General features: G+C 70.1%; 103 protein-coding genes and 5 pseudogenes (2 of these 108 only partly in view). 49 read left to right on the top strand and 59 right to left on the bottom strand.

Going from position 1 to position 113,745, the window contains the following annotated elements:
• Both AB0C46_RS06200 and AB0C46_RS06205 read right to left on the bottom strand, forming a co-directional pair.
• Positions 1 to 613 carry the start of a hypothetical protein gene (locus AB0C46_RS06200; protein WP_362826087.1) on the bottom strand. It extends 1,163 nt beyond the left edge of the window, so only the first 613 of its 1,776 coding nucleotides appear in the window; its start codon is at positions 611 to 613; its stop codon lies off the left edge, out of view.
• A gap of 153 nt (positions 614 to 766) precedes the next feature.
• Positions 767 to 961, bottom strand: coding sequence for a hypothetical protein (locus AB0C46_RS06205; RefSeq protein ID WP_018092434.1), 195 nt, complete (start codon positions 959 to 961; stop codon positions 767 to 769).
• Positions 962 to 1,156: 195 nt separating this feature from the next.
• Between AB0C46_RS06205 and AB0C46_RS06210 the strand changes: the two genes are divergently transcribed.
• Positions 1,157 to 1,582, top strand: a complete 426-nt coding sequence (locus AB0C46_RS06210; RefSeq protein ID WP_362826089.1) for a YchJ family metal-binding protein — start codon at positions 1,157 to 1,159, stop codon at positions 1,580 to 1,582.
• Positions 1,583 to 1,646: 64 nt separating this feature from the next.
• Here the strand turns inward: AB0C46_RS06210 and AB0C46_RS06215 are convergent, their stop codons facing one another.
• Together AB0C46_RS06215 and AB0C46_RS06220 are read right to left on the bottom strand one after the other, a co-directional pair.
• Entirely contained in the window at positions 1,647 to 2,021 is a 375-nt protein-coding gene (locus AB0C46_RS06215; RefSeq protein WP_362826090.1) for an RNA-binding S4 domain-containing protein, read from the bottom strand.
• 47 nt (positions 2,022 to 2,068) lie between these two features.
• Positions 2,069 to 3,175, bottom strand: a complete 1,107-nt coding sequence (locus AB0C46_RS06220; protein ID WP_362826092.1) for a Ku protein — start codon at positions 3,173 to 3,175, stop codon at positions 2,069 to 2,071.
• Positions 3,176 to 3,205: 30 nt separating this feature from the next.
• On the opposite strand from AB0C46_RS06220, the gene ligD reads away from it, so the two are divergent.
• Positions 3,206 to 4,153, top strand: coding sequence for a non-homologous end-joining DNA ligase (ligD, locus tag AB0C46_RS06225; protein WP_362826094.1), 948 nt, complete (start codon positions 3,206 to 3,208; stop codon positions 4,151 to 4,153).
• A gap of 31 nt (positions 4,154 to 4,184) precedes the next feature.
• Here the strand turns inward: ligD and AB0C46_RS06230 are convergent, their stop codons facing one another.
• On the bottom strand, positions 4,185 to 4,652 hold the full coding sequence (locus AB0C46_RS06230) for a hypothetical protein (protein ID WP_362826095.1): 468 nt from the start codon (positions 4,650 to 4,652) through the stop codon (positions 4,185 to 4,187).
• 436 nt (positions 4,653 to 5,088) lie between these two features.
• Here AB0C46_RS06230 and AB0C46_RS06235 point away from each other — a divergent pair, with 436 nt between their 5' ends.
• From AB0C46_RS06235 to AB0C46_RS06250, 4 genes are all read left to right on the top strand, one after another.
• Positions 5,089 to 6,321: an MFS transporter gene (locus tag AB0C46_RS06235; protein ID WP_362826433.1), complete on the top strand. Its 1,233-nt coding sequence runs from the start codon at positions 5,089 to 5,091 to the stop codon at positions 6,319 to 6,321.
• A 198-nt stretch (positions 6,322 to 6,519) separates the two neighbouring features.
• Positions 6,520 to 7,401 (top strand): endonuclease, encoded by an 882-nt coding sequence (locus tag AB0C46_RS06240; protein WP_362826097.1) that lies wholly within the window; start codon positions 6,520 to 6,522, stop codon positions 7,399 to 7,401.
• A 200-nt stretch (positions 7,402 to 7,601) separates the two neighbouring features.
• Positions 7,602 to 8,780 carry a serine hydrolase gene (locus AB0C46_RS06245; RefSeq protein WP_362826099.1) on the top strand — a complete coding sequence of 393 codons (1,179 nt, stop codon included), beginning with the start codon at positions 7,602 to 7,604 and terminating at the stop codon, positions 8,778 to 8,780.
• 292 nt (positions 8,781 to 9,072) lie between these two features.
• Positions 9,073 to 9,276, top strand: a complete 204-nt coding sequence (locus AB0C46_RS06250) for a cold-shock protein (RefSeq protein ID WP_006601696.1) — start codon at positions 9,073 to 9,075, stop codon at positions 9,274 to 9,276.
• Between the two features lie 245 nt (positions 9,277 to 9,521).
• Here AB0C46_RS06250 and AB0C46_RS06255 read toward each other — a convergent pair whose 3' ends face one another.
• Positions 9,522 to 9,716, bottom strand: a complete 195-nt coding sequence (locus AB0C46_RS06255; protein WP_362826100.1) for an antitoxin — start codon at positions 9,714 to 9,716, stop codon at positions 9,522 to 9,524.
• A gap of 113 nt (positions 9,717 to 9,829) precedes the next feature.
• The gene (locus AB0C46_RS06260; RefSeq protein ID WP_362826102.1) at positions 9,830 to 10,855 is read right to left on the bottom strand and encodes an alpha/beta hydrolase-fold protein; all 1,026 of its coding nucleotides are present in this window, start codon (positions 10,853 to 10,855) and stop codon (positions 9,830 to 9,832) included.
• A gap of 195 nt (positions 10,856 to 11,050) precedes the next feature.
• Between AB0C46_RS06260 and AB0C46_RS06265 the strand changes: the two genes are divergently transcribed.
• Positions 11,051 to 11,356, top strand: coding sequence for a hypothetical protein (locus AB0C46_RS06265; RefSeq protein ID WP_362826103.1), 306 nt, complete (start codon positions 11,051 to 11,053; stop codon positions 11,354 to 11,356).
• A gap of 25 nt (positions 11,357 to 11,381) precedes the next feature.
• Here AB0C46_RS06265 and AB0C46_RS06270 read toward each other — a convergent pair whose 3' ends face one another.
• The 6 genes from AB0C46_RS06270 to AB0C46_RS06295 form a co-directional block, all read right to left on the bottom strand.
• Complete coding sequence (locus tag AB0C46_RS06270; protein WP_362826105.1) at positions 11,382 to 14,462, bottom strand: glycoside hydrolase family 38 C-terminal domain-containing protein; 3,081 nt, start codon at positions 14,460 to 14,462, stop codon at positions 11,382 to 11,384.
• 63 nt (positions 14,463 to 14,525) lie between these two features.
• A complete protein-coding gene (locus tag AB0C46_RS06275; RefSeq protein WP_362826106.1) occupies positions 14,526 to 16,619 on the bottom strand; it encodes an endo-beta-N-acetylglucosaminidase in 2,094 nt (697 codons plus the stop codon).
• A complete protein-coding gene (locus AB0C46_RS06280) occupies positions 16,616 to 17,902 on the bottom strand; it encodes a glycosyl hydrolase (RefSeq protein WP_362826107.1) in 1,287 nt (428 codons plus the stop codon). Before AB0C46_RS06280 ends, AB0C46_RS06275 begins: the two co-directional genes overlap by 4 nt.
• 47 nt (positions 17,903 to 17,949) lie before the next feature.
• The gene (locus AB0C46_RS06285; protein WP_362826434.1) at positions 17,950 to 18,771 is read right to left on the bottom strand and encodes a carbohydrate ABC transporter permease; all 822 of its coding nucleotides are present in this window, start codon (positions 18,769 to 18,771) and stop codon (positions 17,950 to 17,952) included.
• An 86-nt stretch (positions 18,772 to 18,857) separates the two neighbouring features.
• Positions 18,858 to 19,811, bottom strand: coding sequence for a sugar ABC transporter permease (locus AB0C46_RS06290; RefSeq protein ID WP_362826435.1), 954 nt, complete (start codon positions 19,809 to 19,811; stop codon positions 18,858 to 18,860).
• A 26-nt stretch (positions 19,812 to 19,837) separates the two neighbouring features.
• Positions 19,838 to 21,130: a sugar ABC transporter substrate-binding protein gene (locus tag AB0C46_RS06295; RefSeq protein ID WP_362826108.1), complete on the bottom strand. Its 1,293-nt coding sequence runs from the start codon at positions 21,128 to 21,130 to the stop codon at positions 19,838 to 19,840.
• Between the two features lie 315 nt (positions 21,131 to 21,445).
• Here AB0C46_RS06295 and AB0C46_RS06300 point away from each other — a divergent pair, with 315 nt between their 5' ends.
• The 3 genes from AB0C46_RS06300 to AB0C46_RS06310 all read left to right on the top strand — a co-directional run bounded on the left by AB0C46_RS06300 (position 21,446) and on the right by AB0C46_RS06310 (position 24,972).
• Complete coding sequence (locus tag AB0C46_RS06300) at positions 21,446 to 22,666, top strand: LacI family DNA-binding transcriptional regulator (RefSeq protein ID WP_362826110.1); 1,221 nt, start codon at positions 21,446 to 21,448, stop codon at positions 22,664 to 22,666.
• A gap of 205 nt (positions 22,667 to 22,871) precedes the next feature.
• The gene (locus AB0C46_RS06305; protein ID WP_362826111.1) at positions 22,872 to 23,354 is read left to right on the top strand and encodes a hypothetical protein; all 483 of its coding nucleotides are present in this window, start codon (positions 22,872 to 22,874) and stop codon (positions 23,352 to 23,354) included.
• Between the two features lie 88 nt (positions 23,355 to 23,442).
• Entirely contained in the window at positions 23,443 to 24,972 is a 1,530-nt protein-coding gene (locus AB0C46_RS06310) for an SDR family oxidoreductase (RefSeq protein ID WP_362826113.1), read from the top strand.
• Between the two features lie 139 nt (positions 24,973 to 25,111).
• Here the strand turns inward: AB0C46_RS06310 and AB0C46_RS06315 are convergent, their stop codons facing one another.
• The 3 genes from AB0C46_RS06315 to AB0C46_RS06325 all read right to left on the bottom strand — a co-directional run bounded on the left by AB0C46_RS06315 (position 25,112) and on the right by AB0C46_RS06325 (position 27,680).
• Complete coding sequence (locus tag AB0C46_RS06315) at positions 25,112 to 25,564, bottom strand: spore-associated protein A (RefSeq protein WP_362826114.1); 453 nt, start codon at positions 25,562 to 25,564, stop codon at positions 25,112 to 25,114.
• Between the two features lie 215 nt (positions 25,565 to 25,779).
• Positions 25,780 to 26,640 carry a lysozyme gene (locus AB0C46_RS06320; protein ID WP_362826115.1) on the bottom strand — a complete coding sequence of 287 codons (861 nt, stop codon included), beginning with the start codon at positions 26,638 to 26,640 and terminating at the stop codon, positions 25,780 to 25,782.
• A 386-nt stretch (positions 26,641 to 27,026) separates the two neighbouring features.
• Positions 27,027 to 27,680: a transglycosylase SLT domain-containing protein gene (locus AB0C46_RS06325; protein ID WP_362826117.1), complete on the bottom strand. Its 654-nt coding sequence runs from the start codon at positions 27,678 to 27,680 to the stop codon at positions 27,027 to 27,029.
• 711 nt (positions 27,681 to 28,391) lie between these two features.
• On the opposite strand from AB0C46_RS06325, the gene AB0C46_RS06330 reads away from it, so the two are divergent.
• A complete protein-coding gene (locus AB0C46_RS06330) occupies positions 28,392 to 28,595 on the top strand; it encodes a hypothetical protein (RefSeq protein ID WP_362826119.1) in 204 nt (67 codons plus the stop codon).
• A gap of 165 nt (positions 28,596 to 28,760) precedes the next feature.
• Here the strand turns inward: AB0C46_RS06330 and AB0C46_RS06335 are convergent, their stop codons facing one another.
• From AB0C46_RS06335 to AB0C46_RS06365, 7 genes are all read right to left on the bottom strand, one after another.
• Complete coding sequence (locus AB0C46_RS06335) at positions 28,761 to 29,471, bottom strand: transglycosylase SLT domain-containing protein (protein WP_362826120.1); 711 nt, start codon at positions 29,469 to 29,471, stop codon at positions 28,761 to 28,763.
• A 478-nt stretch (positions 29,472 to 29,949) separates the two neighbouring features.
• Entirely contained in the window at positions 29,950 to 30,798 is an 849-nt protein-coding gene (locus AB0C46_RS06340; protein ID WP_362826122.1) for an SRPBCC family protein, read from the bottom strand.
• A complete protein-coding gene (locus AB0C46_RS06345) occupies positions 30,795 to 31,139 on the bottom strand; it encodes a metalloregulator ArsR/SmtB family transcription factor (protein WP_362826124.1) in 345 nt (114 codons plus the stop codon). Before AB0C46_RS06345 ends, AB0C46_RS06340 begins: the two co-directional genes overlap by 4 nt.
• 59 nt (positions 31,140 to 31,198) lie before the next feature.
• Positions 31,199 to 32,098, bottom strand: coding sequence for an alpha/beta hydrolase (locus AB0C46_RS06350; RefSeq protein ID WP_362826126.1), 900 nt, complete (start codon positions 32,096 to 32,098; stop codon positions 31,199 to 31,201).
• Positions 32,099 to 32,160: 62 nt separating this feature from the next.
• Positions 32,161 to 33,399: a beta-ketoacyl-[acyl-carrier-protein] synthase family protein gene (locus AB0C46_RS06355; protein WP_362826128.1), complete on the bottom strand. Its 1,239-nt coding sequence runs from the start codon at positions 33,397 to 33,399 to the stop codon at positions 32,161 to 32,163.
• Positions 33,396 to 33,629 (bottom strand): acyl carrier protein, encoded by a 234-nt coding sequence (locus AB0C46_RS06360; RefSeq protein ID WP_362826129.1) that lies wholly within the window; start codon positions 33,627 to 33,629, stop codon positions 33,396 to 33,398. Before AB0C46_RS06360 ends, AB0C46_RS06355 begins: the two co-directional genes overlap by 4 nt.
• Positions 33,630 to 33,899: 270 nt before the next feature.
• Positions 33,900 to 34,361, bottom strand: coding sequence for a MarR family transcriptional regulator (locus AB0C46_RS06365; protein WP_362826130.1), 462 nt, complete (start codon positions 34,359 to 34,361; stop codon positions 33,900 to 33,902).
• A 130-nt stretch (positions 34,362 to 34,491) separates the two neighbouring features.
• Between AB0C46_RS06365 and AB0C46_RS06370 the strand changes: the two genes are divergently transcribed.
• Positions 34,492 to 34,902, top strand: a complete 411-nt coding sequence (locus tag AB0C46_RS06370) for an organic hydroperoxide resistance protein (RefSeq protein WP_362826131.1) — start codon at positions 34,492 to 34,494, stop codon at positions 34,900 to 34,902.
• Between the two features lie 65 nt (positions 34,903 to 34,967).
• Here AB0C46_RS06370 and AB0C46_RS06375 read toward each other — a convergent pair whose 3' ends face one another.
• The 4 genes from AB0C46_RS06375 to AB0C46_RS06390 are packed head-to-tail and all read right to left on the bottom strand — an operon-like array spanning position 34,968 to position 39,463.
• Entirely contained in the window at positions 34,968 to 36,344 is a 1,377-nt protein-coding gene (locus AB0C46_RS06375; protein ID WP_362826133.1) for a GH1 family beta-glucosidase, read from the bottom strand.
• Positions 36,341 to 37,234, bottom strand: a complete 894-nt coding sequence (locus tag AB0C46_RS06380; RefSeq protein WP_362826135.1) for a carbohydrate ABC transporter permease — start codon at positions 37,232 to 37,234, stop codon at positions 36,341 to 36,343. Before AB0C46_RS06380 ends, AB0C46_RS06375 begins: the two co-directional genes overlap by 4 nt.
• Positions 37,227 to 38,150 carry a sugar ABC transporter permease gene (locus tag AB0C46_RS06385; RefSeq protein WP_362826136.1) on the bottom strand — a complete coding sequence of 308 codons (924 nt, stop codon included), beginning with the start codon at positions 38,148 to 38,150 and terminating at the stop codon, positions 37,227 to 37,229. The genes AB0C46_RS06380 and AB0C46_RS06385 overlap by 8 nt, the downstream gene beginning before the upstream one ends.
• Entirely contained in the window at positions 38,147 to 39,463 is a 1,317-nt protein-coding gene (locus AB0C46_RS06390; protein ID WP_362826137.1) for a sugar ABC transporter substrate-binding protein, read from the bottom strand. Before AB0C46_RS06390 ends, AB0C46_RS06385 begins: the two co-directional genes overlap by 4 nt.
• Before the next feature lie 152 nt (positions 39,464 to 39,615).
• Here AB0C46_RS06390 and AB0C46_RS06395 point away from each other — a divergent pair, with 152 nt between their 5' ends.
• On the top strand, positions 39,616 to 40,944 hold the full coding sequence (locus AB0C46_RS06395) for an ROK family transcriptional regulator (RefSeq protein WP_362826139.1): 1,329 nt from the start codon (positions 39,616 to 39,618) through the stop codon (positions 40,942 to 40,944).
• 117 nt (positions 40,945 to 41,061) lie between these two features.
• On the opposite strand, the gene AB0C46_RS06400 is transcribed toward AB0C46_RS06395, so the two are convergent.
• A complete protein-coding gene (locus AB0C46_RS06400) occupies positions 41,062 to 42,759 on the bottom strand; it encodes an amidohydrolase (RefSeq protein WP_362826140.1) in 1,698 nt (565 codons plus the stop codon).
• Between the two features lie 90 nt (positions 42,760 to 42,849).
• Complete coding sequence (locus tag AB0C46_RS06405) at positions 42,850 to 44,376, bottom strand: APC family permease (RefSeq protein ID WP_362826141.1); 1,527 nt, start codon at positions 44,374 to 44,376, stop codon at positions 42,850 to 42,852.
• 292 nt (positions 44,377 to 44,668) lie between these two features.
• Here AB0C46_RS06405 and AB0C46_RS06410 point away from each other — a divergent pair, with 292 nt between their 5' ends.
• The 5 genes from AB0C46_RS06410 to AB0C46_RS06430 all read left to right on the top strand — a co-directional run bounded on the left by AB0C46_RS06410 (position 44,669) and on the right by AB0C46_RS06430 (position 48,555).
• Positions 44,669 to 45,373, top strand: coding sequence for a helix-turn-helix domain-containing protein (locus tag AB0C46_RS06410; protein ID WP_362826142.1), 705 nt, complete (start codon positions 44,669 to 44,671; stop codon positions 45,371 to 45,373).
• A 102-nt stretch (positions 45,374 to 45,475) separates the two neighbouring features.
• On the top strand, positions 45,476 to 46,780 hold the full coding sequence (locus AB0C46_RS06415; protein WP_362826144.1) for a PP2C family protein-serine/threonine phosphatase: 1,305 nt from the start codon (positions 45,476 to 45,478) through the stop codon (positions 46,778 to 46,780).
• 342 nt (positions 46,781 to 47,122) lie between these two features.
• Complete coding sequence (locus AB0C46_RS06420; RefSeq protein ID WP_362826146.1) at positions 47,123 to 47,374, top strand: DUF6400 family protein; 252 nt, start codon at positions 47,123 to 47,125, stop codon at positions 47,372 to 47,374.
• 2 nt (positions 47,375 to 47,376) lie between these two features.
• Positions 47,377 to 47,607 (top strand): hypothetical protein, encoded by a 231-nt coding sequence (locus tag AB0C46_RS06425; protein WP_362826148.1) that lies wholly within the window; start codon positions 47,377 to 47,379, stop codon positions 47,605 to 47,607.
• A 69-nt stretch (positions 47,608 to 47,676) separates the two neighbouring features.
• Positions 47,677 to 48,555 carry a hypothetical protein gene (locus tag AB0C46_RS06430; protein ID WP_362826149.1) on the top strand — a complete coding sequence of 293 codons (879 nt, stop codon included), beginning with the start codon at positions 47,677 to 47,679 and terminating at the stop codon, positions 48,553 to 48,555.
• Here the strand turns inward: AB0C46_RS06430 and AB0C46_RS06435 are convergent.
• Entirely contained in the window at positions 48,552 to 49,424 is an 873-nt protein-coding gene (locus AB0C46_RS06435; RefSeq protein WP_362826151.1) for a hypothetical protein, read from the bottom strand. The two genes, AB0C46_RS06430 and AB0C46_RS06435, sit on opposite strands and share 4 nt — an antisense overlap.
• 237 nt (positions 49,425 to 49,661) lie before the next feature.
• Here AB0C46_RS06435 and AB0C46_RS06440 point away from each other — a divergent pair, with 237 nt between their 5' ends.
• Entirely contained in the window at positions 49,662 to 50,522 is an 861-nt protein-coding gene (locus tag AB0C46_RS06440) for a hypothetical protein (protein WP_362826152.1), read from the top strand.
• 255 nt (positions 50,523 to 50,777) lie between these two features.
• On the opposite strand, the gene AB0C46_RS06445 is transcribed toward AB0C46_RS06440, so the two are convergent.
• Together AB0C46_RS06445 and AB0C46_RS06450 are read right to left on the bottom strand one after the other, a co-directional pair.
• Positions 50,778 to 51,650 carry an undecaprenyl-diphosphate phosphatase gene (locus tag AB0C46_RS06445; RefSeq protein WP_362826154.1) on the bottom strand — a complete coding sequence of 291 codons (873 nt, stop codon included), beginning with the start codon at positions 51,648 to 51,650 and terminating at the stop codon, positions 50,778 to 50,780.
• A gap of 196 nt (positions 51,651 to 51,846) precedes the next feature.
• Positions 51,847 to 52,548: a VTT domain-containing protein gene (locus tag AB0C46_RS06450; protein ID WP_362826155.1), complete on the bottom strand. Its 702-nt coding sequence runs from the start codon at positions 52,546 to 52,548 to the stop codon at positions 51,847 to 51,849.
• Between the two features lie 237 nt (positions 52,549 to 52,785).
• Between AB0C46_RS06450 and AB0C46_RS06455 the strand changes: the two genes are divergently transcribed.
• The 4 genes from AB0C46_RS06455 to AB0C46_RS06470 all read left to right on the top strand — a co-directional run bounded on the left by AB0C46_RS06455 (position 52,786) and on the right by AB0C46_RS06470 (position 56,184).
• Positions 52,786 to 52,974 (top strand): hypothetical protein, encoded by a 189-nt coding sequence (locus AB0C46_RS06455; protein ID WP_362826156.1) that lies wholly within the window; start codon positions 52,786 to 52,788, stop codon positions 52,972 to 52,974.
• Positions 52,975 to 53,083: 109 nt separating this feature from the next.
• Positions 53,084 to 54,256, top strand: a complete 1,173-nt coding sequence (tuf, locus tag AB0C46_RS06460) for an elongation factor Tu (protein ID WP_362826157.1) — start codon at positions 53,084 to 53,086, stop codon at positions 54,254 to 54,256.
• A 167-nt stretch (positions 54,257 to 54,423) separates the two neighbouring features.
• A complete protein-coding gene (locus AB0C46_RS06465) occupies positions 54,424 to 55,266 on the top strand; it encodes a patatin-like phospholipase family protein (RefSeq protein WP_362826158.1) in 843 nt (280 codons plus the stop codon).
• A 63-nt stretch (positions 55,267 to 55,329) separates the two neighbouring features.
• Entirely contained in the window at positions 55,330 to 56,184 is an 855-nt protein-coding gene (locus tag AB0C46_RS06470) for a fused MFS/spermidine synthase (protein WP_362826160.1), read from the top strand.
• Positions 56,185 to 56,244: 60 nt separating this feature from the next.
• On the opposite strand, the gene AB0C46_RS06475 is transcribed toward AB0C46_RS06470, so the two are convergent.
• Positions 56,245 to 57,531, bottom strand: a complete 1,287-nt coding sequence (locus AB0C46_RS06475) for an MFS transporter (RefSeq protein WP_362826436.1) — start codon at positions 57,529 to 57,531, stop codon at positions 56,245 to 56,247.
• A gap of 247 nt (positions 57,532 to 57,778) precedes the next feature.
• Between AB0C46_RS06475 and AB0C46_RS06480 the strand changes: the two genes are divergently transcribed.
• Both AB0C46_RS06480 and AB0C46_RS06485 read left to right on the top strand, forming a co-directional pair.
• Entirely contained in the window at positions 57,779 to 58,234 is a 456-nt protein-coding gene (locus AB0C46_RS06480; RefSeq protein WP_362826162.1) for a DUF4442 domain-containing protein, read from the top strand.
• Between the two features lie 226 nt (positions 58,235 to 58,460).
• Entirely contained in the window at positions 58,461 to 59,111 is a 651-nt protein-coding gene (locus AB0C46_RS06485) for a DedA family protein (protein WP_362826164.1), read from the top strand.
• Between the two features lie 140 nt (positions 59,112 to 59,251).
• On the opposite strand, the gene AB0C46_RS06490 is transcribed toward AB0C46_RS06485, so the two are convergent.
• Together AB0C46_RS06490 and AB0C46_RS06495 are read right to left on the bottom strand one after the other, a co-directional pair.
• A complete protein-coding gene (locus tag AB0C46_RS06490; protein WP_362826165.1) occupies positions 59,252 to 59,461 on the bottom strand; it encodes a hypothetical protein in 210 nt (69 codons plus the stop codon).
• 103 nt (positions 59,462 to 59,564) lie between these two features.
• Entirely contained in the window at positions 59,565 to 61,619 is a 2,055-nt protein-coding gene (locus tag AB0C46_RS06495; RefSeq protein WP_362826167.1) for an AAA family ATPase, read from the bottom strand.
• A gap of 296 nt (positions 61,620 to 61,915) precedes the next feature.
• Here AB0C46_RS06495 and AB0C46_RS06500 point away from each other — a divergent pair, with 296 nt between their 5' ends.
• The 9 genes from AB0C46_RS06500 to AB0C46_RS06540 all read left to right on the top strand — a co-directional run bounded on the left by AB0C46_RS06500 (position 61,916) and on the right by AB0C46_RS06540 (position 69,960).
• Positions 61,916 to 62,911 carry an alpha/beta hydrolase-fold protein gene (locus tag AB0C46_RS06500; RefSeq protein WP_362826169.1) on the top strand — a complete coding sequence of 332 codons (996 nt, stop codon included), beginning with the start codon at positions 61,916 to 61,918 and terminating at the stop codon, positions 62,909 to 62,911.
• Between the two features lie 132 nt (positions 62,912 to 63,043).
• Positions 63,044 to 63,400, top strand: a complete 357-nt coding sequence (locus tag AB0C46_RS06505) for a DUF4333 domain-containing protein (protein ID WP_362826171.1) — start codon at positions 63,044 to 63,046, stop codon at positions 63,398 to 63,400.
• 428 nt (positions 63,401 to 63,828) lie between these two features.
• Positions 63,829 to 65,076 carry an ATP-binding protein gene (locus AB0C46_RS06510; protein WP_362826173.1) on the top strand — a complete coding sequence of 416 codons (1,248 nt, stop codon included), beginning with the start codon at positions 63,829 to 63,831 and terminating at the stop codon, positions 65,074 to 65,076.
• Positions 65,073 to 65,486, top strand: a complete 414-nt coding sequence (locus AB0C46_RS06515; RefSeq protein WP_362826174.1) for a roadblock/LC7 domain-containing protein — start codon at positions 65,073 to 65,075, stop codon at positions 65,484 to 65,486. Before AB0C46_RS06510 ends, AB0C46_RS06515 begins: the two co-directional genes overlap by 4 nt.
• Complete coding sequence (locus AB0C46_RS06520; protein WP_362826176.1) at positions 65,483 to 65,863, top strand: DUF742 domain-containing protein; 381 nt, start codon at positions 65,483 to 65,485, stop codon at positions 65,861 to 65,863. Before AB0C46_RS06515 ends, AB0C46_RS06520 begins: the two co-directional genes overlap by 4 nt.
• Positions 65,838 to 66,428, top strand: coding sequence for an ATP/GTP-binding protein (locus AB0C46_RS06525; protein ID WP_362826177.1), 591 nt, complete (start codon positions 65,838 to 65,840; stop codon positions 66,426 to 66,428). The genes AB0C46_RS06520 and AB0C46_RS06525 overlap by 26 nt, the downstream gene beginning before the upstream one ends.
• Positions 66,429 to 66,438: 10 nt before the next feature.
• Positions 66,439 to 67,803: a cytochrome P450 gene (locus AB0C46_RS06530; RefSeq protein ID WP_362826179.1), complete on the top strand. Its 1,365-nt coding sequence runs from the start codon at positions 66,439 to 66,441 to the stop codon at positions 67,801 to 67,803.
• Between the two features lie 129 nt (positions 67,804 to 67,932).
• Entirely contained in the window at positions 67,933 to 69,171 is a 1,239-nt protein-coding gene (locus tag AB0C46_RS06535) for a cytochrome P450 (protein WP_362826437.1), read from the top strand.
• A 24-nt stretch (positions 69,172 to 69,195) separates the two neighbouring features.
• Entirely contained in the window at positions 69,196 to 69,960 is a 765-nt protein-coding gene (locus tag AB0C46_RS06540) for an enoyl-CoA hydratase/isomerase family protein (RefSeq protein ID WP_362826180.1), read from the top strand.
• A 108-nt stretch (positions 69,961 to 70,068) separates the two neighbouring features.
• Here the strand turns inward: AB0C46_RS06540 and AB0C46_RS06545 are convergent, their stop codons facing one another.
• A complete protein-coding gene (locus AB0C46_RS06545) occupies positions 70,069 to 70,611 on the bottom strand; it encodes a gamma carbonic anhydrase family protein (protein ID WP_362826181.1) in 543 nt (180 codons plus the stop codon).
• Between the two features lie 143 nt (positions 70,612 to 70,754).
• Between AB0C46_RS06545 and AB0C46_RS06550 the strand changes: the two genes are divergently transcribed.
• Positions 70,755 to 71,519: an acyltransferase gene (locus AB0C46_RS06550; RefSeq protein WP_362826182.1), complete on the top strand. Its 765-nt coding sequence runs from the start codon at positions 70,755 to 70,757 to the stop codon at positions 71,517 to 71,519.
• A 41-nt stretch (positions 71,520 to 71,560) separates the two neighbouring features.
• Here AB0C46_RS06550 and AB0C46_RS06555 read toward each other — a convergent pair whose 3' ends face one another.
• Entirely contained in the window at positions 71,561 to 72,430 is an 870-nt protein-coding gene (locus AB0C46_RS06555) for a DMT family transporter (protein WP_362826183.1), read from the bottom strand.
• A 105-nt stretch (positions 72,431 to 72,535) separates the two neighbouring features.
• Between AB0C46_RS06555 and AB0C46_RS06560 the strand changes: the two genes are divergently transcribed.
• Both AB0C46_RS06560 and AB0C46_RS06565 read left to right on the top strand, forming a co-directional pair.
• Positions 72,536 to 73,108: an XRE family transcriptional regulator gene (locus tag AB0C46_RS06560; protein ID WP_362826184.1), complete on the top strand. Its 573-nt coding sequence runs from the start codon at positions 72,536 to 72,538 to the stop codon at positions 73,106 to 73,108.
• 43 nt (positions 73,109 to 73,151) lie between these two features.
• A complete protein-coding gene (locus AB0C46_RS06565) occupies positions 73,152 to 73,709 on the top strand; it encodes a YbaK/EbsC family protein (RefSeq protein WP_362826185.1) in 558 nt (185 codons plus the stop codon).
• A gap of 309 nt (positions 73,710 to 74,018) precedes the next feature.
• Here AB0C46_RS06565 and AB0C46_RS06570 read toward each other — a convergent pair whose 3' ends face one another.
• Positions 74,019 to 74,426, bottom strand: coding sequence for a CoA-binding protein (locus tag AB0C46_RS06570; RefSeq protein ID WP_362826186.1), 408 nt, complete (start codon positions 74,424 to 74,426; stop codon positions 74,019 to 74,021).
• A gap of 191 nt (positions 74,427 to 74,617) precedes the next feature.
• On the bottom strand, positions 74,618 to 75,400 hold the full coding sequence (locus AB0C46_RS06575) for a type VII secretion system-associated protein (RefSeq protein ID WP_362826187.1): 783 nt from the start codon (positions 75,398 to 75,400) through the stop codon (positions 74,618 to 74,620).
• Positions 75,401 to 75,663: 263 nt separating this feature from the next.
• Between AB0C46_RS06575 and AB0C46_RS06580 the strand changes: the two genes are divergently transcribed.
• Entirely contained in the window at positions 75,664 to 76,290 is a 627-nt protein-coding gene (locus tag AB0C46_RS06580) for a YigZ family protein (protein WP_362826188.1), read from the top strand.
• 210 nt (positions 76,291 to 76,500) lie between these two features.
• A complete protein-coding gene (locus tag AB0C46_RS06585; protein WP_362826190.1) occupies positions 76,501 to 78,009 on the top strand; it encodes an APC family permease in 1,509 nt (502 codons plus the stop codon).
• Between the two features lie 160 nt (positions 78,010 to 78,169).
• On the opposite strand, the gene AB0C46_RS06590 is transcribed toward AB0C46_RS06585, so the two are convergent.
• Together AB0C46_RS06590 and AB0C46_RS06595 are read right to left on the bottom strand one after the other, a co-directional pair.
• Positions 78,170 to 80,683: an ABC transporter permease gene (locus AB0C46_RS06590; protein ID WP_362826191.1), complete on the bottom strand. Its 2,514-nt coding sequence runs from the start codon at positions 80,681 to 80,683 to the stop codon at positions 78,170 to 78,172.
• Positions 80,683 to 81,426 (bottom strand): ABC transporter ATP-binding protein, encoded by a 744-nt coding sequence (locus AB0C46_RS06595; protein ID WP_362826193.1) that lies wholly within the window; start codon positions 81,424 to 81,426, stop codon positions 80,683 to 80,685. The genes AB0C46_RS06590 and AB0C46_RS06595 overlap by 1 nt, the downstream gene beginning before the upstream one ends.
• Positions 81,427 to 81,648: 222 nt before the next feature.
• On the opposite strand from AB0C46_RS06595, the gene AB0C46_RS06600 reads away from it, so the two are divergent.
• Positions 81,649 to 82,803 carry a histidine kinase gene (locus tag AB0C46_RS06600; RefSeq protein WP_362826194.1) on the top strand — a complete coding sequence of 385 codons (1,155 nt, stop codon included), beginning with the start codon at positions 81,649 to 81,651 and terminating at the stop codon, positions 82,801 to 82,803.
• The gene (locus tag AB0C46_RS06605; protein WP_362826195.1) at positions 82,800 to 83,447 is read left to right on the top strand and encodes a response regulator transcription factor; all 648 of its coding nucleotides are present in this window, start codon (positions 82,800 to 82,802) and stop codon (positions 83,445 to 83,447) included. Before AB0C46_RS06600 ends, AB0C46_RS06605 begins: the two co-directional genes overlap by 4 nt.
• Positions 83,448 to 83,720: 273 nt before the next feature.
• Here AB0C46_RS06605 and AB0C46_RS06610 read toward each other — a convergent pair whose 3' ends face one another.
• The 7 genes and pseudogenes from AB0C46_RS06610 to AB0C46_RS06640 all read right to left on the bottom strand — a co-directional run.
• Positions 83,721 to 84,692, bottom strand: coding sequence for a substrate-binding domain-containing protein (locus AB0C46_RS06610; RefSeq protein ID WP_362826197.1), 972 nt, complete (start codon positions 84,690 to 84,692; stop codon positions 83,721 to 83,723).
• Complete coding sequence (locus AB0C46_RS06615; protein ID WP_362826198.1) at positions 84,689 to 87,139, bottom strand: SpoIIE family protein phosphatase; 2,451 nt, start codon at positions 87,137 to 87,139, stop codon at positions 84,689 to 84,691. Before AB0C46_RS06615 ends, AB0C46_RS06610 begins: the two co-directional genes overlap by 4 nt.
• Positions 87,140 to 87,479: 340 nt before the next feature.
• Positions 87,480 to 89,546, bottom strand: a complete 2,067-nt coding sequence (locus AB0C46_RS06620) for a TIM-barrel domain-containing protein (protein WP_362826199.1) — start codon at positions 89,544 to 89,546, stop codon at positions 87,480 to 87,482.
• Positions 89,547 to 89,618: 72 nt separating this feature from the next.
• The gene (locus tag AB0C46_RS06625; RefSeq protein WP_362826438.1) at positions 89,619 to 90,389 is read right to left on the bottom strand and encodes a carbohydrate ABC transporter permease; all 771 of its coding nucleotides are present in this window, start codon (positions 90,387 to 90,389) and stop codon (positions 89,619 to 89,621) included.
• A gap of 110 nt (positions 90,390 to 90,499) precedes the next feature.
• Entirely contained in the window at positions 90,500 to 91,507 is a 1,008-nt protein-coding gene (locus AB0C46_RS06630; protein ID WP_362826200.1) for a sugar ABC transporter permease, read from the bottom strand.
• A 22-nt stretch (positions 91,508 to 91,529) separates the two neighbouring features.
• Positions 91,530 to 92,774 (bottom strand): extracellular solute-binding protein, encoded by a 1,245-nt coding sequence (locus AB0C46_RS06635; RefSeq protein ID WP_362826201.1) that lies wholly within the window; start codon positions 92,772 to 92,774, stop codon positions 91,530 to 91,532.
• A 240-nt stretch (positions 92,775 to 93,014) separates the two neighbouring features.
• A pseudogene (locus AB0C46_RS06640) lies at positions 93,015 to 93,113 on the bottom strand (LacI family DNA-binding transcriptional regulator); the annotation flags it as partial.
• Positions 93,114 to 93,588: 475 nt separating this feature from the next.
• On the opposite strand from AB0C46_RS06640, the pseudogene AB0C46_RS06645 reads away from it, so the two are divergent.
• The 4 genes and pseudogenes from AB0C46_RS06645 to AB0C46_RS06660 all read left to right on the top strand — a co-directional run.
• Positions 93,589 to 93,918: pseudogene (locus AB0C46_RS06645) on the top strand (TerD family protein); the annotation flags it as partial.
• Between the two features lie 48 nt (positions 93,919 to 93,966).
• Positions 93,967 to 95,115 carry a DUF475 domain-containing protein gene (locus tag AB0C46_RS06650; protein WP_362826202.1) on the top strand — a complete coding sequence of 383 codons (1,149 nt, stop codon included), beginning with the start codon at positions 93,967 to 93,969 and terminating at the stop codon, positions 95,113 to 95,115.
• 320 nt (positions 95,116 to 95,435) lie between these two features.
• Complete coding sequence (locus AB0C46_RS06655; RefSeq protein ID WP_362826203.1) at positions 95,436 to 96,317, top strand: LLM class F420-dependent oxidoreductase; 882 nt, start codon at positions 95,436 to 95,438, stop codon at positions 96,315 to 96,317.
• A 126-nt stretch (positions 96,318 to 96,443) separates the two neighbouring features.
• Positions 96,444 to 97,073, top strand: a pseudogene (locus AB0C46_RS06660) (histidine phosphatase family protein); the annotation flags it as partial.
• A gap of 51 nt (positions 97,074 to 97,124) precedes the next feature.
• Here the strand turns inward: AB0C46_RS06660 and AB0C46_RS06665 are convergent.
• The 7 genes from AB0C46_RS06665 to AB0C46_RS06695 form a co-directional block, all read right to left on the bottom strand.
• A complete protein-coding gene (locus tag AB0C46_RS06665; RefSeq protein ID WP_362826204.1) occupies positions 97,125 to 98,486 on the bottom strand; it encodes an aldehyde dehydrogenase family protein in 1,362 nt (453 codons plus the stop codon).
• The gene (locus AB0C46_RS06670) at positions 98,486 to 99,544 is read right to left on the bottom strand and encodes an AMP-binding protein (protein ID WP_362826205.1); all 1,059 of its coding nucleotides are present in this window, start codon (positions 99,542 to 99,544) and stop codon (positions 98,486 to 98,488) included. Before AB0C46_RS06670 ends, AB0C46_RS06665 begins: the two co-directional genes overlap by 1 nt.
• A gap of 97 nt (positions 99,545 to 99,641) precedes the next feature.
• Positions 99,642 to 100,754, bottom strand: a complete 1,113-nt coding sequence (locus tag AB0C46_RS06675; protein WP_362826206.1) for an FAD-dependent oxidoreductase — start codon at positions 100,752 to 100,754, stop codon at positions 99,642 to 99,644.
• Entirely contained in the window at positions 100,751 to 101,719 is a 969-nt protein-coding gene (locus AB0C46_RS06680) for a hypothetical protein (RefSeq protein ID WP_362826207.1), read from the bottom strand. The genes AB0C46_RS06675 and AB0C46_RS06680 overlap by 4 nt, the downstream gene beginning before the upstream one ends.
• 89 nt (positions 101,720 to 101,808) lie before the next feature.
• A complete protein-coding gene (locus AB0C46_RS06685) occupies positions 101,809 to 101,961 on the bottom strand; it encodes a hypothetical protein (protein WP_362826208.1) in 153 nt (50 codons plus the stop codon).
• Between the two features lie 46 nt (positions 101,962 to 102,007).
• Positions 102,008 to 102,358 (bottom strand): hypothetical protein, encoded by a 351-nt coding sequence (locus tag AB0C46_RS06690; protein ID WP_362826209.1) that lies wholly within the window; start codon positions 102,356 to 102,358, stop codon positions 102,008 to 102,010.
• A gap of 966 nt (positions 102,359 to 103,324) precedes the next feature.
• Positions 103,325 to 103,600, bottom strand: a complete 276-nt coding sequence (locus tag AB0C46_RS06695) for a hypothetical protein (RefSeq protein WP_362826211.1) — start codon at positions 103,598 to 103,600, stop codon at positions 103,325 to 103,327.
• Positions 103,601 to 104,144: 544 nt separating this feature from the next.
• On the opposite strand from AB0C46_RS06695, the gene AB0C46_RS06700 reads away from it, so the two are divergent.
• Positions 104,145 to 105,311 carry an exonuclease SbcCD subunit D gene (locus tag AB0C46_RS06700; protein WP_362826212.1) on the top strand — a complete coding sequence of 389 codons (1,167 nt, stop codon included), beginning with the start codon at positions 104,145 to 104,147 and terminating at the stop codon, positions 105,309 to 105,311.
• Positions 105,308 to 108,574, top strand: a complete 3,267-nt coding sequence (locus tag AB0C46_RS06705; protein ID WP_362826214.1) for an SMC family ATPase — start codon at positions 105,308 to 105,310, stop codon at positions 108,572 to 108,574. Before AB0C46_RS06700 ends, AB0C46_RS06705 begins: the two co-directional genes overlap by 4 nt.
• A 32-nt stretch (positions 108,575 to 108,606) precedes the next feature.
• On the opposite strand, the gene AB0C46_RS06710 is transcribed toward AB0C46_RS06705, so the two are convergent.
• A complete protein-coding gene (locus AB0C46_RS06710; protein WP_362826215.1) occupies positions 108,607 to 109,053 on the bottom strand; it encodes an Lrp/AsnC family transcriptional regulator in 447 nt (148 codons plus the stop codon).
• 211 nt (positions 109,054 to 109,264) lie between these two features.
• A pseudogene (locus AB0C46_RS06715) lies at positions 109,265 to 109,759 on the bottom strand (WYL domain-containing protein); the annotation flags it as partial.
• A gap of 86 nt (positions 109,760 to 109,845) precedes the next feature.
• Between AB0C46_RS06715 and AB0C46_RS06720 the strand changes: the two are divergent.
• Together AB0C46_RS06720 and AB0C46_RS06725 are read left to right on the top strand one after the other, a co-directional pair.
• Complete coding sequence (locus AB0C46_RS06720; protein ID WP_362826216.1) at positions 109,846 to 110,727, top strand: NAD(P)H-binding protein; 882 nt, start codon at positions 109,846 to 109,848, stop codon at positions 110,725 to 110,727.
• Between the two features lie 335 nt (positions 110,728 to 111,062).
• Positions 111,063 to 111,215, top strand: a pseudogene (locus AB0C46_RS06725) (3-ketoacyl-ACP reductase); the annotation flags it as partial.
• A gap of 182 nt (positions 111,216 to 111,397) precedes the next feature.
• Here the strand turns inward: AB0C46_RS06725 and AB0C46_RS06730 are convergent.
• Both AB0C46_RS06730 and AB0C46_RS06735 read right to left on the bottom strand, forming a co-directional pair.
• Positions 111,398 to 113,092, bottom strand: a complete 1,695-nt coding sequence (locus tag AB0C46_RS06730) for a DUF885 domain-containing protein (protein ID WP_362826217.1) — start codon at positions 113,090 to 113,092, stop codon at positions 111,398 to 111,400.
• 156 nt (positions 113,093 to 113,248) lie between these two features.
• Positions 113,249 to 113,745, bottom strand: the final stretch of a protein-coding gene (locus AB0C46_RS06735) for a GNAT family N-acetyltransferase (RefSeq protein WP_362826219.1). Its footprint extends 901 nt past the window's final position; only the last 497 of its 1,398 coding nucleotides appear in the window; its start codon lies off the right edge, out of view — the gene reads right to left on this strand; the stop codon is at positions 113,249 to 113,251.

Raw genomic sequence — 113,745 nt, forward strand, 5'->3', positions numbered from 1 at the left:
GGTACTCCCGGCCGCGGCCGGCCTTGGCGTACAGCACCTGCTCGATGCGGACCCGGGACCGGTCCTCACCATCGGTGAAGTACGCCGGGTACTTCAGCTGCAGTCGTTCCAGCCGTCCGCTGTCGTCGAAGGCGTACTCGGCGAAGGCCCGCTCCCAGTCACCACCGTGCGCATACAGCGGGCTGGGGTCGCCCTCGGCCGAGAGGTAGGGGACCAGCGCCTCGTAGAGCGCCCGCAGCCGCTCGGTCTCGGCCTCACTGGGCCCGGCCGCCACGGGCGTACGCTCCCGCCCCGCCCAGGCCCCCGCGCCCATCACCGCGATCAGGGCGAGCAGCGGCCCGTACGGCACCAGCCACACCACCAGCACACACGCGCCCACGAAGAAGGCCAGCGGGCCGCGCTGCTCCTTGGGCGTCTCGGCCCAGCGTCCCCGGCCGGCCGCGCCCAGCCGGCGCAGCCCCCGGCCGATGGTGATCAGCGGATGGAACACATCGGAGGCGCTGTCGGCGGCGCTGCGCGCGAATTCGCGGCTACGGGCGAGCGGGGCGCTGTGTGCCATACGGGCGAGCGGTGCGCTGTTGGTCAGGATGCGGGGCAGGGGGCGCCGGGCCACGTCTTCTCCTGTTGCTCGTGCGGTGGTCGTGCGGGATCGGCGTGGGCTGCCGGCCGGGGAGCGTGCCCCGCACGGAGCCGCCCGGACGGGAGCCGGTGCGGCCCGTTCGGGCGGGGCCCGTGGTGGTGTGCCGGAAGCGGACTGCGGCCACCCCTAGATCTTGATCCCCCCGAGGAGGCTCGCCAGGCTCGCCCCGCCGGCCTTGATGCTGGGCGCGATGGCGGAGCTGGCGAGGTAGAACCCGAAGAGCGCGGAGACCAGAGCGTGGGACAACTTCAGGCCGTCTTTCCGGAAGAAGAGGAAGACGATGACACCGAGCAGGACGACGCCGGAAATGGACAGAATCATGGGGGTTCTCTCCTGGGTGGTGGGGACGGTCACCATGAGTTCTTCCAGCCTCACAGTACGTACCAAGCCACCAAAAGCTGCAAATGGGTGATTTGTCAGTGAAATTCCCTAAATGGGCGCAGCTCCAGGGCGTGCCGGGTCCGGGTGTGCTCGGCGTGTCGCGTCCCGCTCCCGCCGACCCTGCACAATCGTGGGGTGTCGAAGCAGAAGAACAAGCCCCGCCCCGCCGCCGTTACCCCCGCCGCGCCGTGCCCCTGCGGACGCGCCGAGGCCTACCGCGACTGCTGTGCCGCCTTCCACCAGGGACGCGCCACGGCCCCGACCGCGGAGCGCCTGATGCGCTCGCGCTACAGCGCCTTCGCCGTCGGTGACACCGGATATCTGCTGCGCACCTGGCACCCCACGACCCGCCCGGCCGGCCTCGACCTCGAACCGGCGCAGCGGTGGACCGGCCTGGACATCCTCGGCACGACCGGCGGCAGCACCTTTCACACCGAAGGCACCGTGGAATTCCGCGCCCACTACAGCCTGCACGGCCAGACCGACAGCCAGTACGAGCACAGCCGCTTCGTCCGCGAGGGCGGCCAGTGGGTCTATCTCGACGCGCTGCCGTCGGCATAGGACTCCCTCGTCGGGGCGGCCCCGCCCCGGGACCGGCCCCTGCGGTGCGCCGGGCCGGGCCGGTTCACAGTCCGCGCAGCTGGTCGATCTCGCGGCGGTCGCGTTTGGTGGGGCGTCCGGTGCCGCGGTCGCGATGCCCGATCACCGGGACCTCCGCACGCGGCGGGGCCGGCGGGCTGTTGTCGATGAAGCACTCCGCGGCGACCGCCGCGCCCACCCGCTTGCGCACCAGCCGTGTGACGACCACGATCCGCTCCCGGCCGGCGTGCCGCAGCCGCACCTCGTCGCCGTTGCGCACGCCATGGGCCGGCTTCACCCGCTCACCGTTGACCCGTACGTGCCCCGCGCGGCAGGCCGCCGCGGCCAGCGAGCGCGTCTTGGTGAGCCGTACCGACCAGATCCAGCTGTCGATGCGGGTGGTCCCCTCGTCTGAAGCCATACCAAGACTCTAGAACGGACGCCCGCCGGCGAGGTGGCCCGACGGCCCTACGCGGACGACCTCTTGCTCGTTTTTCTGGCCGCGGTCTTCTTGGCGGTGCTCTTCGACGCGGTCTTCCGGGAAGTGCCGGCGGCTGCCGTCTTCTTGGCCGTCGACGTGTCCTTCGCCTGCCCGCCGGCGGCCTTCGGGGCGGCGGCCGTCTTCTTCGCGGGAGCCTTCTTCGCGGTGGCCGCGGCGGTCTTCTTCCCCGTTGTCTTCTTCGCCGCCGCACCGCTCTTCTTGGCGGCGCCCTGCTCCGCCTCGCCCTTCTTCGCCGCCTTCCGCCCCCGTATGGGCGTCACGGACGCCGACTCCGACTCCGAGTCCGCGCCGGCGTCCCGGCCGTCCCGTGCCGCGCGCACACTCTTCTCCAGCGCCGCCGTGAGATCGATGACCTGGGCGCCGGACGGGCCCGACGCGGCGGGGGCGACCGGCTCGCCCTCCAGCTTGGCGGCGACCAGCGCCTCGACGGCCTCGCGGTAGTCGTCGTGAAGTTCCGCGGGGTCCAGCTCGCCCAGGGAGTCCATCAGGGTCTCGGCCAGCTTCAGCTCGTTCTCGCGGAGCTCGACCTCGTCGGGCGCCACACCGGTGACGGGCCGGAGCTGATCGGGCCACAGCAGCGTATGCATCACGATCGCCCCGGCGTGCGCCCGCAGCATCGCCAGTGACTCCCGCCCCCGCATCGCCACCTTGCCGACCGCGACCTTCCGGTGGTCCTCCAGCGCCTCCCGCAGCAGGGTGTACGGCTTGGTGGCGGCCGCCCCGTTGGGCCCCAGGTAGTAGGCCTTGTCCATCTGGAGCGGGTCGATCTCGTCGGGGTCGACGAACGACAGGATCGACAGCGTTTTGGCGGTCGGCATCGGCAGCCGGGACAGATCCTCGTCGGTGACCGGCACGATGGTGTCGTCGCCCGGCGCCTGATAGCCCTTGCCGACTTCCTCGTTCGGGACTTCCTCGCCGTCCAGCTCACAGATCTTCCGGTACTGGACCTGCGCGCCGTCCTCCTCGTGGATGCGCACGAAAGACACCGACGAGGTGCGGTCGGTGGCGCTGTAGGTCTTCACGGGGATGGTGACCAGACCGAACGATATGGACCCATTCCAAATAGAACGCATATTTCATCCCTTGTGTGGGATTCTCATCGTATGTCGCCGATCACCGTCGTGGAGGGGCGGCGCCTCTCGCTGACCAACCTGGACAAGGTCCTCTATCCCGAGACCGGCACCACCAAAGGTGAGGTGCTGCACTACTGCACCACCGCCGCAGGCCCGCTGCTCGCCCACCTCCACGACCGGCCGCTCTCCTTTCTGCGCTACCCCGACGGGCCGGACGGCCAGCGCTTCTTCACCAAGAACGTGCCGCCCGGCACGCCCTCCTGGGTGAAGACCTGCGAGGTCCCCCATTCGACGTCGGGGCCCACCCGGCAGGTCCTGCTGCAGGACCTCCCCTCGCTCGTCTGGGCCGCGAACCTGGTCGTCGAGCTGCACACCCCGCAGTGGACACGGCAGGCGCCGGGCCTCGCCGACCGCCTCGTCTTCGACCTCGACCCCGGCGCCCCGGCCACCATCGTGGAGTGCTGCACCGCGGCGCAGTGGCTGCACGACCGGCTGGCGGCCGACGGCCTCGCTGTCTGCGCCAAGACCAGCGGCGCCAAGGGCCTGCACCTCATCGTGCCCGTCGAGCCCACCCCGTCCGAGCGGACCACCGCCTACGCCAGGTCCCTCGCCGTCGAGGCCGCGGCGGCCCTGCCGGACCTGGTCGTGCACAAGATGACCAAGTCGCTGCGCCCCGGCAAGGTCTTCATCGACTTCTCCCAGAACGCCGCCGCCAAGACCACCGCGGTCGCCTACACCCTGCGGGCCCGTGCCACCCCCACCGTCTCGGCCCCGGTCACCTGGGACGAGATCGCCGACTGCACCGACCCGCAGCAACTCACCTTTCTCTTCAGCGAGATCGCACCGCGCTGCGAACGCCACGGCGATCTGCTCGCCCCGCTCCTCGATCCGGACCGTGCCCGTCCGCTGCCCGCCGCGGCACCCTCCCGCGCGCCCGCGGCACCCCCTCGGCCGGGGCCCGCCCGGGGTTCGTCCTAGGCACTGTCCGGCGGCGGGCCGGCGGGGCCGCTCACACCGCGTGCGGCCGCGGCCATGACGCGCGTGCGGCGGTTCCGAGCCAGGTGATGACGGCACCGACCGTGGTGTCGCCCAGGGCCGCGATCTCCGCCAGGGCGGCCAGGTCCCCGTCCGTCGGAGCGACCCCGGCCGCGGTCAGCGCGGCCTGGAGATCGAGCCGCCGGCGATCGGGCATGGCCACCGGCCCTTGCCGCTGCTCCTCGGGGTGCGAGGGCATGAGCGGCCGGTCCTGCGGGTGTGGTGGGCCGAAGCGCGGCCGGTCCTGCGGGTGCGGCGGGCCGAAGTGCAGCCGGTCCTCCGGGCGCGGCGGCGGCAGCATGTGGTCCGTGCGGTACGCGGGCGGGGGCGGCGGGCCCTGCGGTACCGCGGGTGCGCCGAGGCGTTCCTCGGGGCGCGGGGGAGCGAGCACATAATCCGGCGTCACGCCGTAGGGCGGGGGAGTGGGGCGGTAGTGCGACATGGGGGCCTCCACAACTCACGGTCCGAAGGGTCCAGGGGATTCGGTGATTGAGGCTGTCAACTCTTCGGAAGCCGGGCGGTGCCTGTTCGGTTGCGCAGGGAGCGTGGGTTCACCCGATGGGCCCAAAGTGCGCCGTTGAACGCCGCGCACGGGCCCGCCACTTCGGCCTCGGGGCCGGCGCCGTGAGTTTTGGGGCGATCAGTCCAATAGTTTTGGAACGATCGGTCCAATGTGGGTAGAGTCCTCGGCGCAGGCGGGGGCAGGTCCGGCCCGGTGGGGCATTCCCGGAGGTTGCGGGCTTTCGCCTGCCTGCGTACTGGAACGATCGGTTGTGAAAGAGGGGGATCGACATGGAGTGTCACGGCATGACGCGCCGGACGGGTGGGCCGGCCGGGGCCGGAGTGCAGGCGTCCTGCTGCGCAGGGGAGTGCTGATCGTGCCGCGCGCCGTCTATGTGCTGGCCATGGGGATCTTCGCCATGGTGACCAGCGAGTTCGTGGTGGCCGGGCTGATGCCGCAGATGGCGGTGGGGCTGGACGTGGGCATCCCGCAGATCGGCTTTCTCATCACCGCGTTCGCCGTGGCCATGGCGGCCGGGGGGCCGTTCCTGACCGTCGCCGTGCTGAAACTCCGCCAGAAGGCGGCGCTGATGACGCTGTTCGGCATATTTCTGGCGGGCAATGTGCTGGCCGCCCTCGCGCCGGACTACGGGGCCATGCTGATGGCGCGGATCGTCACCGGCGTTGCCTCACAGGCATACTTCGGCGTTGCCCTGTCGCTCTGTGTCCAACTGGCCCGTCCGGAGGTGCGCGGCCGTGCCATTGCGCTGGCCATGAACGGGCTGATGCTCGGCACGCTCCTGGGGCTCCCACTCTCCACGCTCGTCGGTGAACACTTCGGCTGGCGGACGGCGTTCTGGGTCATTTCGGGAATCACGGTTCTCGCCGCGGCGGCCACGCTCGCCGGAATTCCCCGGCTGGGCCGTGCCGAGGGCGGCGGGAGCGTCCGGCAGGAGCTGGTGGTCTTCCGGAATCCCCGGCTGTGGCTGGTGCTGTCCACCAGCACTTTGATCATCGGTGCGACGTTCTCCGCATTCAGCTATTTCCACCCGATTCTCACCGAGGTCACCGGATTCGCCGCCGGAACCGTTCCGCTGCTGCTCATCGGATACGGCGCCGCCACCGTTATCGGCAACACCGTCGTCGGACGGCTGGCGGACCGGCACACGGTGGGCGTCCAACTCATCGGCCTGATACTCAATTTCCTCTTCCTTGCCGGATTCGCCGTCTTCGCCCACCTCCCCGTGCCGGCCGTGGCGCTGATGACGGGCATCGGCCTGGTCGGGGTCACCATGAATCCGGCGATGGTCACGCGCGTTCAACGGACCGGCAATGCACGGCCGTTGGTGAACACGGTGCATTCCTCCTTCATCACCCTCGGTGTCATCGTGGGTTCTTCGGGCGGTGGGCTGGCCATCAACTCCTTCGGACTGCGGGGCCCGTTGTGGCTGGGTGCCGCGCTGGCCGCCATCGGGGTCGGCACCCTGCTGCCCGATCTCCTGCGCCGCTCCCCGGCGGCACCCGTATCCGTCACACCCGTCGCGGGTCACCCGGAACCCACGACTTCCGCGACTGCCGAACCGAAAGCGGCATGTGTGGCGCGCTCCTGACGAAGGGTCGGCAGCGGGTGGCATTTTCGGGGGAATTCGGTGATTGCCACGGGGTGGACACACAACTCTTCCCGGGTGTTCACACTGTGGTGATTACCGCAATGGAAAGCTGCCTGCGGCCGCATCCCAACGGCCGGCGCCGGTCGTGCCCCACATTTTCACGACTCGGTGCCACAATTCGGGGAGAGGACACCCTTCGTGGACAACACCCGCGTGACTCGTCGCGCCCGTACCGCGCTGGCCATCGCCGCCGGAACGGCATTGACCGCGGTGGCCGTACAGATTCCGGCGAGTGCGACGGCCACTCCGGCCGCACCGCACCGTGCCGCTGCCGCCTCCGCCGCTCAGCACGCATCCCTGTCCGCCGGCGCGGCCGGCGACACGTCGTATGACGACACGTACTACAAAGACGCCGTGGGCAAGACCGGCCAGGCACTCAAGGATTCGCTGCACCGGATCATCAGCGGCACCCAGACCGGAAAGCTGACCTATTCCCAGGTCTGGGACGCCCTCAAGGAAACCGACCAGGACCCGGACAACAGCGCGAACGTCATCCTGCTGTACACCGGCCGCTCACAGAGCAAGAACTCCAACGGCGGCAACCCGGATGACTGGAACCGTGAGCACGTCTGGGCGAAGTCCCATGGTGACTTCGGCACCGACACCGGCCCCGGCACCGACATCCACCATCTGCGCCCGGAGGATGTGTCCGTCAACAGCACCCGCGGCAACAAGGACTTCGACAACGGCGGGACAAAGGTCGCCGAGGCGCCCGGCAACCTCACCGACGACGACTCCTTCGAGCCCCGTGACGCGGTCAAGGGCGACGTCGCCCGCATGATCCTCTACATGGCCGTCCGCTACGACGGCGGCGACGGATTCCCCGATCTGGAACCCAACGACAACGTCGACAACGGCTCCCAGCCGCACATCGGCCGGCTCTCCGTCCTGAAGCAGTGGAGCGAGCAGGACCGGCCGGACGCCTTCGAAAAGCGCCGCAACCAGGTGATATTCGACAAGTACCAGCACAACAGGAACCCGTTCATCGACCACCCCGAGTGGGTCGACGAGATCTGGTAGCCCCTACCGGCCGGGCCCGGCGGACCTTCCGCCGGGCCCGGCCCCTCGCCTACGGCAGTCGGGGCGCCCGCGCATCGGATGGCGTAGGCCAACCAGCGCCCGGCCGCGGTCGTTTTTAGCGTGGCCACATGTCGAGCGTGAGTTGGGCCCCCGTCAGAGTCGCTACCGCCGCCACCGTTTGTGCCGCGAGCCTGTGGGCCGTGCCCGGTCCGGCAGCCGCCGATGGCCCGTACGGCATCGACGACCTGCGGGCCGGGACACACTCGGCCCAAGCGGCCGACTCCGAAGGTCGGCTGGACCGGCGGGGAGTGCAGTTCCTGCCCCGGCCGGACGTGCCCGAGCCGCCGGAGGTCTCCGCCCTGTCGTGGATGGTGACGGACATGGCCAACGGCAAGGTCCTCGCGGCCAAGGACGTCCACCGGCCACTGCCGCCCGCCAGCACCCTCAAGACGCTCTTCGCCCTGACGGTGCTGCCGAAGTTCTCCCAGGGGGAGGTGCACACCGTCTCCCTCGAGGACTTGGCCGGGATCGAGGCGGGCAGCTCCCTCGCCGGCCTCAAGGAGGACCTGCCCTACCAGGTCGCCGACCTGTGGCACGGCGTCTTCCTCAGCTCCGGCAGCGATGCCGTACACACCCTGGCCAGCATGAACGGCGGCTGGCGCAAGACCATCGACGATATGCAGGAGACGGCCCGCCGCCTCGGCGCCCGCGACACCCGGGTGGAGTCCGCGGACGGATTCGACACCCCGGGACAGGTCTCGTCGGCCTACGACCTGTCACTCTTCGGGCAGGCCGGGCTGGCCGACCCGGACTTCGCCCACTTCGCCTCGACGAAACGGGCCGAGCTCCCGCAGGACGGCGGCCCGGACGCGTTCACCCTCCAGAACACCAACCGGCTGCTGGTCGGCTCACACGGCGTCAGGCCGTACGACGGACTGATCGGGGTGAAGAACGGCTATACGAGCCACGCCGGCAACACCCTGATCGCCGCCGCCCGACGCGACGGCCGGACCCTGCTGGTCACCCTTATGAATCCGCAGTCCGGCGGCCGGAACGCCGTCTACGAGGAGACGCGCGACCTGCTGGACTGGGGATTCGCGGCGGCTCCCCGGGCCGCGGCCGTCGGAGTGCTCCCCACCTTCGCGCCCGGTGAGCGCACCGGTGCATCGCAGCCCGTCGCCCACCGGCCGCGGCCCGTGCCGCTGCACAAGGCCGGGGTCGCGGCGCAGACGGACGGCGAGTGGTTTACGCGGTACGGGTGGTTCCTGTCCGCGGCCGGAGCCGTCGGGGCCATCGCCGCCGCCGGGCTCGGCACCGCTCTGTGGCGGCGCCGGCGCACCGCGCGTGCGAGCCGGAGCGGCGAGTCCGGGTCCGTCTGAGGCCGTGCCCGCGCCGCCCGGCCGTCGTACATGCATCCGATCGGTCAGGGATACGGAGGACACCCGATGGCCTTGCCCGGTGAAGGGCGACGCGTCCATCACGGTTGTGCGGCCTGCCGGGCGTCGCTCGGTGTAGCGTCCTGATCAGCTGTCGTGGTTCCGAAGTGCCGGACGCCCGTGTCGCATTCACGGGCGTCCTTGCTGTGTAGCGCGTCTCCGGACCAGGGCGATCACCTCCGGGTTCCGCAGCACGCGGAAGCCGATTCGAGCCCATTGAACGAAGGAGACGGAAATGGCTTCCGGCACGGTGAAGTGGTTCAACTCGGAGAAGGGCTTCGGCTTCATCGCCCAGGACGGCGGCGGCGCCGACGTCTTCGCGCACTACTCGAACATCGATGCCACGGGCTTCCGCGAGCTGCAGGAGGGCCAGAAGGTGACCTTCGAGGTCACCCAGGGGCACAAGGGCCCCCAGGCGGAGAAGATCCGGCTGGCGTAGGCCCGGCGAACCCGCCCTCGGTGCCCGCTCCCGACCCCCGGGGCGGGCACCGTCGTGTGGTGTGCGGCCCCGGCCTCACCCGGTCGGCCGCAGCCGACAGCAGCATGCCGCCGGCCTTCCGGGCGGCGGTCGCCGCGGATCTTCCGGCATCAGGACGTCAGGGGTCGGCCGGGCGGACTGCACGGTGGTCATCCGTACGGCGTAAGGGCGGGACGGCGGTGGTGACCGCCGGGTGAGCCGCCGGTTCAGGGCCGCGGTGGCTGGTCCGGGCCCTGCCCGCCGCCGAACTGGTCCCTGAGCTTCTCCTGGCCGGTGTCGACCGGGTCCTTGTGCTTGCCCTGGGTCTTCTCGTCGGCCATGTCGCCGGCCTTGTCGATGCCCTTTTCCGTCTGGCTTTCGTGGCCCTTCAGCATGCTCTTGATCTTGTCCATCATGGACATGATGCGTCCTCCTCACGAAGGTCCCCCACGACTCCAGCATCGCCCCCTCCCAGACGATCTGCATCCCCGCGCCAGGGGCCCCGCCGGGCGCGGGGATCGCCGTGGCGCCCGGTTCAGGAGCCGCTCGGGACCGGTGCCTTCATCCGGTCGCTGATGAACTTGATCGAACTCGCGGCCATGCCCTTCTGGTAGTCCCAGGCGTTGTGCCGGCCGCCGGGGATGATCTGCAGGGCGGTGTGGATCGGTCCCTTGCCGTACGTCCGCCGGAAGCGCTCTATCGGGGCCTTGACCGCGGTGGGCTCCTGGGAGCCGGCCTGGAAGGCGAGATAGACGTCCGGACCGCCCTTCTGCAGCAGGCGCTGGGCGAGCTTCCCCGGATTGTTGGCGTTCTTCTCCGCCTGGTGGCCCGCCCACAACGGCGAATCCGGCACCATGTCCGGGCCGCTGGCTATTGCCGCCTTGAACTTCTCCGGGTGTTTCAGCACCGACTTCAGCCCGGCGAAACCGCCCGAGGACGACCCCATGAAGGCCCAGCCGTCGCGGGACTTGAAGGTACGGAAGTTGGCCCGGGTCAGCTGGACGACGTCCTCCGTCAGCCAGGTCCCCATCTTCTGGCTGCCGGGTATGTCACTCGCGTCGTGGTACTGGGTGTCCGGGTTGAGCATCGGCATCACCACGATGAACGGCAGGCTTTTGCCCTCCGCGGTCCACTGGGTGAGGTTCTCCTGCAGCTCGATGTCGCCGCCGACCCAGTAGTTCGTGACCCCGCCCGCTTCCTTGGGGCTGCCCAGGCCGCCCGGCAGGGCCATCAGCACCGGAAATCCGCTCTTGGCGTATTTCGGGTCCCCGTATTCCTTCGGAGCCCAGACCCAGACGCTTCCGGTGACCCCGGATTTCTGGCCCCGCAGCGTCGCCCGCGCTATATGGGTGCCGTCGTCCAGTGTCCGGGTGATCCGGAAGTCACTCTTCGGGCCGGTCGGCATGAGGGTGTCGTCATCGATGGGCTTGGCCCGCGCGGCGCCGTCGCCCTTTCCGCCGGCGTTGAAGTCGACCGGCTTTCCGGCGTCCGAGCAGCCGGCGAGCAGCGAGGAGGAGGCGGCGAGCGCGACGGCGAGCGCGACGACGTAGGGGCGTTTCAAGGGGGACTCCGCGGCTGTGTGATCACGTGCAAGTGCTCATAAAGAGGGAAAAGGGGTTCCGGAGGTTCCCCTGCCGCGAGCCGGCCGCGGGGCTCGTCCCACCCGTGTGGAGCAGCGCCGGCCCGGAGGTTTCCACCGGGCGGTCCTCGGCTCTCTCGACGGGCAGGGTCGCGTGGTCCGGCCGAGAATGCAGCGGTGAGCGATGAACACCGCAGTGCCGATGACCCCGCGCCGCGCGCCGTGCCGTGTGACGAGGAACGACGGCTCGCCAGGAAGGCGCTGGCCGGCCATGCGCGGAACGCGGACGATCTGTCGTTGTTGATGGACATGCTGGGCCTGGACCCGAGCCTCGATCCGGACCATGAAGCCGCGTACGGCCATGAGACGGGCCACGGCCAGGAATGTGGCGGTGGCCCGGGGAACGGGCGCGGCTCCGGGCGGGAGCGGCGGCCGGAGCTGCGCCGGGACGCCCGGCCGCGGTGGGGCGGGCCCCGGACGTAACCAGGGCCCGCCCCCCGTCCGGCCGCTACCGGCCGCCCGCCCGGGTCAGCCGCACGGTCACGATCTGGAACGGGCGCAGCCGCATCCGCAGGGTGATTCCCTGCCGCTCGATCGCCGGGCCGTCCTCGGTGGGGCGTTCGAGCAGATCGGTGAGGACGGCGCCGGCCGGCTCGAAGCCGGTGGTGAGGGTGGTGACGGCCCGCCCGCCGTGTGCCTCGTGGAGGCGGACGATCACATCGCCGCTCGCATCGTCGGCGAGCTTGACCGCGGTGATCACCGTGGCGTCATTGTCGGCTGTGACCAGGGGCGCCACCGCGGCGGCGCCGGTGATCCGGCGCTCGGGCAGGTTGAGGCGATGGCCCTCGCGTACCGCGTCCCCGATGGCGGCGCCCGGTACGAGCGCATGGCGGAAGCGGTGCACGCCCTGGTCGGTCTCCGGGTCGGGGAACCGCGGGGCGCGCAGCAGGGAGAGCCGGACGGTCGTGGTGGTGCCACGGTCGCCGGTCTCCCGGACGGTACGGGTGACGTCATGACCGTAGGTCGCGTCATTGACCAGCGCGACACCCCAGCCCGGCTCCTCCAGGTGCACGAACCGGTGGGCGCAGGCCTCGAATTTGGCGGCCTCCCAGCTGGTGTTGGTGTGGGTGGGCCGGTGGAAATGGCCGAACTGGGTCTCGGCGGCATAGCGCTCGGCGTGCAGATCCAGCGGGAAGGCGGCCTTGAGGAACTTCTCGGTCTCGTGCCAGTCGACCTCGGTGCCCAGGTCCAGCCGCCGCTGCCCGCGCGCCAGCGTCAGCGACTGCACCACCCGCGAGGCGCCGAACGTCCGGGTGACGCGCACCGTCGCCGCCTCCCGGGACACCTCGCCGAGCACGACCTCGTCCGCGTCCGTCAGATCGGTGACGACATTGCGGTAGAAGGCGTCCACGTCCCAGGCGTCCCACATGGTGGGGAAGTCCGGGTGGATCTGCAGCAGGTTCGCCGCCCCGCCGGGTGCCACCGTCTCGCGGTCGGCCACCCGGTCGTACACGGAGACCACCAGGCCGCGGCCGTCGATCCCGATCCGCAGCAGACCGTTGGTGAGCGTGAACCCGCCGCCGGCGCGGGGCGCGGCGGACACCTCGGACCCCTCGTTCACCGCGGGGCCCACGGCTCCCGCCGCGACTCCGCCGCGGGCGTGCGGCGCGGAGTTCACCGTCAGCTCCGTGCCGCCGCGGCCGGTCAGTGCGGCCAGTGCGGCGGCGATCAGGCCCTCCAGCTCGGCGGCGACCGCCGCATAGGTCCGGGCCGCCTCGCGATGCACCCAGGCGATGGAGGAACCGGGCAGGATGTCATGGAACTGGTGGAGCAGCACCGTCTTCCAGATCCGGTCCAACTCCTCGTACGGATAGGGATGTTGCGCCATGACGGCTGCCGTGGCCGACCAGAGCTCGGCCTCCCGGAGCAGCTGTTCGCTGCGCCGGTTGCCGCGCTTGGTCCTCGCCTGGCTGGTGAGGGTCCCGCGATGCAGCTCCAGATACAGCTCGCCCACCCACACCGGCGCCTGGGGGTACTCCGCCTCCGCCTTCGCGAAGAAGTCGGCAGGCCGCTCCCACTCGACCGTCGCCGAACCGTCCAGATCGCGCAGCCGCCGCGCCTTGGCGATCATCTCGCGGGTGGTGCCGCCGCCACCGTCGCCCCAGCCGGTCGGCGCGAGCGAGTGCCTGGCCACCCCCTTGTCCTTGAAGTTCCGCGCCGCATGGGCGATTTCGCTGCCCGCCATCTGGCAGTTGTAGGTGTCCACCGGCGGGAAGTGGGTGAAGATCCGGGTGCCGTCGATGCCCTCCCAGCGGAAGGTGTGATGGGGAAAGGCATTGATCTGACTCCAGGAGATCTTCTGTGTCAGCAGCCATTTCGCTCCCGCCGCCCGGATGATCTGCGGCAGCCCCGCGGCGAAACCGAAGGTGTCCGGCAGCCACGCCTCCTCGTTCTCGATGCCGAACTCCTCCAGGAAGAACCGCTTCCCGTGCACGAACTGCCGCGCCATCGCCTCCGATCCCGGCATATTGGTGTCCGACTCCACCCACATGCCGCCCGCCGGAACGAACCTTCCCTCCGCGACCGCCTTCTTGACCTTGGCGTAGACCTCGGGCCGGTGCTCCTTGAGCCAGGCGTACTGCTGCGCCTGCGACATGGCGAAGACGAACTCCGGCTCGTCCGCCAGCAGCGCCGTCATGTTCGACGCCGTACGGGCCACCTTCCGCACCGTCTCGCGCAGCGGCCACAGCCATGCCGAATCGATATGCGCATGCCCCACCGCGCTGATCCGGTGCGCGGAGGCCCCGGCGGGCGCCGACAGCACCTCCCGCAGTTCCGAACGGGCAGCCGTCGCGGTCCCGTTGACGTCCTGCAGATCGACCGCGTCCAGCGCCCGGCCCGCCGCCCGCAGCAGCTCCCAGCGCCGGGGGCTGTCCACCGCGAGCTCCGCCATCAGCTCACCCAGCACCTCCAGATCCTGGATCAGCTCCCACACCTCGGTGTCGAACACTGCCAGATCCATCCGCGCCAGCCGGTACTGCGGTGCGCTGCCCGCCGTCTCCCGGTCCCCCAACGGGGTGGGCTGGAACGGATGCACATCGAGGATGACGGGGTTGGCGGCGGCTTCCAGATGCCACTCGACGCGCTCTCCGCCGCGCACCGGGGCCCCCACCCGCACCCACTGGTTGCGCGGATTGAGCGCCTTGACCGGGGTGCCGTCGGGCAGATGGACCAGCGCCTCGCACTGGAAGCCCGGCATCCGCTCGTCGAAGCCCAGGTCGAGCACCGCCTCCACGGTGCGCCCGGCCCACTCCCGAGGCACCTCACCGCAGACCTTGAACCATGTCGTACCCCAGGGCGCGCCCCACGCGTCCCCCACCGCCACCGGCGTATGCGCGGCGGCCAGGCCCTCCGCCACCGGCACCGTTCCCCAAGCCCTCGACTCCTCTTCAGCAGGGGAGACCCCCATGTCCGGTGCGACCCAGGCCGCGACCTCCAGGGGAACCGATTCCGGATACAGGGCGGGCCGGATGCGCTCGTCCAGGACGCGCTTGAGGCGGGCTTCGGTCAGTGCACGGTCGTCATGCATGGGAGAGGGCTCCGTAGCGTTGAGAGGAGGTGAGAGCGGCGGCGATCCGGTCACCGCCGGGACTTACCAGGGCAGCTGGACCGTCGACGGCTTCGAGACGGTGAACAGTTCGTGCACCGCGCGTACGCCGAGCCGGGCGGCCGGCTCGTGGCCCGCGCGCCGCAGGCCCGCCACGTAGTACGCCGTGCCGCAGGTGCCCCCGAGGAACTCCCGCTGCCCGTCCGGCAGTTGGCGATGCAGCTCGTAATGGCGCACCGGGCCGGTGGCGCGCCGCCAGCTCAGCCGCACCGCGGTCGCCCCCTCCGCGGCGGCGGTCTCCGTGATCGTCAGCCCGCGCGGCGCGGCCGGGGACGTGGTGCCGTCGTGGACCGCGAGCGCCCCCAGCCGCCAGGCCACCGCGGCGCCACCATGGCCGGTCAGCCGCACCCCGAGGGCGTGCAGGGTCCCGGTGCCGAGGGCGCCGAGGCGCAGGGAGACGGTGTGCCAGCCGTCGCCCGGCCCGAGGGTCCCGGCCGGCAGGTGGACGTACGGAGCGGGCTCGCCCGGTGCCGGGGCGTCCCGCAGGGCGACCGCCACCTCGACGGTCACCGGACCCGACGACGGGTCGGTGCGATGGGTGAGGTCGAGGACCGTGGCGGCGCCGGCCGGCAGCCGGGCGGGGAACAGCTCCAGGGTGGCCGGCCGGTCGAGGGCGCCCCGCACCAGCAGACTGCTGCCGCCGCGCCAGGCGTCGGCGAAGTCGAAGGACACGTCGGGGCGCCGGCCCTCCGTGCGCACCGCCCAGCGTCTCGGCGGCAGCCGGTCCTGCAGCCCGAGGTGGTTCCAGGGGGCGCCGGAGGTGGCCGCACCGTTCTCGTACCAGCGCAGCCCGTGCCCGGTGTTGAAGGTGGTGGCGAAGGGCAGCGCGGTGAGTGTCGAACGGTCGGCGACGGCGGAGGCCGGCGCCCGCCAGCCGCCGCCCGTGCCGTCCGGTCTGGTCGGATCCAGGCCCGCGCCGGACCAGAACCGGTCGTCCGCGGCATGGAACTGGCCGGGCGTACGCCCCGCGGGCAGATGGCTGAGGGTCCACTCGGGGCGATAGAAGCCGTACGAGACGACGTGATCGCGCCCGGTGGGGAGGATCGCCTCCCAGTCCGTGGCGCTGTCCCAGCCCGCCGATTCGACATCGACCCCGGCCCACAACTCATAGCGGCTGCGGCCCAGTTCCTCCGCCAGCCGCCCCGAGTCCGCCAGTCGCCCGGCGCTCCACCGGAAGTCCACGAACATCGAGTCGGCGACCGGCCCGGCGTCATCCTGGAAGAACGGCTGATTGAGCGCGTCGAGCGCGCCCTGCCAGCCGACCTGCCCGGTCCGGTTCATCGCGTCGTACCAGGTGATCCGCAGACCGTGCCCGGCACCCGCGGCGCGCAGGGCCCGCAGGAACGCCTGCATCTCGGCGGCCAGCGCGGCGTCTCCGCCACCGGTCTCCGCGTTGAGGAACCAGCCGTCGAAGCCGTACACCCGCGCGACCTGCACCAGCTTCGCGGCGAGCGGGAAGCGTCCCGCCGCGTCCCGCTGCACCAGATCGCGGGTCCAGCGCAGCTGCCCGCCGTAGGCGACCGGCGGGAGGAAGACCGTGCCCAGTACGGGGACACCATTGCGGTGGGCGGCATCGACGACCGGGGCGTTCGGCGCCAGGATCAGGCCCTCGCCGGACGAGCCGCCCCAGAAGACCAGCTCATCGAGGTACGCCCAGTGGGTCGGCGCGTAGTGGTCCGCGGTCGTCGAGCCCTGTGACGGGTTGCCCGCGGTGTGGTCGAAGGCCGCGAGCGCACTGATCCGGGCCTGCCCGGCGCGGGCCGTGGTGTTCGCCGGGACCGGCGTGAACCGCTCGGCGAGCGGCACCGTCGCGGTGTTGAACGCCAGATCCCGGTCCGTCCCGGGCGTCCAGCCGGCCAGGCTCCGCCAGGTGATGCCGTCCCCGGGGGTGCCCGAGGGGAGCGAGTCGGGGAACCAGTACGACGCATACGGCTGCAAGGAGTCCGCGGCACCTGCCCGGGGCCGCCCGGCGGCCGCCGCGGTGCCGTCCCCGGGGGACGGGCCGAGCAGCGCCGCCGCGGTACCTGCCCCGGCCAGCAGCACCTGGCGGCGGGAGACGGGGAACGGTTGCCGGTTCATGAGGTCCTCCGGTGGGGCACGGCCGGTGCGGGCCGGTGCGGGGCGCGGCCGACGTCCTCGGGTGTGCAGACCTCGGTGATGCCACGGGACGTCAGATGTCCGCTGTCGGCGGCGAGTTCGGACAGCACGACGGCGGGCCGGTCCCCCTGGGCGGTGAGCTCGGCCCAGGCCTCGAAGACCGGGCCGCCGGGTGCGCACACCGAGCGGCGGGGCGCGGCCTGCGCCCCGCCGGTATCGACGGTCAGCGCGGTGCTGCGGACCGGCGGCCGGTGCGGGCGGCGCCGCTGCTCCGCGACCAGCGCCGCGAGGGCCCGGCCCGCCGGCTTGACCGTACGGTCGCTGCCGAGCAGCCCCAGCCCGTACTCCAGCTCGGGGAAGTCCGCGAGCGACCGCGGGACGTCGTGCGAACACCACCAGGTGATGCCCCAGACGTCCGGGCAGTCCAGCGCGGCGGTGACGGTGGTCTCGGTGAACCGCGCCGCGCGCTCCTCGGGGATGTGCGGGGCCGGCGCGCCGACCTCCTGGAGCCACACCGGGCGGTGCGGGTCCGTCGCCCAGGCCTTGGACAGCTCGATGAGGTAGGCGGCGTGCTGTTCGGTGGCGGTGCCCGTCGGGCCGTGCCGCTGTGCGGTGCCGTTGAAGACCCAGGAGTGCACGGCGGTGATGGCGCCGAGCCGGGTGGCCTGTGCCGGGGTGAAGGGATGTCCGTCCTGGTACCAGGCCGCGTCGTAGGCGGCGTGCAGATGCATCCGGCCCGGCGCGCCCCGCTCGCACGCCGCCAGCATCCGCTCCAGCCAGGCCGCGGCCTGCTCTTCGGTGATGCGGTCGGGGTCCGGGTGCGGGCCGTCCGAGAACTGATTGATCTCGTTGCCGAGTGTCATCCCGAGGAAGTGCGGGCGGTCGGCGAGCGCGGCCGCCAGCGTCCGCAGGTACTCCTCCTGGCCGGACAGCACCTCGGGGTCGGTGAAGAGGTTGCGGCGGTGCCAGGTCTGTGTCCAGGAGGGCAGGAAGTCGAAGCTCGACAGGTGGCCCTGCAACCCGTCGACATTGACGTCCAGGCCGCGCTCGCCCGCGGCGTCCGCGAGCTGCACCAGCTGTTCCACCGCGCGCGGCCGGATCAGGGTGCGGTTGGGCTGGAACAGCGGCCAGAGCGGGAAGACCCGGATGTGGTCCAGGCCCAGCCCGGCGATGGAGTCGAGGTCGGCGCGGACGGAATCCAGGTCGAAGTCCAGCCAGTGGTGGAACCAGCCGTGGGTGGGCGTGTAGTTGACACCGAAGCGCATGGGGCTCCTGTGGGTATGGGGGCGGGAAGAGGGGCGGGGCGGGCGGGTCAGCCCTTGACGGCGCCCTCGCCGACGCCGCGGAAGAAGGAGCGCTGCAGACACGCGAACAGCACGATCAGCGGGAGCACGGCGATGACGGTGCCGGCCGCGACCAGCCGCTGGTTGTCCGCGAAGGTGCCGTGCAGAAAGTTCAGCCCGATGGTCAGGGTGAACTTCGACTGGTCGCTCAGCACGATCAGCGGCCACAGGAAGTCGTCCCAGGCCCCCATGAAGGCGAAGATCGCCACCACCGCGAGGGTGCCCCGGACCGACGGCAGCGCGATCCGCACGAACCGCTGCCAGGCGTTGGCACCGTCGACGAACGCGGCCTCCTCGACCTCGTACGGCAGGCCCGCGAAGGCATTGCGCATCAGCAGCACGTTCATGGCGCCGATGCAGCCGGGCAGCACCACCCCGAGCAGGGTGTTGTTCAGCTGCAGCTCCCGCATCGTCACGAACTGGGCGATCATGATGCTCTCGACCGGCACCAGCATCGCCATGATGAACACGACCAGCGCGCTCTTCCGGCCCGTGAAGCGCATCCGGGCCAGCGCATAGCCCGCGAGCGCCGCTCCCGCGCAGTTGGTGAGCACATTGGTGACGGCCACCTTGAGGGAGTTCAGCGCGAAGTCCCAGACGGGGATGGTCTCGGCGACGCCGGCGTAGTTGTCCAGGGTGGGCCGCTGCGGCAGCAGGCTCGGGGGATAGCGGTAGATGTCCTCGCCGGGGCCCTTGAGGGAGGTGGACAGCTGCCACAGGAACGGTCCGATGGTCAGTGCCAGCACGGCGAGCAGCAGCAGATAGCGGAGCAGCAGCTGCCACCGCGGCATCCGGCGCCCGGTGGGCGCCCACCCGGCCCGGCGCCCGGCGCGCGCCCACCCGGCCCGGCGGTCCGGCTCCCGCTGAACGGTGGCGCTCATGCGTCCTCCTTGCGGTTGGCCCGCAGCACCAGCAGCATCAGCCCGAGGGTGAGGACGAAGACCACGACGGACAGCGCCGAGGCATAGCCGACCCGGCCGCTGAGGCCGGTGCCGACCTGCTGGACGAGCATCACCAAGGTGGTGTCCTCACCGCCGGGGCCGCCGGCCGGACCGGCCATCAGGTAGACCTCGGAGAAGACCTTGCAGGCCCCGACCGAGGACAGCGCGGCCACCAGCACCATCGTGGAGCGCACCGCGGGGACGGTGACGGTCAGGAAGCGGCGCACCGCCCCCGCTCCGTCCACCGCGCAGGCCTCGTGCAGCTCCCGGGGGACGTTGGCCAGCGCCGCCAGATAAATGATCATGTAGTAGCCGAGGCCCTTCCAGACCGTGACTGCCATCGCGCTGAGCAGCAGCAGCCAGGGATCGCTGAGAAAGCCGACCTTGCCGAAACCCGGACCCTCCAGCAGCGCATTGATCAGCCCCCGGTCGTCCAGCAGCCACACCCAGATCAGCCCGACCACCACGACGGAGGCGACCACCGGCGTGTAGAACGCGGCCCGGAAGAAGGCGATCCCGGGAAGGTGCCGCTGCACCAGCAACGCCAGCAGCAGCGGCAGCATCACCAGGAGCGGTACCACCCCGACGACGTACAGCAGGCTGTTGCGCAGCCCCGTCCAGAACAGGGCGTCATGGAGCAGCTCCTGGTAATTGGCGCCACCGACGAACTGCCCCGCGGTGAGGGTGCGCGCATCGGTGAACGAATGCGCCACCGTGCTCAGGAACGGATACAGGCTGAATACGGCGACGATCAGCAGACCGGGAGCCAGAAAGAGCCAGGGACTGGACGGCAGCTGTGCACGGGCCCCGCGCGTACGCCGCCGTGCCGGGGCCGGCGAGGGAGCGGCGGCCGGCGCATTGTCCGCCGTGATCAGGGCGCGCGGTGTCATTCCGGTCGTCACGAAATGCCCCGGCCTCAGGCGGACTTGAGCAGGCGATTGCATGCGGCGACCGCGCCGTCCAGCGCCGCCTGGGGGGACTGCTTTCCCTGTACGGCCTTGGCGACCGCATTGCGCAGCACGGTCTTCATCTGGTCACTGAGCGGCACCGGGGTGTAATTCACCGCGTTCTTCAGCGACTTGGCGGATGCGATCCGCACCCGGGTCGCATCGGTGCCGTCCTCCTTGGTGAAGTACGGATCGTCCAGCGAGCCCTTGGTGCTGGGGAAGATGGTGACCTCCTTGGCGAAGGCCATCTGGTTCTTCTTGTCGGTGATGAAGTGCGCGAACGCGACCGCCGCCGGCTTGACCTTGCTCTGCGCATTCACCATCAGGCCCTGGACGTACATATTGGCCTTACCGGTGTTGTTGACCGCGTCCGTGATGCCGATATGCCGGTAGAGGCTCGGCGCTTCCTTCTTGAAGTTCTCCAGGTCGTGCGCACTGCCCGGATTCATGGCCACCGACTGCTGCTGGAACTTGCGCCCCGCGGACTCGGCCTGCGCGGTGAGCGCCTGTGAGTCCAGCGCCCCGGCCGCATACAGCTTCTGGTAGTGCTCCAGCAGCTCGACGCCCTTGGGCCCGTTGAAGGTGAACTCCGTGCCCCGGGCGTTCATCAGCCGCTCGCCATAGCGGCCGAAGTCCTCGATCGACGGGGTGCCGGCGAGCATCGCGATCTTCCGGTCGCTCTTCCGCGCCATCGCCACGGCGTCCTGGAAGAGCTGGTCGTACGACGTCGGCGGCCGCTCCGGATCGAGTCCCGCCTTGGCGAAGAGCTCCTTGTTGTAGAACATCGGCCCGGTGTTCAGATACCAGGGGAAGGCGAAAACTCCCGTCATGCCCGGCATCCGGTGGCTCTCCCACGCCCCGTCGAGATACTCTCCGCGGTATTTTCCGGCGGTCTTTTCCAGATCCAGCGCAAGCCCGGCCTTGGCCAGCGGATACGCGAGATCCGGCGAGACATTGACGACATCGGGAAGTGTGCCGCCGGCGGCATCCGCGCTCAATTTTTCCGGATACCCTTCGGCCGGCTGGTCCACCCATCTGATATCCGTGTCCGGGTATTTGTTCTCGAAGTCCGCGATCACGCCCTCGAAGTATTTCTTGAAATTGGCCTTGAGGTTCCAGGTCTGAAAGGTGACCTGGCCCTCGACCTTCCCCGAGGCGCTGTCCGATCCGCCGGATCCCCCCGAGGGGCCGCATGCGGTCAGGGCGAGCGCCGAGGTGACCAGCGCCGCGGTCGTGGCGGCTGCTCGACGGGGTATGCGCATGGCTGGCGGCTCCTTTGCTCGGACCAGACACCAGGGATTCGTCGCGACGGGCCGGGAATTTCATTGACTTACGGCAGCCGGAAATGCTGCGGCGGACTTTCCGGTCGTTGTGCCGGTGATTGCGCGAGTCCTCGGGCGACGATGCGGCAGACGCTACTAATGCGTTTTAGTAGGTGTCAATACCCCGTCAGTCAACTTCCCGAAGGCGCGGGGAGATGGCCTGATTCACGAGTGGCCGTGCGGCGATTGACAGGCCACTGGACGCTGATCAGACTGATGCGCACTAATGCGGTTCAGCACGAGGGAGAGCCTGCCATGACAGCGCCCGGTGAGGCGGCCCGGCGCAAGCCGGCGCGCCGGCCGACGATCAAGGACATCGCCCGCCGGGCCGGGGTGTCGGAGAGCGCCGTCTCGTTCGCGCTCAACGACCGGCCGGGCGTCTCCCAGGACACCCGGGCCCGGGTCCGCCGCGTCGCCGAGGAACTCGGCTGGCAGGCCAACAGCGCCGCCCGCGCACTGTCCGGCGAACGCGCCGGCGCCATGGGGCTGGTGCTCGCCCGGCCCGCACAGACCCTGGGCGTGGAGTCCTTCTTCCTCCAACTGGTCTCCGGCATCCAGGAAGTGCTCTCCGCGCGGCAGATCGCGCTCCTCTTCCAGGTCGTCGAGGACCTCGACAGCGAGTGCGCGCTCTACCGCCGCTGGTGGGCCGAACGACGGGTGGACGGCGTCCTCGTGGTCGACCCGCGCACTGCCGATCCCCGCCCGGAGCTGCTCACCGCACTCGGCCTGCCCGCCGTCGTCGTCGGCGGCCCGGCCACGCCCGGCCCTGCCACGCCCGGCCCTGCCACGCCCGGCCCTGCCACGCCCGGCCTGGCCACGCCCGGCCCTGCCACACCAGGCAGGGCCACATCCGGCCCTGCCACGCCCGGCCAGGACCCCTCGGAGCCGGCCGCCGCCGAACCGGTCGCCGCCCCGGCCCACCCGCCGCTCTCCACCGTCTGGGCCGACGATGCCAAGGCCATGGCACGGGTCCTGGACCACCTCTACGGCCTCGGGCACCGCCGGATCGTGCATATCGCCGGGCTGCCCGGCCTCGCCCACACCGCACGCCGGATCCAGTCGCTGCGCACCGAAGCGGACCGGCGGGGTCTCGACCGACGCCAGGTCCACTCGGTGACCACCGACTACTCCGACGCCGAGGGAGCCGAGGCCACCCGCCGTCTCCTCGACGCCGCCCGGCCGCCGACGGCGCTCATCTACGACAACGATGTGATGGCCGTGGCCGGCGCCTCGGTCGCCGCCGAGCGCGGTATCCCCGTCCCGGGCGCGCTGTCGATCGTGGCCTGGGACGACTCGGCGCTGTGCCGGGTCACCCACCCCCGGCTCACCGCACTCGTCCGCGACACCCCCGGCTTCGGCAGGCTCGCCGCCCAGGAACTCCTCGCGGTCCTCGACGGCGGCCCGCTGCGGACCGTCCAGGGCGAACTGCCGCACCTGGAGGCACGGGAGAGCACCGGGACGCCCCTGGCCGGGTGATCGTGGGGGCCCGGACCCAGGTTTTGTCATGTCCCGGCCTGGAGTGATGGAGTAACCCCGTGCTGGTAACACCTCCCCCAACTTCCCGCCCCCGCCCTCGCACCGTCCGTACGTGCCACCGCTGTACGGATCGCCGCAGCAGCCCCAGCCCCAGCCCCAGCCCCAGCCCCAGCCCCAGCCCCAGCCCCAGCCCCACCCCCAGCCCTTGAACTCGGACTGGGACCCGGTGCCACCCCGCTCCCGCACCGGCCTGATCGTGCGTCACCTCTGCACCGTGCTCTACTTCCCGGTCCATGTGCTGCTGCTCATCGCCGTGTCCGTCGCGGTGTTCGCCTTCGGACTGCTGGCGGAGCTGCTGATCTTCTTCGACAAGCCGATGGAACGCGTGCTGGACTGGGCGCTCGACCCGTTCCCCTTCCGCCCCCGGTGGTGGGCGACCTGGAGCGAGCTGCGGCACGAGCGTGCCGGTGACCCCGAGTTCTACCGCGCCCGGATCGGGCGGCACCTCGGCCGGAAGAAGCCCACGGACACCAAGACCTTCTTCCGGTTCCACACGTACCGGGGCATCGGTGCAGGCGGACTGCTGGATGTCGCCGCGGAGCACGGCTGGCAGCTCGACCCGGACCAGAAGCTCCGTCCGCGCCGGAAGGTCGACCTGACCCGGAAGGCCCGCCAGGGCACGCCCTGACCTGCGTCGTGATGCCCGGCGGAGGGAGCGGTGACAGACTTGGCGGGCAGCCTGGTCGTGCTGCTACCCGCCGGAGGAGGCCGTGCACATGGCCGGCACAGACGATGCCTCGCAGCCCACGGCACGCCCGCGCGCCCTGGTCACCGGCGCCACCGGCTACATCGGCGGCCGCCTGGTCCCCGAGCTCCTCGCGGCCGGATTCACCGTCCGCGCGCTGGCCAGGACACCGGAGAAGCTCCGTGACCACCCCTGGGCCCCGCAGACGGAGGTCCTGCGCGGCGACGTCACCGACGCAGGCTCGGTCCGCACCGCGATGGCCGGTGTCGAGGTCGCGTACTACCTGGTGCACGCCCTGGGCAGCGGTCGCCGGTTCGAGGACACCGACCGCAGGGCCGCCGAGATCTTCGCCCGGCAGGCCCGCGCCGCCGGCGTCCGCCGGATCGTCTACCTCGGCGGCCTCACCCCCGAGGGCATCCCCGAGCAGGAGCTGTCGCCCCACCTCCGCTCCCGTGCCGAAGTCGCGGAAATCCTGCTGGCGTCCGGTGTCCCCACCGCCGTACTGCGCGCCGCCGTCATCATCGGCTCCGGCTCGGCCTCGTTCGAGATGCTGCGCTATCTCACCGAGCGGCTGCCGGTCATGGTCACCCCCAGCTGGGTGCGCACCCGCATCCAGCCGGTCGCCGTCCGCGATGTGCTGCGCTGTCTGGTGGGCTGCGCCCGCCTCCCTGACGACGTCAGCCGGGCCTTCGACATCGGCGGGCCCGACATCCTCACCTACCGCGACATGATGCAGCGCTACGCACGGGTCGCCGGGCTGCCCGAACGGCTGATCCTCCCCGTGCCGATGCTCACCCCGCGCCTCTCCAGCCTCTGGATCGGCCTGGTCACCCCGGTGCCGCCCGGCCTGGCCCGCCCGCTCGCCGAGTCACTGCGGTACGAGGTCGTCTGCCACGAGCACGACATCGCCCACTACGTCCCCGACCCGGACCCGCCGGGCCACCCCCTCGCTTTCGACGACGCCCTGGAACTGGCACTGCGCCGGGTCCGGGACGCCGAGGTCGTCACCCGCTGGTCCAACGCCGCGGTGCCCGGAGCGCCGAGCGACCCGCTGCCGACCGACCCCGACTGGGCCGGTGGCAGCCTCTACACCGACCGGCGGGAGCGGACCGTGGACGCCCCGCCCGAGGCGCTGTGGCGGGTGGTCGAAGGCATCGGCGGCGACAACGGCTGGTACTCCCTTCCGCTCGCCTGGGCGGTGCGCGGCTGGCTGGACCGGCTGGTCGGCGGGGTGGGGCTGCGCCGCGGCCGACGGGACGCCGGCCGGCTGCGGGTCGGCGACTCGCTCGACTTCTGGCGCGTCGAGGAGGTCGAACCGGGCCGCCTGCTGCGGCTGCGCGCCGAAATGCGGCTCCCCGGCCTGGCCTGGCTGGAACTGACGGTCGGCCGCGACGCCCACGGCCGCACGCTCTACGGCCAGCGGGCCCTGTTCCACCCGCACGGACTGACCGGCCATGCGTACTGGTGGTCCATCTCCCCCTTCCACGCCGCGGTGTTCGGCGGCATGGCCCGCAATATCGCGGCCGCCGCGGCGGCCGAGCACCGGAGCCGTCCGGCGTGATCGGCCCGTGCCGAACCCTCGGAGCCGTCAACTCGGCTGCCCAGCATGCTGGTTGAGGTGTGCGGTGCAGTGCGGCGCGCGGTACGCCGACGGCGGGCTCCCGGGCGGGCGCTGCCCGGGAACCCGCCGTCATGGGCGATCAGTGGTGCGTCACCACACCGGCCGCCATCCGGCCGCAGTTGGAGCCGGAAACGCTGACGCTGACCGACTCGATCGCGCCGCCCCAGTCCACACAGATGCCCTTTCCGGGCAGGTAGACGGGTCCGGCGTAGGAGGTGTACTGACCGCTGTCGTAAACCCAGTCCGAACTGCCGTCCGTAGCCGTGAGATAGGCGTTCATGTACACCCGCTTACCGGTGCTGTTCCGCACCGTCACGACACAGTTCTTTCCGGTCTTTGCGCTGTACGTCAGGTACACGGTCCCCTTTCCGGTGACCGGTACGGAATTCACTACGCTGTAGCCGCTTCCGCAGGCTCCGTTGTACGCGGCGGCGGCCCTCGGTGCAGCGGACGCGGTGGTGGCCGTCGCCATCGTGGCGATACCGGCCACGGCCAGCACTGCGGATCCTGCGATAGCACGAGAACGCTTCATGGAATACCCCCCGTTGGGTGAAGTGCCTAGCGTGGTCATTTCGCAGTGTTGGACATCGGTCGGCCGTCGATGGTTGTACCGCGGCGTGAATTCGCCGTCATGCCGGAGGGTTTGTCCCAAAGGCGTCCGGCCGTCGCAGGCCGCGGGGCGAACGGAACACGGCCGGTCCCCGGCGCCGGAGCAGGCGCGCCGGGGACCGGCCGTTGCGTGTGGGGTCAGTGGCCGTTCGCGAGCACCTTGAGGCGGGTGTACGAGCCGTTGAAGCGGTTACGGTCGCCGACCGGGTGGCCCGAGGAGGTGTGCTGCCAGATGCTGTGATAGCGCCAGCCGGCGGGCAGTGAGCCCACGGACGATCCGTACCGCGGGATCCACAGCGGGTTCGTCCTGCCGAACTTCCCGGAGTTGCCGGTGCACCGCTTCCACCAGTTGGTGGAGGTGTAGATGACCGCGTGACGGCCGGTCTCCTCCCGGTAGGTCTGCACGAAGTCGTGGATCCAACTGACCATCCCCTTGTGGCTCTTCCCGTAGCAGGTCGCGCCGTAGGGGTTGTACTCCATGTCGAGCGCGCCGGGGAGCGTCCTGCCGTCCCTGGACCAGTCGCCGCCGTGATCGGCGAAGTACCGCGCCTGGGAGCCGCCGCTGGAGTGGTCGGGCAGCGCGAAGTGGTAGGCGCCATGGATCATGCCGGATTGGTACGAGCCCCTGTACTGCTGCGCGAAGTACGGGTTCGTGTAGTTGGTCCCCTCGGTGGCCTTGACATACGCGAAACGCACCCCGGACTTACGCAGCGACGACCAGCCGACCTTGCGGTTGTGGCTGGAGACATCGACGCCGGCCACGGCCCGGTGGCCCGACGCCCGCGGCTCGGAACCGCCCGCCCGGTCACCGCCCTCGTGGGCGATGATGGTGGAACCCATCCAGTCCTGTTCGGGGTGGGCGGGTCTCTTCTCGGCGTCCGACGCCGTGGCGGAGCCGGGCAGCGCGAGGGGCAGAGCGAGCACGGAGAGAAGAGAAACGAGAGTTCCGGCCGCAATCGGGACTGTACGGCGGGCCGGACCGGATCTGCGCAAGGGCATCGCATGCCTCCGAAGGCCTTCGGTTGAGTCAGGTTCGGCAGCTTTTGAGCAGAATCCTGCCGATAAGAGACATATACGCAGAACTGCCTGACTCTATGGCCCAACAGGCCGTCAGTCCGCCGACCGGCCCTGCATCTCACCCGTCCGGCGGGCGGAAACCATCGCTCACGCCCCCGGTCCGGACCTCCGGGTCGCACGACAGAGCGAAGCGGGCCCCGGCACTGCCGGGACCCGCTCCACCGCGCAGCGGCGAACGCGCCATTCCGCCGCTTCGCAAGCTGCTCTATGCCGAGCCTGCCGGCTCGTTTGTCTGGTCCGTCATGTCTCTGACCTCATCGGGCCGGTCCGGCCTCGGGTGTCCATGACGGCTCTTCGGCTCTGCCGGCTCAGTAGGCCGAGTCGACGTTGTCGATCGAGCCGTACCGGTCGGCCGCGTAGTTGGCCGCGGCGGTGATGTTGGCGATCGGGTCGGTGAGCTTATCGGGGGTGCCCTCGACGTGGTAGGTGTCGAACGTGGGCTGGATCACCTGCAGCAGACCCTTGGAGGGCGTGCCGTTGATGGCGTTGATGTCCCAGCCGTTGACGGCGTTGGGGTCACCGGCGGACTCCCGCATGATGTTGCGGTGCAGGCCCTCGTAGGAGCCCGGGATGCCCTTGTCCTTCATGATGTCGAGGGACTCGCGGATCCAGCCGTCCAGGTTGTTCGGGTAGTCCTTGACGTCCTTGCGCTCGGCGGAGCGGTCGGCGGCCTGCTGGGCGCTGTGCTGCTTCTCGACGGCGGTGACCTTCACGTGGTCGGCGACCGAGGCGGTCACCGGGCGGCCGGTCCTGGCGTCGTCTGCCTTGGCCGGCTGGCCCTTCGCGCTGACCGGCTTGACCGCGGCAGGGGAGTGCCCAGAAGCGGCCTGTGCGGTGTCCGGAGCCGAGGTGAAGGCCAGGGCCGAGGTGGCACCCGCGGCGGCCAGAACGGCCACGGCGACCTTGTGGGTACGGGTGATGCGGGTGATACGGGCAGCGCGGGGCAGGGTGAAGCTAGGCATGCAGAGTGACCTCTTCCAGGTACTGGGGACGGGGAGGCGGCCTTTTTGGCGGCGCGTTACGAACCAGAGGTCTTCGCTGCGTCCGCCTTGGGGCGTGATGCGCAAGCTCGCTCTCGGTGCGTCGGAATCCATGGTTAACGCCGGTCCCGAATCGAGGCAATGGTGCTCTGTACTACTCATCTTCGTGAGAAGAAACCGGATCACCGAAGCAATAAGCGATTCCGGCGGCGATGGCCCGGAAAGGCCGCAGGGATATCGACTAGGCAGGTTCGTAAGTGACGTACATCGCGTGCCTCGGGTCACCCGACAGCGGCCTCAAAGGCCGCTCGTCCCCCGTATATAAGTTGCCTGGCTCACACCGGAATTAGCGTTCTCCGGCACCGATTCAGGCGCCGGCGGCAGCAGATTTACCGGGGTGCCGGCCCGCTGGGACGGTGCGGGAATCCCCAAATGTGGCGAGGGGCACTGTGGCCGGGGCCAAAAGTGCGCCAATTGTGCCCTGATTCACGATCGATCGGCCATGGCCGGGCTTTTACGGTGGGGCGGCGCAGGGAGAAGGGCAGACCGGCTCCGCCGTTGGTGAGAGCTCCACTACGGCAATACGGCGGTGCCGCTGGTCCGTTCGCAGCAGCGCCCGGAGCTGTCGCATGACTCGGGGCCCGCCGCCCCCGGAAGGTGGCACCGCACACCGTCACCACTCACCGTAGGGACATGCTGATGCTCCGTCGTATTTCCGTCGTTCTCACCGGTCTTCTCGTCACCGGCTTCCTCGCGACCGGCGCTGCCGCCGCGGCCCCGGTCGACGGCCGCCACCAGGACCGGCTCACGGCCAAGGAGCGGCAGGGACTCCGCATCGCCGGCGAGGTTCTCGACACGCTCTTCGGCGAAGGCCTGCCCCGGCGCGACCGCTACTGACCGGCGGCGCCGGGCGCTTGCCGCCCGGCACCGGTGCCACCCGGCAAACGGCAGTGGCCCCACCCGCGGAATGCGGGCAGGGCCACTGCCGTTGCTGTGCTCGGGGCCGCACCGCGGCCCCGGATCAGTCTGCTCCGACCGTGCTCACGGTCGTGTCTCTCCGGCTCAGTAGGCCGAGTCGACGTTGTCGATCGAGCCGTAGCGGTCGGCCGCGTAGTTGGCCGCGGCGGTGATGTTGGCGATCGGGTCGGTGAGCTTATGGGGGGTGCCGGAGACGTGGTAGGCGTCGAACGTCGGCTGGATCACCTGCAGCAGGCCCTTGGACGGCACGCCGTTGATCGCGTTGATGTCCCAGTTGTTGACGGCGTTGGGGTTGCCGCTGGACTCCCGCATGATGTTGCGGTGCAGGCCCTCGTAGGAGCCCGGTATGCCCTTGTCCTTCATGATGTCGAGCGACTCACGGATCCAGCCGTCAAGGTTGTTCGCGTAGCGCTTGGGGGTGGCCTTGGGCGCCTTGGGCGCCTTGGGGGCGGCCTTCGGCGCGACGAGGGCCTTGCGCTCGATGGAGCGGTTGGCGGTCTGCTCGGCGGCGTGGTTCTGCTTCTCGACAGCGGTCACCTTGAGACCGGCGGCGACGGACGAGGCGACCGCCCGTGCCTGCTTGCCGTCGTCGGCCCGGTCCTTCGCGGTGAGCGGCAGGCCGTTGGCGCTGACCGGCTTGACCGCGGCCGGGGCGGCTGCGGAGGTGGTCTCGGCGTCGCTCGGCGCCGCGGTGAACGCCAGGGCGGCGGCACAGCTCGCGGTGCCGACCAGCGCGGCGGTGACCTTGTGCGTGCGGGTGATGCGGGCAGGGCGGGGCAGGGTGAAGTTGGGCATGCGGACAGGACCTCTTCCAGAGCTTGGTGGCGGGGGAAACGGCCTTCGGTTGGCGCGTGAGGACCGAGGGTCATTGCCGCGTTTCGCCGCTCCGGCTGAGATCGCGGGCTCGTTCTCGGTGCTACCCGGAACATGGTTAGCGCGAGCCCAAGATGGTGGCAAAGGTGCCTTGTACTACCTATCTTCGTGAGATAGAGCGAGATGTCCGTTGTAAATACCGCGAATCTCGCTGTGTGCCGGGAAGGGCCTCGACTAGGAATGCTCGTACGTGACGTACGTCTCGTGCCCGGCATCACGCGGTACGGACGCCGCATTCCGCTCCACGGCACCGCGGAGTTGCCTGGCTCACACGGTGAACGGGTAATTCCGCAGCGGGCGCGGGCGGGTCGGCAATGCCCGCGGTGCCCGGCATCGCGCGCGCCCCCTATGGACTGCATAGGGGGCGCGAGTATGCGGCGCTAAAAGGGGGGGCGGTAATTCAGCCCGCCAGCAGCCGTGCGGCGAGCTGCTCGATACGTTCGTGCCACGCCTCCAGTGCGGCGTCCACGTCGAAGCCCTCCGGGCCGGTCTGGGTGAGAACGAGACGGGGGCCATGGCCGGTGCCCTGGCCCAGCTCCCAGCGGACCGTGCCCTCCGGGTGCCAGCGGTACGCGAGCACCGCCGGGGCCGTGACCTCGGTGATGGGCCCGGCCGGCGCCTGCCGGCTGGTGAAGCCCGCCGGTGCGGGTGCCTCCACCGCAGGCTCGTCTCCCGAGGTCAGCTCCGCCCAGACGGCCTCGGTGGGACGTACGAGCTGACGCTCGAAACGGATCCGAGGGCCCTCCGCAGTGTCCTCGACCACCCCGCGCCCGAGATCGAACTGCTCAAGGTACGCCTCGTGCAGCTCACCCGAGTCGCGATCGACCCGGGTCGAGTCCCCGTCGAGCAGCTGCGACAGCGCGGTGAGGCACAGATGCCAGCCGGAGGCGAAGCTGGCGCCGCCGAACCGGTCGCCGAAGGTGTGCACCAGAACCAGCAGCGAGCCGTCGCCGTCCGGGGTGATCTCCCAGCGCAGATGATCCTCGCCCCAGGTGAAGGCGAACAGCCGGGGCTCCTCGGCGTCGGTGACCGTACCGGTCATGGCGATGCAGCTCACACCGGGCATGACGAAGGTCATCGCTCCGCCGGGGCGGAGCTCCACGGTGACCTCGGAGGGGAACCACTGCCCGACGTGCGCCGGGTCGGTGATCGCCGACCAGACCTTCGCGGGCGGATGGGCGAGCCTGCGCTCCATGCGCAGTGCGGTGCGGCCGTCGGCGGTGGTGAGGGTGTCGGAATGCGGGTTCATCGGGGATCGTCCTCCATGGCGTCGAGGTGCCGTTCCTGGGGGCACCTCGACGCGTTAGCTGGGGGAGCGTCCAGGCTCCCGGTCCACAGATGCCGGTAGTGGGCCAGCCAGGCGTCCAGCTCCGCCAGGGGCTCGGGCCGGAGCTCGTACCAACGGCGCTGGGCGTCCTGCCGGACCCGGACGAGCCCGGCCTCGCGCAGCACCCGAAGGTGCTTGGAAGTGCCGGGCTGGCTCAGTCCGAGCTGCTCCGTGAGCTCGCCGACCAGCCGCGGGCGCTCCAGCAGCAGGTCGAGGATCTTGCGCCGGCTCGGCTCCGCCAGAACGTCGAACGGTAGGGTCATGATCTCAGCATGCCACTTGGATTATATAGCTGCAAGGGAATGTTGCCGAGGTTCAGGGCTCACACACATGCCGGATCGGCCGGCGACGGCTCCTCGCGCACCACCGGCGCGAGGCAGGGCGCCGAGCTCAGCGGTCCATCGGTGAAGAACCGGGCCGCCAAGTCCGCCACCTCCTGCGGGCGTTCGAGCACCACCCAGTGATCGGCGTCCGGAATCGTCAGAAAGCGGCTGCCCGGGATGGTGGCCGCGAAGTCCCGCTGCCGGGCCGGGGAGGTCACCGTGTCGTGCTCACCGCTGAAGACCAGGGTGGGGACATCGGTCAGGCCACCGGAGAAGTCCGGCCGGTCCGAGATCCCGCGGCGCAGTGAGTCCACCGCGTGCCGGGAGTTCCGGGCCGCGTGCAGCATCGAGCGCCGGACATAGCGGTATGCCAGCTTCCGGCGCGCGACGTGCCGACGGTCGTCGAGGCACATCAGGCCCTGGGCGACCAGGGTGGCAAAGGCCTCGGTGTCGCCCTGCGCGAGATGATCGGAAGCCCGCCGCCACAGCTCGACCTGGGCGTCGCTGATGTGCGCCGGCACGCCGCCGAGGGCCAGCCGCGCGACGCGGCCGGGGAATCGCCGGGCGCACCCGTAGGCCAGACCCGCCCCGTACGAGAACCCGAAGAGGTTGATCCGGGGGACCTCCAGATCGTCGATGATGCGCTCGATCGCCGCGCACACGACATCGATGCTCGGCCCCGGAGGGAGCGGGTCGGCGCTGCCCATGCCCGGCAGGTCGGCGGTGACCACGTCCGCCACCGGCCCCACGTGGTCTTCCATCTGGGGCCAGCCGTACATTCCCTGCAGTGCGCCGCCCAGCACCAGAACGGGCTCGGTGATCCGCTCCGGCTGCCTCAGCCGCCGGTAGGAATAGGACACCCCGTGCACCGACAAGGCGCGGATCGTTTCCTCGGACATGGCAGATTCCTTCTCGGGGCACCGGCGGGAGGGGCGCGCCGGCAAGGGCGCGCGGTGGCGGTCTAGCGGGTCAGTACGAGCGCGGCATTGTGCCCGCCGAAGCCGAGCGACGTCTTGACCGCGCAGTCGAACGCCGCCTGCCGGGCCTCCTTGCGCACGATCTCGATCGGGATCCGCGGATCCGGCACCTCGAGGTTGGCGGTCGGCGGCACCAGCTGCTGTTCCAGGGCGAGCACGGTGAGCGCGGTCTCGATCCCGCCGGCGGCGCCCAGCGCGTGCCCGGTCATCGCCTTGGTCGAGGTGACCAGCGGGTGATCGCCTAGGACCCGCTGCAGGACGGTGGCCTCGACGCGGTCGTTGACGACCGTCGAGGTGCCGTGGGCATTGACATGCCCGACGTCCCGGCCCTGCACCTGCGCGTCCGCCAGCGCGTTGCGCAGCGCCCGCTCGATGCCGTTCCCCTCGGGGTCTGGGGCCACCGCGGCGTAGGCATCGCTCGACGCGCCGTAGCCGCGGATGTGGGCACGGACGGGCGCACGGCGGGCGCTCGCGTGCTCGGGCCGCTCCAGCACCAGGAGCCCGGCGCCCTCGCCGACCACGAAGCCGTCGCGGCCCGCGTCGAAGGGGCGGCAGGCCGTGGCCGGATCGTCCCGGCGGGTGGAGACCGCCTTCATCTGGCAGGCGCTGGCGATCAGCAGCCGGGACAGGACCGACTCCGCCCCGCCCGCGACGGCGATATCGCAGACCCCGGCGCGCAGCAGCTGGTGTGCGGTGCCCACGGCGACCGTGCCGGAGGAGCAGGCCGTCGCCACGCCCATGCTGGGGCCCTGTGCGCCGAGGTCCATGCAGACGCTGCTGGCGGCACTGTTGACGACGGTCAGCGGGGCGAGCTTGGGGGAGACCCGGCGGGCGCCACGCCCGGCCATCGCGGCATGCTGCTGGTCGTAGAACGGCAGCCCGCCGTGTGCGGAGCCGATGACCACCGCGACCCGGCTGCTGTCCCAGGACTCCGGGTCGAGCCCGGCATCGGCGACGGCCTCCCGGGCGGCGATCACCGCGAGCTGGGAGAAGCGGTCCATCAGTCGCTGGGTGGCCACACCGAGCAGCTCGGTCGTGTCCAGATCCGCGATGGTGTACATGAAGTCGCAGGGCAGATCGGCGAGTTCTTCTTGGTGGCTCACCCCGCCGGGCACCGTCTCCTGGGTGACGGAGTGCCAGGTGGCCTTCGCCCCCACGCCCGCCGCGGTCACCAGTCCCAGTCCTGTTACGGCCGCGGAGAACGGCTCCTGGCGGGCCGTCATGCCGGAACGTTGCCGTCGACGGCCGCCACCAGCTGGCCCACGGTGTTCCGCGGGGTCAGCGACACCTCGTCGAGGTCGAGGTCCAGCCGCTCCTCGATGAGGACGCGGAGCTCCTCCAGCGCCAGGGAGTCCAGGCGCAGGCTGCGGAGCGGAGTCTCGTCGGTGATGTCGGCCGGGGAAACCCCGAATCGTTGGACCAGCAAGGTGTTGACAACTTCTGCCGCATTCACGTGGCGCTCCTCCGCTTGTCGTAGGCGATGCTGCCAACCGCGTCGTGGGCGGGATATCACCGGCGGCTCCGGCTGGTTTGACCACCCTTTATACGCCTTTGTACCGATGACACCCCAACCTTGGTAGCTCAATGGGGTGATGAGCGACCGGGGTGGACAACGCGTCCGCACCTCGCCTTGCGGACACCGCGGAAAGCACCTACGTACGTAACGCCGCGGACCGCCGAGAGGTACGGGGCGGACGCCGGCGGACTGGGGAACCGCCCGGGGTCAGGCCTCGTCGAGGGCGCTCGTCACCCGGCCCAACAGGCCCTGGAGCGTGCGCAGTTCCTCGATGGTGAGGCCGGTCGCGGCCAGTATCCTGCGGGGGACCGGCAGGGCCTGTTCGCGCAGCTCGTCGCCGGCGGGGGTGAGGTGGATGGTGACCGACCGCTCGTCCTCGGTGCTCCGTTCGCGGCGGACCAGACCGGCCGACTCCAGGCGTTTGAGCAGGGGGGAGAGGGTTCCGGAGTCCAGTCGGAGCTGTTCGCCGATGGTTTTGACCGGCTGGGAGCCGTGTTCCCACAGGACCAGCATGACCAGGTACTGGGGGTAGGTCAGGCCCAGGTCCTTGAGGGCGTCCCGGTAGACGCCGCCGAAGGCGCGTGAGGCGGCGTGCAGGGAGAAGCAGACCTGGTGGTCGAGGCGGAGCAGTTCGGCGTCGGGTACCGGAGGCCTGGTCGCAGGGGTCATGGACCCAGGTTAGCTCGCCGCGAGTCATTTAGTTGTGCGCAACTTAGTTGCGGGCAATTTAGATGTGTGCAACTGTGGTGGGCATCGGGTGGCCGGGGAACGGCCGCCGCGCTATCGAAGGGGAACTGTGATGGACGCGCTGTACACCGCTGTCGCCACCGCCAATGGCCGTGAGGGCCGGGCCGTCAGCTCCGACGGCCGGATCGACCTGGCCCTGGCCATGCCTCCCGAGCTGGGCGGCAACGGCGCCGGCACCAACCCGGAGCAGCTCTTCGCCGCCGGATACGCGGCCTGCTTCGCCAGCGCGATGGGCAATGTCGGCCGGCAGATGAAGATCGACACCAAGGATGTCTCGGTCACCGCCGAGGTCTCCATCGGCAAGGACGACACCGGCTTCGGCCTGGCCGTCGTCATGCGGGTGGAGCTGCCGGAGACCCTCGCGGGCGAGACCGGCCGGCAGCTGGTCGAGGCGACGCACCAGTACTGCCCGTACTCCAAGGCCACCCGCGGCAACATCGAGGTCGAGCTCGTCATCGAGTAGCGGCGCGACGCCCGGCGGACCGGCCCCGGCGAAGGGGCGGGGCCGGTCCGCCGGGCGAGGGCGTCTCAGGAAGTGCGCCTATGGCTGCGGATCAGCCCGGCGTAGTGCCGGCCGCTGTCCTTGAGGGTGCGGACCTGCGTCGCACGGTCGACATGGAACAGGCCGAAGCGCTTGTCGTAGCCGTAGGCCCACTCGAAGTTGTCCATCAGCGACCAGGCGAAGTATCCGGCGAGTGGAGCGCCCTTACGGGCCGCGCGGGCGCAGGCCGCGACATGCCCGTGCAGATATGCCGTGCGCTCGGGATCCGCGACGGTGCCGTCGGGGCGGAGCACGTCCGGGTAGGCGGAGCCGTTCTCGGTGACGTGGATCGTGCGCGCTCCGTACTCCCGCGTCAGCCGCAGCAGCAGTGTCTCGATGCCGTCCGCGTCGATCTCCCAGTCCATGCCCGTACGGGGGACCCGCGGACGGCGCACCGGGCGGGCGAACGGCGGCGGGCCGGCCGGCCGGTCGGCGACCACGACCGGGAAGTAGTAGTTCAGCCCCAGCCAGTCCAGCGGCTGCGCCATGGTCTCCGCATCCCCGGTGCGCTCCGGCAGCTCCACGCCGTACACCTCGCGCAGGTCCGCCGGAAAGCCGCGGCCGTGCACCGGATCGAGCCACCAGCGGTTGGTGTGCCCGTCCATCCGCCGGGCCGCCGCGGCATCGGCCTCGGACCCGGTGGCGGGCTCGACGGTGCTGAGATTGTTGACGATGCCGACTTGGGCGTCCGGCGCCGCGGCCCGGATCGCCTGGACGGCCAGACCGTGCCCGAGCAGCAGATGGTACGAGGCACGCACCGCCGCCGTGAGATCCGTGTGGCCGGGGGCCATCCGGCCTTCGAGATGGCCGATCCAGGCCGAGCACAGCGGCTCGTTGAGTGTGGCCCAGTGGGGGACGCGGTCGCCGAGCTTCCCGGCGACCACCGCGGCGTACGCGGCGAAGTGCTCGGCGGTCTCCCGTGCGGGCCAGCCGCCACGGTCCTGGAGGGCCTGCGGCAGATCCCAGTGGTAGAGGGTGACGAAGGGGGCGATGCCCGCTTCGAGGAGCCCGTCGACGAGCCGGTCGTAGAAGGCCAGTCCCGCGGCGTTGACCGGGCCGTCTCCGTCCGGCCGGAGCCGCGGCCAGGCGATCGAGAACCGGTAGGCGCCGACGCCCAGTTGACGCATCAGGCCGATGTCCGCGCGCCAGCGGTGATAGTGGTCGCAGGCCTGGTCGCCGGTGTCGCCGTTGTCGATCTTTCCCGGGGTGTGTGCGTAGGTGTCCCAGATGGAGGGGGCGCGGCCGTCCTCGGCGACCGCCCCCTCGATCTGATAGGCCGAGGTCGCCACGCCCCAGGTGAAGTCGTCCGGCAGGGCGGCGAAGTCGATCCGGTCGCTCACGGAGTTCCTTTCGGCGGGGGTCATTTGACGGCTCCGGCGGTGAGCCCGGCGACCAGATAGCGCTGGAGCAGCAGAAACCCGGCGACCACCGGGACGCTGACGACCAGGGACGCGGCCATCACCTGGTTCCAGTAGACGTCGTTCTGGGTGGCATAGCCCTGCAGGCCGACCGAGAGGGTGCGGGTGGTGTCGTTGGTCATGACGGAGGCGAACAGCACCTCGCCCCACGCCGTCATGAACGCGTACACGGCGACCGCGATGATCCCCGGGAGGGCGGCGGGCACCACGACCCGGAAGAGCGCCCCGAGCGGACCGCAGCCGTCCACGTACGCGGCCTCGTCCAGCTCGCGCGGCACCGAGGCGAAGTAGCCGGTCAGCATCCAGATGGAGAACGGGAGCGAGAACGTCAGATAGGTCAGTACGAGCCCGCCGCGGGAGCCGTAGAGGGCGACACCGGTGGTGTTCCCGATGTTGACGTAGATCAGGAACAGCGGGAGCAGGAAGAGGATGCCCGGGAACATCTGCGTGGACAGGACCGTGACGGTGAAGATCCGCTTGCCGCGGAAGCGATAGCGGCTCACCGCGTAGGCGGCGAAGACCGCGACGACCACCGAGCAGACGGTGGCCGAGCCCGCCACGATCAGTGAGTTGGTGAAGTACCGGGCCAGCGGAACGGTGTGCCAGATGTCGAGGTACGGACGGACGGTCACCTCGCCCGGCAGCCAGCGGAAGGCGCCGGAGACATCCTCCAGGGGCTTGAGCGAGCTGCTGAGCATCACGTACACCGGGAGCAGTACGAAGCCGGTCAGCGCGGTGAGGAAGATCCGCCGGGTCCAGCGGAAGGCGCGGGGCGGAGCGGTGGGGGAGAGCCTGCGGCCGCCGGTGCGGGGCGCGCGGGCAGCGGTGCTAGCCATCGGCAGACTTCCTTCCGCGCGAGGTGGCCAGGAGATAGCCGGCCGTCACCACCAGCAGGAAGAGCAGCAGCAGGACGGACATGGCCGAGCCGGTACCGAAGTTCCAGGTGACGAAGGAGGACTGGTAGATGTGGATGGAGAGCAGATCCGCGGCCTCCGGGGCGGCCTTGCCGAACAGCACATACGGCGTGTTGAAGTCGTTGAAGCTCCACAGGAAGAGCACCAGGATCAGCACCTGGTTGATGGGCCGTAAGGACGGCAGGGTGATCCGCCGGATCTGCCGGACGATGCCCGCACCGTCGAGCGCCGCCGCCTCGTAGAGGTCCTTGGGGATGCTCTGCAGCGCGGCCATCACCACGAGAAACGCGAACGGCCAGGTCTTCCATACGGAGACCACGAGCAGCGCGAGGAAGCTGTTGTCGCCGAGCAGCCAGAAGGGCCGGTCATCGGTGAGCTGCAGCTGGTCGTGCAGCACATGATTGACCAGGCCGTTGTCCCGCTGGAAGAGAAAGGCCCAGGTGATGACCGCGGCGTAGACCGGCAGCGCGTACGGAGTGAGGAAGACCGCCCGCAGCAGGCCGCGGCCCCGGAAGTTCTCCTGCAGGAAGATCGCGGCCGCGGTGCCGAGAAGCCAGCACAGGCCCACCGTCAGCACGCTGAACGCACAGGTGACGACGAACGAGTGCAGCAGTGTGGCGCCGACCGGGGCGTCGAAGTCCACGGTGACGCGGTAGTTGCCCAGCGCCTTCCAGGGGGCCGCGCCCCAGTGGGCGATCTGTAGCTGGGTCAGTTCCTTGAAGCTCATCACGATGCCGATGACCATCGGGACGAGGTGGACCAGCAGCTCCAGAAGCAGCGCGGGAAGCAGCAGCAGATAGGGCAGGCCGACGCGGCGCAGCCTGGTGACGCCCCTCATTGCGCCATCTGCTGCTCGGCCTTGGCCAGCCGCGCCTTGACCGATGCGGTGGTCACCGGGTGGCCGGCGGCCGCGTCGGCGAACAGGTCCTTGATGGCGGTCCCGACGGACGTCTCGAACTGGGACTCCTCGGCGATCTGCGGGAGCGGCGCGGCGCTCCTGATGAGCGTTTCGCGCAGCACCTTGGTGTCCTGGCGGTTGAACGCCGGGTCCTGCTGGGCGGTCTTGACGGGCGGTATGGAGCCATAGGTCTTGTTGAGCAGCCGCTGTTCGGTGTCGCTCGTCATGAACTTCACGAACTTCCGCGCGCCCTGGAGATTGCGGGTGTTCTTGAAGACCGCGATGTTGATGCCGGCGAGCATGGAGTTGATCTGCCGGCCGGTGCCGGGGGTGCCGGACGGGACGGGGACCGGGGCGACGCCCCAGTCGCCGGGCTTCATCCCGTCGGCGGCAAAGGTGGTGGCCGCGGCCTGCCACAGCACCATCGCGGTCCTGCCCGTGGCGAAGTCCCTGAGCGACTGGTTCTGTCCGTACTCGGCGTTGCCCGGGGCGATGATCTTGTCCTTGGCCATGAAGTCGATGTACTGCTTCACCGCTGCGACCGCGCCGTCCGAAGTGAAGGCGGGCTTGCCCGAGCTGTCAAAGAAGTCGGCGCCGTGCTGTTTGCCGAGCGCGAAGGCCTGATGGATGTTGTTGGTCAGCTGGCCGCCCTCGGCGCCGAGGCCCCACTTGCCGTCCTTGGCGATCCTCTTGCCGTCCGCGACCAACTCGTCCCAGGTGGCCGGGGGTTTGCTGATCCCGGCCTCCTGGAACATCCGCTTGTTGTAGTAGAGCGCGTAGGCCAGCGAGTACAGCGGCACCGCGGCCGGGTCCTTGCCCGCCGCGCCCGTCGCGTCCAGGGCCGGCGCCAGGAACCGGTCGCGTCCGCCGATCGTGTCGAAGTTCGTCCGGTCCCAGGGGAGCAGCGCTCCGGTGGCCTGGAGCGAAGCGGACCAGGTGTTGCCGATGTTGAGCACATCGGGGCCCTGGCCGGACGTGGTGGCGGCCAGGATCCGGTTGAGCAGCTCGGGCCAGGGGATGACCTCCAGCTTGACCTTGATCCCGGTCTGCCGCTCGAACTTCGTCAGCTCGGGGCCGAGGATCTCCTTGTCGGCCTCGACGTTCGGCCCCTGGTTGGACGCCCAATACGTCAGCGTCTTGGGGGAGTCGTCGCTGCCACCGCCGCCGAAGCTCGTCCCACCGCCGCATCCGGACGCCACGGCGGCGAGTGCGGTAACGGTGGCGGTGACGGTCGCGGCTCGGAGTATGCGCATGACGGATACGCCTCTCTTTGAGGAGTCCGAAGGCCGGCCATGTTCCGTTCCTGAACAGCCTCATGGCTTAACTTAGGGTGTGAGTTAAAGCCCGAGGGAAGGGCGCGTCAAGAGAGCGAACACCGGCAGCCGGCCGGCCGGGAGGGGACCAGATGGCCGAACGCACCCAACGGACCGTGCGTGACCTGCGCAGGGCCAATCGCACCGCCGTTCTGCAACGGCTGTATTCCGACGGCCCCTTGAGCCGGCAGGAACTCGGGCCCGCAACGGGCCTCAGTTCAGGCTCCGTCAGCAATGTGGTCGCCGAACTCTCCGAGGACGGACTGCTGGAGGAGGCCGGCGTGGTCGGGTCCGACGGCGGCCGGCCGCGCACCCTGCTACGGGTGGCCCCGGGGAGCGGCGCGCTGATCGGCGTGGACGTGGGCGAGACCCGGGTCAGGGTCGAGCTCTTCGATCTCGCCATGCGGGAACTGGCCCGCTCGGAACTCCCGTTGCGGCACCACGGCTACGACGTGGATCTGATCGTCCGCCATATCGCCGACGGCATCGCGACCGTGCTGCGGGAGAGCGAGGCGTCCCCCGGCCGGCTGCTCGGCGTCGGCGTCGGCGTGCCCGGCATCCTCGACCGGAGCCGGCCCGGCGGCGCGGTCGTCCACGGCCAGACCATCGGCTGGGACGCCGTCCCGCTGGAGGAGCTGCTGCACCACACCGTCGCACTCCCGCCCGGTGTGGGCTTCTTCCTCAGCAACGGCGCCAAGGCCCTCGGCCAGGCCGAGATGTGGTTCGGCGGCGGCCGCGGCGCCAGGAACGCGGCCATCGTGCTCTTCGGCTCCGGCGTCGGCGCCTGCCTTGTCACCGACGGCGTCATCGACGGCGGTGCCCGCGACAGCGCCGGTGAATGGGGACATCTGACGGTCAGCGTCGGCGGCCGGCGCTGCCGCTGCGGTGCCCGCGGCTGTCTGGAGGCGTACACCGGATCCGAGGCGCTGCTGCAACGCTGGCAGGAGGCGGGCGGCCAACCGCCCGCCGACGCCGACGAGGAGACGGCGCTCACCGCGCTGGTCGCCGCCGCCCACCCACCGGACGGCGGTCCGGCCGCCGATCCGGTCGCGCGCTCCGTCCTCGACGAGACCGCGGAGTACCTCGGCGCGGGCATCTCCGACCTGATCAACCTCTTCAGCCCCGAACGTGTCCTCATCGGCGGCTGGGCCGGCCTCCGGCTCGGCCCGCACCTCCTCCCCGCCGTCCGCGCCCACGCCACCGCCTACTCCCTGGCGCACCCCGCCGGCCGGGTCACCATCGACCTCGGCAGGCTCGGCCCCGACGCCGTCACGGTCGGCGCGGCGACGCTGCCGCTGGCGGACTTCTTCGCCAACGGGGGGCGGCGGCGTGCCGCACCGGCCCCCGAACCGGGGGAGCGGGTGACGGCGCCGGGGTGGCGGACGGCACTGGAGGAGCGGGCACGGGCCGGGCGTGGCTGACGGGGCGGTGGTACGGCGCCCGGCCCGTCCCTGAGCCTCCGGAACGGGGGGCCTGGGCCCGCCGGACCCGCCGTCCCGTCCGGACGCGCCGACGGGTGGTCCCGCTATGCCTCGATCTCAGGCGTCATCGGCCGCGTACACCCGCTGTCCCCCGACGAACGTCTCCAGCACGCGGGTCGAGGCGATCTCCTCGTCGGGGCCGTCGAACGGGTCGCGGTCGAGCACGACCAGGTCGGCCAGCTTTCCCGGCTGGATGGTGCCGGTCTCGTCGAGGTGGTTGGCGTAGGCGCTGCCGGCCGTGTACGCGGCGAGCGCCGCACCCAGGTCGATGCGCTGCTCGGGCAGGAAGACCGGCGCCGACGGCGGGTCCTCCGGCGCCCGGCGGTTGACCGCGACATGCAGCGCGGCGATCGGGTCGGGGGAGCTGACCGGCCAGTCGCTGCCCGCCGCCAGGGTGGCGCCGGAGCGCAGCAGATCGCCGAACGGGTACTGCCAGCCGGCGCGCCGGGGCCCCAGGAAGGGAATGGTCAGCTCGTCCATCTGCGGCTCGTGGGCCGCCCACAGCGCCTGGATGTTCGCGGTCGCCCCGAGCCGGCGGAAGCGCGGAATGTCCTCCGGGTGCACGACCTGGAGGTGGGCCAGGTGGGGCCGGGTGTCGCGCAGACCGTTCGTCCGCCGGGCCGCCTCGACGGCGTCCAGCGCCTCACGCACGGCCCGGTCGCCCAGGGCGTGGAAGTGCACCTGGAAGCCTTCCGCGTCCAGCCGGCTGACGTAGCTCCGCAGCGCCTCGGGGTCGATGAACGAGATGCCGCTGTTGTCGGAGGCACAGCCGCACGCGGTGAGGTAGGGGCTGAGCATGGCGGCGGTGTGGTTCTCGGCGATGCCGTCCTGCATGATCTTGACGCTGGTCGCCCGCAGCCGTCCCTCGGTCAACTCGGCGCGCCGCGCGACCAGTTCCGGGATCTGTTCCGCCCCACGGGAGCGGTCCCACCACAGCGCCCCGGTCACCCGTGCGGTGAGTTTCCCGTCGCGCCGGGCGGCCACATACGCGGGGGTGACGTCGGGCATACCGGGGGCGTAGCCCAGCATCGCGTCCTGCCACGCGGTGACGCCGTAGCCGTGGAGGAGGCGCTGCGCCCGGAGCAGCCCCTCGGTCTGCTCGGCGAGCGTCGGTTCCGGGATCAGGTCGGCCACCAGCCGCATGGCGCCTTCCTGGAGCATGCCGGTCGGCCGGCCGTCGGCGTCCCGCTCGATCCGCCCGTCGGCCGGGTCCGGCGTACGGTCGGTGAGCCCGGCCCGTTCCAGGGCGCAGGAGTTGGCCCAGCCGCCGTGGTGATCGCGGTTGACCAGGAACACCGGGCGGTCGGGGACCAGCGCGTCCAGGAACTCGCGGGTCGGTGTGCCGCCGGGGAACGCCTCCATGGACCAGCCGCCGCCGTTGATCCAGGCAGCCTCCGGATGCGCCGCCGCGTACGCGCTGATCAGTTCGCGGTACGCCTCGGCCGTGACCGCCGCGGTCAGATCGCACAGCGCCAACTCCCGCCCGCCGCCGACCGGATGGACATGCGCGTCCTGGAAACCGGGGATGAGCAGTTTGCCGTGCAGATCCACGACCTCCGTGGCGGGCCCGATCAGCGCGCGGACCTCTGCCTCGTGCCCGACGGCGACGATACGGTCGCCGCGTACCGCCACCGCACTCGCCCGAGTGCGCGCGGAATCGACGGTGTGCACGGGACCGGAGAGGAAGACGAGGTCCGCGGGGCCGCCGTCGGCGGAGCCGGGGGTGCGGGCGTCCGGGGTGGTGCTGAGGTCCATGTGGTGGTTGCTCCAGTGGTGTGGGGAGTGTGGTGCGGTGGCCGCAAGCGGCTCGGGTGGGTGGGGTGACGGGGTCGGATCGGGCGTGGGTCAGCCCTCCACGGGGCTCGGGAGCGGGCTGCCGTCCCCGTCCATCGGCAACGTGATCGCATCGGCGTCCGTCCCCCGGCCGGTGCGGAAGTACGGGGCGCGGCGTATCCACTTGGCCCAGGCGGCGGTCGCCAGGCCGGCCAGGATGAAGAGGGCGGGGAGCAGCAGCATGAACCAGCCGTTGTCCGGGCTCGCCTCGAAGTGGTCGCTCATGGTCGCGTAGTCCCAGACGAGATAGCTGCCGAGCCCGAAGAGCGTCAGCGCGCTGACTGCCGGAACGACCACGTCCCGGAGCGCGCGCACGGCTCCGGCGCGCAGGCTGTCGCGGAAGCGCACCGCGCAGGCGAGCGCGGTGAGTCCGTAGTAGAGGGCCACGGTCAGGCCGATCGAGTTGACGGCCGTGAGGATCATGTCGTTGAGCTTGGGGATGCCGACCGCGAGCACGGCGAGCAGCGCGGCGAGGGCCATGATCAGCACGGTGCCCACGGCGGGGGAGCCGTAGCGCGGGTGCACGCGCTGCCACACCGGGCCCAGCGTCCGGTCGCGGGCCATCGCCAGCGCACCGCGGGCGGTGGGGATGACGCTCGACTGGAGGGAGGCGAAGGCGGAGCACATCAGGGCGGCCAGGGGCAGCGAGGCCCAGGGTTCCGGGGCCAGTTCGGCGCCGAGGAAGGTGAGCGCCTGCGGTCCGTTGTGGATGAGTTCCCCGGTGCTCATCACCCGCTGGAACGCGAGCGCGCCGACGAGGAACAGACCCATCATCACCACCAGCGCGATCAGTCCGCCGCGGGCCGCGTCCGTGGAGCTGCGGGTCTCCTCATTGACACTGAACGCGGCGTCCCAGCCCCAGTAGAAGAACACCGCCAGCACCATCCCCTGGGCCACGTCCTGCGGTGAGCCGATCTCCAACGGGTTGAGCCAGGACAGCGAGAACGGCTGGTCGCCGATGAACAGGGCGTAGCCGCAGAAGACCAGCAGGACCGCGTACTCGAAGACCAGCAGTCCCATCTGCAGTCGGGTCGCGGCCCGCACGCCGGTGATGGCGGTGAGGGTGACGACGACCAGCGCGACCAGGCCCACGGTGGTGCTGATACCGGTCGAGGCCGGATCCAGCCGGAGCCCCCACACGCTGTACAGGCCCAGCTTGTTGAGGAACTGGAGCACGACGGAGCCGGTCACCGCCCCCGTGTACGCCATGAAGATGACGTTGCCGACCAGCACCACCCAGCCGGTCAGGAATCCGGGCCAGGGGCCGATGGACCGGCCCACCCAGGTGTAGCCACTGCCGCAGTTCGGTTCGCTGCGGTTGAGCCGGGCGTACGACAGCGCGATGCCGAGGATGGGCACAAAGGCCAGCAGCAACAGGGCGGGCGTCTGCCGGCCGGCGTAGGCGGCCAGAGTGCCCATGCCGATGCCGATGCTGGTGGTCGCGGCGGTGCTCGACGCGGCGATCGCCACCCCGTCCTTCACGCCCAGTGAGCGGCGCATGCTCGGTGGGCCGGGGTCCTGCTGCACTGCGGAAGGCATGGCACTCACTCCTTGGACGGGCGGGCCGGACCGGTCTCGGCCGGACCTGGGGGAACGGGGAGGTGCGGGCGGGGTGTGGCGGAGCAGGGCGGCGCGGGCCGGGCCCGGGATGGAGGCCAGGCCGCGTCGTACGGAAGGGGGTGGTGCGGGATGCGGCACCGCGGCGGTCCGTCTATGTCCGCCGATGAAACAGGCCGTTCATTCTTGTGTCAACGGTGTTGACGTAACCTGGTGATTAACTGGCTCCGAGAAGGGCCGGAGGGCCGGGGCGGGGCGAAGCGGAGGGTTCGGCGTGGCGGAGAGCGAGCGCGTCCCGGTCGAGCGCAAGCGGCGCCGGCCGACCAGTTCAGGCGTGGTCCTGTCGGCCGATCTCATCGTCGACGCCGCATGCGAACTCATCGACGCCCAGGGGGCGCAGGCCTTCACCGTGCGCAAACTCGGAGCGGCGCTGGGCGCCGACCCCTCGGCCGTCTACCGCTACTTCCGCAACACCGAGGATCTGCTGCTGGCGCTGGCCGACCGGCTCATCGGCGAGTCCATGGCCGACTTCACGCCCGGCGGCGACTGGGCCGCCGATCTGCGCGACCTCGGGCTGCGGGCGTACCGTTCCGCGCTGCGTCACCCGCAGATCGCCGTGTTCAGCACCGTCCGGGTCACCGGCCGGCCGTATGAGCAGCACGCCGTCGACACCGGGATCGGTCTGCTGCTCCAGGCGGGCTTCGACGACGCCACCGCCGTCCGGCACTACCACGCACTCGTGGACACCGCCCTCGGCCATGCGGCCGTGGACGCCGGCGTCCTGCGGCTGGCTCCCGCCCAGCGTGCGGCGGACGAACAGGCCTGGCAGGACGAGTACGGCAACCTGCCCGCGGACGACTACCCCAGCCTGCACCGCGTACGGGAGCACCTGCCGCTCATGGGGGGCTCGGCCATCGAGCCGGCGCTCGATCTGCTCATCGCGGCCATGCGACAGGAGGCGGCGGAGCGGGCGAGGTGACGGGATGAGCCGGGCATTTCGCTCACCCCGGTGCAAACATGAGACATGCCCTTTCCATGGCTGAGGCATTTCCGGGGACGACGGGAACTGAGTCATGTCCTGGTGCTGATCCCCGTCGGGATCATCGTCGCGGTCTGCACCATCGACGTCCTCGCACCGCCCGACATCCATCTGGGGCCCCTTCTCGTCGCGGCTCCCGCGATCACCGCGGCCTTCGCCGGACCCCGTCTGACGGCGGCGATCGGTCTGCTGGCGGTGGCCGCCCAGGTGTTCATCGGCATCGCGCGCCATGTGCTGTTCACCGAGAACCTGGAGGCCCAGATCGCCTCGCTGGTGGTGGTTTCCGCGCTGGTCGTGCTCTTCACCGTCGTGCGGGACCGCAACGAACGCCGGCTCACAAAGAGCCGCTCGGTGGCCGGGGTCGCCCAGCAGGTCCTGCTCCGGCCGCTGCCCTCGCGCAGTGGTTCCCTGGAGATCGCCTCCCTGTACTTGGCGGCCGAGGAGGAGGCGGAGATGGGCGGCGATCTGTTCGCTGCGGCGCGCACCACCAACAGCACCCGGCTGATCATCGGTGATGTCCGGGGCAAGGGGCTGCCCGCCTACAGCCATGCCGCCCTGATCCTCGGCGCCTTCCGCGCGGCCGCCCACCGCGAGGCCACACTGCCCCGGCTGGCCGTCCACCTCGACGGCGCCGTCCGCTGGGACAGCAGCCAGTGGAACAACGTGCCGGGGGACGTGGGCGGGGACGGGGACAGGGGCGGGGGCAGGGACGGGGGCGGGGACGAGAACGGGGCCAGGGGCGGGGCGGACGCGGCTGCCGACCCCGCCTCGGACGTCGGCCCCCTCCCCACCGCTCCGGCCCCCGGGTCCGCCCCCGTCATCGACACCGACGAGACCATCGACACCGAGGAGGCATTCGACGCCGACGAGACCATCGACATCGACGAGACCTTCGCGACCGTGATTCTCCTGGACCTCCCCGACCGACGGCCCGTCGTCCACACCACCACCTGTGGCCACCCGCCCCCGCTGCTGCTGCGTGACGGGCGGGTGCGCACCCTGTCGGCGGAGCGGCCCGCGCTGCCGATTGGGCTCGGCGGTCTGCCCGGCGCCCCTGATTACGAGGTCGAGGGATTTCCCTTCGAGCCCGGCGACCTGCTGCTGCTCTATACGGACGGGGTGAGCGAGGCCCGCGACGACAAGGGCACGTTCTACCCGCTCGCCGAGCGCGCCGGCGTCTGGAGCGACTGCAGTCCGCGGCAGGCGCTACGGCAGCTGCGCACGGACCTGCTGGCGCACACCGACGGCCGGCTGGGTGACGACGCCGCCGCGGTCGCCGTGCGGCGCCTGCCCGGCTGTCCGCCGGGCGGCGGACGCCGGGGCACCGACCCATTGGACAGGCCATAGCGCCACTCGACCGCCAGGCAGCCGCCACAGCGGCCGGCCGCCCCGGCATCCCGCCCGGCCGCCCCGGCACCCCGGCGCCCCGGTCGGCGGCCGGCGATCGACCCAACGAGGATGAAGTACATCACGCCATGAATTCATGAACATATCGGGCAAATCGCAAAGATATCCCACGCACGCTTTCCGAATTGCCCCCTTCTCTTGCGTTTCACTTCCTCACGCTGCGCCACCACCTCACCCGCCCGCCGATCCGCAGCTCCGGCCCGCTCCCCCTGACGCTTCCTCAGTGCCGCCCCGCTTGATAGACACGTCCGAATCATCCGCAAGTGGCATGGGACGCGCACCATGAACGACCGCAACACCTCGGAACCCCGGATATCGGAACCCCAGAACTTCGAGATCGACCTCACCGCGCACGAAGCCCGGCGGCGGACCGAAGTCCTCGCGGCGCTGGGCGACACATGGGACCCCATCGAGGTGATGGAGGGCGAGGCCGACGCATACCGGCTCCTGTACTCCGGCCTGGACGCGGAGCAGCAGGCCACTTACGACGCGCTGGTCGCCGCCGGGGTGCTGCCGGCCTCCGGGCAGGCCTGAGCATGCTGCCGCTCGACCCCACCGCCGATATCGGCCGCCGGGCCTGGGTGCCCTGCCCCAGCTGCCAGGACCATCAGGACTGCGGAACCTGCCTCGACGGCCGCACCTGCCCCGACCACTGGCGCTACCTCCTGTCGAACAAGGGCAGTGTGCTGCATCTGCAGTGCCCCAACTGCACCCACCTGTGGGCCTGGCAGTCGGGCTTCGGAGCCGGCGGCCGCACCGACGGCTGACAGCGGAACCGCAGGTCTTCGCGTTCCGGTGCGCTGCGCCCGACGCCGGGCGGCGGTAGCGTGCGGTCCATGGAGCTGCACGCACGAGCGCTTTGGCTGCTGACCGAGCCGCTGCACGCGGTCTGCTACTTCGACGAGCGGTGTCGTGACCTGGGCAAGGACCTCGGTCTCAAGGGTTTCTGGATGGGGTATTTCGCCTCGCGCACCGCACCCTTGGGAGCCGTGGAACCCGCGGCGGCCACGGCCGTCCTCGGAGTGTTCGCCCCGGAGATGGTCGCCCGCGCACTGCCGGCGGCCTGGAGCATCGTCGGCCCGGCACATGTGCTCGACGAGCGCGGCAGCCGTGCGGCCCACGCACTGCGCGGGATCGACCCCGAGCTGGAGCACACGGCGGCTTGGCTGCTGCCACTGCTCCAGGCGATCGTCGATGACGCACCAGCCACCGCACGGCCCCTGTTCGCCGCCAACCGCGCGCTGTGCGACCACGCCGACCCCGTCGAGCGCTTGTGGCAACTGGCCACCGCCGTCCGGGAGTTCAGGGGCGATGCGCACCACACCGTGCTCGCCGACGAGGGTGTGGACGGATGCGAGGCCCTGGTCCTGGCCGCGGCGTCCGGTCGCGTACCCAAGGACACCATGCGGGAGGACCGCGGCTGGAGCGAGGAGGAGTGGGCCGCCGCGACGGACCGGCTGCGCTCCCGTGGCCTCGTGGACGCCCAGGGCGAGGCGACCGACCAAGGCCGGCAGGAACGGGAGCGCATCGAGAAGGCGACCGACCGGCTGGCCGGCCGACTGCTGCGCGCGCTGCCCGACGCGGAGACCGAGGAGCTGCTGCAGGGCCTGGAACCCGTGGTCCGGCGCATCCTGGCCGCCGACATCCTCCCCTTCCCCAACCCGATCGGCCTGCCCCACCTCGACGAGCCCGTACAAGGCGGTGCCCGCTCCTAGCCCAGCTCCTTCTGCGCCTCCCTGAGCTGCTTTTCCAGATCCATCGTGTCGGAAGCGGGCGGCGCCTGGACCGTGACGGGCTTGTTGACGTCGAAGAACCGTATGGTCACGTCAAGCGGCCCCTGGGCCGCCCGCGCACGCTCCCGGAGCTTCACCGTGCGGTCGCCGGGGCCGACCCAGAGGTCGAGGCGCAGCTCGCTCACCCCGAGCTGCTGGTACTGCTCGACGACCTTCGTACGGCGCTCGGCGTCCGGAGAACTCTTGGCGGCCCGCTTCTTCTGCAGCTCCGCCACGTCGACCACCCCGGCGTAATGCGTCGTCCGCACCCCGTCGACGGTCTCCTCGCCGACCTTCTTGACGTCATCGGACTGGGGAAGCAAGGACGCCTGCGCCGCCGGGTCCTGGTCGGCCTGCCGCTGCATGCCCCCGAAGTCGCCGGCCTCCTTGTCCTTGAGCGCGAACTTGAGCCAGTGCTTGCCGTCCAGCACAGCAGCCGCTTGCCCGCCCCCGCCGAGATACACCGCGCCCCCCACGAGCCGCACCGAGAACTCGCCCTCCTTGACGCCCCCGGACGCCGTCATCCGCATGTCGGCGGCGCGCGGACGGAGGCTGAACGACGCCTTGCCCTCGACGGTCCCCTGCCCGGGGACCTGGCCGGCGACGCGATACGACAGGGAGTTGAGCCCGGCGCCCTTGTCGACGGCCTTCTGCACCGCGGCGACCGTTGTTGCGTTGGGCCGCTCCGGCGCGCCGGAGCGGTCAGCGGACGAGCCGCCTGCCGTGCAGGCGGCCGTGCCGCACAGCACGGCGCCGGTGAGCAGCGCCCCGACGACGCGGGGCGAGGTACGGGCGCGGGCGCGATGAGTCATGGTCCCCCCATGAACACATGGAAATCAGAAGATGGACTGATCGGGACAGTAGCTCACGACACTGACAATCCGCGTTGCGTATTTACGCGGGCCTGTGGCCAGGGCATATGACGTCATTCGGGGGTCCGGAGCGGTCGGGGGCCGTGGAGCCGGGACGATTTTCATCTGGTGGTTCGATGGGTGCTTTGGGGTGCTTTGCTGAACCAGATCGGGACACCTGCGGGCAAGAGGCGTTGAATGAGTATGGATCCTAGAGAGTTGTGGGACCGCAACGCCGTGCTGGCAGAAGCGTTTTGCCTGGGCGACGAGCGTGTGCGCGAGGCGCAGGCCAGGCTTGACGAGGCCCAGGCCGACCGGTCGCGGGTTCTGGCGGCATTCGCGGTGACGGTGGGCAGTACCGGTGCGGTGGCCGGTCTGTTCGGTTTGAACGAGCGGGAAGTGCGGATCGCCCGGCGCACGGTGGGCAAGGAGGACGCCCGCGCCGTCGCCGACGAATTGCTGGCGGCCGCCACCCCCGCCGCGCCACCGCGGGAGCCCGAGGAGGCCGCACCGGCGCCGGAGCCCGCGGCCGAATATTCCCACCAGATCCCGTCCGCCGGAGCGCGTCCCGCCGGCGCCACCCGCGAGGCCACCGGCGGCGTGGGGGCGTCGGAGCAGACCTGGTCCCCGGCGATGGACGCGGTGCTGATCGGCAGTTGGCAGACCGGGGTGGATCTGCGCGAACTTGCCGCTGAATTCGGGCTCGACCTCACCCGCTTGGTCACCCGGGCCCAACAGCTCTCCGCCCAGGGGCGGTTCTATCCGGGGCCGGCGGAAACCCATGCGGGACGCCACCGGCGCGGCCCCGGCGATGTGTATGAATCCGAATACACCATCCCCGCCCAGCAGACGGCCTCCTGGAACGCCGCGCCCTCGGCACACCCCATGGCGTCCGCCTGGCACACCGGCACGATGCCGTCCACGGAGTCCGTCCCGGACATGGCCGCCCTGGCCTCCGAATGGGACAACACTCTCGCCCCGTGGGGCACCCTTGCGCCCTCGCATGAGGAGCCCGCGCAGGCGCATCAGCCCTGGGCCCAATATCACCTGAGTTCCTGAGAGCACCCCGGTTCCTGACGGAGCCCGATTCGATTGCGATACGCACGTACCTGCCGCACAGGCCGTCATCGGCCCGGAACGGCGCGTCCCCGCCCGGATTGCCCGGTGCGGGGACGAGGAGTGGTGCGGGGACGAGGAGCAGGGTGCAGGCCGCAGCCCTGGTGACGAACGAAGTGTGGCGGGAACGCCGGGCCGACTGCGTGGCCTCGTGCCCCAGGGCCTGCCTTCAAAGTCCCGTCGTTCGCCAGACAGACCCTAGCCCGCCGTCTCGCCCGCGTGCGGCGTCAGTGTGCCCGCCGCGACCAGGGCGAAGAGGGCTATGCCCAGGAGGATGCGGTAGATGACGAAGGGCATGAAGGACTTGTTGGAGATGAACTTCATGAACCAGGCGATCACCGCGTAGCCGACGACGAAGGCGATGACGGTGGCGAAGAGGGTGGGGCCCCAGGAGACGTGCCCCTCGCCGGCGTCCTTGAGTTCGTAGACGCCGGAGGCCAGCACGGCCGGGATGGCGAGCAGGAACGAGTAACGGGCAGCGGATTCGCGGGTGTAGCCCATGAGCAGGCCGCCGCTGATCGTGGCACCGGAGCGGGAGACGCCGGGGATGAGCGCCATGGCCTGGCAGATGCCGTACAGGAGGCCGTCCTTGACGCTGAGGTCGGTGAGGGTCTTGCGCTGTTTCGCGACGCGGTGCCGGCCGCCGGTCTCGTCGCGGGCGGCCAGCCGGTCGGCGATGCCGAGGACCACACCCATGACGATGAGGGTGGTGGCGATCAGCCGCAGATCGCGGAACGGGCCCTCGATGGCGTCCTTGAGCGTGATGCCCAGCACACCGATCGGGATCGAGCCGACGATCACCAGCCAGCCCATCTGGGCGTCGTGATCGTGCCGCAGCTCCCGGTTGAAGAGGGAGCGGGACCACGTCGAGATGATCCGCCCGATGTCCTTGCGGAAGTAGATGATGACGGCCGCCTCGGTGCCGATCTGCGTGATGGCGGTGAACGCCGCACCGGGGTCCGGCCAGCCGGCGAACGCCGCGGTCAAACGGAGATGCGCGCTGGAGGAGATGGGCAGAAACTCGGTCAGCCCTTGGACAAGTCCGAGGACGAAAGATTCAAACCAAGACATGGAAAATACGCTATCCAAGGGTGATCAAGCGCTGACCTGCGCGAGGCGGGAGAAAGCGGACAGTGGCGGCGGATGCGGATCACCGCCGACCGGGGCAGCGTAACGTCCGAAGATGTCCGGGCGGCCAAAGGGGCCCGGACCTACTGTGCCCGCCCCGCGGCGGCCGCTGCGGAATCCGTCGCCCGCCCCACCGCGTTCAGTGCCCGCGCAGCGTCTTCCGTTTGCGCCATGCCACCACCAGCGCGCCCAGCGTGCTGACGGCGATGAAGCCCAGGGCGACGAGGAAAAGCGGCGAGGTGGGCGTCGAGGCACGCGCGCCGGCAACGGCGTACGCCGCGGTGTTCGGGATGCTGCCGAGCGCCGTCGCGAGGAGGAAGGGGAGCCAGCCCATACGGGAGACCGCGGCGCAGTAGTTCGTGGCGCAGAACGGCAGCCCGGGGAAGAGCCGGAGGGCCAGCATCGAGCGGAAGCCGTGCTCGCTCAACTGCCGGTCGGCGGCCGTCAGCCAGCGGGCGCGCAGCAACGGGCGCAGGGCGTCCTGCCCGAGGAACCGGCCGAGCCCGAAGGCCAGCCCGGCGCCCAGCACGGTCCCGGCGAGGGCGGCGGCCAGGCCGGCCTGACTGCCGAAGAGGGCGCCCGCCGCGAGGTTGAGCACCGGGCGCGGCACGAAAGCGGTGGTGCACCCGCCGTAAGCCACGGTGAAGACCAGGAAGGCGGTCGGGCCGGACACCCGGCCGGGCAGGCCATCGGTGAGGAGGTGCTGCGGCTGCCACAGCAGCATCGCGGCCGCGGCACAGGCCAGCAGGGCCAGCAGCAGCCCGAGCCGGGCCCAGGGGGAGAACAGCACACGCGTGCAGCGCGCGGCGAGGCCGTCGGGCGTTGCGGCGGGCGGGAACATCCGGGGAGCGTAACCGACGGCGGCGCCAGGAAGCCGTCAGCGGGCCCGGACACCCCGGAGCCGCGCGCATGGCCCTGCCGTCCCGTCCTCGGAGGGCGTGATCGAGGTGCCAGGTGACCTTGTGTGCCGGGCGCCGCCACATCCCGGGTCCGGCGGGCAGCCGTGCCGCCGCCGGGCCGCCTCGGAGGCCGGATAAATCGTTCGACGCCGGGGCGGCCGACCGGCACCATAGGACGCATGTCCCGGCACGCCTTCCTCGCGCTCCCGTCCGCAGTCGCGGACGCGCCGAAGGCTGCCGTCGACCTCCTCGCGGCCATCGCCGCAGCGGACTTCGCACCCGCAGGTGCCGTCCCGGTGGCGGCGGCCACCGCTGTCGCAGCGGCCGGCGTCCCGGCCGCCGCAGCGACCGACGGCGCACGAAGCTGACCCTCTCCGGATCGTCCGGCGGACCCCGCAGGGGGAGGGTCGGCGGGGCTCAGGGGTCCCCACGGCGCCAAGTCGCCGTTCTCACCGCACTGTTGCGAGGAAGAACACCATGCCCAAGACGGCATTTGTGCGCACCAAGCCGCACCTGAACATCGGCACCATGGGTCACGTCGACCACGGCAAGACCACGCTGACCGCGGCCATCACCAAGGTCCTCAGCGACCGGGGGAGCGGGACGTTCGTGCCGTTCGACCGGATCGACCGGGCCCCGGAGGAGGCCGCCCGCGGCATCACCATCAACATCTCGCATGTCGAGTACGAGACCGGCACCCGGCACTACGCCCATGTCGACATGCCCGGCCATGCCGACTTCATCAAGAACATGGTGACCGGCGCGGCGCAGCTCGACGGCGCGATCCTGGTCGTCTCCGCGCTCGACGGGATCATGCCGCAGACCGCCGAGCATGTGCTGCTCGCCAAGCAAGTGGGCGTCCGGCACATCGTCGTGGCCCTCAACAAGGCCGACGCCGGCGACCCGGAGCTCACCGACCTGGTGGAGCTGGAGGTGCGCGAACTGCTGAGAGCGCACGGCTACGACGGGGAGCACATCCCCGTCGTACGGGTCTCGGGGCTGCGTGCCCTGGAGGGCGCCCCGCGCTGGACGCAGGCGATCGAGGCGCTGCTGGACGCCGTGGACACCTATGTCCCGACGCCCGAGCGCTATGTCGACGCGCCGTTCCTGCTGCCGGTGGAGAACGTGCTGACCATCACCGGGCGCGGCACGGTCGTCACCGGAGCCGTCGAACGCGGCACGGTGCGGGTCGGCGACCGGGTCGCGGTGCTCGGCGCGGAGGCCGAGACGACGGTCACCGGGCTGGAGACGTTCGGCAAGCCCATGGAGTCCGCCGAGGCGGGCGACAATGTCGCGCTGCTGCTGCGCGGTCTGCACCGTGACCAGGTGCGCCGCGGGCATGTCGTCGCCGCGCCCGGCAGCGTCACACCGCGGCGCCGCTTCACCGCCGAGATGTATGTGCTCTCCACCGAGGAGGGCGGCCGCCGGACGCCGCTGTCCTCCGGCTACCGGCCGCAGTTCTACCTCCGCACCGCGGACGTGGTCGGCGACCTCGACCTCGGCGAGCGGGGCATCGCCCGCCCCGGCGAGACGGTGACGGTGTCGGTCGAACTGGGCCGGGAGGTACCGCTGGAAAGGGGGCTGGGCTTCGCCGTCCGTGAAGGCGGCCGGACCGTCGGCGCGGGCACCGTGCGCACCGTCGAGGAGTGAGACATCGCAGGTCATCAGGCTGCGCCCGGCGCCTACCCGGTGCCGGGCGCAGCCGCCCGCTGTCCCGGGAACGGGCGGAGTGCGAGACTGCTCGCCACGGATGACGAGGGCGATCCGGCCGCGCCGCACGGTGCGGCCGGTCGGCCGGGAGGCGCGAGGGAGACCCCATGGCGGGTACGGCACTGGTCCTGGGCGGCGGCGGGCTCACCGGCATCGGCTGGGAGATCGGGATGCTCGCCGGACTCGCCGAGGCGGGCGTCGACCTCACCGACGCCGACGTCGTCATCGGCACCTCCGCCGGATCGATCGTCGGCGCCCATCTCACCTCCCGGCAGTTGCCCCTGGAGGACATGTACGAACGCCAGCTCGCCGTACCGGAGGACCGCTCGGCCGCCCGTATGGGCCCGGCCGCCCTGGCCCGGTTCGCGGCCATCGCGCTGCGCTCGCGTGACACGGTCTCCTTCGGCGTACGGATGGGGAAGCTGGCGCTCGCGGCGCGTACCCGCCCCGAGGCGGAACAGCGCACGGTGATCGCCCGGACCCTGGGGCTGACCGACTGGCCGGCCCGCCGGCTGGTGATCACGGCGGTGAACGCGGCGACGGGGGAGCGGACCGCCTTCGACGACGCGAGCAGGGTGGGGCTGCTCGACGCGGTGGGCGCGAGCTGCGCGGTCCCCGGCATCTATCCGCCGGTCACCATCGACGGCACGCGCTGGATCGACGGCGGCGTGCACTCCACCGCCAACGCCGATCTGGCCGCCGGATACGAGCGCGTGGTGGTCGTCGCGCCGATGGCGGCCGGCGGCGGACCGATCGCCGGACCGCGGGCGCAGGGCGTGCGACTGGTGCGCGGAGGCGCACGGGTGTGTGTGATCACCCCCGACCGCGCGGCCAGGTCGGCCTTCGGCCGTAATGTCCTCGACCCCGCCAAGCGCGCGGACGCCGCCCGTGCGGGGCGCCGGCAGGCAGCCGTGCAGGCGGCGGAGGTCCGGCGGGTCTGGTCGGACTGACCGGCCGGCCGGTACCCGCGGCGACCGGGGCCGGGGCGCCGCGGGTACCGGCACAATGGGACGGTGGACGAAGCACCCGAGCCGATACCCGTCACCCGGACCGTGGACTGCGGTACCGCCAAGCTGCTGCCGGACGTCGACCGGCCCCGTGCCTGGCTGCTGACCGTGGACGGCGCACCGCAGTCGTACGTGGACCTCGACGCGCCCGCCCATCTGGAGTTCGAGTACGTACGCCGGCTGGCACACGTCCTGGATGAGGCGGCCGCCCCGGGGCGGCCGCTCGACGCGCTGCATCTGGGGGGCGGAGCGCTGACCCTGCCGCGCTATCTCGCCGCCACCCGCCCGCACTCCCGGCAGGACGTCGTCGAAGCCGACCGCGGGCTGCTCGCCCTGGTGACGGAGCGGCTGCCGCTGCCCGGCAACTGCGGGATCACCGTGCATGCCGAGGACGCCCGTACGGCGCTGGAGGCGGCGCCGGAGGACAGTGCCGACGTCATCGTGGCGGATGTGTTCGGCGGGTCACGGGTGCCGGCCCAGCTCACCTCGGTCGAGTACGCACGGGCCGCCGCACGGGTGCTGCGGCCGGACGGCTGCTATGCGGCGAACCTCGCGGACAGCGCGCCGTTCGCCTTTCTGCGCGGCCAACTCGCCAATTTCGCCACGGTCTTCGAGCATCTCGCACTGATCGCCGAGCCCTCGGTGCTGCGCGGCCGCCGCTTCGGCAACGCCGTGCTGCTCGCCTCGCGCGCGCCGCTCCCCCTCGCCGCCCTGGCCCGGCGGACGGCCGGCGACGCCTTTCCGGCCCGGGTCGAGCACGGCGCGGCGCTGCGGCGGCTGATCGCGGACGCGGTACCCGTACGCGATGCCGAGGCGGTGGCGTCCCCGGTGCCGCCGGACGGCGCGTTCAGCGTGGGCTGACCCCGGCCCGCCGCGGCGCGGTGCCGCCCTGACCGGTCACTCCGCCCCCGCCGCGACCGGTCACTCCGCCCCCGCGGTGTCCGGTTCGGCCGCCTCGGCCGCGCGGGAGGCCGGTGCCCCGGCTGCCGGCTCCGGCCGCGTACGCCGCGTCAGACGCCGGACGTCGGGTACGCACAGCACCGCCGCCGTCAGCAGCACGATCACCGCCGAACAGCCCCACAGCGCGGCCGTCCGGCCGATCAGGTCCTGGACGGGGCCGGCCAGCGCGGTTGCCAGCGGGACCATGGCCAGGGACCCGAGCCAGTCGTAGGACGAGACCCGGGAGAACTTGTCCTCGGGGATCTCCTGGTGCAGCGCCGTCATCCACATCACCGCGAAGACCTCGACCGCGATCCCGGTGCCGAACATGATCGCGGTGAGTCCGGCCGCGGGCAGGGGGACGGCGAGCGCGGCGGACGGAAGGGCGAGCGGGAAGACACACAGCGCACCGGTCAGCAGCATGCGGCGTGGTGTGACGCGGGTCATCAGCAGGGCGCCGCCCACAGTGCCCGCACCGAACGCGGCCAGCGCCAGCCCCCAGGGGCCGGGGCCGCCCAGATGCTGCTCGGCGACCAGCGGTCCGTAGACCGCCTCGGCGGCCGACACCATCGCATTGACGAGGGAGAACTGCACCACCACCGCCCACAGCCAGGGCCGGGAGGCGACCTCGCGCCAGCCGTCCCGCAGATCGTGCAGCATCCCGCCGCCGGGGGCCCGCTCGGGGACCCCGCTGACGTCGAGGAAGGCGCGCAGCGCCGCCGCGAGGGCGAAGGCGGCGGAGTCGACGGCCAGTACCCAGCCGGGCCCGATCGCGGCGACCAGCGCGCCGCCCAGTGCCGCGCCGCCGATGTTCGCGCCGTTCATGCCCATGCGGAACACGGCGAAGGCGCGCCCCGCCTGGTCGCCGGAGACGCTGGCGAGCACCATGCCCTCCGAGGCCGGCGCGAAGAACGCCTGTCCGGTGCCGCCGAGCGCGGCCAGCAGTGCCATCTGCCACAGCTGCGGCTCCCCGGCCAGCACGAGCAGCGCGAACAGGCCTTGGGAGACACAGCTGAGGGCGTTCGCGGCGACCATGACGCGATGCCGGGGGAGCCGGTCGGCAACCGCGCCGCCGATCAGCAGGAAGAAGATGAGCGGGAGCGTCCGCGCGGCGGCGACCAGGCCGACATCGGTGGCGGAGCCGCCGGCGGCGAGCACCGCGAAGGCGGTCGCGATCAGCGCGCCGGAGCTGCCGAGGTTCGCGATCACCGTAGCGCCGGTGAGCAGCAGATAGTTGCGCCCCGCCCATGGGGGGACGGCCCTCACCAGGACCGCACCGGCGCGGAGGGTGCCGTGGCGGACCGCTTCCGGCTCGGGTCGTCCGGTCGGTGCACGGGGCGTGCCGGGCACGTCACCCGTCCGTCTCCGCTGTGTTGCTGTCCTGGCCACATGGGCGTCAACGATAGGCGGGCCGGGGTGTGGGCGGCACCGGCATATCGCCCGGCGTCCGGCCATGGGCGGGCCCGCGTCGAGGCCGGCTCTTCACACCTAAGCTACCGCTAGGTAACATGACCTCATGTCCTCCGAGACCCTGCCGTCGATCGGCGAAATGATGGCGGCATCCGTGCCGATGGCCCGCACCCTGAACCTCGAGTTCGCCGAGACCACCGCCGAGCGCGCCGTGGTCCGCATGCCCGACCAGCCCGACTTCCACAACCACGTCGGCGGTCCGCACGCCGGCGCGATGTTCACCCTCGCCGAGTCGGCGAGCGGCGCCATCGTGATGGCGGCCTTCGGTGACCAGCTCGGCCGCGCGGTGCCCCTGGCGGTACGCGCCGAGATCGGCTACAAGAAGCTCGCCATGGGGCCCGTCACCGCCACCGCGGAGCTGGGCCGCCCGGTGGCCGATATCGTCGCCGAGCTCGACGCCGGAGAGCGACCGGAATTCCCCGTGAACATCGCCATCACCCGCGAGGACGGCGCGGTGACCGGCGAGATGAGCATCGTGTGGACCCTGCGCCCCAATAAGTGAGCAACTCCCCCCGTGGGGCTCTCACGGCCCGTCGTGCGCCGCGCGGCGGGCCGTCGTCGCGTCCCGCGCCAGATGTTGCATACCGCACGTGGATTCGGTCCCCGGGCGGCCCGATCGAGTAGGCTTCCCGGGCGCGCTGCGGTGCGCCAGGGGATCGACCGGCGCGGTGTCACGGACGCCGGCCACGGCCGCCCACGGGGGCCCTACACCAGCGGAGGAATCGGCGTTGCACATCCAGGAGTGGCTCGAGTCGGTACCGGCCGTGAGCGTCTACCTCCTGGTGGGGGTGGTCATCGGACTGGAGAGCCTGGGCATTCCACTGCCCGGTGAGATCGTCCTCGTCAGCGCCGCGATTCTCGCGGCGACCCAGGACCACATCAATCCGTACGTGCTGGGCGCCTGTGCGACCGGCGGCGCGATCATCGGTGACTCCATCGGGTATCTGATCGGACGCAAGGGGGGCCAGCCCCTGGTGCAGTGGGCCGGCCGCAAGTTCCCCAAGCACTTCGGGCCCGACCATGTCGCCATGGCCGAGGCGAAGTTCGACAAGTGGGGTATGTGGGCGGTCTTCTTCGGCCGCTTCATCGCACTGCTGCGCATCTTCGCCGGGCCGCTCGCCGGCGTACTGAAGATGCCGTACTGGAAGTTCCTGATCGCCAACGTCCTCGGCGGCATCGTCTGGGCCGGCGGCACGACCGCGCTGATCTACAGCGTGGGTGTCGTCGCCGAAGAGTGGCTCAAGCGCTTCTCCTGGCTCGGGCTGGTCGCCGCCCTGCTGTTCGGCATCGGCTCCTTCGCCCTCATGAAGCACCGGGCGAAGAAGGCCGCCGCCGCGCGCGAGGTGGAGGAGAGCCCGGTCGCCGCGACGGTCGACTGACCGCGCGGCCGCTTCCCGCGGCTCGAACCGTCCCGCGGTCCGTGGGCCCCAACTGCCCGTGAAGGCGGGCAGTTGAACGCCCGAGTGGTGCAACTCGGGAACAGGTAAGGGCCGTCGGACGGTCGCGGAGCGGTGTCGGGTCAGGGCATCAGCCAGACGTCGGGCCCGCCGTCCCGCCATTCGAAGACGCCGGTGTCGTCCCAGACGAAGGCCGTGGTGCAGAAACCGGCCCGGCGCAGGATCGCGGCCACGTCACCGGGGCGCAGCGCCCGCCCCAGGTCCTGTCCGTAGAGCGTCACACGGCGCCCGCCTGTGCAGGGCGGATGCACGATCACGGGGGCACGCTTCATGTCCCCAGCATGCGACCGGCCCGTCACCCCCGCATCCCGAACGCGAGGGGTTCGTCACACAGCGTGTCCGCCCGCCCGGGGCGGCCACCGGCCGGCCCGGCCCTCAAGGCCCCGCCCGCAGCCGCGAGAAGAACGGCTGCGGCGGTACGTCCGGCCCGTCGGGCCGCCACCACGGGTCCTCCGCGTCACGGTCCGGCAGTGGCTCCCCGCCGCGCACCTCACGTCGCAGACCGGCCAGCAGGTTGCGGGCGCCGGCGATGAACAGCGGGTCACCGATGAGCTTCTTGGCCGCCAGCGCCTTACGGCAGGCCCGCAGCGCCGCCGCCGGCTCCCCATGGGCGCGCTCGGTCGCCGCACCGGCGTAGAGGACCGTCGAGTACAGCCAGAAATCGCCGTCCGAGTGCCGGGTCTCCCAGGCGCGACGGGCCGCCGCCCGTGCCCGCTCCGCGTCGAGCGACGACAGGGCGACGGCGAGCAGCGCCCAGCTGTGGGCGGGCCCCGGACCGAACCACGGATCCCTGGAACGGTGCCTGGCCGCCTCCTCCAGACAGGCCACCGCCGCCGCGGTGTTCCCGCGGTACAGCGCCAGGACGCCGTGCGCATGCGCAATACGGGCCAGCCCGTCGGAGTCCGCATGCATCACGGCCGCCGTCCATGCCTGGTCGAGCAGCGCCTCCGCGGCGCCGAGCGAGTGCTCCTGCGCCGCGAGATAGCCGGCCAGCCACAGCGCCCGGGCCCGCAGCGCGGTGTCGTCCCGGGAGAGCAGCAGCAGCCGGTCCAGATGCGCCCGCCCCTCGCGGCGGAAGCCGCAGGCCGCCCAGTGGAACCAGAGCGACACCGCGATCTCCAGTGCGCCGAGCGCATCCTCCGCGTCCTGCGGGGGACGGGTCAGCGCCGCATCGAGGTTGGCCTGTTCGTCCTCCACCAGACGTACGGCGACCTGCTGATTCGGGCCCTGCCAGGCGATCTGGGCCTCGGCCGCGAGCGCCGCACAGGCTTGCCGGAAGCGCCGCAGCGCCGCGGATTCCTCGCCCGCCTCGCGCAGCTGCGTCCGCCCGAAGTCGCGGGCGGCGCGGGGGAGTCGGTAGCGCGGCGGCAGCGCCCCTCCGGTGTCTTCACGGTCGCCGCCGGCGTCCCGTACGCGCTCGATGACCGAGGCGCTGAGGAGCCGTTCCAGCGCGCCGTCGACCGCGGCCGCAGGAACGTCACAGCTGGTGCAGACACAACCGGCGAGCCAGGGATCGAAATCACCGGGCAGCACCGAGAGCCTCGCCCAGACCCGCCGGTCGGTGGGCGAGCAGAGGGCGTAGCCCGCGGCCTGCGCGGCGTAGAGCGAGGTGTGCCGCACGGTCGCCGCCGGCCCCGAGTAGTAGAGCGGACCGTCCGACCCCACCTGCGCCGCGAGCTGCGGCAACGACATCCGGTCGAGCTGCTGCGCGGCCAGCGCGATCGCCAGCGGTGAGCCCTCCAGCGCCTGGCACACGGCGACCAGGAGCTCCGGCGTGGCCGCTCCGGTCCGGGCCGCCAGCAGCTCGACGGCCGGCCCGGCGATCCCCTCGCCCAGCGTCACCGGAAGCGGGGCGATCTCGACGATCCGCTCCTCGGGCAGCCCGAGCGCACCCCGCGCGGTCGCCACGATCTGCAGCGTCGGGTCGGCCCGCAGCAGGTGGCGCACGAGCTGTGCGCACTCGTCGCGCAGCGGGTCGCAGTCGTCCAGCAGGACGGTCGCGCGATACCGCTGGCAGTACGCGGCGAGCGCGGCAATCGCCGTATCGTCCGCCGGAGCGCCCCCTGTTGGGGCATCCGTCCGCCCCGCCCGGCCGCGCACCGGATCGCCGGCGCAGGCGCGGGCGGTCCGCCGGACGAGGGCCGTCGCGGTGTCCCGGCGCGCGCTGTCCGCCGGCCGTGCCGCCCGGAGCAGCGTCTCCGTCAGCCCGCCCGCGGCCGGACCGTCCCAGCAGCCGACCCGGAGGACCGTACCGTCGTGCCGGGCGGTGTGCTCCTCCAGGACGGCGCGGGCCAGCACGCTCTTGCCCACTCCCGCGGCTCCGGTCAGTGTCACGAGCGGGGCGCTGCCCAGCAGCCCGGACACCAGCTCATGCTCAACGGCCCGTCCCACTACGCCGGGCAGCGGCCGGCGATCGGCCCTCGCGGTCATCGGTCATCCCCAACCACGGCACAGCGCCGCGCCCTTCGGAATTGGGAACCAACCTTGCCAGAACCGACCGTCCGGTAAACAACCCGTGGCCTCATCGAACGAGGGAAACCTGGCCGGCGTACTTGACGTGCAGGGACGTCTCCGTGCGGAGCCGGGAGCGCGGACCACCAGGTCAGAGTGCCCGGGGTCGGCGTCGAGGGCGTTGCGGACGATCTTAAAGTGGTGTCTTTCGACCGGTGGCGCAGTGGCAGCGTGGCTGCCCGCGGCCGGTCCAAGGACCCAAGGAGAACGTCCCGATGAAGTGCCTGCGCGTCCGCGCTGCGGTGAGTGTGGTGGCTCTGGGGCTGCTGGCCGGTTGTGGCGACGGCAGGGATTTCGTCGACGCATCGAGCGTGCCGCGCCTGCAGGCCCATGCCGCGGACGCCCTCAATGGCCAGCCCCAGGTGGTGCCGCCCCGAGGGCCTCGCTCCTCCTTCACGGCGTTCCGTCCGACCGGGGACGACGGCACCCGGGTCGTGACGGCGAAGTGGCACGGCCGCAAGTCCGGCTTCACCGGCGACATATGGGCCTGGGTGCCGCCCGAGTACCACCAGGCGCGGTATGCGCAGAGCGGCTTCCCGGTGCTGATCGCGCTGCCCGGTTCCTACGGCTACCCGTTCAACTACTGGGCCGGGGAGGCCTTTGCGCTGGAGGAACGGATCGCGGAGTGGTCGCAGCAGGGCAAGACGCTGCCGTTCATCGTCGTGATGCCGGTGCTCAATCCGGGCAGGACGTACTACGACGGCAGTGACATCCCGGGGCAGCCCAAGATGGGCACCTGGCTGACCGAGGACGTACCGGATTTCGCGCGGGCCAACTTCCGTACGTACGACAGCCGTGACGGCTGGGCCTTCATGGGGTCCTCGTCCGGTGGCTTCGCCGCGCTGAAGGCCGTCCTCAAGGAGCCGCAGAAGTTCAAGGCGGCCATCGTCAACGGACCTGATACCGCGCCGGATTCACCGCTGTGGCAGGGGCATCCGGCCGAGATGCGTGCCAATGACCCCCGTCACCTGGCGCGGCAGCTGGCCGCGCGCAACGGGTTGCCGGTCTATCTCGCCTTCGAGCTCGGCAGCAAGGAGGCGGCGGTGCCCGATGTGAAGCGCTTCATCAAGGACCACACCGGCGGGCCGGTCCACTCCACGCTCTTCGAGATACCGGACGGCGTGCACAGCGGGCACACCTACATCCAGCGGATGGCCGACTCGCTGCACTGGATCAGCGAGCAGATGCAGGGTCCCGTACCGTCCGTGTGACGCACCGTCGCCTGGCCGGACGCACCGCAGGGGGGCTCCTGTTGCCGAAAGCGGGCCACCGGCAAGAATTGTCCATGACCCGGCACGGTGGGCACGGCCGGTGTCCGAGGTGTGCCCATGGGAAGGAGAACTGTGCGGAATCTGCGAGCTGTCGGCCTGGTGCTGGCCGGTACGGCTCTGCTGGCAGGCAGCTTCACGGCGGGCAGCCGGTGGCTGACGGACCGGGACGCGACCAGTGAGGTGGACGGGGCGTCCGACACCGTCCCGCGCGACGAGGTCGCGCGCTCGATCTCGGGCCATCTGTCGCTTCCGGTGATCCCCAGGGGACCGCGCTCGGTCGACTGCGCGAAGGATCTGCGTGCCGTCAAGGGGGCCCGGACCCACTGCACGGCCCACTACTTGCGGGGGACCGACCGGGACATGACCGTACGGGTCGTCCGGGTCCGCGGTGGTGAGATCACCTATGTCCATGACGCGCCACATCGCTGACCGCTTCTGAACGTTGCGCTCGCTATGTGAAGGGTCGGTGCATCAACGGGCCGTCAGGAAGCGGTCGGCCCGCTTGCGTGCCGCCAGGACCTGCATCAACGCCCAATGGCCCCAAAGGCGCCCTTTGTTGAATCTGCTTCGGATGTTGCAACTGTTCAGATCGCAGTTGGACGACGGGTGTTGCTGTGATGCTAAGATCATCGCACTTGCCAACCGGGTAGTCACCTGCTAAGGCAAGAAAGAAATTCCGCGCATTGGCCTAAGAAAACCGCCACCCCGGGGAGAACTATGCCATTAGCCGGCCCTTCGATGGCTTTCTGGCAGGCGACTGTGCGCGGCCGTATACGTATGTCTGGGACCGCGAATGATTCTCTACGTCGCAGCCAGGCATACGACACCTGGTGGCTCCGCCGTCCGAAGAGAGTCTTATGACGCAATACTTCCAGGATCCAGCGCTCTGGGGATTGATCGCTGGTACCCCTGTTGCCGCAACCGCGATTATTCGCGGCAGAATGAAGATCACGGAGCTTCGAAAAGAGAAGGTCGAGCTCAAGCAGCACTACGCCAATCTTGAAGATCATTACTCGGAGGCCGTCGAAGAGGCCAAGGACCGGGCCGAAGAGGCCACCAAGACCACTTTGAAGGCCGCCATGCGGACCCTGCAGGGGCTGGCGAGCGAACAGCAGCTGGCGATTTCCAAGCTGCAGGAGACATACGGCGAGCACAAGATCCTTCAGGATCTGCTCGACATCGACCACATGAATTCGCAGTTCGCACGGCGGGCCCAGTCCATCGCCGTGCTCTGTGACGGCTGGCTCGGTCGGCGACGGCACAACGCCTCGCTCTACGATGTGGTCCGCAGCGCGAAGGGCCGTATTCGCCATTTCACGCGCGTCGAGATCCGGTCGCAGAGTAATTTCGCGATCGTGAGCCGCGCCGTGGAACCGGTTGCCCTGGTGCTTGCCGAACTGCTGGACAACGCCACCAGCTATTCGGCGCCGGAAACGATGATCGAGATCAATATCCGGCCGGTGCCCAGGGGTGTCTGCATCGTCGTCGACGACGCCGGTGTCGGCATGAACGAGGAGGAGAAGGCGCGAGCCGCTCAGCTGCTGTCGAGCGAGAATTCGGCCAGCGTCTCCAGCCTCGGTAACCCGCCGCAGTTCGGATTCACCGTCATGGGCGTGCTCGCCGCCCGCTACGGTTTCAGCGTATCGGTGGATTCCACCTCTCCCTACGGTGGCGTGCGCGCGGTCGTCCTGCTCCCCGACGATCTACTGACGTCTCTGCACGAGCCCGAGGAGAGTCCTGCCGTGGCCGCGTCCGCCCCGTTGCCGCCTGAGAATCTTCCTGGTCACCCGGCCCCTGGCGCCCCGGCTCCGCCCGCGCCCGGATACCCGGCACCCGGATACCCGGCGGCCGGCTCCCCGGCTCCCGGCCCGTCGCCCCTGGGGCAGCCGACCGGCGCCCGCCCGACTCCCGAGACGACGGCCGGCGGTCTGCCGAAGCGGCGCCGCCGCGGTGCGATTTCCATCGTGCCGACCGAATCCGAGAGCACGGAAACCCCGGCCCGCGACAGCGCAAAGGCGGCATCTGTTATGGGTGCATTCCAGCGCGGCACGCAATCCGGCCGCCGTTCCACCAATGCAAGCAATGAAGGGCCTGAGGTTCAGTGAACTACGATCTGTCGTGGATGCTTGACAGTGCTCTGGAATTGCCTGAAGCACAGCATGCCATCCTCGTCTCCGCTGACGGTCTGCTGATGGCCCGTTCGAAGGATGTCGGCCGGGACCACGCCGATACCGTGGCCGCCGCAATGAGCGGAATGCAGTCGCTGAGCCGTACGGTCGCCGATTTCTGTCACGGCGGTGCCGCTGCCAACCGGCCGCAATGGCGGCAGACGCTGGTTGAATTCGACCATGGCTGGGTTTTTCTTATCTCGGCCGGGGAAGGCGCCTATCTCGCGGTCTCGGCGTCGCCCGATGTCGACATGGCAGAGATCACGTTCCGCATGCAACAGCTGGTCGGCCAGCTCGGTAAGGCGCTGACCAGTCCGCCTCGCGAGAGGGCTGATATTCAGCCATGACAACCGATGACGAGCCGGAGCTGGAACACGAAGCAGCGGAATTAGTACGGCCGTACGTCATCACCAACGGCCGCGATCTTCTTGACGGCAGTGACTTCTCGCTGATCACTCTGGTCACCGTGCAGGCGGAACCGCCCCGTACGAAACCCCTCGATCCGGAGAAGCTCAGCCTGCTGGAGCTGTGTTCGGGGGGCTTTCTCTCGATCGCCGAGATAGCCGGGCACACCCGGCTGCCGGTGGGCGTCGTCAAGATTCTGGTGTCCGACCTCGCGCAGGAGGGATATCTCTACTGCCGCGCGCCCATACCTAGCGCTCAGCTTGTCGACCGGCAAATCCTAGAGGAGGTGTTGAATGGACTCCAGGCTCGCTTTGGATGACGGCGTGTATCTGCGCAATTCAGTGCAGACCGCGGCGAAGATCCTCGTGGTCGGACACTTCGCCGTGGGGAAGACAACATTCATCGGGACCATGTCCGAGATTCCGCCGCTGCGGACCGAAGAGGTAATGACGCAGGCGGGTGCAGGAATAGACGATCCGAAAGGCGCACCCGGCAAGATCACGACCACGGTCGCCATGGACTTCGGCCGGCTCACGCTCAGCGAGAAGCTGGTCCTCTATCTGTTCGGAACGCCCGGCCAGCAGCGCTTCGTTCAGGTGTGGGAGGACATGACGCGTGGTGCGCTCGGGGCGCTGGTCCTGGTCGACCCCAAGCGGCTCGATGAGTCCTTCCCTGTCATGGACCTGGTGGAACACTACGGAATCCCCTACGCCATCGCCGTGAACCACTTCGACGGGTCGCCCTCGCACTCGCTCGACGAGATCCGGGAGGCACTGGACCTGCTTCCTGAGACGCCAGTGGTGAGCTGTGACGCACGGGACCAACGTTCCTCGGCGGATTCACTGATCGCGCTCGTCCGATATCTCCAGTCCCGCCTCAACTAGGAGTTCAGGCATGCAATCTCACTCGGAATTCCAGAGCCCACCGCCCGGCTGCCCCGCGCACGCCGGTGGCCAACCGGCTCCCTTGCACGGCCCTGAATTCGCCGCCGCCCCGGACGCCTTCTACGAGATCCTGCGACAGCAGGGGCCCAGTGCGCCCGTCGAGCTCGCTCCCGGTGTGGAGGCCGAACTCGTCACGGACTACGCCGCGGCGCTCCATGTGCTGCAGAATCCGGATACCTTCGCGCGGGACTCCCGCCGTTGGCGTGCGATGAACGAGGGGCGGGTGCCCCTGGACAGCCCCGTGCTGCCGATGATGATGTACCGGCCGAATTGCCTGTTCTCGGACGGCGCGGAGCACATGAGGCTGCGTCAGTCGGTCACGGCGAGCCTGGCCCGGGTGGACACCCACCGACTGAGCCGCCATGTCGACCGCGTCGCCGCGTATCTCATCAGCCAGTTCAGCAGCCGGGGCCGAGCGGATCTGATCGCCGACTACGCCCAGTTGCTGCCGCTGCTGGTCTTCAACGACCTCTTCGGCTGCCCCGCCGGGATCGGTGACCGCCTGGTCTTCGGCATATCGGGCATTTTTGACGGGGTCGACGCGGAGAAGGCGAACGAGGTCCTCACCGAGGCGCTGCTGGAGCTGGTGGCGCTCAAGCGGCGTTCGCCGGGCGAGGACATCACCTCATGGCTGATGGAGCACCCGTCCGGGCTCTCCGACGAGGAGATGGTCCATCAGCTCGTCACCCTCATCGCGGCGGGGACGGAGCCCACACAGAACATCATCTCCAGCGCGCTGCGGCTGCTGTTGACGGATGAGAAGTACGCGGGTGACCAGAACGCGGCCGGACTGCTGGTCGACGATGCCATCAACGATGTGCTGTGGAACAGCGCTCCGATAGCCAACTACGGCGTGCACTACCCCGTGCACGATGTGGAGCTCGGGGGAGTCAAGCTGCCGGCCGGCGATCCCGTGGTCATCAGTTTCGCGGCCGCCAACACGGACCCGAATCTCTCGACGGGCCGTCAAATGCTCAGCAAGCGGGCACATCTCGCCTGGGGCGCGGGTCCGCACGCCTGTCCCGCCAAGGATCCCGCTCTGCTGGTGTCCGTGCTGGCCATCGAGAAGCTGCTCAACACCCTCCCGGACATCGATCTGGCCCTGCCCGCGGAAAGCCTGACCTGGCGGCCCGGCCCGTTCCACCGGGCACTGGAAGTGCTGCCCGCCCGTTTCACCCCGGTGCGCCCCGAGCGGCACGCATCCCGTGGCTCCGCAACGGGTGACCAAACGGCCGAAATGGCCCCCGGAAACGACCGGAATGGGTCACAGCGGGGTAAGTGGTGGAGTTCATTCCTCTCCTGGTGGAAGGTGTGATGTTCACGACATGAATTCGCTTTCCGTGGCGCGTAAACCTTCAATCGCAGGGGTAGTCAGGGTTGGTCATCCCGACCTGCATTGAATGAAGGAGTCCTCGCAGTGGAATCCGCCACGGTTGCCCCGCCAATGGTTCCGTCCGTCGACCGACGCTCCGTGATACGGCTCTTCTCCCGTCTGCGCACATCGGAAGGCCAAGCGAATCCATTGCCGCACTACGCGGAACTCCGGTCGATGGGAGATATTGTTCCGGCACCTTGGGGCGGCCATCTGGTGACCTCTTTCGGCCTGTGTGACCACGTGTTGCGCAACAGATCGTGGCTGGTGCCGGACAGTGCCTGGCGGGCCAGGCAGGGCGAGGCGACCCGCTGGATGGCGCCTTCCTCGCAGCAGATGGCCAGCACACTGCCCGGGCTCAATCCGCCGCACCACACGCGGGCCAGGCGGTCGGTGGGCAACATGTTCGACCGCAAGTGCTTGGATAACATCAAGAATTCGGTCGAGCGCAATACTGAAGAGTTGCTCGACCGGTTCGCGGAAAGGATGAAGGACGGTGAGGCGGATTTCGGCGCCCTCGTCAGCGAAGAATTGCCGGTGATGACGATAGGAGAGTGGCTCGGTCTGCCGACCGCGGATTATCCGCTGCTGCGGTCGCTCACCCACGATCAGGTATTCGCCCAGGAATTGCTGCCCTCGGCGAGTCAGCTCGCGCAGTCCGATGCCGCGACCCGGGATCTGCGTGAGTATTTCATTGCCTTGGTGCGGGAACGCCGTCGCGCGCCCGGTAATGACCCGGTCTCGGCGTGGATAAGAACCTGGGACGAACTCGAACCGCATCAGGATGCCGCGGACGAGGCCGTCTACCGACTCGCCCTGTTCGTGGTTCTGGCAGCGTTGGAGACCACCTCGAACCTGCTGTCCACAATGGTGTGGCTGATCGCCGAACACCCCCGGCAGATGGGGTGGTTGCGTGCCTACCCGGACTACATACCGGCGGCCGTCGAAGAGGTTCTGCGCTACGACTCCCCGACGCATGTGGTGAGCCGGATCGCCGGCGAGGACACCACTCTCGCGGGTATCCCCGTGGCGAAGGACCAGATGGTGCACCTGATGATCGGCATTGCCAACCACGATCCCGCACACCACATCGACCCCGCGCACTTCGACGTCCGGCGCAAGGCCACCCATCTGAGCTTCAGCGGCGGGATCCATTACTGCCTCGGCGCCGCGCTGGCCCGGCTGGAAGCGACGACGCTGCTGACCGGCGTGCTCCGGCGGTTCCCCACCCTGGGGCTGAGCCGTACGCCCGACTGGGCACCGCGGGTGGCCTTCCGGCGGCTCATGACACTGCCCGTGGTGGAGTCCTGAGAGCGGTGAGGTAGGAAGAGCGTCGTGATCGATAACTTCAAGACCCTTGCTGTCAGCCATCAGGGCCCGCTGCTCAACGTCCAGTTGAACAGCCCGGATACCGGTAATGCGCTCGGTGAGCCGATGCTCGACGAACTCCTGACCGTACTGGGCGCGTTGCACGACCGGCCCGAGATACGGGTGGTGATCCTCTCCGGTGCGGGAGCGGACTTCTGTCTGGGCGGAGACCGCCGGGAGTTCACGGAGTCCCTCGCCGCGGACCGTTCCGGAGCGGCCCTTCGTGCCATGGGCAACAAGGCGCGGCGGGTGTGTGAAGCACTCGCGGCCACCAGCGCGGTCACCATCGCCCGGCTGCATGGCGGGGTGATCGGTGCGGGCATCGCGCTCGCGGTGTTCTGCGATCTGCGGGCCGGGGCGGACAGCTGCCGCTTCCGGCTGCCGGAGCTCGCGCTGGGCATGCCACCTGCTTGGGGAGGCGTACTGCCACGCCTGCTCAACGAGTCGGGAGCCGCCAGGATCCGCGAGTTGATCCTCACCGGGGAGAGCTTCGACGCGGCGAAGGCGGCCGAGCTCGCCCTCCTCCACAAGGCCGTTCCGGAGAGCGAGCTGGACGAGGTGATCGCACGGTGGACCAGACCCTTGGTCCGCAGATCTCCGGCAGCTCTGCGGACCGCCAAGGTCATGATGAATGCTTACGCGGGCGCCGGCCGCCTTGCGGACGCCACCCTTTTCGACGCGGAAATGCTGACGTCGGTGCTGGCGGCCGCCGGGTCGGAACGGCTCGGCTGACGTGGCGCCAGGGGACGGCGATAACAGGCACGGGTGCGGTCCCGGAGCGGGCCGCACCCGTCGGACCTCATCGGGCCGCACGCTGTGCCGCCCGGCCGGCGGCCGGGCTCAGTCCCCGGCGTCCCCCGGCACGTCCTCCCGGTGCCGTGCCGCCAACTCCAGGTACATGGCGGCATTGAGCTTGATGGTCTCGCGCTCCTCGTCGGTCAGCTCCCGCTTGACCTTCGCCGGCACCCCGGCGACCAGCGAGCCGGGCGGGACCTGCATGCCCTGGGGGACCAGCGCCTGCGCGGCGACCAGCGAGCCCGCCCCGATGTGCGCCCCGTTCAGCACGGTGGCACCCATCCCGATCAGGACATCGTCCTCGACGGTGCAGCCGTGCAGCACGGCGTTGTGCCCGACCGAGACCCGCTCGCCGACGGTGACCGGGAAGCCGGGATCCACATGCACCGTGCAGTTGTCCTGGATGTTGCTGTCGGCGCCGAGCACGATCGGGCCGCAGTCGGCGCGCAGCACCGTGTGGTACCAGACGCTGGCGCCCGGGCCCATCGTGACCTCGCCGAGCACGACGGATGTCGGGGCGGTGAACGCCTTCTGATCGACCTTCGGCGCCTTCCCGCCCACCGGTGAAATCAATGCCCGTTCCGCCATCCTGGATCTCCTCACCGTTCTGCTGCCGCGCCAACAGCACCGTAGACGACGGGCGCGGCGCCGGGCAGGGCCGGCCGCCGGTAGGGCGAAGATCACAGCCCGGCGCGCGGTCCGCCGCCGGGCAGGCTGAGTACGGTGTCCGAGTGCCGATAAACCAGAACGTGTTCTCGTCTGTCGCGGCCTGGCGGCGCCGGGCCGTGTCGCGCGTCGTCCACCGTGGGGCGCGCTGGGTGCGGGAGACCGCGGCCGTGACGGCCGAGCGGCCGGGCCCGTACCGCTTCCGCCGGATCGGCACCGGCACCCGGCTCGCCTTCCCGCAGGGCACGGTCTTCGGTGACCCGTGGATCGAGCTCGGCGAGCACTGCATCATCGCCCAGGACGTCACGATGACGGCGGGCATGATGCCGGACCTCGACCTCGGCCAGGAGCCGATCCTCACGCTGGGAAATGGTGTGGTGCTGGGCCGCGGAAGCCATGTGATCGCGGATGTCCGGCTGACGATCGGCGATGACTGTTTCTTTGGCCCCGGCGTCTATGTCACCACCACCAACCACAGCTATGACGACCCCGAGGTGCCGGTCGGCAAGCAGTGGCCGCGCAGCGACCCGGTCGCGATCGGCCCCGGCTGCTGGATCGGGACCGGTGCGGTGATCCTGCCCGGGGCGCGGCTGGGCCGGAATGTGGTGGTCGCGGCCGGTGCCGTGGTCCGCGGTGAGGTCCCCGACCATGCGGTCGTCGCCGGCGCGCCCGCCAGGATCGTCCGCCGCTGGGACCCCCGGCAGGGCTGGCAGCCGCCGCTGCGCACCCCGGCGCCGGTGCCGATCCCCGAGGGTGTCACCCCGGACCAGCTGGTCGCGCTGGAGGCCTGGCAGGCGGAGGAGGCCGGGGAGGCGTACGAGACCTCCTGAGCCGGTGTCAGGCGCGTCGGGCCGCTGCCGGTCCGCCGCTGTCAGCCGCCGGAGGCGAGCAGGGCCGAACCGACCAGTGCGAGGGAGGCGCCGGCCGTCTGGATCGCCCGCAGCCGCTCCTTGAGGATGCCGAGTGCGGCGAGCGAGGTGACGACCGGGTAGAGGGAGGCGAGCACCGCCGCCATGGTGACCGGCCCGCTCTGTGCGGCGAGGGCGTAGGTGCCGTTCGCGGCGACATCGGCGATACCGACGAAGCCGAGTGCGGGCAGCGCATCCCGGAGGGCCGGGAGCCCGCCCTGGGGCAGTGCGGGAGTGCCGCGCCGCACCGATGCGTACAGGGCGGCGCCGCCGACGGCGACATTGCACAGCCGCTGGACGAACAGGGCGAGAAAGAGCCCGGTCACGGTCGTGGACGCCTCCGAGATCAGCGCCATCACCGCGCCGAAGCCGAGCGCCGAGATCAGCGTCAGCACAATCGTCCGGCGGGCCACGGAGGCGCCGCTGATCCGCGGGCCGCCGGCCAGCACGACGCCGATCACGGCCACCAGCATGCCGGTGATCTGCAGCAGTCCCGGCCGTTCGCCCGCCACGATCCCGACGCCGAGCGGTACGAGCACCGTGCCGAACGAGGCGAGCGGGGAGACCACGCCCATCGGGCCGAGCGCCAGGGCGCGGTAGAAGCAGAGCATGGCGGCGGGCCCCACGACGCCTGCTCCGACCGCGAACCACAGCTGCGGTCCGGCCTCCCGCCAGCCACCGGTGGCCAGCACGATGGCGCCCAGCACGACGGCGGCCAGGGTCTGCGAGACGACCACCACGGTCAGCGCCTGCAGCCGTCGGGTGAGCAGTCCGCCGCCGAAGTCGGCGAGCCCCCACAGAAGGCTGGTGGCCAGGGCGAAGACCGCTGTCATGGTGAAACCTCGCAGTACAGTGAACCGGACGCTGAAGTACACCACACCGTAGTGCAACAGACTGCACTGGGGCATCGAATATATTGACTTCGACTTGGACGGACCGTGACGGACCTCGACCAGCTCACGCAGTCGCTCGCCCGCAATCTCAAGCACTGGCGCGCCGAGCGCGGTTTCACCCTCGATGCGCTGGCGGCCCGCGCCGGCGTCAGCCGCGGCATGATCATCCAGATCGAGCAGGCCCGTACGAACCCCAGCGTGGGAACCACTGTCAAGATCGCCGACGCGCTCGGCGTCAGCATCACCACGCTCCTCGACTACGAACAGGGCCCACAGGTGCGCATCGTGGCCCCGGAAGAGGCGGTCCGGCTGTGGTCCACCGAAGCCGGCAGCTTCACCTCGCTCCTCGTGGGCGCCGAGGCACCCGGACCGTACGAACTGTGGGACTGGCGGCTGATGCCGGGCGACAGCAGCAGCTCCGATCCGCACCCGCCCGGCACCGTCGAACTGCTGCATGTCCGGGCCGGCACGCTGACGCTGGTCGTGGACGGCGCGGCGCACGAGGTGCCCGCCGGTGCCTCGGCGACCTTCGAGGCCAAGGTCGCGCACGGCTACCGCAACGACGGTACGGAACCGGTCGAGATGACCATGTCGGTGATCATCCCGCCCGTCCGCTGAGACGCCCCGTCGCCCGCGCGGGAGCGACTGTTAGCTTGGCGGTATGCCCGTGCCGATGGATGCTTTTGACGATGTCCGGCCCGCCGTCGAGCGCCTGGACCTGCTGCCCGGGCCCGTGGCCGCCGCGATCCGTGCCTGGCGCGGATCCGTCCCCGTCGAGGAGCTGCGCCACGTCGACACGGATCCGGCGATCGCGGACACCGCGCTGCTCGTCGACCGCTACGGCCCCTGGCTCCTGGAGCAGTCGGCGAACTGCGTGGTGGTGGCCGGCAAACGCGGCGGCGAGACCACCCTGGCCGCCTGTGTCGTCCTCTCGCACACCCGCGTCGATGTCAACGGCGTGGTCCGCCGCCAACTGGGCGCACGTAAGGCGTCGTTCGCACCGATGGACAAGGCGGTCGGGGACAGCGGGATGGAGTACGGCGGGATCACCCCGATCGGCCTGCCCGCCGACTGGCCGCTGCTGGTGGACGCCGCCGTCGTCGATACCCCGTACGCCCTGATCGGCAGCGGCAGCCGCCGCGGCAAGCTCATCGTGCCCGGCAAGGCCCTCGCCGAACTGCCCGGCGCGACGGTCCTGGACGGGCTGGGGGTCGCTTAGGGCCTGCCTGTCCGGCGGATCAGGGGCGGCCGGTACCTAGCCGTTCCTCGATCGTCCCGAAGGCGCGCGCCGTGGGACGCGGCGCGCGCCGGCACCGCCGCCGGGAACCACGAATCCGGCCCGCCTGAGCACCGGCCCGGTCGGCTGCCGATGCGCGCCACCTCCACGCTTTCGCCCCCAACTCCCCGGAACATCAGGCCCGTTCATCGCGAGGAGTGTCGGATGTCGCGACGGCACCAGCTCGACGAAGTCCGCGGGAACAGCGGCTCTCGTCCCGATCATGCGCGGATGCTCACGCACCCCCCCCGCTCAGCCCAGACGAGGTATCTCGATCGCCGGGCAGCGGTCCATCACCATGTCGAGACCGGAGTCGTGCACCCGGTTCCAGGCCGCCTCATCGACGACCCCGAGCTGGAACCAGACGGCCTTCGCCCCGACCGACACGGCCTCATCGGCCACCGGGCCCGCCAGCTCGCTGTTGACGAAGACATCGACCACATCGACCGGGAAGGGGATCGCGGAGAGCGAGGGGTAGCCCTGCTCGCCATGGACGCTCTCGGCCTTGGGGTGCACCGGCACGATCCGCTTGCCGTAGCGCTGCAGCACCTCCGCGACGCCGTGCGCCGCGCGCTGCTCGTTGTTGGACAGGCCCACGACGGCCCAGGTGTCGCCGAGTTCGGTCAGGATCCTGCGGATCGTGCTGGGGTCGCCGTACACGCACTGCCTCCTGCGGATGGAAGGGTCCTCTGCCGCTCAACGGACGGCGTGACCCGGAGATTCCCGTCGCGGGAGACGGGAACGCCGCGGGTGACGGGAACGCCGCGGGGTGTGCGGCAGCCGCCCCGTGCCGCACGGCAGACGCCCCGCCCGAAGGGGAAGACGGGCGGGGCGGGTCTCTGCGCGGCGGCTCAGTTCGCGCCGCGGGCCACTCCGCTGCCGGCCATCCCGGCACCGACCACGGTGCTGCCCTTCGCGGCGCGGGCCGGCTTGCCGATCGCCCGGCCGCTGCCGACGGGCTCGGCCCCGCCGGCCCCGGTCCCCGGACGCGGTGCCACGGGCGCGGCCGGTTCCCGCGCCTCCGACCCGGACACCCCGGCCAGCGCCGAGCGCAGCTCCTCGGTGTCCACGAGCATGCTCACCGGCCCGGTCGGGTTGAGATACAGGGCATGCCCCGGCGGCAGCTGCTCGACGAGTTCGGCCACCGGCCGACGGTCGTACAGCAGCCGGCCCACCGATTCGAGGTAGCTCTGCGAGGTGTAGACCGGGATCACCGGCGTGCCCTCGGGCGAGGCGGCCGCCAGTGGCGTACCGGTCGCGGTGACCAGGACGGAGACCTCCGCGCGCGCCAGCGCCTCGGAGACGTCCTGTCCCGGCCCGTAGCCGGTCGCGGCGAGCTGCAGTGCGCAGTCGACCGCATCCGCCGGTTCGGACCAGTCCAGCATCTGGGGCGACGGCCGGTACTCCGGATTGTCCCGCCACTCCTCGATCTCGCCCGTCGGGCCCGAGCGCCACTGGCCGATCAGCGCCCAGAGTGGTGGTGGCCCCTCTCCCTGCCAGGTCAGATCCACCATGGCCAGCCAGTGGTCGGGCGCCTTCCGTGCCGCCTCGATGACCTCCGGCGGGGGCTCGGGCATCTCCTCGCCCGTCACGGGAACGCCCGCCGTCATCGCCGACTGTGTGCTCTCTTCCATGCAGCCCTCCGCAAACCCGCCGTTCCTACGTGTACGAGCGGGGCCCCGGAAACACGAGGCTCTCGCACTGGCCTCACAGTGCCCACGGGCGGCGCGGACGTCTCCCCGACGCACCGTGCGGACGGGGTGGGTACGCCGCGTGGCCGTGCGCACTGCGCCCGTACGGCGGACCCCCGCGCCCGTACGGCGGACACCTCAGCGCGGCGCGGGCCACCGGCACCGGCCGGTGTCCGCAGGCCACCGGGGCCGCATAGGCTGGTCCGATGCAGGAGCAGTACCGCACGCTCGCGCGCGAGGGCGTCCACGAGATCGAGATCAACAAGTCCCGCTTCCTGTGCGCGCTCGCGCCGGTCGCGAGCGAGGCCGAGGCCCAGGACTTCATCGCGCGCATCCGCAAGGAGCACCCCACCGCCCGCCACCACTGCTTCGCCTACGTCCTGGGCGCCGACGGCGGTATCCAGAAGGCGAGCGACGACGGTGAGCCGGGCGGCACCGCGGGCGTCCCGATGCTGCAGATGCTGGTGCGCCGCGAGGTCCGCTACGTCGTCGCCGTCGTCACCCGCTACTTCGGCGGGGTCAAGCTCGGTGCCGGCGGCCTCATCCGCGCGTACGGAGGCGTCGTCGGCGAGGCGCTGGACACGCTGGGCACGGTCACCCGGCAGCGCTTCCGGCTGGTGACGGTCACCGTCGACCACCAGCGGGCGGGACGGGTGGAGAACGACCTGCGCACCACGGGGCGGGCGGTGCGTGAGGTGACGTACGGGGCGGAGGTACACATCGAGATCGGGCTGCCGGAGGCCGATCTGGACGCCTTTCGCGGCTGGCTCGCGGACACCACGGCCGGCACGGCGCGGCTGGAGCTCGGCGGCGAGGCGTACGGGGACCTCTGACGGTCGGCCGCCCCGGCGCAGGCGCTGCCGACGCCCGTAAGGGCCGGGTGCGCTGACGCGGAACCGCCGGGGCGCCCCGGGGAGCGCCTGCCGGCCGCACCGGAAAGTCCGGTACCGACCGGTGCGCCGACACCCGGGTCATGTCAGCCTGTGACGCGGTGACAACGGACCGCTGACCGGTGTGCGCGCCGGCACGAGAAGGGCTGCCGCATGCCTGAACTCCTCGATGAGCGGGTGGGATTCGTCCGGCGCATCGGCTTGTTCCAGGCCACCGCCATCAACATGAGCCAGATGTGCGGCATCGGTCCCTTCGTGACCATCCCGCTGATGGTCGCCGCGTTCGGCGGGCCGCAGGCCGTGACCGGGTTTCTCGCGGGCGCGGTCCTGGCGCTCGCCGACGGGCTGATCTGGGCCGAGCTGGGCGCGTCGCTGCCCGGCACCGGCGGCAGCTATGTCTATCTGCGGCAGGCGTTCCAGTACCGCACCGGCAAGCTGATGCCGTTTCTGTTCGTCTGGACGGCCATGCTCTTCATCCCGCTCGGCATGTCCACGGGCGTGATCGGCTTTGTGCAGTACCTCGGCTACCTCTGGCCGGACATGACACCGGGGCAGGGTGACCTCGTCGGCATCGCTGTCACCGTGGGCATCGTCGTGCTGCTGTGGCGGCGGGTGGAGAACATCGCCAAGCTCACCGTCGTCCTGTGGACGGTGATGATCACCTCGGTCCTGCTGGTCATCGTCGCCGCCTTCACCCACTTCAGCCCGGAGCGCGCCTTCACCTACCCCGCGCACGCCTTCGAGCTGACGACAAGCCACTTCTGGACCGGTTTTGCGGCCGGACTGACCATCGGCATCTACGACTACCTGGGCTACAACACCATCGCCTACATGGGCGCCGAGATCCGACAGCCCGGCCGCACCATCCCGCGTGCCATCCTCTCCTCGATCCTCGGCATCATGACGATCTATCTGCTGCTGCAGATCGGCACTCTGGGCATCGTCAACTGGCAGGACATGCTCGACCCGCACTCGACGGCGTCCTCGTCCGTCGCCTCCGCCGTGCTGGAGAAGGCCTGGGGCAGGAGCGCCGCCGACGCCGTCACGGTGCTCATCCTCATCACCGCCGTCGCCTCCGTCTTCACCGGCCTCCTCGGCGGCTCCCGGGTTCCCTACGACGCCGCCCGCGAGCGGGTCTTCTTCCGCCCGTACGGCACGCTCCACCCGCGGCACCGGTTCCCCGTACTCGGCCTGCTCACCATGGGGACCGTGATGGCCGCGGGCTTCCTCATCGGGCGGCAGACCGACCTGGCCACCATCATCCAGCTGCTGACCACCGTGATGGTGATCGTGCAGGCGCTGGCCCAGGTCGCGGCGGTGACCGTGCTGCGCCGCCGGCAGCCGGGACTGCACCGCCCCTACCGGATGTGGCTCTACCCGCTGCCGAGCATCGTGGCGCTCACCGGCTGGCTGGTGATCTACGGCTATGCGGACCGGAACGCGCCCGGCAGGCACCCCATCGAATGGTCGCTGGCGTGGGTCGGGGCGGGCGTCGTGGCCTTTCTGGCGTGGGCACGTTACGAGAAGGAGTGGCCGTTCGGGCCGAAGCGGATCACGGAGGAGCATCTGCAGAGCTCCGGTCCGGACACCGGGCGGGCCGGGGGAGACGGGCAGGAGAAGGGCGCCGGGGGGACGGCGGTCGGGGCCACCGACCCCGGCTGACGCCTGCTTTTCGCCGGGGGGCGCACCCCTTGCGTACCGAAGCTGCTGATGTGCGCACCACCGGCTTCGGGTCCGACACCCGCCTCCCCGGGCCCCCACGCCGTCCCCCTCCCGTCGCTCGACGGCGATACTGCTCTGCCCGCCGTCTGCCCGCTCGACGCTATGCGCCGGCGATCGCCGCCAGCATGTCCGTACGGGCCGCCCGGCGGGCCGGCCATATCGCGGCCAGCACTGCCACGATGGTGATGCCGACCAGGGACAGACCGAGGATCCCGGTGGGCAGCGAGAAGTCCCCCAACCGCTGCCCGAACATGGCGTGTTGCATGACGGCGCCCGCAGGGACACCGGCGACCACCCCGAGCAGGGCACCGAAGAGCGAGATCACGATGCTCTCCACCCTGATGGTCCGGTGGACCAGGAGCCGGGTGGCGCCCACCGCGCGGATCACTCCGATCTCACGGGTGCGCTCCATGACCGAGAGCACCAAGGTGTTGACGACACCGGACACAGCGATCAGGATCGCCACGCCGAACATCGCGTACATCAGGGTGAAGGCCAGTGACTGCTGATCGACGCCCTGTTGGACCAACGTCTCACGACTGCCGACGGACACGTCCGGGCGGTCGCGGAAGGCCGCCCGTATGCTCTCCCGCGCCGTGTCCGGGTCGGGGCCGGAGGCGTACAGGGTGGTGATCTGCTTCTGCAGTGACCCGGGTGCCTTGCTGACGTCCAGGAAGATGCTGGCCTGCAGTTCGGTGGCGTCGTAGATCCCCACCACGGTCTGGGTGACGGAGGTCTTGGCATCCAGATGCAGGGTGATCCTGTCGTTCATACCCAGGTCCATCATGTCGGCCTGGTTCTGTGAGATGACTACGCCGCGTCTCAGGTCGGGGCTCCCGGTGGTGAGGTGAGGGGTCAGCACGCCCTTCAGGCCCGCCGGTTCGATGGCGGAGATCCGGCGCTCGGTCCTGCCGCCCTTGTAGGCCAGCCCGACCAGCACATCGCGGCTCCCGGCTACCTGGGTGACCCCGGGCAGCTCCCGGACCTTGTCGGCCTCAGCGGGGGTGAGTGAGGACTCGCCCCCGGCCGCGGACTGCAGGACCGTGGTCGTGGTCGGCACATTCGCCCGGGTCGTCGAGGCGATCAGCGCGGAGAAGGACGCGCTGAGCGTGGCGAACGCGCAGACCAGAGCCAGTCCGACGGTGAGGGCGGTCGCTGTACCCGAGGTCCGTCGCGGATCGCCCGCAGCGTTGCGCAGACCGAGCCGGACCGCCGGTCCCGACCGCGCTCCGAGCAGCCGCATCAGCGGCCGGAGCAGCGCCTCCGCGAAGAAGGGCGCGAGCACGATCACGCCGATGACGCCGAGGACCGCCCCCACGAGCCCGATGATGCGCCCGAGGTTGGACGCACTGGGGTCCGCCGTCACGGCCACCATCACGAGGCCGACGACGAGGCAGCCGAGACCGGTGAAGTTGCGGGTCCGCTTCGTCTCGCGGGGAACGGTCTCGGCGGTGCGGAGTGCGGCGACCGGCGGGACCGCCGCGGCCCGCCGCGCGGAGCGGTACGCGGCCCCTACGGTTACCAGCAGGGCGACGCCGTATCCGAGCAGGACGGCCACCGGGCTGACGGTGAGGTCGACGTCGTCCTCCGGACGCATCACCGAAATCATCGAGGGGCCCAGTGCCACACCGGCCAGCGTGCCGATGGTGCCGCCGGCCAGTCCGAGCACACCGGCCTCGACGATGATCCCGGCCCGGACCTGGCCCTTGCGGGCACCGACGGCCCTCAGCAGGGCGAACTGCCGGGTCCGCCGGCCCACCAGCAGGGTGAAGGTGTTGGCGATGACGAACATGCCGACCAGGAGCGCGACCGCCGCGAAGGGCAGCATCGTCATCCGGAGGTCCTGTGCCTCGGAGTCCGACTGCTGAACGGCAGCGTGGGCCAGTGCACGGCCCGTCTCGACGTGGTACTCGTCGGACACACCCTTCTGTGCGGCCGCCTTGAGGGCGCCGGGGTGCGCACCGGACGCGGGGATCAGCTCGATGCGGTGAAAGCGCGGACCGAGTAACTTCGCGGCGGTCGCCGTGTCGTAGGCCACGACCGGCACCGCGTCGGATGCCTCGTTCGCGTCCGTCGTGGCCCTGGGGCCCAGACGGTGGTACGTGAACAGCGCTGTCACCTCGGCCGTGTCGGAATGTCCGTCGGCCAGCAGCACATGGGCGGTATCGCCCACCGCGATACCGGCGGAGTCGGCATCGGCCTTGTGGAGCGCGACCTGGCCCGGACCGGTGGGTGCCTTGCCCGCCTCGACGGTGAAGCGCTTGTCGTTGCTCCAGTTCGTGCCGGCCCGGTCCAGGACCGTGGTTGTCCTGACGAACTTGTGGTCCCGGCCGATCAGCCCGGCGCGGCCGACGATCACGCCCTCGGCGCGCCCGACGCCGGGCGTCCGGGCCAGCCGGTCCCGGTCCGCCGACGTGAGCAGCGGCTCCTTCCCGGGGCTCTGCACCGAGACACCTACGTCGTTGCGGGGCTCCTGGCCCGCGAGGGTGGTGGCGATGGAGTCGCTCACCACCCAGCTTCCGACCGTCGCCGTCACACCGAGCGCGATGGCGACGAGCGTCATCACCACCCGGCCCTTGTGCGCGAGCAGGTCGCGCAGCATTGCCTTCAGCATCAGGCGGCCGCCTTCTCGAAGGACTTCATGCGCTCCAACACGCTGTCGGCGGCCGGAGCCCGGAGCTCGTCCACGAGATGGCCGTCCTTGAGGAAAAGGACCCGGTCCGCGTAGGCGGCGGCACTCGGATCGTGCGTCACCATCGCCACCGTCCGGCCGAGCGCGTCGACACTGCGGCGCAGAAAGCCGAGCAGCTCCGCGGAGGCGGCGGAGTCCAGTGCGCCGGTCGGCTCGTCGGCGAACACCACCTCGGGCCGGGTGACCAGTGCCCTGGCGCAGGCCACGCGCTGCTGCTGGCCGCCGGACAGCTGGCTGGGACGGTGGTGCAGCCGGCTCTGCAGATTCAGCGCTGCGATGACCTTGTGCACGGTGTCCTGGTCGTGCTTGCGGCCGGCCAGATCGAAGGGGAGCGTGATGTTCTCGAGGGCGGTGAGCGTGGGGAGAAGGTTGAAAGCCTGGAAGACGAAACCGACACGGTCACGGCGCAGACGGGTGAGCGCGTTGTCGCGCAGACCGGTCAACTCGGTGTCCCCGATCCACACTTTCCCCTCATCCGCGTGGTCGAGCCCCGCGACGCAGTGCATCAGCGTCGATTTACCGGAGCCGGACGGCCCCATGATCGCGGTGAACTCACCCCGCCGGAACTCCACATCGACTCCGGCGAGCGCGACCACGCGGGAGTCACCCGATCCGTAGCGTTTGGCGAGTCCGGTGGCTCGGACGGCAGCTGTTGTCTGTGTCATGGAGGGAAGTGTGTGAGCGCGAACCACCCCCCGACGTCGCCCAAAAGGCAAGAAATATCCATGACTTAAGTTGAGACCGCTCTCAACTTAAGTCGGGTCCACGGCAGTCGAACGGCAGAAGCCGAGCCGACCGTGACCAACTAGGCTCGATTCGTGACACAACGTAGGGAAAGTGCGCTTCATCAGCGCCTGCGACGCTCAGGGGACCGATGGGGACTCGCCTTGCTGTCGGCCGTGGTCGCGGTGAGTGTCTTCCTGCCGCACGATGCCCGCCCGGTTCCTCATGTGCTGGCCGAGTGGGGCGTGATGCCGCTGGCCGGCCAGCTGCTCTCGGCGGTGATCGCGGTGGCGTCCGCGACCGCCGTCCTGATGCTCCGGCGCCGGCGATGGCCGGTGATCATCATCGGAGCAGTGGCCTGGATGCTGCTGTCGGACTGGGTACCGCTGGGCGTCGGGTCGTACGTCGCGGCCCGCACGTACAGCAGACAGCGGAATCTGGTCCGGTACCTCGTGGGTGCCGGAGTCCTCGCCCTGCTGCCGACGGCCACCGGTGTGGCCATCGGGGTGCCGGGCCTGACCGGGGGCGACCTGCTCCCGTCGCTCGGCGGTGCGGTGCTGTTCGTCTGGCTCCCCGCCACACTCGGCCTGTGGAGCAGGGCCCGCCGCGAGGTGATCGACGGGCTCGAAGAACGCGCCGCACAACGCGAGCGGGAGCAAACCGCCCGCGCCGAGCAGGCACGCACACAGGAACGGGCCCGAATCGCCCGGGACATGCATGACGTCGTCGCGCACCGGGTGTCGCTCATGGTGCTGCACGCGGGGGCGCTGGAGGTCAACGCCAAGGACGAGGAGACCGCCGCCGCGGCGGAACTCATCCGCACCACGGGCAGAGAAGCGCTCACGCAGCTCAGGGAAGTCATCGGGGTGCTCAAGAGCGCGAGTGACGGTGGCGGGCCCAGCCTCGGACCGCAGCCGACCCTGGTGGATCTCGACCGGTTGCTCGACCAGTCGCGCGCCGCGGGGGTCTCCGTGGAGCGGCACGACGAGGGCACACCGCAACGGCTGCCGACCCTGCTGGAACATGCCGCGTACCGCGTCGTGCAGGAGGCCCTCACCAATGTCCACAAGCATGCAGGTACGGCTCACGCCGAAGTCGCCGTGCGCTACCGCGAGTCGGACCTGGAAGTCGTCGTGTCCAACACGGCCCCGAAAGCTCCCGCCGAGTCACTGCCGGGCAGCGGCACGGGACTCGTAGGCCTGCGGGAGCGGGTCGAACTGCTCGACGGGGTATTCGCCGCCCAGCCGTGTCACGGCGGCGGATTCACCGTATCGGCCCGATTTCCCTTCGCTCTGCCCGCCCTGGAGGAACGCGCGTGATCCGAGTCCTGTTGGTCGACGACGAAGCCCTGGTCCGGGCCGGCCTGCGCATGATCCTGGAACCGGCCGAGGGGATCGAGGTGGTGGCCGAGGCGAGCGACGGCAGTGCGGCGATCACCGAGGCCGCCCAACACCGCCCCGACGTCGTGCTGATGGACGTCAGGATGGCGGGCATGGACGGGCTGACCGCCCTCAAAGAGCTGCGGCGGGCGACCGGCGGCCCCAAGGTGATCATGCTGACCACCTTCGACCTCGACGACTACGTGCACACCGCCCTGCGCAACGGCGCAGCCGGCTTTCTCCTCAAGGACACCTCCCCGCGGGATCTGGCCGACGCCGTCCGTACGGTCGCCGAGGGGAGCGCCATGCTGACGCCGAAGGTCACCAAGCGGCTGATCGACACCTTCGCCGGACTGGCGTCGGAGGGCGCCACCGAGGCACGTCAGCGGCTTTCGGTGCTGACCGACCGTGAGGGCGATGTGGTACGGGCCGTGGCCAGAGGGCTGTCCAACGCCGAGATCGGACGCGAACTGGCCATGGGCGAAGGCACCGTGAAGGCCCATGTCAGCCGAGCGCTCGCCAAACTGGGTCTGTCCAACCGGGTCCAGATGGCACTGCTGGTGCGTGACGCGGGCATGGCGTAGTGGTCGAGCCGTCGAGCCGTCGAGCCGTCGAGCCGTCGAGCCGTCGAGCCGGGGCGCCGTGGGAGCTCGGTAGGAGACAGGGCGCGCCGTTTCCGCGACACAGGCCAGACACCGCGGAGCCCGTCCTTCGGGCGGACGACGGGAGGGTGACGACAGAGCCCTGTCCCGAGCCGATCACGGACCAGGCGCTCGAACTCGCTGCGGTGCTCCCTCAATCACGAGAGGGAGCACAGCCCCTGCCGGTCACATGGTCGCAGCCGGACGGCGGGAGGGTCAGAAGTCCAGGTCAGGGAATTCCGCCTCCAGCTCCGGCTCCGAATCGAGAACCGGCCTGCAGGGACCGGTGCTGGCGCGCAGAGTGATCAGCGGTTTCAGCAGGATATGCCGGGGTGACGAGGCAGGCGAGGTGAGCCGCTCCACCATCAGGTCGACGCCGATCCGGCTCATCTCCTTGGCGGGTATCTCGGCCGCGGTCAGCGGCGGGCTCACCTGTTCCGCCCAGCGGCTGGCTGCCACGCCGACGACCGAGAAGTCGCGCGGTACGCTGCGGCCGTGACGGGTCAGCCCGCGGTAGATGCCCTCCAGGGCCGCTTCGTTCATGACGACGAGGGAAGTGGTGGCCGGGTCGTCCTGCAAGATCCGTTCCACGACGTCCTCCCCGGCCGTGACATCGTCGCCACTGGGGTACGAACGCGCGGTCAGGTCCATCTCCCTCATCGCCCCGGTGTAGCCCTCGCTCCCGAGCAGCGCGTACCCGTACCCGCTGTCGACGATCTGCTCCGACTTGTTGACGAAGGCGATCCGGCGGTGGCCCAGGTCGGTCAGGTGCCGAACGCATCCGCCTGCCAGGCCGGCGAAGTCGAGATCGACCCAGCCGACCCCGTCAGTTCTGCTGTTCCGGCCGATGGCGACGAAGGGGAAGGCCGCTTCCGCAAGATGCTGGATACGGTCGTCCTCCCGGCGGACCTCCATCACGATCACGCCGTCCACGCGCCGTTCACTGACCATCCGCCGGAACGAGGGATCCTTCCCCGACTTACACGGTGTGAGCAGCAGGTCATAGCCGTACGTGGTGGCGGTTTCCGCCACCCCTCCGACGAAGGCGAGCTGCACCGCCGGGTAGTCCCGGTTGGCGCCGGACGGCGGGTAGAGCAGTGCGAGCGTGTGTGTCAGGTCGCGGGCCGCAGTACCACTCTGGGCCTGGGCGCCGCGTCCTGTTGTCAGGTTGACTGTGCGCTCGGTCATGGTCCGTCGGCTGGGAGACGTTGTTCGGCCCAGATGGTCTTGCCGGTGGGGGTCTGGCGGGTGCCCCAGCCTTCGGTGAGCTGGGTCACCATGTGCAGTCCTCGTCCCCCTTCGTCGTAGGTGCGGGCACGGCGTAGATGGGGTGAGGTGCTGCTGGCGTCGGAGACCTCGCAGATCAGGGTCCGGTCCCGGATCAGCCGTAGTCCGATGGGGGCGTCCCCGTAGCGGATGGCATTGGTGACCAGCTCGCTCACCACCAGCTCGGTGATGGATGCTGCGTCGGCGAGCCCCCAGGTCGCCAGCTGACGGGAGGCCTGTGCACGGGCATCGGCCACGATTGCCGGATCTGACGGCAGCGACCAGGCGGCGACCTGATCGGTGTGCAGGGCACGGGTGCGCGCCAGGAGCAGAGCCACGTCGTCGACGGGGCTCTCGGGCAGCAGGGCTCTGAGGATGATGTCGCAGGTGACATCCAGCGAGGGCTCGGCGGAAGCCAGGGCTCCGCAGAGTCGTTCAAGGCCGACACCGAGATCGTGGCCGCGGGCTTCAATCAGGCCGTCGGTGTAGAGGGAGAGCAGGCTTCCCTCGGGCAGTTCCAGCTCGGTGGGTTCGAAAGGCAGGCCGCCGACTCCCAGAATCGGCCCAGGGGTGAGCTGGACCACTCTGGCCGTGCCGTCGGGGAACAGCACGACGGGTGGGACATGGCCGGCGCTGGCCATGGTGCAGATGCGGGAGACCGGGTCGTAGACCGCGTAGAGGCAGGTCGCGCCGGTCTGGCCCGGGTCGGGCTCGTTCCGAACGTCGTTGTCCGAGGTCAGGTGGGTGACCAGTTCGTCGAGGTGGGTGAGCAGCTCGTCCGGAGGCAGGTCGACTCCGGCGAGTGTGCGCACCGCTGTACGCAGTCGCCCCATGGCGGCCGAGGCGTGGATGCCGTGGCCGACCACGTCGCCGACGACCAGGGCGACGCGAGTGCCCGACAGGGGGACCACATCGAACCAGTCGCCGCCCACTTCTGCCCCCCTGCCGATCGGCAGATAGCGGTGCGCCACCTCGACGGCCGCCTGCCGGGGGAAGTGACGGGGCAACAGACTGCGCTGGAGGGTCAGGGCATGGGCGCGTTCCCGGGCGAAACGGCCCGCGTTGTCCACACTGCCGGCCGCCCGGCTTGCGAGCTCCTCGGCGAGGATCAGATCATCCGGCTCGAAGGGTTTCGAGCCTTCTGCGCGGGCGAAGACCACGACGCCGAGGGTCAAGCCCCGCGCTCGTAGCGGGGTAGCCATGATCGAGTGGAATCCGTGCTCCTCCATGCGGGCGGGTCCCCCCACGCCGGCGGCGACCCACCGGGTGAAGTCGGGGTCATCTGCTCCGCACAGCACCGTTCGACCGCTTGTCAGGGCGCATGCCGGGGGTGAGCGCGGAGGATAGGTGTCGGCCTCGCCGATCTCGGTGTCGGGTTCGGGCACCCCGTCGGCGGTCTGGTGCGCGACCCGGCGCAACACCACGTCGGTGTCGACCGGACCGGGCGGCGGTTCCTTCCCCCGGGCCACGGAGTCGAGCAGGTCCACACTGACGGAGTCGGCGAACCGCGGAACGGCCAGGTGGGCGAGTTCCTCAACCGTGCGCCTTGCATTCAGGGTGGTTCCGATACGGTTGCCCGCTTCGTTCAGCAGGGCCAGGCGCTGCCGTGCGGCAGCCTGCTCGGTACTGTCGAACGCTGCGGCCCCGACTCCGGCCACCTGGCCGGTGTCGGGGCTGCGGACGGGCCACATCTCGATGGTCCAGGCGCGCCGGTGAGCGGAAGGTGTAGCTGGCGCAAGGTGCTCATAGCGACTTGGCTTGGCCTCCTCGGCGACCCGGCGGACGCATCGCAGAAATGCCTCGTCGGAGTGGCCTCCGTCCAGCAGGTCCGAGTAGGACCACATGCCCGCTTCAGCCGCCTGCCCTTGCCCCTGCCCCTGCCCCTGCCTGGATTCGACAGCTCCCGCTTGCCCGGCGGCCGTCTGCGCCCCCTCGCCGCCGGCTGGCCGGCCCGGCATGTGCCCTGTCGGCGAGGGCTGTTCGCCCCCGTGTGCGACCGCGTTCCACTGCCATGAGCGTGAGGTGGTGCTGTAGGTGGAGAGTGCAACGGAGGACTGGGCGAACGCCCACTCCACCATCAGTCGGTCATACTCCGCCTCGTCCGCACCCGCGGTGGCGGTCACGACGAACGCCTGGGCCGTTCCGTCGTCACACCATGACGGATGAAGGCGCAGGGTCAGATCGACGCGGTGGCCATCCCGGTGCCGGACCGCCGCTGGGCCGCTCCATTCCCGGGCTTCGATCAGGCCGAGCCCGGCCACCTCGGGGAACTCCCCGTTGATCAGGAGGTCCGAGACCGGGTGTCCGACAACCTCCGGGGGGCGATAGCCCAGCAGTCTCCGACCCCCCTCACTCCACCCTGTGACCATGCCCCCCACGCTGATGATGGCCATGGGGACATCGATCGACCACCCAGAGTGACCAGTTTCCCCCAAAGGAATGGCCATTCCTACTCAATTCATCCGAGCGCCATTACTCACAGTCCCATAGTGCCTGCGGGAAAAGATTCGAACAACCTGCACTGACGATCAAGGCAGATCTGGTCGGAATCGTCGTCCGCGGACACGATGGACACGGTCAGAACCGGCGTCGTCGGCTGTGCGGAGGGTCGGCAGAAGATCCATCCGCGGGACCCGGCCGCTCGGGAGTGTGCACAGCCGAGTGCGGCTGTGCGACCGACGACCTGGTGACTCTGCGGTGGCCCCCTTATCAGCCCGGAAAACTCACCTCCAGGGTGGACCCGCGACGTACGAAGACGGGGATGCATTCCAGTGGAGCGTCAGCTGTGGTGGTCTGGCCGCCGCCATGGACAGTTCCTGTGGCGGCGGCCATCCAGTCGGCACCGGCCGGCAGGTAGACCTGACGGCGCCGTTCGCCGAGTCGGGTCACGGGGGAGATCAGCAGGTCCGGGCCGCACAGGAACTGGTCCTCGACCGTCCACGCGGCCGGGTCGCCGGGAAAGTCGAAGAACAGCGGCCGGATGACCGGTGCACCGCAGTCTGCTGCGGAGGCCATCTGACGGTGAAGATACGCACGAAGGTCCTGGCGTAGCCGCAGCTGCCGGGTCAGGATCCGGTAGGCCTCCTGCCCGTACGACCACAGTTCGTTGGGTCCCCCGGTTCGGCCGGCAGCGATGGCGTCCCGCGGTTCACGGTGGCCGTGCATCCGCAGCAGCGGACAGAAGACGGCGAACTGGAACCAGCGGATGAGCAACTCCCGGTAATCGGGGTCGTCCGGGTCACCACCGTGGAAACCGCCGATGTCGGTGGTCCACCACGGAATGCCGCTCAGGCCCGCGCTCAGCCCCGCGCGCACCTGCGCCGCGAGTGCCTCGAAGGTGGCCGGGATGTCACCCGACCACAGAGCCGCCGCGTAGGCCTGGCTGCCGGCCCAGGCGGAGCGCACCAGGCTGACGGGAACGTCTTCACCTTCGGCACGCATATGCTCGAAAAAGCCGCGCACATGTTCGCGCGGATACAAGTTGGCCACCGCCCGGCCGGGCCCCGCCGCGTAACGCAGGTTGCCGAATTGTTCGGGGTACATCTCTGGTTCGCAGGCGTCCAGCCACCACAGCCGGAAGCCGAGGTCGTAGTAATTGCGCTTGACGCGGCTCCAGATGTAGTCGCGAGCCCGCTCGTCGGTGGGGTCGTAGAACACCACGGGCAGGGGCTTGTCGTCGCCCTGGCTGTCGGGGAAGACATGTTGGAACGGCTGGCCGTGCTCCGTTCCCAGCAGCAGCCGCTCATCCCGCATGTGCGGGTAGTTCTCGCTCATGACGCTCACGGACGGCCACACGGACACCAGCGTCCGTACGCCCATGCTCTCCAATTCCGCCACCATGCCGGCCGGGTCGGGCCAGTCGGCAGCATCGAAGCGCCAGTCGCCCAGATGCGGCCAGTGGAAGAAGTCCACGGCGATGACCGACAGCGGAAGACCCCGGCGTCGGTATTCGCGAGCGACGCCCAGCAGTTCCTCCTGTGTCCGGTAACGCAGGCGGGACTGCCACAAGCCCAGGGCCCATTCCGGCAGCACGGGAGCGTGCCCGGTGGCATCGGCATAGTGGGCCATGATGCCGGCGGGAGTCGGAGCGGTGGTGATCCAGTAGTCGATCTGATCGGCGGCATCGGCGACCCAGCGGGTCTGGTTGGCGGCCAACTCCACCCGTCCGACGGCGGGCAGGTTCCACAGCAGACCGTAGCCTCGGGAGGAGAGGGTGAAGGGGATGGTGACCTCCCCATTGCGCTGCACCAGGTCGATCACCATGTGTTTGTGGTCGAGGCGCCCGTGGGAGTGCTGGCCCAGACCGAAGAACTGTTCACCGTCATAAGCGGCGAAGCGCTGTTCCAGCTGATAGCGGCCCTCGCCGACCGGTGTGAACTGGCGTGGACCGGGCCAGGCGAAGTGACCGACGGATTCGCGCAGCAGCTCGGTTCCGTCCTGTGTGCGCGCGAAACGCAGGTGGCCCTGGGGAGAGAGTTCTACCTGCAGTCGCCCGACGGTGAGCATCCGGCCGCCGTGGGGACCCACGCCCAACTCTGCGGCCACGGCGGCAGGGGGCGCACTCAAGGCTCCCGGCAGGTCGTCGCGCACACGGTGCCGGGCCGACCGCACCCGGACACTGTCGGCTCCCCAGGGCTCCACCCGCAGTACGTGCTCGGCGTCACTGAACTCAAGACGGACGGCCGGAGGGGAGGAGGCGGGAGGCCGGGAGTCGTTCCCGGCTGCGTCGGAGGTGGAGGCGGAGGGGGCGGGCCTTGTGCCGTCGGACGGAGACACGCTGCTCCTTTCTACGGGCCTGTGGTACAGGCCAATGGCAGTGCAGGGCACGAGTGGCGGCTTGCGGCGCAGTCAGTCCCTGACCGCTTCATTGGTGAGTCCGGCAGCGATGTGCCGCTGGGCAATGGTCAGAAGCAGCGCGGCGGGCAGGGAAGCGATGACAGCAGTGGCCATCACCGAGTTCCACGTGGTGACATTGGTGCCGGCACCGATGTAGTCGTACAGACCCAGCGTGATCGGCTTCCACGTGGTGGTGTTGAGATTGAGCGTGGCGGCGAACAGGAAGTCGCCCCATGCGAAGAGGAACGCGAAAAGGCCTGATGTGATCAGTGCGTTGCGGGATATGGGAAGCACGATCTGCCAAAAGGTGCGCACCGCGCCTGCACCGTCCAATGCCGCTGCCTCCAGCAGGGACCGGGGGATGGCGGTCATAAAGGCCCGCAGGATGAGCACGGCGAAGGGGACGGCAAGCGTGGCGTCGGCCAGGATCAACGCCAGGGCCGAGTTGAGGATCTGGACGGAGGCGAAGATTTGGTACAGAGCGTTGGCCATGACGATGCCGGGCACGAGTTGGACGACCAGCAGCACGCTCAGTAGCGTCCGGCCGCCCGGGGAGCGCAGCTGCGCCAGCGCGTAGGCCGCCGGCGCAGCCAGGGCCAGCGTCAGGACCGTGGCGCCGGCGGCGATGATCAGGGATGCCAGCAGATGGCCCCCCTGCTGGGACAGCGCGTCCCGGTAGCCGCTGAGTGTGCCGCCGAGGGGCAGCCAGTGTGGTGACGGCCGGGCCAACTGCTGATTGGTCTGGAAGGAGGCGTTCACCATCCAGTACAGCGGGAACAGCATGACGGCCACGACGGCGACACCGAACGCGGATTTCGCCCAGGTGGGTACGGCTGCCCGACTCCGTCCGCCACGGACCGCGGCGGGCCGGCTCCGAGCAGCGCGGGCGGCGGTCACGCGCGGGCTCCGGGATCAGCGCGCAGCGCGCGCAGGTACAGCAGGGCGATGACGGCGGCGACGATGATGAGCAGATCACCCGCGGCTGCTCCGAGGCCGAACTCCGAGAGCCCGCCGAAGGACAGCTGGTAGGCGTAGGTGGTGATCGTGTGGGTGGCGTTTGCCGGGCCGCCCTTGGTCATCACCCAGATCACGTCGAAGACCTTGAGCGTGTAGATCAGGCCGAGCGTCACGACGATGCCGATCACGGGTCTGATCTGGGGCAGTGTGACATAGCGGAACTGCTGCCAACGGCCGGCGCCGTCCAGGGAAGCCGCTTCATACAGCTCTGCCGGGATGGCCTGCAGCCCGCTGTGGAGGATCACCATGTTGAACGGCACACCCACCCAGATGTTGCAGATCAGCACGGCAGCCATCGCGGTGTGGGGGGTGTTGAGCCACGGCACCGGGTCCTGGACCAGATGAAGGGTGAGCAGGATCTGGTTGACGACGCCGTTGCTGGTGTCGAGCAGCCACCGGAACAACGTGCCGGCGACGACCAGGGGGAGGAGCCAGGGGATCAGCACGAGCGACCGCAACAGCGGGCCGAGCGGGAACGAGTGGCGAAAGAACTCCGCGAGTCCCAGGCCGATCGTGAACTGGAAGAAGAGCGAGCCCGCAACAAAAACCACGGTGTTGACGACGGCAGTGGCAAAGGCAGGGGTGCTCAGCAGCCGGCGATAGTTGCCGAGGCCGATGAACGGGGCGTTGCCGCTGTAAAGGGAATTGATGTCGTAGTCCTGGAAGGACAGCACCACATTGCGGGCCAGAGGATAGAGGTAGAACACCGCGACGAACACGACGACCGGCACGATGAACCCGATCCCGAGCCGTCGGCTGCGAGCCGCCGGAGCCACGGAGCGGCGTGGCGACGGCCTTTTGCGGCCGACGGCCGCCGCCGAGTTCTTGGGCAATGCCGGAACCACGGCTACCTTTCCGGGAGGGTGGCCGTCGGCGGGTACCACCCACGGGTCAGCGGCTCGGTGCTCATTGCCTCGCCTGCTTCTGTGCGTCAGCCAGCGCCGCGCTGGGCGACTTGCTCCCTGACAATGCTGCCTGCACCGCGGTCCACAGCGCCTGCGAGTACTTCGGATAATCCGGCCCGACTTCCGCGGTGCGGCTCTTGGCGCTTCCGATGGTCTCCACGAATGTCTTCACCGCGGGCACAGCGGCACTGAATTCCGCGGCCACCTTCGGGTCGGACGGCACGTAATTGGTGAGCTTGGCCCACTCCAGACTGTTTCCCTTCGACACCATGCACTTGATGACCTCGGCTGCCTTGCGAGCCTTGTCCCCGCTGCTGCCGGCCGCCCACACCTCACCGCCGAGCGCACCGGAGGAGGTGCCCCCGGCCGGGGCGGGAACCGGCGCGATGCCGAAATCCTTCATGCCTGCCTTTCGTAGCAGGGGCAGCTCCCAGGGACCATTGATCATCATAGCCAGCGAACCGTTTGCGAATTGCTCCCCGACATTCATCTGATTCCAGCTGAGCACGTCCCTGGGTGCCGAACCGGAGGAGACCAGGTCCTTCAGGAGGCTCAGCGCCGACACAGCCTCCGGTGAATCGAGCTTCTTCAGGGAGGCGCCAGCGCTGAAGAAGAAGGACTCGAACTGGAAACTGCCTTCTTCGGTGGCCGGCACGGCAAAGCCGATTCCGTGCACCTGGTCGCCCTGAGTCAGCTTCTTGGCCGCGATGCGCAACTCATCCCACGTGGCAGGCGGCTTGACGCCCGCCTTCTCAAGCATCGACGTGTTGTAGTAGAGCGCCAACTGGTTCACACCGGGCGCCACACCGTACTGCTTACCCCGGTATTTACCCGCGGCGACGATGTTCGGATACAGTCCGTCGGTCTTCACACCGGCCGCGCCGAGGTCGGCGAGCGCTCCCGTGGCGGCGAGCTGCTGCAGGTCAGGATTGTCCAGGAGAATCAGGTCCGGTAGCGCCCGGCTGTTCGCCAACTGGAGCACTTTGGTGCGCAGCTCCGGCACAATCTGCCGCTTGATGGTGACCCCCGCCAGCTTTCCGCACCGGGTGAGCTGCTTGGCCAGGGCACTGCGCCCGGGTTCAGCGCTATAATAGTCCATTTCGGTCAGAGTGATCTTGCCGCTTTCTGTGGGCCTGCGCGGCGAGCCATCGCCATCGCAGGCAGTCAGCAGCAGACCGGCTGCGGTGACCGTCGCCGCCAAAGCCCCGATTGGCCGGGTGCGACGGCATTCAACAGAGGTGCGCATGGCGGCTCCAGGGAGAAAACGGTGCGCAGGCACTGATATGCGCGGCCCAGGCCTTCTGCCGACGTGCGGAGAGGCAGGCACGGATCGGAATGCGAAAGACCGCAAATCCGCAGCAGATCATCAGCAGACACGGCTCCTGGGTATGCCGGGCTTGTGGCGCAGAGTTCGTGGAGCCATGAGGCAGTGCGAAGAGGTGACACGGGGACGGCATTCCGACTTCGAGATGACCTGCTCGACTCAAGCTCTGACCTCGTCCGACGCGGGGCGCTCGCCACTGAGCACGTAGGACACCGTGCTGCGGGACGCGCCTGCCCGCTCGGCGATTTCGCTGATGTTCACCGCTCGCCTCCCGGGCCGGCGGGCACTCGACCCCATTGTCGAACCATTCGACAACCGGTCCGCGGACCGCTTCGGCAGGCATTACAAGCACGCCTTGCCGGGCAAGTCAAGGAATTGGCTACATTTTCGCGAAAGGCATATTAAACTGGCTTTCCGTCAGATCTGTAAACCGCAGAGGATCACGCGATCGTCCGGCTTTACTTCAGCAAGCGGTGGATGTTTCTCAGGCCGGTGGCGGGCCGCTTGATAATCGGGTGTGAAGCGCCGTCCTCGCCTGCCACGGCGAACGTGCCGGCCTCGCGCTCCTGGCCGGTCCCGGGACGGGGCGGGAGCGCGAGGCGCAGCCGGTCTCATGGCACCGGGGGAGGCGGGTGATGTGGCACGGCGCTGCAGGCCAGGCCAGGCCGGGCCAGGGCGGGGAAGGGGAGCCGGACCGGAGGGCGCCTGCAATGCCGGCGGGCGGACGGGCCAGCGTGGCGAGCAGGACGATGAGTCGGCCCTCACCGACCTCTCCAAGGTGCCCGCCACCTGCGACAGGGATCGCCTTCCCGGTCTCGATCCACGACGCCGACCATCGCGGGCAGACTTTCGGCCAGGTCAGCAACGGGTTCATCCGCGTGGTCAACCAGGCCGACGGCCAGGAGCTCACCGCTATGACCTCAGCGAAGTCGCTTCCGCGGAGACCGCGATGATCTTCGGCGAGGTCCAACGGCACGGCGGCGAATGGAAGTTCCGCGCCGTTGGCCCGGGGTATGTGTCGGGGCTGCGAGGCAACGCTTTAGACTGCGGGGTCAATGTTTCGTAAAGCCAGGTACGGCGCGGGGGAGCCCCGTACAAAACGATTGGGTAGCCAGTGCTTTTGAAAACGTTCGGCTGGTCGTTCGCGGTCACCGCGCTCGGCCTGGTCGCGGCGGTGTTCTACGGGGGGTGGACCGGCTTCGGGATCGTGGCGATCCTGTCGATCCTCGAGATCTCGGTGTCCTTCGACAACGCCGTGGTCAACGCCGGGATCCTGAAGAAGATGAATGCCTTCTGGCAGAAGACCTTCCTCACCATCGGCGTCCTGATCGCGGTCTTCGGCATGCGCCTGGTCTTCCCGGTCGTGATCGTCGCCATCAGCGCCAAGATCGGTCCGATTGAGGCGGTACAGCTCGCGCTCGACGACAAGGACAAGTACCAGCAGCTGGTGACCGACGCCCACCCGTCGATCGCCGCCTTCGGTGGCATGTTCCTGTTGATGATCTTCCTCGACTTCATCTTCGAGGAGCGGGAGATCAAGTGGCTCGGCTGGCTGGAGCGTCCGCTCGCCAAGCTCGGCAAGGTCGACATGCTCTCCGTCTGCATCGCGCTCATCGTGCTGCTCGTCACCGCGATGACCTTCGCCACCAACGCCCACCAGCACGGCGGCATCCATGTGGACAAGGGCGAGACCGTCCTGATCGCCGGCGTCGCGGGCTTGATCACCTACCTGATCGTCGGCGGCCTCTCCGGCTACTTCGAGAACAAGCTCGAGGAAGAGGAGGAGCGCGAGCAGGAGGCCGAGGAAGAGGCCAAGCGAAGCGGCAAGAAGGTCCCGGCGGTCGTGATGGCCGGCAAGGCCGCGTTCTTTTTGTTCCTCTACCTGGAGGTCCTGGACGCGTCCTTCTCCTTCGACGGCGTCATCGGCGCCTTCGCGATCACCAACGACATCGTCCTGATGGCGCTCGGCCTCGGCATCGGCGCGATGTACGTCCGCTCGCTCACGGTCTATCTGGTCCGCCAGGGCACCCTCGACGACTACGTCTACCTGGAGCACGGCGCCCACTACGCGATCGGCGCTCTCGCCGTGATCCTGCTCATCACCATCCAGTACGAGATTCACGAGGTCATCACGGGCCTCGTCGGCATCGTCCTGATCGCCTGGTCCTTCTTCTCCTCGGTCCGGCGCAACCGCAGGCTGGCCGCGGCCGAGGGACAGGACATGGACGCCAACGAGAAGGCCGAGGTCTCTTCCGGCGTCTGAGCCGGACGGCCGGCGCGGGCCGCAGGGCCGACGCCAGGGAGGGCACCAGGGCATCGAACCCGCCCTGGTGCCACTCCAATCCAGCGGTCCAGCGTGTAACGGCTGATCCGCACCGGCCCGCCGTCGGCGTCGATGTGCTCCCGCCGGGCGCGACCGGCCGGCCAACTTGCCTTCGCACCGCCGCAGTCGGCCCCGCACCGTCTCCACCGGGCCACCCAGCCAGGCCGCGATCGTCCTGGCCCTCAATGGGCAACTGATGGAGAGGATGTCGTCCCAGCCAGCGGGATGACGGGAGAATCATCGTGCGGTATACAGGAATAATGCCTTTACAGCGCCCCTTCCGTTTCGGTGTCAACATGTACGTTCCCGGTTCGCGACGCGAGTGGAGAGCGAAGTGCCGCAGAGCCGAGGAACTCGGTTTTGATGTCATCGGAGTGGCCGATCACCTGGAATTCTCCGCGCCGTTTCCGGCGATTGTGCTCGCAGCCGAAACGACCGAACGGGTACGGCTGAGTACGTTCGTGTTGAACACACCGTTCTACAACCCCGTCCTTCTCGCGCGTGACGTGGCGAGCACCGACCAATTCGTCGACGGGCGTATGGAACTCGGGCTCGGCGCGGGCTACGTGAAGACCGAGTTCGACACCGCGGGGATACCGTTCCCCAGCGGCGGAAGGCGGGTCGAACAGCTGGAACAGACGGTCACCACGTTGCGTCGTCTGTTTCAGGACACAGAATTTCAGCCGCGTCCAGCCCAACCATCCGGGCCACCCATGCTGATTGCGGGCTGGGGCGACCGGCTGCTGCGGCTGGCCGCCGCGCACGCCGACATCATCGCCTTCCCCGGAGGCTGGGCGAGCACCACCGGTGATGCACTCCATCTGGCCGGAATCGCGCAGATGGAGGAACGGGTCACCTACGTGCGCGGCCTACTCGGCGACCGCGCCGACGCTGTGGAGCTGAATATCCTGGTGCAGCAGGTGATTCCGCCCGCCGAACGCTCCGCAATACCTGACCGGTTCGCGCCGCTGCCGCCCGACGCCGCGCACAGCCCCGAGGAGCTGCCCAGCGTGTTGATCGGAACCCCAGCGGAGATGGCGCAACAACTCAAGGAACGCCGCGAACGCTACGGCTTCACCTACTTCACGGTGATGGAATACAACATGGAGAACTTCGCGCCGGTCATCGCCGCGCTGCGCTGAATTACGCACTTCGCCACAATGCCGCCGACGACGGGGGCTGTGATCGAAAGGGGTGGCCCGATTCGCATCGGCCCCAGAACCAGTCGTGGAGCGGCCGGCGCGAATCTCGCGCCGGCCGCCCAGGAAAGCCCCACGACCCTTTTGCTGCTACGCCACGGTGAGACGGCATTGACACCGGAGAAGCGGTTGTCCGGCAGCGGCGGCTCCGATCCGGCGCTGTCGGAGGCCGGGCGGCGGCAGGCCGAGGCCGCCGCGAGGATGCTCGTGGCACGCGGCGCGGTGCAGGCGGTGGTGTCCTCACCGCTGCGCCGGGCCCAGCAGACGGCCGAGACGGTGGCACGACGGCTGGGCCTGGACGTCCGAGCCGACGAAGGGCTCAGTGAGGCGGATTTCGGTGTCTGGGAGGGACTTACGTTCGCCGAGGTGCGCGAGCGCTACCCGGACGACATGGCAGCGTGGCTCGCTTCTCCGGCGGCGGTGCCGGGCGGAACCGGGGAGACATTCACCGCGGTTGCACGCCGGGCCGCGCTCTCGCGGGACCGGCTCCTTGCGCGGTACGAGGGGCAGACGGTGTTGGTCGTTTCGCATGTCGGGGTGTTGCGGACGCTGGTTCGGCTGGCGCTGGGCGCGCCGCCCGTGTCGCTGTTCCGGATGGAGCTGTCGGCGGCCTCGCTGTCGGCCGTGGCCTATGACGGGAAGGGGAATGCGTCGGTGCAATTGCTGAACGACACATCGCACTTGGCGGACCACCGCTGACCTCGGCAGCCAAGCGGGCGGTGCTCGGCACGGCAGCCTCGTCCTCGTCGGTCAGCATCGAATCGTCTTGGTGCGCATGAGGAACTCAGCGAGGTAGCCGTCGTGCGGCAGTCCGTGCTCCATCCACGGTGTCGGATGGTCACCGACGTAGACGTTGGCGATGGTCGGCTCGGCCACCAATTCGTCGATGAGGTTCGCGTCGGTGGTGACGGCAGTGAGGACGAGGGTGTCGCGCAGCGGCCGGACCCCGGCGTCGCGGTCCCACGGTGCAATCCACGCACAGGGGAAGCCCAGTTCCATCCCGAGCTGTTCGGCGAACGGGCTGTCGAGCTGGTGCACCGCCGGCCGGAGCACCGCGGAACCATCGCCGAGATCGTCGACGATACCGTCACCGCCGAGCCACGCCTTGGTGCCCGCTGCCCGCTGCCGCAGATACTCGTCCCACCGACGGGCGGGACCGATGGGCTGCGTGGGCAGGACTGCGCGTTCGTCCGTCGCGGGCAGGCTGGGCAGTGCGGCGAGGCGTTCGGCGATCGCCGCGGCCACGGGGGAAGGGTCGCCCTCGACCAGTACGCCGGTGGCGTTGACGCAACCGACGCCCCCACCACTGCTGATCGACTCCACGATGGTGTCGACGATCGGCTCCCACTCGGTTTCGGCGGTGATGAGTATCTTGGAGCGCCCCGGGCCCTGCGGCAGAATGCGTGGATCATCCACATATTTGCCCACGACATCCGCACCGCCGTACACCATTCCGAAGTCGGCGTGCCGGAGGATGTCGTCGGCCACATTGTGGTCGGTGGGCAGCAACACGATTCCCTCGTCGCCGAAACCGGCCTCGCGCAGGGCAGTGACCAGCCGATGGGGGGTGAACGGCTCACGACGGGACGGACGCACGGCGACGCGATAGCCGAGCGCGAGGGCATCGAACCAACCCTGGTGCACCGCAGGGTGATTGCCCGCCGCATGGACGGCGAATACCGCACCGCGCCGGGTCCACACCGCCGCACCGCCCCGGGCCCGCGGATCGCGCCACGAGCCGACCGCACCGGCCGGCCGCGCGTTCTCCACGCTGTGGTGGATCCGCTCGGCGGCCCGCGCAATATCGTCGGTGGCATTGCGCACCACCGTGATCGGTATCCCGGTGACCGCGCTGACGGTGTGCTGGTATTCCTGCGCCGTCAGTCCCGCGATCGGCTGCGTGGCGAAAGCCCGGGCCGCCTGTGCGAACGCCGCGATTCGTGTGTCGACGGGTAGCGTCGGCGCTCGGCGCAGGGCCTTTATCGCGCGGGTGATGTAGAGCGAGGGCGCGAGACTCAGTGTCGCGACCGGGTTTCCGGCGAGATCTCGAATGGTCTCCTGGCGCCGGGACCGATAGGGGCCGCCGGGGCCGAGAACGTCCAGGGACACCATCAGTACACGCCCTCGACCACCGGCGTATCGCCGAAGGACGCCACGGGGGTGACGTCTGCGACCGCATCACCGAAGCCGCCATCCACCGGTGCGATCCGGGTGGCGAAGTCCCGCTCGATGTTGTTGACCAGCAAGGCACTTCGGCTCATGTGATGCACCACAATCTGCCCGCGCTCGCCGTACGGAACAACCCGGCCGGTGTCGGGGTCGATCACCCGGAATGTGGTGTACGGAGCGAAGGAGTCGAACACACATGGCTCGTCGCCACCGAGGCCGGGTCGCTCCACCGATGTCCCCAGCATCATCGTGCCGCCGTATCCGCCGACCAGCTTGACGCTGTCGAACACCTCGTCACGCAGCAGATCTCGGGTGTCAGCGTCCAGATGTGTGCCACCCCAGATGATCGCGCGAACCTTCCGGTTCACCAACTCGACCAGATCGTCGTGCTGCGCGAGGCGCTCCAGCATCGGCGGGGTGGCGAAAAGGACGCCCACATCCTGGCCGGCCAGAATGTAGCCGACCTGTTCGATGAGGTGATCGGTGTAGGCGTCGGCCATGTCCGTCCGGCCCTGCGCGATCAGCTTCTTCACCCATCGCGGGTCCAGATCGATGCTGAAGTTCAGCCCGCCCCGAGCCATCGCGGCGTCGGCCGCCATGGCTCCGACATTGTGCGGCCCGCTGGGAACCGCGCTGAGCCAGTCGACATTTCGAGGTACGCCGTGAGAATCCAGTCGCTCACTGAACCATTCGACGCTGCGCCGATGCCACTCCGCGGTGTACGCCACTCGCTTGGGCTGCCCGGTGGTCCCGCCGCTTTCGTAGACGGCCGCCCCGTGCTCGTCACCGTAGCCACGGGGAATCAGCTCACGGACGCCGACATCGCGCAGCTCGTCCACCACATTGGGAAACAAGCCGAGATCGTCGAAATCCCGGACATCGGTCAGCGGATCAAATCCGAGGGTCTCGGCCCGTTTCAGCCAGAACGAGGACCCGGTCTCCGGGCTGAAGTGCCACCGCATCATCTCCCGAACGAACTCTCCGTCAGTGTGCTCGACCATGGATTTTCCTCCCTAACGAATTGAACAAGGGCCCGGCAACTGCTACTTCGATGATGAAAATGATGCGCAAAAAAGGATTCAGTCTTGACCAAGCTCCCTACCCGGTCTCGGCCGAACCGCTGAGGAAGCGGGCGGTGGAGAGGCCGGACGTGTCGGTCCAGGGTTTCTCGTCGAGCACGAGGTTTCGGATGATCTCTCCGGCAGCAGGTGCTTGGCACAGTCCCTGACCGGAGAATCCAGCCGCGTAGAGGAACGGGCGGGAGCGATCGCGGCCGATGAAAGCCATCCCGTCCGGGCTGACATCGAGGTCTCCGCTCCACCCGGTCTCAAGGCCCTTGCCTGCGAGGGCCGGGAAGGTCGTGCCGAGGTGGTGTGACACCCGTTGCAGCCAGGTCTGTCGGGTTTCGTCCGGAGCGGGGCGGCCCATCCCGACGAGGATGCGGCCTCCCCAGCTTCGAATCCGCAGGCTGGACGGGTGCATGGTCATCGGCAGAGCGTTGTGCGGGGCACTACCGGGGGTGTCGGTCAGAAGCATTTCGACGGGGTATGTGGTCACAGGAATGTGCACGTCGGCCATGGCGGCGACCGTTCCCGCCCAGGGGCCTGCCGCGCAGACGATGGTGTCGGCGCGGATGCTGCCTGCAGGCGTATGGACCCGCCCCTCCGGGTCGATGCCGGTGACAGGTGTCTGCGTGCGCAGGATGGCGCCGGCCTGCTCGGCGGCTGTGGCATAGCCGCGCACGATCGCGGCGGGATCGCAGGCGTAGGCCTCGGGCGACCAGGCTGCCGCCAGGATGGTCCGCTCGTCGACCAGCGGGTTCAGCCGCGCTGCTTCAGCAGCGGTCACGAGCTCGACATCCACTCCGGCTGCCTGCTGGGCAGCTTGGGTGTGGCGGAAGTCCTGCACCTGGTGTTCGTCGGTGAACAGCACGAGCAAGCCGATACGCTGCAAGCCGAGGTCGTTTCCGGTCCGTTCGGCGAAGGCGTGGTAAGCCGCCAGGCTCCGGACGGCAAGGCTGCTGATGAGAGCGTTGCCGGGAAAGTAGGTACGCACCACGCCCGCAGTGGTCCCGGACGATCCCGATCCGAGCTCGCCACGCTCCAGCAGGACGGTACCGACGCCCGCCTCGGCGAGTTGGCAGGCTATTGAGTTGCCGATGACGCCCCCGCCGATGACGACGGCGTCCGAGCGTTCGGGGAGCTGGCTCACGACTGGCGCACCGTTTCCTTGAGGCGCAGTTGGCGCAGGTGATCTCCGGCGTCCCACGGGTACAGGTGCAGATTCCAACCGCCCAAACAGTTGACGTAGAGGGCCAGTTGGCTCACCACACTCAGGAAATCGTCGCGATCGAGCTGGTCGAGGCAGGTCAGGAAGCGCTGGGTGAAACTCCAAAGCTGCTCCAGGCCGCAGTAGCCCAGAAACTCGGCCGGCAGACCGACCAGCAGGCGCGCCATGTGACGCAATGAATCCATCGGCATGCCCTGGACCGCGGCCCGGACCAGACCACCGTAGGTGGCATACCCCAGCGGGCGGGTCTCACCGTTGACGAACAACAGAGTGGGTAACACCGTCTCAAAACTCCCTGCCCCGGAAGGGATCACCCCCTCGTGGAGATCAGCGAGTTCCTGTGGTGCGGACAGCCAAGCCCGCTCGGTCGCGGTGTACACGTCGTGTATGAGACGTTTCGCGTCGGGATCTGCGGCGGTCAAATGCGGAATACGGTGGCCGCCTTCAGTTCCCGCCTTGCGGACCTCCGCCAGGATCGGCTTCTTCGTCGAATAGACCGAATCCCAGACCGCCTGCCCGGCCTCCATTAGCGCGGGCATATCCTCCTGCCGGATCTGGCCCACCGGGGATGCCGGCATCGGTTCGGTCAACGTGCCGTACTTGATGCCTAAATGCTGTAGCGCGGAGCAGAATACGGTCCCATCGGGCGCCTCGCGTCGATCTGCGATCCGAGTAGACGCGGACAGATGCAGCAGCGACGGGATCGGTGCCGCGTGATATAGATGCTGTCCCGCCACCAGGGCGTGTCCCTGCAGACTCTGGTAGGGCAATGCTTCCCACAGCGCGTCGGCAAGTTCAGCGTTGCGACCGTCGAGTTCCGCGGTCACGGTGATACCCAGGTCGGGCCAGGAGATTTCGAAATGCCGGCCAGAAATCGTTTCAGTCAAGATTTTCCCCTTAGCTCATTGAGGTGTCGCCGCTGCTATTTCTCTGCGAAAGCGTCACGGACGGAGTGGGTTCAGTGAGCAGATCTCATCTACGTCCTTGCGAGTGAGCGCTGTTGCTGGTGGACGGCGAGCAGCGCGTGCAGCAGGACGGTGACCCGTCCGGGGCTGATGTGGATCTTGTGCAGCGCGCGCCAGTTGGTGCCGTTGGCGCCTTGGTAGCCGGAGTCGGCGGTGATTTCCACGTGCTGCTCGCGGCGGACTCGATGGTGCCGTCGGCGCGGGCGGCGGTCAGGTGGTGCGTGGAGCCGGCCGGGCCCCGCCGAGGAAGATCAGATGCCCACCGGTGGTGGTCAGCGCCTCCGCGTTCATGCCGTGTTCGCGGTGTTTGGCCTGGTGGAGCGGATCCGGGTTGGCCTCGGTGGCCAGGCTGGTGCAGCGCCAGGCTGACATCAAGGCGCCGTCCAGCAGCAGGCGCCGCCCTTCCCCGGAGGTGGCGAGGGCGTCGGCCAGGCTGGGAGCCGGCGCGGCGAGGGCATCGATGCCCTCGTTGACGTAGCGGCGGGCGGTCTCGGTGCCGATCCCGAAGTGGCATCCGAGCTGTTCAAAGGTGTCGCCCTTGGCGAGGAAGGCCAGCAGCACGAGCCGCCTGGCCCCATGGCGCCAGGGCCCGCCAGATACCGCCCGCGTCATTCCTTCGGGCGGCGGTCAGGTTCTCTCGTCAGGAAACCCGGCCGGAGGGGACATCGGGCGTGGCGCGATAGGTGACCAGCGAAGTTCCTTGTGTCGCACGGTGGTTGACTCTCCATACGACATCGAGGGGCTTCGTTGCGTTACGGGTCCCGACGGGTCCCGCTCTCACCCGACCCGGGCACGATGAGATTCGCTCAGTCACACGCTGGAAATTCATCTGGCCAGCGGCACGCTTCATCCGCCGTTTACGCCGCTCGGGAATGGGTGTGAATTTTTCTAGTCTCGCACAAGTGGCGGACTCTGCACAATTATTAGCAAAATTCTCAAGAATATCGTCGCGCATACCGGCATCGCAAGTGACACCGGATTTCCTGTACTTCAGATTGCCTGGACGTATCTTTACGTGGTCACCCCTCCGACACATCGAGGGAGGAGTAAGAAATTCAACAGCTAAACGGTCATATACGAGCCCCCTGGGGAAACCGTGTACCCCGTGAAGGTAGGCCTCGTTATAGATATGTCTACTGACGGTAACTGGATCGCCAACATACAACTGCCAACCGAACCGGTCTAACAAGGATCCTCCGAGATCTACGAGGTCTACCGAGGTCTTCCTAAACGATGCCGTCTCTCAATTAGAGAATACATGTCAGGAACAACTGGTCAACCCTTCGCATTGGATTCGACCCACGGTGCTCATGCAGCGCTGGTGATGTGTGGAAGCCGTCCGGCAGGCCGATGCCGGTGACCGGGGCGGTGCACTCCAGTAGCGGGACCAGCACGTGCCGCCCGAAGCGGGCACCGCTCACCACGGCGAACAGACCGTTCGGGGCGGCAGGGTGCTTCGTGCGCAAGGGCCGGGCCCGCGTGACGTACGGCGCCGGCGATGACGGCTTTCGTCCACACCTGTCGTATTCACCTGGCCCAGCGCTCGACGCCCGCGGGTGAGGTGTCGGACAGGCCGGGCCAGGGTGGCACCGCAATGCCGGTGTGGTGCACGGACCGCACCGAAGCGGACTGCTCGCACTGGTAGCGCAGCGCAGTGGAACCCATGTCGTCCCCTTGGCTTGATGAGGTGAAGGTGCGGGCGTCCGGGGCATCGCCGAAGAAGAAGGCGAAGGCGCCCGCAGTGCCCGGCACTTCGGCGTCGCGCAGATCGAGAACGAAGTCGTCCTCGGTGTAAGGGCCCACCGCGCCTGGGCTTCGGCTACCGGGGTCAGATGGTGCAGCGCCGCGAGGGCGGGGCCGCCCGGGACTGGCGGTACCCGTTGGGCCACCGGCCACCGGCCACCGGCCGCCAGCCACCGGCCGCCAGCCCCGAGAGGAGTGGGCGAGGGCGGATATCCACTCCATGCTCATCACGATGCTCATCACGGCGGCCACGTGCTGGATTCGAATTACCGGAACGAGTTCAGGCGTGCGGTTTCAAAGCAGATCAAAGCAGGATTCGCAGATGAGTCGTGGACAGCGCATGCACTGCGTCACTTCTCGCCAGCAGCGCCATCGCCGGCGGATTGTCACTGCTTGAGGTCTCTCGTTGGCTGGGGCACGCCACCATTCAGATCGCTGCTCACCTCTACGTCACTTGACCCCAGGCGCGGGTGCGAGAATGAGGTCCGTGATGGACGGGGCGCTGCCGCGGCCAACGGGAGCTGTGCTGACTCGTAGAATCGTGCCGGCTTGGTGCTGACTCGAAGCCCACGGAGGGGAAGAACATGCAGGTCGGAGCGAATAGTTGAGATTTCTGCACACCTCCGACTGGCATCTGGGGCGGTCCTTTCACCGGGTGAATCTGCTCTCCGCCCAGCGCGCGTTCCTCGATCACCTCGTCGAGACGGTGCGCGCCCGGGAGATCGACGCGGTGCTGGTCGCGGGCGATGTCTATGACCGTGCCGTGCCGCCGCTCGCCGCCGTCGAACTGTTCGACGAGGCCCTGCACCGGCTCGCCGGTCTCGGTGTCCCGACAGTGATGATCTCCGGCAACCACGACTCGGCCCGCCGGCTGGGCGTCGGCTCCGGACTGATGGAGCGGGCCGGAATCCACCTCCGGACCGACCCGGCCGGCTGCGGCACCCCTGTGCTGCTCGCCGATCCCCATGGCCCGGTGGCGCTCTACGGGCTGCCGTATCTCGAACCCGCCATGGTCCGCGACACCCTCGGGGCCCGGCGCGCCGACCATGCGGAGGTGCTCGGCGCGGCCATGGACCGGGTACGGGCCGACCTCGCCGGCCGGCCCGCGGGGACGCGCTCCGTGGTGCTTGCGCATGCCTTTGTCACCGGTGGCGCGGTCAGCGACAGCGAGCGCGATATCACCGTCGGCGGGGTCGCCTCGGTCCCCGTGTCCGTGTTCGACGGGGTGGACTATGCCGCCCTCGGGCATCTGCACGGCTGCCAGACCCTCACCGAGCGGGTCCGCTACTCCGGATCTCCGCTCGCCTACTCCTTCTCCGAGGCCGATCACCGCAAGTCGTCATGGATCATCGAGCTCGACGCGGACGGAGCCGTGCACGCGGAGCGGGTGGACTGCCCGGTGCCACGGCCGCTGGCCCGCATCCGCGGACGGCTGGAGCAGCTGCTGGAAGACCCCGGGCCGGCCCGGCACGAGGACTCCTGGGTCGAGGCGACCCTCACCGACGCCGCCCGCCCGCACGAGCCCATGGCCCGGCTGGTCAAGCGCTTCCCGCACCTCGTCAGTCTGGTCTTCGACCCCGACGACGGGCCCACCCGCTCACTGGCCTCGTACGCGCAACGGCTGCGCGGACGCAGCGACCAGGAGATCGCCGAGGACTTCGTGGAACACGTACGGTCCGGCCGTGTGGCCGATGAGCAGGAGCGGGCCGAACTGCGCTCGGCGATCGACGAGGTACGCATCGACGACATGGCGGCCGAGGTGGCGCGTTGAGGCTGCACCGGCTCTCCGTCACCGCCTTCGGGCCGTTCGGCGGCACTCAGACCATCGACTTCGACCGGCTGACGCGGGACGGTCTCTTTCTGCTGCACGGCCCGACGGGCGCGGGCAAGACCTCGGTCCTGGACGCGGTGTGCTTTGCGTTGTACGGGTCGGTCCCCGGGGCGCGGCAGAGCGGCCAGGCGCTGCGCAGCGATCTGGCGGACCCGCTGACCCTCACCGAGGTCGTCCTCGAACTGACCGTGGGAGAACGGCGGTTGGAGATCACCCGGCTGCCTGAGCAGCCGCGCCCCAAGAAGCGGGGCAGCGGCACCACGAAGGAGAAGGCGCAGAGCAGGCTGCGGGAGTTCGTGCCGGCCGGGGCCGGGGGAGCGGCGGACGGTGACGGCCCGGAGGGCGGCGCGGGACCGGACGGCGCCGACGGGCCGCAGCGGGACGGTCACTGGAAGGCGCTGAGCCGCTCGCACCAGGAGATCGGCGAGGAGATCGGCCAGCTGCTCGGTATGAGCAAGGAGCAGTTCTGCCAGGTGGTGCTGCTGCCGCAGGGCGACTTCGCCCGCTTTCTGCGGGCCGATGCCGAGGCGCGCTCCCGGCTGCTGGGACGGCTCTTCGACACCCGGCGGTTCGCCGCGCTGGAAGAGCAGTTGAACGCGCGCCGCAAGGCCGCCGCTGACACCGTCACCGCGGGCGACGAACGGCTGCTGGCGCTGGCGCACCGGATGGCGCAGGCGGCCGGTGAGAGCGCCGATCTCACCGATCCGTCGGTGCCGGCGCCGGACCGGGCCGGGGCGACGCCGCAGGGCGCCTCGGCGCGCGGACGTGCCGCGGCGGCCGGCGGGCGCGGCCGGGCTACGGCGACGGCCACGCAGCGGGCGACCGTGCCGGAGCAGGCCGGGGCTGTGGAGCCCGGCGGACCGGCCGCACCGTCCCGTACCGCCGCCGCGGAAGACCCGGCCGCACCGGGGCCCGGTGAGCCGGGATTCGCGGACGCCGTGCTGGTCAGGGCGGCGGTGGCCCGGGTGAGCGCACGGGAGCGGCTGGCGGTCGCCCGCTCCGCGCTGCACGCCGCCGAGGCCGCCGAGCACACGGCGGCCGGGCGAGGGGAAGCGGCGCGTGAGCGCGACCGGCTCCAGCGGCGGTACGCGGACGCCCGGCGCCGGGCCACCCGGCTCGATGCCCACGCCGAAGAGCGCGAGCGCACCCGCCACAGGCTGGAGCGGGGCCGTGCGGCCGCGGAGGTCGCGCCCGCGCTCGCCCTGCGCGACGCCGCCTGGCGTGAGCTGGACGCCGCACAGCGCACCGAACGACAGCGCCGAAGCCCGCTGCCGCCGGATCTCGTCGACGCGGAGAGCGAACAACTCGCCGCACTGGAAAGGCAGTTGCGGGAGGATCTGGGGTCGCTGGGCGCGGCCCGGCGGGCCGAGCGGCGGACCGCCGACATCGGCCGGGAGCGCGCCGTCCTCGACCGTGAGGCGCGCGCCGACGAGCAGACGCTGCTGGACGCGGCCGAGTGGCTCGCCGAATGGGACGACGCCCAGCGCGCCCACCAGCAGCGCATCGAGACGGCGCAAGAGTCCGCCACCCGGGCCGAACAGCTCGGCGCCCGTATCGAACCGGCCGCCGAACGCTGGGAAGCGGCCCGTCGCCGCGACCGGCTCAGCGGTGAGGTGCAGTCGGCGGAAGCGGAGTTGCTCGCCGCCAGGGAACGGTCCTCGGCGGCCCACGAGCACTGGCTCGACCTCAAGGACCGCAGGCTGCGCGGGATCGCCGCCGAACTCGCGGACGGACTCCGGGACGGCCGGGCCTGCGCGGTGTGCGGCGCGACCGAGCACCCCCGACCGGCCCGGGCCGGTGCGGGCCATGTCGACCGGGCGACCGAGGACGCCGCACTGGCGGCGCACCGACAGGCCGAGGAGGCCCGGGGGCAGGCGGAGTCCCACCGTCAGTCGGCCAAGGAGGCGCTGGTCGCGGCATCCGCCACGGCCGGTGACACTCCGGCCGGCGAACTCGCCGCACAGGTGGAGGAGTTGCGTGCCGAGTTCGCCGGTGCCCATGCGCGGGGGGCCGACCTCCATGCCGCCCGCGAGGCGCTCGGACGCGCGGAGCGCGAATACGAACGGCGCCGCGCCGAGCAGCAGCAGACCGAGCGCCGGGCCGCTGCCCGTACCTCCCACCGGGAAGCGCTGGACCGCGAACGGGCCGCTCTGGAAGAGGAGCTGACCCGGGCGCGCGGCGACTGCCCGAGCGTCGCCGACCGGGCCGCGCGGCTGGAGCGGCAGGTGGGCCTGCTCGCCGCGGCGGCGGAGGCGTCCCGTACGGCCAACTCCTGTGCCCAGCGGCTCAAGGAGGCCGATGCGGGGCTGGCCGACGCCGCCTACCGCGCCGGATTCGACACCCCGCAGGCCGCCGCGGAGGCGCTGCTACGGGACGACGAATGGCGGGTCCTGCAGCATCGGCTGGACGAGTGGCAGGCCGAATCCGCCGCTGTGGAAGCCGAGTTGGCCGATCCCGACACCGCGGCCGCGGCGGCGCTGCCGCCCGCCGACCTGGCAGCCGCACAGTCCGCGCACCAGGCCGCGGCAGCGCGGCTGCGCACCGCCTCGGCCGGCCATGCCGCGGCTCAGGAACGCTGCACCGAGCTCGACCGGCTCTCCGCCCGCGCGGAGGCCGACGCCCGCGCGCTGGCCCCGCTGCGCGCCGCCTACGACCGCATCGCCCGCCTTGCCGCACTCGCCTCCGGTACCTCCAGCGAGAACGAGCGGCGGATGCGCCTGGAGTCGTATGTGCTCGCCGCCCGGCTCGAACAGGTCGCGGCTGCTGCCAGTGCCCGGCTGCACCGGATGTCCGCCGGCCGCTACACCCTCGTTCACTCCGACGAACGGGCCGGCGCCGCCCGGCGTTCCGGCCTGGGGCTGCATGTCATCGACGCCTGGACCGGCCATGAGCGGGACACCTCCAGCCTCTCCGGTGGTGAGACCTTCTTCGCCTCGCTCGCGCTGGCGCTCGGCCTCGCCGATGTCGTCACCGACGAGGCGGGCGGCACCCGGCTGGACACCCTCTTCATCGACGAGGGGTTCGGCAGCCTGGACGAACAGACCCTGGACGAGGTGCTGGACGTCCTGGACTCACTGCGCGAACGGGACCGCAGCGTCGGCATCGTCAGCCATGTCGCCGACCTCAAGGCACGGATCCCCGCCCAGCTGGAGGTCGTCAAGGACCGGTCGGGCTCGACGGTCCGGCACCGCGTACGGAGCTGAGCCCGCCGGGCGGGGCTGTCACCGGCGACTGGTCACCGGCTGACCGGGCGGCGGGGGAGCGGTGAGGAGTAGACGACGCTGGTGGTCACCGCGCCGAGCGCACCGATCCGGCCGGACACCTCCTCCAGGTGCTTCATGGACCGGGCGGCGACCTTGATGACAAAGCAGTCGTCGCCCGTGACGTGGTGTGCCTCCAGGATCTCCGGCGTGGTCTCCAGCAGTTCGTGGAACGGCTTGTCGTTGCCGTTGGGGTACCGCAGCCGTACGAAGGCCAGCACCGGCAGCCCGACCCGCTCCGGGTCGATCACCGCCGCATAGCCCGAGATCACCCCGGCCTCCTCCAGACGGCGGACCCGTTCGGTGACCGCGCTGGCGGACATGTTCACGGCGCGCGCCAGCTCGGCGTAGCCCGCGCGGCCGTTGTGCTGCAGGACATCGAGGATGCGCCAGTCGGTGGCGTCGGGGGAATAACCGGTCATCTGCGCTGTCTAGCAGTGCAATCGCCGGCAGATCAAGGGGGATGCCGGTGATCTTCCCTGCTCTCGGGCCCGTGCTGCCGGGTTCTTCGCCGCTCGGCTCGCCTTCCCCACCGATGTCAGGCTCGGCGGCGGCAGTGCGAGGTGAGCGTGCAGTGGCGCGGCCGAAGTCGGTGGTCAGCCAGCGTTCGATGGACAGATCAGGGAACGCGTGGGGCCGGTAGGTGCCCGCCACCGCGGAGATGTCGGTGATGCGGTCGAGACGGAAGGTGCGCCAGTCGTCCCGGTCGACATCGAACGCCACGAGGTACCAGTGGCCGGCGCGTAGGAAGTGGCGGTACGGCTCGACCAGGCGGGTGGACGGCCGGCCGTGCTGGTCGGTGTAGCGGAACCGGAGCCTGCCGTCCTCGGCCACCGCGTCCTCGGGGAGCCAGGCGCGGATCAGATGCAGCCCGGCTACCAGAGCGGTGATCTCGTCGGCGGTGAACAACAGCGGCGGGACCTTGACCCCGGGCCTCAGCCGATAGGTGCTGCCTGGCCCCGGGCGGGCTTCGACCGTGTAACCGAGCCGGCGGAGCCGCTGGGCGTCGCGTCGTACGGTGCGGACGCTCGTGCCGAGCCGTTCGGCCAGGTCGGCAGCTGTCCACTCGCCGCCCGACTGCAGCAGAGTCAGCAAGGTCAAGGTCCTGATCGTCGGGTCGAGATCCATGCCTTCAGCTTTCCAGGAGAGGAGGACAGGTTCAGGCCGCCTTGGCTCCTAGCCTGCAGTCGAGCCACCGAGGAGAGGAAGAAACCGTGCAGATCGCTGTCACCACCCCGACCGGCAACGTCGGCCGGCACGTCGTCGCCACACTGGTCCGCGCCGGGGTCCGGCCGCGCGTCCTGCTGCGCGACCCCGGCCGACTGGCTCCCGACGTCCGAGATGAGGTGGATGCCGTGCCGGTCGACCAATACGATGCCGACGCGGTGGTGGCCGCCACCGAAGACGTTGACGCCCTGTTCTGGGTGGACCCGACCACCGGCAGTGCGGATCCCCTCGCCGACTGCGCCCGTGCCACGAGCAGCGTGGTCCGCGCCGTCACCGAGAACCGGATCGGCCGCGTCGTCTTCCAGAGCAGCGTCGGCGCCGAGAAGCGTCACGGTGCCGGCGAGATCGACGGACTGGCGCACACCGAGACTGCGTTGGATGACCTGGGCGTCGACGTCACCCACCTCCGCTGCGGCTACTTCTTCACCAATCTCGAATGGCAACTCGATGCCCTGCGGGCCGGCACCCTCCAGGTGATCCTGCCACTCGACCACCCCATGGCCTGGGTGGCGCCTCGCGACATCGCCGAGGTCGCCGCCACCCGGCTGCTTTCTCCCACCTGGTCCGGACGCTGTGTGCAAGCAGTTCACGGGCCCGCCGACCTGACCTGGCGACAGGTCGGCCACATCCTTACCGCTGCCACGGGCCAGCAGATCAGCGTGGCACAGATCACCGACGACGGCATGCGCACCCAGCTCCATCAGGTGGGCATGCCCGACAGCCTGGTCGAGGCCATGGTCGGCATGTCGACCGGCCTGCGCGAGAACTTCGTGCCCGAACAGCGCCGCACCGTCCGGACCACCACCCCGACCACCCTCGCCGCCTGGGCGTACGACCATCTCCGGCACCGGATCGCCGAAGCGTCGTAAGCCATCAGGCCAGGCAGCAGTGGCTCCGTCCGCCGCCCCGCGGCCGACGCTCCCACACCGGCAGCCGGTCCATGGCAGCCAATCCCACGTCGCGCCGCCGCCGAGCCCTCCGTCGCCCCGTAGCCCCGCACGGGCAGGACCCAGGAAAAGCGGGTGACGCCATGGCCCGGTGGTCACGATGCTGGGGTGCCATGACCTACGACAGTAGCTGTTCCGCCGAAAGCTCCGGGTCCGCCCCGGGGACCGACGTACCGCGCCGCGACCCGTTGCCGCTTCTCGGCCGTACGGCCCTGGTCACCGGAGCGAGCCGGCGCCGTGGCATCGGTTACGCGGTCGGTGAGCTCCGCGAGCGGGTCGCCGGGTGCTTCCCCGGCGGGCAGTGGGGCGCGCCCGACGACCCGGCCCGCCTGATCGCTTGGCTGGCCACCGACGAGGCGGCCTGGATCACCGGTCAGGTCATCAACTCCGAGGGAGACTTCCGGCGTTGAGCCGGCCACCGAGGGGAGCGCGGGGAGGTGCCCCCAGCCGGGTGCGCAGCGGGTCACCAGGGAGCGGAAGGAGCGGCCGGTCCGCCGCGCGCGCCACTGTCATGTCAGCGGACCGTGCGGACGGCGGCGGCCGGCCACAGCACTATCGTGCCATGGCCGGCCGTCGTTCCTGGAAGTCCTGGTCAGAGTGCCGACAGCTCGCTCAGCAGATCGTCCAGGCCCAGTGACCCCTGCGACAGCGCCGCCATGTGCCAGGCCTTGAGGTCGAAGTCCGCGCCGTGCCGGGCGCGGGCCGCCTCCCGGCCCCGCAGCCAGACCCGCTCACCGAGCTTGTAGCCGATCGCCTGGCCTGCCATGCCCTGGTAGCGGATGATCTCGCTCTCGACGAAGTCGGCCGGGCGGCTGCTGTGCCGCGCGAAGAACTCGTGCGCCAGCTGCGGTGTCCAGCGCTCACCCGGGTGGAAGGGCGAGTCCGCGGGGATCTCCAGCTCCAGATGCATCCCGATGTCGATGATGACCCGGACGGCCCGCATCATCTGCGCGTCCAGGTAGCCCAGGCGCCGTTCGGCGTTGGTCAGGAAGCCCAGTTCGTCCATGAGCCGCTCGGCGTAGAGTGCCCAGCCCTCGGCATTGGCGCTGACGATGCCCACCGTCGTCTGGTACCGCGAGAGCGAGTCGGCGACATGGGCCCACTGCGCCAGCTGGAGATGATGGCCGGGCACCCCCTCGTGGTACCAGGTGGAGACCAGGTCGTACGCCGGGAAGCGGGTCGCGCCCATCGTCGGCAGCCAGGTCCGGCCGGGGCGGGAGAAGTCCAGCGAGGGCTGGGTGTAGTACGGCGCGGCGGCGCCACCGGGCGGAGCGATCCGCGACTCGACCCGGCGCACCCGCTCCGCCAGCTCGAAGTGGGTGCCGTCGAGCGCGTCGATGGCCTCGTCCATGAGCGACTGGAGCCACTCGCGGGTCTCCTCGACGCCCTCGACCGCCTCGCCGTGCTCATCGCACCAGGCCAGCGCCTCCCAGGGCGTCTTCGCGCCGGGCAGGACCTTCTCGGCCTCCGTCTCCATCTCGGCCAGCAGCCGGTGGAACTCGGACCAGCCGTACGCGTACGCCTCGTCCGCGTCGAGGTCGGCGCCGTTGAAGTAGCGGGCGAGGCGGGCGTAGCGCTCCCGGCCCACCACGTCCGGTGCGCCCTCGATGGCGGGGGCATAGGTGTCGCGGAACCAGTCGCGCAGCTCCACCAGCGCGCCGGTCGCCACCTCGGCGGCCGCGGTCAGCTCGGCGCGCAGGGCGTCCGGGCCCGGGTCGGTGAACTCGGCGAACCAGCTGCGGTCCGTGCCGATCCACTCGTCCAACTGGCCGATGACGGTACGGACCTGGAGCGGTCCGGCGGGCAGGTCCCGCTTGCGGCCGGCGTCGAGCGCCGCGCGGTAGCCCTCCAGCGCGGCGGGCACGGCCCGCAGCCGCCGGCCGATCGCCGCCCAGTCCTCTTCGGTCTCGGCGGGGGTGACGGTGAAGACCTCACGGACGTGGTGCAGCGGCGAGCTGAGGTTGCTGACCGTGCGCAGGCCCTCGCCCGTCTCGTGGACCGCCAGCTCGGCGGTCAGCCGCTCGCGCAGCAGCCGGGCGCAGATCTGCTCGGCGGCGCTGTCGGCGCCCGGCCGGGTCTCGGCCTCGGTGAGCTTCTCCAGTGTCGTACGGGCGAGCTGGGCCACCGCTTCCTGGCCCGTCGGAGAGAAGTCGGGGAGCTTGCCGGAGCTCTCGGCGATGCCGAGGAAGGTGCCGGTGATCGGGTCCAGGTCGACGAGGGCGTCGACATAGGCGTCGGCGACCTCGCGGGGCAGCGGGCCGCCCCCGGAAGTAGTGGTATCGGACATACGGCCATCCTCGTACGGATCGCCCCGCCGCGTCACCATCAAAGAGCCGTACGTTCCTGTCGCTTTACGGTGCCATTGCCTTGTGCCGAGGCCGGCCGGGCGTCAGCACGCCCGGCCGGCCCAAGGGTTCGGTGCCCGGTGGGGTTCCGGGGGCGCTCAGCGGCGCCCGCTGCCGTCATGGATGCGTACGCTCTCCCGCGGCTCCCGCAGGGCGGGCACTCCCGTCGGGCGGGCGGTGATCACCAGCGTGCCTTCCTCGATCTGGTAGTCGAGCGGCAGCCCGAGGCCGCGCATCGCGGCCACCATGCCGGTGTTCGAGGCCTGAGTGACCGCGTACACGCTCTCGCAGCCGGTCTCGGCCGCCATCGCCACCAGTCGGCGCAGCAACTCGGCGCCGATACCGCGCTGCTGCCAGGCGTCCTCGACCAGCAGCGCGACCTCGGTCTCGTCGCCGTCCCACAGCAGATGGCCCAGCGCCACCAGCCGGCCGGAGGCGGTCTCCACGGCCAGGGTGCGGCCGAACCGCGGGCTGAGCAGATGGCCGAGATAGCGGTCCGCGTCGCCGACCGGGCCGTGGTAGCGCAGCCCCAGGGTCTTCGAGGAGCAGCGGTCGTGCATCTCCCGGGCCGCGGCCAGGTCGGAGGTGTCGGCGC

The sequence above is a fragment of the Streptomyces sp. NPDC048637 genome (assembly GCF_040650675.1).
Lineage (GTDB): Bacteria > Actinomycetota > Actinomycetes > Streptomycetales > Streptomycetaceae > Streptomyces.

Coding starts and splice junctions, on each gene's coding strand:
- AB0C46_RS06205 (WP_018092434.1), bottom strand. CDS start 961: ATGATTCTGTCCATTTCCGGCGTCGTCCTGCTCGGTGTCATCGTCTTC.
- AB0C46_RS06215 (WP_362826090.1), bottom strand. CDS start 2,021: ATGGCTTCAGACGAGGGGACCACCCGCATCGACAGCTGGATCTGGTCG.
- AB0C46_RS06220 (WP_362826092.1), bottom strand. CDS start 3,175: ATGCGTTCTATTTGGAATGGGTCCATATCGTTCGGTCTGGTCACCATC.
- ligD (WP_362826094.1), top strand. CDS start 3,206: ATGTCGCCGATCACCGTCGTGGAGGGGCGGCGCCTCTCGCTGACCAAC.
- AB0C46_RS06230 (WP_362826095.1), bottom strand. CDS start 4,652: ATGTCGCACTACCGCCCCACTCCCCCGCCCTACGGCGTGACGCCGGAT.
- AB0C46_RS06250 (WP_006601696.1), top strand. CDS start 9,073: ATGGCTTCCGGCACGGTGAAGTGGTTCAACTCGGAGAAGGGCTTCGGC.
- AB0C46_RS06255 (WP_362826100.1), bottom strand. CDS start 9,716: ATGTCCATGATGGACAAGATCAAGAGCATGCTGAAGGGCCACGAAAGC.
- AB0C46_RS06270 (WP_362826105.1), bottom strand. CDS start 14,462: ATGCATGACGACCGTGCACTGACCGAAGCCCGCCTCAAGCGCGTCCTG.
- AB0C46_RS06275 (WP_362826106.1), bottom strand. CDS start 16,619: ATGAACCGGCAACCGTTCCCCGTCTCCCGCCGCCAGGTGCTGCTGGCC.
- AB0C46_RS06280 (WP_362826107.1), bottom strand. CDS start 17,902: ATGCGCTTCGGTGTCAACTACACGCCCACCCACGGCTGGTTCCACCAC.
- AB0C46_RS06285 (WP_362826434.1), bottom strand. CDS start 18,771: ATGCCGCGGTGGCAGCTGCTGCTCCGCTATCTGCTGCTGCTCGCCGTG.
- AB0C46_RS06290 (WP_362826435.1), bottom strand. CDS start 19,811: ATGACACCGCGCGCCCTGATCACGGCGGACAATGCGCCGGCCGCCGCT.
- AB0C46_RS06295 (WP_362826108.1), bottom strand. CDS start 21,130: ATGCGCATACCCCGTCGAGCAGCCGCCACGACCGCGGCGCTGGTCACC.
- AB0C46_RS06300 (WP_362826110.1), top strand. CDS start 21,446: ATGACAGCGCCCGGTGAGGCGGCCCGGCGCAAGCCGGCGCGCCGGCCG.
- AB0C46_RS06310 (WP_362826113.1), top strand. CDS start 23,443: ATGGCCGGCACAGACGATGCCTCGCAGCCCACGGCACGCCCGCGCGCC.
- AB0C46_RS06315 (WP_362826114.1), bottom strand. CDS start 25,564: ATGAAGCGTTCTCGTGCTATCGCAGGATCCGCAGTGCTGGCCGTGGCC.
- AB0C46_RS06320 (WP_362826115.1), bottom strand. CDS start 26,640: ATGCCCTTGCGCAGATCCGGTCCGGCCCGCCGTACAGTCCCGATTGCG.
- AB0C46_RS06325 (WP_362826117.1), bottom strand. CDS start 27,680: ATGCCTAGCTTCACCCTGCCCCGCGCTGCCCGTATCACCCGCATCACC.
- AB0C46_RS06330 (WP_362826119.1), top strand. CDS start 28,392: ATGCTGATGCTCCGTCGTATTTCCGTCGTTCTCACCGGTCTTCTCGTC.
- AB0C46_RS06335 (WP_362826120.1), bottom strand. CDS start 29,471: ATGCCCAACTTCACCCTGCCCCGCCCTGCCCGCATCACCCGCACGCAC.
- AB0C46_RS06340 (WP_362826122.1), bottom strand. CDS start 30,798: ATGAACCCGCATTCCGACACCCTCACCACCGCCGACGGCCGCACCGCA.
- AB0C46_RS06345 (WP_362826124.1), bottom strand. CDS start 31,139: ATGACCCTACCGTTCGACGTTCTGGCGGAGCCGAGCCGGCGCAAGATC.
- AB0C46_RS06350 (WP_362826126.1), bottom strand. CDS start 32,098: ATGTCCGAGGAAACGATCCGCGCCTTGTCGGTGCACGGGGTGTCCTAT.
- AB0C46_RS06355 (WP_362826128.1), bottom strand. CDS start 33,399: ATGACGGCCCGCCAGGAGCCGTTCTCCGCGGCCGTAACAGGACTGGGA.
- AB0C46_RS06365 (WP_362826130.1), bottom strand. CDS start 34,361: ATGACCCCTGCGACCAGGCCTCCGGTACCCGACGCCGAACTGCTCCGC.
- AB0C46_RS06370 (WP_362826131.1), top strand. CDS start 34,492: ATGGACGCGCTGTACACCGCTGTCGCCACCGCCAATGGCCGTGAGGGC.
- AB0C46_RS06375 (WP_362826133.1), bottom strand. CDS start 36,344: ATGACCCCCGCCGAAAGGAACTCCGTGAGCGACCGGATCGACTTCGCC.
- AB0C46_RS06380 (WP_362826135.1), bottom strand. CDS start 37,234: ATGGCTAGCACCGCTGCCCGCGCGCCCCGCACCGGCGGCCGCAGGCTC.
- AB0C46_RS06385 (WP_362826136.1), bottom strand. CDS start 38,150: ATGAGGGGCGTCACCAGGCTGCGCCGCGTCGGCCTGCCCTATCTGCTG.
- AB0C46_RS06390 (WP_362826137.1), bottom strand. CDS start 39,463: ATGCGCATACTCCGAGCCGCGACCGTCACCGCCACCGTTACCGCACTC.
- AB0C46_RS06395 (WP_362826139.1), top strand. CDS start 39,616: ATGGCCGAACGCACCCAACGGACCGTGCGTGACCTGCGCAGGGCCAAT.
- AB0C46_RS06400 (WP_362826140.1), bottom strand. CDS start 42,759: ATGGACCTCAGCACCACCCCGGACGCCCGCACCCCCGGCTCCGCCGAC.
- AB0C46_RS06405 (WP_362826141.1), bottom strand. CDS start 44,376: ATGCCTTCCGCAGTGCAGCAGGACCCCGGCCCACCGAGCATGCGCCGC.
- AB0C46_RS06420 (WP_362826146.1), top strand. CDS start 47,123: ATGAACGACCGCAACACCTCGGAACCCCGGATATCGGAACCCCAGAAC.
- AB0C46_RS06425 (WP_362826148.1), top strand. CDS start 47,377: ATGCTGCCGCTCGACCCCACCGCCGATATCGGCCGCCGGGCCTGGGTG.
- AB0C46_RS06430 (WP_362826149.1), top strand. CDS start 47,677: ATGGAGCTGCACGCACGAGCGCTTTGGCTGCTGACCGAGCCGCTGCAC.
- AB0C46_RS06435 (WP_362826151.1), bottom strand. CDS start 49,424: ATGACTCATCGCGCCCGCGCCCGTACCTCGCCCCGCGTCGTCGGGGCG.
- AB0C46_RS06440 (WP_362826152.1), top strand. CDS start 49,662: ATGAGTATGGATCCTAGAGAGTTGTGGGACCGCAACGCCGTGCTGGCA.
- AB0C46_RS06445 (WP_362826154.1), bottom strand. CDS start 51,650: ATGTCTTGGTTTGAATCTTTCGTCCTCGGACTTGTCCAAGGGCTGACC.
- AB0C46_RS06450 (WP_362826155.1), bottom strand. CDS start 52,548: ATGTTCCCGCCCGCCGCAACGCCCGACGGCCTCGCCGCGCGCTGCACG.
- AB0C46_RS06455 (WP_362826156.1), top strand. CDS start 52,786: ATGTCCCGGCACGCCTTCCTCGCGCTCCCGTCCGCAGTCGCGGACGCG.
- tuf (WP_362826157.1), top strand. CDS start 53,084: ATGCCCAAGACGGCATTTGTGCGCACCAAGCCGCACCTGAACATCGGC.
- AB0C46_RS06465 (WP_362826158.1), top strand. CDS start 54,424: ATGGCGGGTACGGCACTGGTCCTGGGCGGCGGCGGGCTCACCGGCATC.
- AB0C46_RS06480 (WP_362826162.1), top strand. CDS start 57,779: ATGTCCTCCGAGACCCTGCCGTCGATCGGCGAAATGATGGCGGCATCC.
- AB0C46_RS06490 (WP_362826165.1), bottom strand. CDS start 59,461: ATGAAGCGTGCCCCCGTGATCGTGCATCCGCCCTGCACAGGCGGGCGC.
- AB0C46_RS06495 (WP_362826167.1), bottom strand. CDS start 61,619: ATGACCGCGAGGGCCGATCGCCGGCCGCTGCCCGGCGTAGTGGGACGG.
- AB0C46_RS06500 (WP_362826169.1), top strand. CDS start 61,916: ATGAAGTGCCTGCGCGTCCGCGCTGCGGTGAGTGTGGTGGCTCTGGGG.
- AB0C46_RS06510 (WP_362826173.1), top strand. CDS start 63,829: ATGACGCAATACTTCCAGGATCCAGCGCTCTGGGGATTGATCGCTGGT.
- AB0C46_RS06520 (WP_362826176.1), top strand. CDS start 65,483: ATGACAACCGATGACGAGCCGGAGCTGGAACACGAAGCAGCGGAATTA.
- AB0C46_RS06525 (WP_362826177.1), top strand. CDS start 65,838: ATGGACTCCAGGCTCGCTTTGGATGACGGCGTGTATCTGCGCAATTCA.
- AB0C46_RS06530 (WP_362826179.1), top strand. CDS start 66,439: ATGCAATCTCACTCGGAATTCCAGAGCCCACCGCCCGGCTGCCCCGCG.
- AB0C46_RS06535 (WP_362826437.1), top strand. CDS start 67,933: ATGGTTCCGTCCGTCGACCGACGCTCCGTGATACGGCTCTTCTCCCGT.
- AB0C46_RS06545 (WP_362826181.1), bottom strand. CDS start 70,611: ATGGCGGAACGGGCATTGATTTCACCGGTGGGCGGGAAGGCGCCGAAG.
- AB0C46_RS06555 (WP_362826183.1), bottom strand. CDS start 72,430: ATGACAGCGGTCTTCGCCCTGGCCACCAGCCTTCTGTGGGGGCTCGCC.
- AB0C46_RS06565 (WP_362826185.1), top strand. CDS start 73,152: ATGCCCGTGCCGATGGATGCTTTTGACGATGTCCGGCCCGCCGTCGAG.
- AB0C46_RS06575 (WP_362826187.1), bottom strand. CDS start 75,400: ATGGAAGAGAGCACACAGTCGGCGATGACGGCGGGCGTTCCCGTGACG.
- AB0C46_RS06580 (WP_362826188.1), top strand. CDS start 75,664: ATGCAGGAGCAGTACCGCACGCTCGCGCGCGAGGGCGTCCACGAGATC.
- AB0C46_RS06585 (WP_362826190.1), top strand. CDS start 76,501: ATGCCTGAACTCCTCGATGAGCGGGTGGGATTCGTCCGGCGCATCGGC.
- AB0C46_RS06590 (WP_362826191.1), bottom strand. CDS start 80,683: ATGCTGAAGGCAATGCTGCGCGACCTGCTCGCGCACAAGGGCCGGGTG.
- AB0C46_RS06595 (WP_362826193.1), bottom strand. CDS start 81,426: ATGACACAGACAACAGCTGCCGTCCGAGCCACCGGACTCGCCAAACGC.
- AB0C46_RS06610 (WP_362826197.1), bottom strand. CDS start 84,692: ATGACCGAGCGCACAGTCAACCTGACAACAGGACGCGGCGCCCAGGCC.
- AB0C46_RS06615 (WP_362826198.1), bottom strand. CDS start 87,139: ATGGTCACAGGGTGGAGTGAGGGGGGTCGGAGACTGCTGGGCTATCGC.
- AB0C46_RS06625 (WP_362826438.1), bottom strand. CDS start 90,389: ATGCTGTTCCCGCTGTACTGGATGGTGAACGCCTCCTTCCAGACCAAT.
- AB0C46_RS06635 (WP_362826201.1), bottom strand. CDS start 92,774: ATGCGCACCTCTGTTGAATGCCGTCGCACCCGGCCAATCGGGGCTTTG.
- AB0C46_RS06655 (WP_362826203.1), top strand. CDS start 95,436: ATGCCTTTACAGCGCCCCTTCCGTTTCGGTGTCAACATGTACGTTCCC.
- AB0C46_RS06665 (WP_362826204.1), bottom strand. CDS start 98,486: ATGGTGTCCCTGGACGTTCTCGGCCCCGGCGGCCCCTATCGGTCCCGG.
- AB0C46_RS06670 (WP_362826205.1), bottom strand. CDS start 99,544: ATGGTCGAGCACACTGACGGAGAGTTCGTTCGGGAGATGATGCGGTGG.
- AB0C46_RS06710 (WP_362826215.1), bottom strand. CDS start 109,053: ATGACCGGTTATTCCCCCGACGCCACCGACTGGCGCATCCTCGATGTC.
- AB0C46_RS06730 (WP_362826217.1), bottom strand. CDS start 113,092: ATGTCCGATACCACTACTTCCGGGGGCGGCCCGCTGCCCCGCGAGGTC.